Below are 106,587 nucleotides of genomic sequence, written 5' to 3' on the forward strand. Positions count from 1 at the left end.
CTTCGCATTGAAATATGGATATCTCAAAAAAGAGATACCCACATTTCAACACGACATGAACATCAACAACAATGATTGGAAATCCCTAGTTTTGAATACTACGAAGACAGGGTAGCTTTCATTTTTGGACAAGCACATGATTACTATAGCACTACTTATTACAAGTGGAAGTAGCTCACAACAATCAACCGTACCTTCAAGAGCAGGAATTATTACTGGTTGCTATTGGACAATGTAGGGAGTTGCATTTTAAAGAGATTCCAACTCCCTCTCTTATATGCTTCTAGAAGATAAATTACTGGTAATAATAGTATCTTGCAATAGGATTGCTTTGAAAAGATAAACGTCAAAATACAGGCATATATGTCATCAATTGCTAAATTATATTTAAAAAGATTTTTGCGTTATGTTATTCCTTTTTCTCTTGCATTAATATTAGCAAATAAAATACTTGATTTGGGAATGCATACGAGTGATCTGATTTTTACGACTTTGATAGCTGGGGGATTAAGTTTGGGGTCAATTACTAGAAAATAAGAAAAATCAGATTATTAGGAGAATACGATTTTGAAGTTTGGTTAAATGAATTTCTTTTATGAAAAAAGCCATTGGTATAAACCTCTCAGTGCTATTTATTTATTTGGCATTTTTCTTTAGCATTCTTTTGTTACAGAGTTATGATCAGGGACTGGCAAATACGGTGTTAATAATTTTGAATTTGGGCCTGATCTTATTTTTATTATTATTTAGAGAAATTAATTTTGAAAAAAATATATCTAAAAAATACAACACAAAAACTATTCTTTATAATATACTCCCCTTGTTTTTTTTAGGGATTTTTTATCATTTGTTTATTGACCCCTTAAATAATCTGCGATTTGTTTTGGGTACAGAAGCTGTGCATTCATCTAAGCTTCCCCTTCCTAAAATGTCCCTGTTTTTCTATTTTTACACGACTATTTTTGCACCTGTAATAGAAGAACTAGTTTTTAGACAGTATTTATTGAAGAAAACTATATTTCATACTAGAAAAATAACTTTTTCGATTTTTCTTACTTCTACTGCATTCGGTCTAATACATCTTCCTAATCTTAGTACCTGCTTGATCGCTTTTTTTTTTGAGTATATTTTGTTCATTGATTTATCTGAAGTATAAGAATATTATCTTCTCAATTATTTTTCATTTTTTCTTCAATTTTATTGGTGTATCATTAAAAACCCTTTTGATAACCAAATACTATGATTTATTATTATTGTTAAATTTCAACATACATTATTGGCTTGTTGTATCGACAAGTGGAATTGTCATATGCCTAATCTCTTATTATCAGTTTAGAAATTTAGAGCTATTCGAAGATGAAAAAATCCTCTAAAACAATATTAAACCCTGCTTAAATTTATCTCTTTAACAATTGGACTTTATTATTTCCGTTAAAAGAACTTAGGAGCTGTAAGCTTTCCACATTTCTAACCGTTTGCTAATCCAAAATTATAGTTTTTCCAGCTTTAAAATAGGTCGGTTTTCTTTATACTGTTTCTTGCAAGCCAATCTGTTTTAAAAAATGATTATCCATTACTGGTGGGCAACCTAGTGCACCACACACTAAAACGAAATGGAATCTAGGGTATTTTGAGAAATTCTCCCGTAGCAATTGATGTTTTATATCGTTGAGAGTGATACTTTTCCCACCTATTTCATACAAAGTTCCATCAAAAAAAACCTGGAATATCCAAAAGGTGACGTTAAGGGATAATTTTCGATTTTCCCCTAACGACCGAAAGGTTGTGCCCATTTATCCAAAAGGCTTCGAACTCGCTGCCATTACCCATATCTACCGAAATTCCCTTTGCCATTTCAATTAACCCAATTAAAGCTTTTGGGTTTTCCTATATCATTTTAGAATATACCCAACCATCCTTGACGTAAGCCTTTAAAACGAGATCCTACTTTTAGAAAAATCCAGCTATACGCTGAGAATGGCCTTAACCAATCGATAACAATGCTACAAATACCAACAACATCTTATTATTTTCAATATTCTTAATGTTAATTGGTTATAAAAGTTGGGCAACTCTTCTATTAATACCGTGTAAGATATCCATAAAAGCTAATCCTTGGAGGTGTTGGCAATCAATGCTGGCCACTATCGTCCGTATTGTCCTCACGATACTTGCAGCAAGGGTGAATGTTGTCATAGACCTCGTCCGTGGCCTTGAGCTCCTTGGTGTCGTGGCCCACGGCAACAATGGCGGTCTTGATCTTCATGGGGTCGGTCTTGCGCTCGTCTATGATCAGGGAAAGCTGGTGCGTGGGAATGTCCCATAGGGCATACTTCACTCCCTTTACGTTCAGGGCGGCCTTTTCAATGCGCTCTTTGCACATACCGCATTTCCCATTGACCTCCATCACCAGCTTCTTGTTCTTTTCCTGGGCGAAGGTTACCCCCATCATCAATGCCATTACCGCTGTTAAGATCGTTTTTTTCATGCTTCTTTCTTTTTAATGGTGATTCCCCTTTTGCTTGCCGCAACTGGGGCGTTTCGTTTTTAATGATTGTGTTCATGCGCGCTTACCACGCTCTTTTTGTTTTACGTTTCATGATCCTTGGCCAAAACCGGCCATGGTGCTTTAGGGCAATTTATACCGGAAACCCAGATAGAACATACGCCCCATGATGGGGGCATACACAATACTGGTATCAAAATTCTGGCCAAAAGGGTCGTCCAGCCCCAAAATGGGGTTTGGCTGCCTAAAATTACTCAAATTTTCACCACCAAGGTACACCTCAAAGGCCGGGGAGAACACCTTGGTCACCTGGGCGTTCATGACCGTATAGGCTTCCGCGAATTCACCCAAACGAAACGCGGGCGGATTGGCCTCCGTATTGGGCAAACGCTGTTCGCCTTGGCTGTGCGAGGTAAAATCTAACTTCCATTGTGATCCATTTTCCTTGGGCGTGGTCTCATAGCCCATGTTCACAAAGAAACGGTGTTGGGCCTGCAAGGGTTTTTGCAAACGGCCGCGATTTCGGTAATCGGTCTGTACATCGTAGTATTTATAGGCCATACGGAGCTCAAGATTGCGCAAAACATTGTGGTTCAGCTCTACCTGAAAGCTGTTGGCATAACTCTGCCCCTCCAGGTTGTAAAAGGAAATGGCGCGCGGGTTCTCCCAATCCACCACAATTTGGTTGTTAAAGTCGGTCCGGTAAAAATCCAACGTCAGGTTTCCTTTGCGCTCCAAAAACACAAATCCCTGCAAAAAGCTCACCCCAAAGTTCCAGGCATCCTCAGCGTCCAGGCCGTAGATGCTCCCGCCTTGGTCCAGCAATTGGATCTGCCTGGAAGAGCCAAAAAGCTGTTGGTTCTCCGCAAAGATGTTGGCCGCGCGTCTTCCCCTACCAAAAGATCCGCGCAAACTGCCCAGTTTCCAGGGCGTATATCTAATGTGGAACCTGGGTGTAATGAAGGTGCCCAAGCGGTTGTGGGCATCCACGCGGAGGCCGGCGGTAAGGCTCACCTTTTCCACGTTCTCATAGGCATACTCAAAAAAAGCACCGCCAGAGACATCTTCCCGGGCAAAGCTGGAGGTGTTCACCAACTCGTCATAGCTGTCATAGGCAAAGGTGAGCCCTGTTTTAAACGTGTTTCGGGTATCGCCAATAATGGAATTGAACATAAGGTTGGAATACACACTGTTATGGTCAATATCATACCGGTTGAAACCGAAATAGGATTCCTGTTGATGGTTGCTGTACGATGCCTGGAAACCCAAGCTCTGGAAGGGAAGTGCCGGGAACACATAGCCCAGTTTCACCGAACTGTCAAAGCGGCGGGTATCGATCTCGCTGCCCCATCCATTGGTGGTGAACCGATCGGTCTGCGGGTCAAAGCCCACCTGCCCCACTTGTTTGCGATCGTCCAGGTAGCGTACATTGAAAAAACTGATGAAGCCCGTTTCCGGATTTTGGTACTGCCAACGGTTCATGATGTTTATCTGGTCTGCCAGGGGCGCATCCAGAAATCCGTCGCGGTTGCCGTCCTCCTCTTGGCTCCTTTTGTTCCCATGTATGTACAGGCCGGTGCTCCATTTATCGCCCAACTTTTGGTTCAAGTGGGTATTGAGCTCCAACCGGCCGTTCTGGTTGGCATAGCCGTTCACGAACACCCGTTTGTCCGTGAAGGGCTTTACCAGTTCGGTATTGATCTGTCCCGAGATGCTCTCGTACCCGTTCACCACACTGCCCGCGCCCTTGGTGATCTGTATGCTCTCTACCCAAGTGCCCGGGGTAAAGGTAAGTCCGTAGGTCTGTGAGGCCCCGCGCACCATGGGGATGTTCTCTTGGGTAATGAGCAGGTAGGGGCTGGTGAGGCCCAGCATCTGGATCTGTTTGGTGCCGGTGAGCGCGTCCGCAAAATTGACGTCTATGGCGGGATTGGTCTCAAAACTCTCGGACAGGTTGCAGCAGGCCGCCTTGAGCAATTCCTCGCTGTTTATGGTCACCACGTTGCGGGCACTGAAAAAAGCCTTCTCCACCGCTTCTCGCTTTTGTTGCACCGTTACCTCGTCCAGGGTGGCGGAGGGCCGTAGCACGTGACTCAGGGTTTTGGCCTCGGTCACGGTCAGGGTGTCCGTTTCAAACCCCACATAGCTAATGACCAGTTTGGTGTACTCCCCGGTAAAGGGGATGCTAAAGCTCCCCTTGGCATCCGTTACGGTGCCCATTTGGGAATTCAGCCAATAGACATTGGCCCCGTTGAGCCCTTGCCGTGCAGTGGCGGCACCGCCATCGTACACGGTGCCCCCCACATTTTCTTGGGCAGTGGCGCCCAAGGGCAACAAGAAAGCCCATAGGCCCAGCAAAAGGCCCCTCGAAAGGGATTCCATTTTTTTCATAAGTACCATCATCATTGCGCCATCTTTATTTTAACGTTCCCAAGGTGTCCATCACGGAGCCGCAGGCCAACATGGCGCTGCCGTAGTACGGATTGGCTATGGCCTGCTCCATACTTAACCAATTTGCCCCCGAATTATTGTTGGCCATGGGGCAGGTTTGCACATAAACGGGGGCGGGCATACCATCCACCGCCTTCAGCATGGGGATGAGGGCCTCGTTGAAGCGTACAAAATGAGCTCGTTGCCGCTCCAGCTCCTCGTTCCCGGCCATGGCCTTCAACATCTCAAGGCCTTGTTCCAGGCTCGCTTTTTCCGGCCCTTCCAGTGCCTTGGTCTCCATATTTTCCAAAAACGGTCCCATCTTTTGGGCGGCGGCCCTTGCGGCCACTGGATCTCCCAGCACCAAGGCTTCTTTTAGGGCCATGTAAGCGGGCAAACTGCCCCATAATTTCTTCTGATGGGCTTCCGGATATTGGAGGTTTACCGGCGCCGCGGTCTCCCCATCCCCGTTTCCTTTGGCCATCATGGAAGGTTTTCCCATCAGCTGTGCGGCGGCATCCACGTTAAAGGTGCCCTGGGTCACCACCTCGTCCCCGGGCCGTAGTCCGGAAAGAACGCGGTAGCCATTGCCCACCACCCCTCCCAATTGAACCTCCCGTAGTTCAAAAATGGGGTGTTCCGGGTCTGGCTTCAGGTACACCACGGAGCGTTCGCCCGTCCAGAGCACGGCACTTTCGGGCACCACCAACAGCTCGTTTTCTGTTTGGGCCCTCTCCTGCAGCACCCCTGTTACGAACATACCGGGCTTTAGGCGGCCGTTGGCATTGTCCAGTACGGCCCGCACTTCCACCGTCCTGCCCACGGGATCCATCACGGGGTTCACAAAACTGACCTTGGCCGGGAGGGTTACATCCGGCAGGGCATTGACCCCGATCTCCATGGGTTGCCCCCCACGGATGCCGGACACTTGGTTTTCGTAGGCATCGAACACGGCCCAGACCGTGCTCAGGTTGGCCACTTTGAACATGGGCGCCCCTTGGGCCACATAATCGCCCCGATCCACCAAGATTTCAGAAACGGTGCCGGATACGTTGGCGTAAATGGGAAAATACTCCTTCACGGTTTGGGAGCGTTCGATTGCCAAGATCTGTGCGTCCGTCAATTTCCATAACTCCAATTTTTTGCGAACGGCATGGTAGAGGGCGGGCTGGGCCTCCTTTAGACCGGAAGCGCTGATCAGTTCTTGCTGGGCCGCCACCAATTCGGGGGAGTAGATGGTGGCGAGTTGCTGTCCCTTGCGCACCTCCTCCCCTTCATAGTTTACGAAGCGTTTCTCCAGGCGACCGCTGAAATAGGCCGCCTGTACGGCCACGGCCTCCTGGTTCTCTTCTATGGTACCGGAAAGGATCAGGTTGTTTCCACTGGTCTCGCCCTCCCCAAGGACGGTGGTGGCAATATTGGCCAGGGCCATGGCATTTTCCGTCAACTTAAATTGTGAGACGGCCAAGCCATCGGCATTTTCGGCAGCGGGAATCAGGTCCATTCCGCAAATGGGGCAGTCCCCGGCATCGGGCTGCATGATCTGGGGGTGCATGGAACAGGTATATTGTGCCGTGTTCGTGGCCTGGGCACCGTGATCGTGCCCGTTTAGGCCGGAACCCTTGTCCCCGGTCCCAAAAATGAGGTAGCCCCCGAGCAGGCCCACCAAAAGGGCACCTGCCATAAAAAGTACGTTCTTTTTCATCCTATAACCATTTAAACATCAATTTTAGCCGTCCTTAATCTTAGGGCATTGGCGATCACGGAGACCGAGCTAAAGCTCATGGCCGCCGCTGCTATCATGGGACTGAGCAATATCCCAAAAAAAGGGTACAGGACCCCGGCCGCAATGGGTACGCCCAAGGTGTTGTACAACAGGGCAAAAAACAGGTTTTGCTTAATGTTGCCCATGACCTTATGGCTCAGGTTCCTCGCCCTTACAATACCGTGCAGTTCTCCCTTGACCAGGGTCATGGCCGCGCTCTCAATGGCCACATCGGTGCCCGTGCCCATGGCAATGCCCACGTCGCTTTGGGCCAGGGCCGGGGCATCGTTGATGCCGTCACCGGCCATGGCCACCGTTTTTCCTTTTTCTTGGAGTCGCTTTACTTCCCTCAGTTTGTCCTCGGGGAGCAATCCGGCCTTGAATTGCCTTACATTCATTTCCTTGGCCACAGCGGCGGCGGTATGCTCGTTGTCGCCCGTGAGCATGATCACCTCCATTCCCTTGTTCTGTAGGGCCGCAACGGCCTTGGCACTGCTCTTTTTTATCCGATCTCCAATGACCACATAGCCCACAACCTCTTTATCCAGCGCCAAAAAGGAGACGGTTCTCCCCTTCTTTTGTTGGGCCAGGGCCGCCTCTTTCAGGGCAACGGGCACCGTGGCACCCGCATGTTCCATCATCCCCACATTGCCCAGGGATGCTTTTTTTCCATCCACCTGGCCCTGGACCCCTTTGCCCGTAATGGCCTGGAACTCCAATACATCCGCATACCCCATATCCTGTGCTTGGGCATGGGCCACGGTGGCCGCTGCCAAGGGGTGCTCGCTTCTCTGGTTCAAAGCGGCCATATACTGAAGCACCTTGTTGGTTTCCAGTCCTTGCACGGCGGAGACAACATGCGTCACGGTGGGTTTCCCCTCGGTAAGGGTACCGGTCTTGTCCACAATGAGAACGTTTACCCGATCCATTTTTTCCAGGGCCTCGGCATTTTTTATGAGCACACCGTTCTGTGCGCCCTTGCCCACCCCCACCATGACGGACATGGGCGTGGCCAGCCCCAGGGCACAGGGACAGGCAATGATCAATACCGCAATGGCGTTCACCAGGGCATAGACATAGGCGGGTTCCGGGCCCCAGACGGCCCATACCACAAAGGTGATGACGGCCACCAAGACCACCGCCGGCACAAAATAGCCCGAGACGCGATCGGCCAGGTTCTGTATCGGGGCCCGGGTACGGCTGGCCTCGTTCACCATTTGCACAATTTGGGACAAAAGGGTGTCTGCCCCCACTTTTTCGGCCCGCATCAAAAAAGACCTATTTCCGTTTATGGTGCCACTGCGAACGGTATCCCCGACCGATTTTTGCACCGGAACCGGTTCCCCCGTAATCATGGCCTCATCCACCGAGGTGGCGCCTTCGGTCAACACCCCATCCACCGGGATCTTTTCCCCGGGCTTCACCCTTAAAATATCGCCCCGCTCCACGGCGTCCAAGGACACGGTTTCCTCCTTTCCCTGAACCACCCGTACGGCCGTATTGGGTGCCAATTGCAGCAGTTCCTTCACGGCGGCATTGGTCTTGCCGTGGGCCCTGGCCTCCAACAATTGCCCCAACAACACCAAAGTGAGGATCACGGTGGCCGCTTCAAAATAGACATGTACCGTGCCGGAATCGGTCTTGAACTGATCGGGGAAGAAATCTGGAAACAGCAATCCGAAAACACTGAAGGTCCACGCCACCCCGGCACCAATGCCTATGAGGGTGAACATGTTCAGGTTCCAGGTCTTTAGGCTACGGTAGGCGCGCTCAAAGAACATCCAAGTGGCGTAGAACACCACGGGCAGGGAAAGGGCAAACTGGATGTAGTTCCAGTACTGCACCCCCAATACAGTGTACAGCGGATTGTTGGGCCACATCTCGGACATGGCAATGATGAAAATGGGAAGGGTAAAGGCCAGGGCGATGCCAAATTTGTGCCGAAGTTTTATATAGCTCTTTTCCTCTGCCGAAGCCTCGGGGGCCATGGGCACCAGATCCATCCCGCAAATGGGGCAGCTGCCCATTTCCTCTTGCACCACTTCGGGGTGCATGGGGCAGGTGTACGCTGTGCGGCCGCCAACGAGCATGTTCTGCTCTTCCACCAGGTCCATGCCGCACACGGGGCAATCCCCGGCCGCTGGGTAGGTAGTGTCGCCCTCACAGTGCATGGGGCAATAAAACGTACCGGTTCCCTGCCCGGTGTTGGCACTTTCTTTCTTCAATTTTTTAGGGTCAGGGGCGGTGCCGGGCAGATGAATGCCGTAGTGGCCACCATCTGCTTCAAGGGCATTGGAGAAGACGTCCAGACCAATATGCCCTTCCATTTCAATGACCGCTTCCGCTTTTTCCAGGTCCACGGAGGCCTTCACTACACCGGGAACCCCGTTCAGGGTCCTCTCCACGTGGGTCCTACAGCCGTTGCAGCTCATGCCGTGTATGTGATAGGTATGTTTCATCTGTTTCTTTTTACTGTTTTTTAGAGCGCGTAAATGACCGCAGTGCGCTCACATTAAAAATAGGGAACATCGCCTTTTGCAAAGTGATTTTTTAAATTTCCCAATGCTTGTTTCATCTCTCATTTTTTCAAAGTTGCACTTCTTGGTTCAATGTGGTTTGATGTTCCCCTTCCGTTTAACCCCACTCCGTTTTTGTTGGCCCCAAACCCAGGGTGCACCATTGTTTTCTTGTTAGGTTCCATGGGTTAAATAATTCAGCACGGCGGCTTGCCCATAATAGTTTTTTACCGCCTCTATGCGCTGTATTTCCAATTTCAGTTGAAGCTCTTGAAGCTGCAGCACCTCGCTAAAATCCAAAGTGCCGGTCTCATAGTTCTTCACCAGAATGGTCTCTGCGGTTTTGGCCTGTTCCAGGTTTTTGAGCTGGGTGGCATGGTTGATCTTGGCCACTTCCATCTTGCCCACGGCGGTGGCCAAAAGCGAGTTCAAGGTGTTTTTGCGCTGCTCCCGTTCCCTGTCAATGACCTCTTGCCGCAGTTTGTTCTGAACGGAGCGCGATTTATGGCGACTGTTGAAAATGGGAATGGACAGGGAGACCATGGGCATGATGATGTCCTTGCCGTTATCGTCAAAGACCAGTCCCTCACGGTCCGCCACCGGGATATAGTCCAACCCCAGCCCCACATTGGGCCTGGATTCCTTTTGGTTCAAGAGTTCCGACTGGGTCACGGACGCGTAGAGCCTGTCATACTTTTCCAGTTCCGGGTGCAGTTCCGGGATGGCCATCCCGCCCAGATCCATATCAAAAATCGGAAGGCTATCCACTACCGCAACGGGCTGTTCCGCATCGCGGTTCAACAAAAAATTGAAGTTTTGTTCTTGGGATGCCCGCTCGCGTTGCAAAATGGCCATTTGGGCCAAGAGTTCGTTCTGCCTAATTTGCAGCCGCAGCACATCCACGGCAGTGGCCCTGCCCACGGATACGGAAGCAAGGGCCAAGTTCTCATAGGTCTGTAAAAGCTGTAGGTTTTCCTGGAGCACCCCCTGCTTTTTCTTTAGGGCATAGAGTGCATAATAGGCTTGGGAAACCGCCAGGCGAAGTTTCCGTTTTACAATGGCGATCTCCAGGTAATCCACATCGGCCACTGCGGTGCCGTAGCGTTCCCGGGCGGTTATGGTGCCAAACCAGGGGAGCATTTGCTTTATGGAAAAACGGGCTTTCTGTGCACCGGTCCTGGTTTCCGGCTCACTGACAAAGACACCGACCCCCAACTCCGTATTGGGCAGGGCGTTGGCCTCTTCCACACGTTCCTTGGCCAAATGGTACTTTGTTTCAAAGGCCTGCACCTCGGGGTTGTTGGCCTCGGCCTGTAGCAAATAGGTGTTGAGGTCCTGGGCCCGGAGGCTGGGGGCACCGCACAGGCAAAAAAGCACGAGAACGGCACCGCTCCAAAAGCGGGCTTGCTCCATAGGGTACACTTCTTTTAGCTTCCTCATTGCGTTTCGGTTTTTGGTGTGGTATTGGCAATCCCCTTCTCCAGTCGCCACTCTGCCCGCCAGGAATAGAGCACGGGCACCACGAACAAGGTGATCAGGGCGATCAGCATGCCGCCAAAGGAGGGAATGGCCATGGGGATCATGATATCGCTTCCCCTCCCGGTGGAGGTAAGCACGGGCAACAGGGCCAAAAGGGTGGTGGCCGTGGTCATGAGACAGGGCCGTATGCGCTTTTCCCCGGCTTCTAGCACCGAGGCCCTTACGGATTCCTTTGTGGTGGGTTGGTTGCGATCAAAGGTCTGGGTCAGGTAGGTGGCCATGACCACCCCATCGTCCGTGGCAATGCCAAAGAGGGCAATGAAGCCCACCCAAACCGCCACGCTCAGGTTTATGGGGCCCATTTGGAACAGCTCCCGAAGGTTCTCCCCAAAGAAGTTGACGTTCAGGAACCAATCCTGGCCGTAGCCCCAAATCATGAGAAAGCCCCCGGCAAAGGCCACGGCAATGCCACTGAACACCATTAGGGAGGTGGCCACCGATCGGAACTGAAAATACAAGATCAAAAAGATAATGACCAAAACCAGTGGCACCACCACGGACAAGGTCCTTTCTGCCCTTATCTGATTCTCGTAGGTGCCGGTGAATTGGTAGCTTATTCCTTTGGGAACCACCAATTGGCCCTGGGCAATCTTGGTCTGGATCACCTTTTGGGCATTTTCCACCACGGTCACTTCGGCAAATCCGTCCAATTTATCGAACAGCACATGGCCCACCAAAAAGCTGTCCTCGCTTTTAATGACCTGCGGCCCTTCTTCGTACCGAATGTCCACCAGCTCCCCCAAGGGTATCGGATTTCCGTTGGCCACGGGAACGTATATGTTCTTTAGGTCGTTCGGGGAGTCCCGCAGCTCTCGTGGATATCGCACCCGCACCCCATAGCGTTCCCTTCCCTCCACGGTGCGGGTCAGGGAAATGCCGCCCACGGCCACTTCCAGCACCCGTTGCACATCCTCCACCAAAAGTCCGTAGCGCGCCAAGGCCTCCCGGTCCACATCCATTAGGAGGTAGGGCTTGCCCACGATCCTGTCCGCAAAAACAGCGGCCGCCTTTACCCCTTCCGCCTCTTTCAGCAAAGCTTCCAGCTGCATCCCAAAAGCCTCTATCTGTCTTAGGTTCTGCCCCTTTACCTTGATGCCCATGGGCGCGCGCATCCCGGTCTGCAGCATGACCAAACGGGTCTCAATGGGCTGCAGCTTTGGGGCAGAAGTGACCCCTGGCAAGCGGGTGGCCCGCACAATTTCTTCCCAAATGGCGTTGGGCGAATCTATCTGGGGGCGCCACTGCCTGTAATACTCCCCCCCGGCATCGGGAACCAGGTCCTGGAACCCCAAACGGGCAAAATTGGCCATTTCCGCGCTCATGGGGCTGCGCTCCCCGTGGCCCCAGAGGTTCGGGTTGGCCACCGTGCCCCCTTGGCGCAATACAAAGTGGCCCTCCCCGTTCACCTTGAACCGTTGGCGTTCGCCATCCGGGTTGCGCACGTATTCCGATTTGTACTGAATGATGTTCTCGTACATGGACAGGGGTGCGGGATCCAGGGCAGATGCTGCCCTACCCGCCTTGCCCACCACGGTCTGCACCTCCGGAATGGCGGCCACTGCCATATCCAGTTGCTGCAATACCCGCCTGTTCTCGGCCACTCCCGCGTGGGGCAGGGAGGTGGGCATCAGCAGAAAAGAGCCCTCGTCCAGCGCCGGCATGAACTCTTTGCCGGTGTTTTGCATGATCAGAAAACCAAACAGCACCAGGGCCGTTGGCACCGACAAAAAAGCCATTTTATGGCCTAGGGCCCACGCCAGTATTTGGCGGTAATGACGCCGAAATAGGATAAACGTGCCCAAGAGCCCAAAACAGGGCACCCCCACAAAGAGCAAATTGATCGGAATGCCCCGGTCAAAGCCCAAGGGGCGCCAATAGTTGGCCAACAGGAAGACAATGGCAGTGGCCGAAATGACAATGTTGAGCAGGTTGGCCTGTTGATCGGTAAGGGCAGCTCCCTTGAAGAGGCGCCCTGCCAGTTCTGCGTTCTTCAGCGGCCTGACCGTACCAAAGGCCATGAGCAGCAGTCCCATCCAATATCCGTAAACCACCGCCAAGAGTCCGCCAATGATCAGCAGGCCGCTGAGCACATAGCCCATAAAGCTCTTGCTCCTTTTTTTTCTGAACAGCAAGGCGGCAAAGGGCGGTATGAGGAAGAGGGCCACCACCAACGAGGCCGTAAGGGCAAAGGTTTTGGTAAAGGCCAGGGGGCGGAACAATTTGCCCTCCGCACCGATCATGGTAAAGACAGGGATAAAACTGATGATGGTGGTCATCACGGCCGTTACAATGGCCCCGGACACCTCTGTGGTGGCCTTGTACACCACTTGGTCAATGGGCCCTTGATCGTTGTCTTCTTCAAGATGCCTAACGATGTTTTCCACCAGTATAACGCCAACGTCCACCATGGTGCCAATGGCAATGGCAATCCCGGAGAGGGCCACGATATTGGCATCCACACCAAAGGCCTTCATGGCAATGAACACCATGAGCACCGCCACGGGCAAGAGGCCCGAGATGAGCACGGAGGCCCTTAGGTTAAAGACCATGACCACAATGACCAAGATGGTGATCAAAATCTCCAGGGTAAGCGCCTCGTTGAGGGTGCCCAAGGTCTCCTTGATCAGCTCCGTGCGATCGTAGAACGGGACAATGGTAAGTTGGGAGGTACGGCCGTCCGCCAACTGCTTGGAGGGCAAGCCCGTACTCAGTTCCGCTATCTTTTCCTTTACGTGGGATATGACCTCCATGGGATTTGCGCCGTAGCGGGCCACGACCACACCGCCCACCACCTCGGCCCCCTCCTTGTCCAGAATACCGCGCCGGGCGGCCGGGCCCATGGTAACCTGGGCAATGTCCTTGATGCGAAGGGAGGTATATTCCTTGGAGGAGACCACGGCGTTCTTGATATCTTCCGTGGACTGTATGTAGCCCAGCCCGCGCACCAAGTACTCCACCTGGTTAATTTCCAAGGTCTGGGCCCCAACATCCCGGTTGCTCTGTTTCACCGCCCTGACCACCTGCTCCAGCCCAATGTTGTACTGGCGCATTTTCTCGGGGTCCACATTGATCTGGTACTCCTGCACATGGCCCCCAATGGACGCCACCTCGGCCACCCCGCTGGCAGACGAGAGCGCATATTTTACATAATAGTCCTGTACGCTCCTGAGTTCCGGAAGGTCCCAACCCCCGGTAACCCTACCCTGGGCATCACGGCCTTCCAGGGTGTACCAAAAGATCTGCCCCAATCCGGTGGCATCCGGCCCCAGGGAAGGATTCACGCCGTCCGGCAAAAGGTTGTCCGGCAGGGCATTCAATTTTTCAAGGATACGGCTACGGCTCCAATAAAATTCCACATCTTCCTCAAAAATGATGTAGATACTGGACAGGCCGAACATGGAAGAGCTCCGTATGGTCCGTACCCCGGGCATGCCCATCAGGGCCGTGGTGAGCGGGTAGGTGATCTGGTCCTCCATATCCTGGGGCGATCGGCCGGGCCATTCGGTGAACACGATCTGCTGGTTCTCCCCAATATCCGGAATGGCGTCCACGGCCACGGGATCTGCGGGCAAAACATCGGTCTGCCAATCAAAGGGGGCATTGATCGTGCCCCAGCCCACGAACAGCAGCAATAGCAACACCGCCACAAGTTTGTTCTCTACAAGAAATTTAATGCCTCTGTTTAGCATCTGACAAGGAAATTGAACTTTTTAACATCCATTGAAAAACAACGAACACCACAAAATGCCCCAATACGGCAGGGGCCGCAGGGCGTGATGGTAAAAGTTCAAAAGGTCATATCAGGAAAGTCTGGTCCAGAATCTGTACGTCCCGGATCAGGGGAGGCGGCACATAGTCCGCGTAGGGAACCGCTTTTTCGGCAGCTTCACGGTATAGATGTGCCCAGGATCGGGCAAAAGCAACGACAAAAAATTGTTGGTCCAGGGAGAGTTGCTGCCAAGAGGCCTTTAGATGCTCTTGCCCCTCCAAAACAATTTCTATGTCCGAGCAACAGGCCATACTTGGGGCAACATCATCACAAGGACTGGATGGGTTAACCTTGGCCATTTGCATCATACAGGTCTCGGCCTCATCAAAAAGACTGAAATCCACCAAGTGATCGCCACAATAGTGCATGTCCATGGAAACGGACACGGTGGAGCCCAAAATCAAAAGGGCCATAAAGGAAGCCAATATGTTGCGGCCAAATGTTTTCACCCTGCAAAAGTACAATTTCAAAATGATGGAGCACATCAACTTAACAGATTTTTAAACGAACCACGGTTGCGGATGTCCTTATTAAGGTCGATTTTTGGTGCCTCATTAAACGATGTTTTTATGCTCGATGCCCTGCACGCCCCCATTCTGGAGATCGTTTCCTCCAAAGAGGACACCCAAAAAAAGTTATTGACCATCTGCAAACTGCTCAAGGAACGTGTGCCCCATTACGACTGGGTGGGCTTTTATTTTAGAAATGGCCAAAAGGAGGAGCTGAAGCTTGGGCCATACGCCGGTGCGCCCACGGACCACACCATCATTCCCTTTGGCAAGGGCATTTGCGGCCAGGTGGCGGTGAGCAACAAAAATTTTGTGGTGCCAGATGTGCGGGCACAGGACAACTACATTGCCTGTAGCATCCACGTAAAGTCCGAAATCGTGGTGCCACTTTTCCTGAACGGGGAAAACGTGGGGCAATTGGACATTGATTCCAACACGGCAGATGCCTTTTCGGAGGCCGATGAGCGCTTTCTGGAATTCATAAACGCCGAAGTGGCCAAAATCCTTTAAAACTTTCTTGGTTTTGTTGATAACCCGGCCTTGGGAAAGGTGCCAAAAAAATTACTTTTGTGGGCCTAAACCACCCATCATTAAGCACACGATATGAGCACTGTTAAAAAAGCCACCTCGGCCTTGATCTCCGTTTTTCACAAAGACGGTCTTGAACCCATTGTTAGAAAATTGGATGCCCTGGGGGTTACCCTCTACTCCACCGGGGGCACGGAAAGATTTATTCGCGATCTTGGCATTTCCGTGGTGCCCGTGGAAGAGGTTACCAGTTACCCCTCCATTTTGGGCGGTAGGGTCAAGACCTTGCACCCCAAAGTATTTGGCGGCATCCTGAACCGGCAAGACCATGCCGGGGATGTTGCCCAACTGAAGGAATTTGATATTCCCCAGCTGGATATTGTCATTGTGGATCTTTACCCTTTTGAGAAAACCGTGGCCAGCGGCGCCCCTGAACAAGAGATCATAGAAAAGGTGGACATTGGCGGCATTTCGCTGATCCGCGCCGCCGCCAAGAACTATAAGGACGTACTCTGTGTGAGCTCCATGGAAGATTACGGTCTTTTCCTGGAAACCATAGGCAGGGACAATGGCAGCACCACCTTGGAAGACCGCAAGATCTTCGCCGCCAAGGCCTTTAACGTCTCTTCCCACTATGACACGGCCATTTTCAATTATTTCAACACAAACGGGGAGATTGCCGCCCTGAAACTGAGCGAGACCAACGGAAAGGAACTCCGCTACGGCGAAAATCCGCACCAAAAAGGCTTTTTTTACGGGGATTTTGACGCCATGTTCTCCAAACTGCACGGAAAGGACCTCTCCTACAACAATCTGCTGGACGTGGATGCCGCGGTAAATCTCATGGGCGAGTTTACCCATGACGCCCCCACTTTTGCCATCTTAAAGCACAACAATGCCTGTGGCCTGGCCCAAAGGGAAAACCTGCACCAAGCCTATCTGGATGCGCTGGCCGGTGATCCGGTCTCCGCCTTTGGCGGGGTGCTCATAAGCAATAAGGAAGTGGACGCGGACACGGCCGCCGAAATGCACCAACTCTTTTGCGAGGTGGTCATTGCCCCCGGCTATGCCCCCAAAGCCCTGGAAATCCTAAAGGGCAAGAAGAACAGGATCATTTTGGAGCAGAAGCAGGCCCAACTGCCCACCAAGCAGGTGCGTACCTGCCTTAACGGCTACCTGTTACAGGACAAGGACCACAAGACCGATGCTTTGGAAGACCTACAGTACACCACCGCCAAAAAACCGAGCAGTGGGGAGTTGGAAGACCTGCTCTTTGCCAGCAAACTCTGCAAGCACACCAAGAGCAACACCATAGTGCTGGCCAAGAACAAGCAGCTCTGTGCCAGCGGTACGGGGCAGACCTCCAGGGTCGATGCCCTGAACCAGGCCATACACAAAGCAAGGTCCTTTAACTTTGACCTGGACGGGGCCGTAATGGCCAGCGATGCCTTCTTCCCTTTCCCCGATTGCGTGGAAATAGCCCACAAGGCCGGCATTGGCAGCGTCATACAGCCAGGGGGGTCCATAAAAGACCAATTGAGCATTGATTACTGCAACGAAAATGGAATTTCCATGGTCATGACGGGCACCCGCCATTTTAAGCATTAATTTTACTACATTTACCGATGAAATGCACCCGTTGAACGGAGACCAAACTTTAAACTATGGGATTTTTTGATTTCTTGACCGAGGAAATAGCCATTGACCTCGGTACCGCCAACACCCTGATCATCCATAACGACAAGGTGGTGGTGGACAGCCCCTCCATTGTGGCCAGGGACCGCATTAGCGGCAAGATCATTGCCGTGGGCAAGGAAGCCAACATGATGCAGGGCAAGACCCACGAGAACATCAAGACCATACGCCCCCTGAAAGATGGGGTGATCGCTGATTTCGATGCTTCGGAAAAGATGATCAACATGTTCATCAAGAACATTCCCGCGTTGAAGAAAAAATGGTTCCCACCCGCTTTGCGCATGGTGATCTGCATCCCCTCTGGCATTACCGAGGTGGAGATGCGGGCGGTAAAGGAATCGGCAGAGCGCGTTAACGGCAAGGAAGTGTATCTGATCCATGAACCCATGGCCGCCGCCATTGGTATTGGCCTGGACATCATGCAGCCCAAGGGCAACATGATCGTGGACATCGGGGGCGGTACCACGGAGATCGCCGTGATTGCCCTTGGGGGCATTGTCTGCGACAAATCTGTTAAAATTGCGGGCGATGTGTTCACCAATGACATCATCTATTACATGCGCACCCAGCACAACCTCTATGTGGGCGAGACCACGGCCGAGGCCATTAAGATAGAGATAGGCTCCGCAACAGAGGACCTGCAATCGCCACCGGATGAAAAATCGGTACAGGGCAGGGACCTGCTCACCGGGAAGCCCAAACAGGTCCAGATCTCTTACCGGGAAATTGCCAAGGCCTTGGACAAATCCATTTTGCGCGTGGAAGATGCCGTGATGGAAACCCTGTCCCAGACCCCACCCGAACTGGCGGCCGACATCTACAATACGGGGATCTATCTGGCCGGTGGCGGGTCCATGTTAAGGGGACTGGACAGAAGGCTCTCCCAAAAAACGGACCTGCCCGTGTACATCGCGGAAGACCCGCTCAGGGCCGTGGTGCGCGGAACGGGCATAGCCCTAAAGAACCTGGAACGCTACAAGAGCATCTTGATCAAATAAAACAAACAGCCTTGATGCCTGTAGGTCATGCCAAAAAAAGATGGGGCAAGGAGCATGACCGCACGGTAAAGTACCGACCTGGGCGCATTTCAAGAACAAAACAAGACGGTATTGGTAAAAAGACGCCATAATTGAAAAGGTAGTGGGGCATGCAGCAGATCATCAACTTTCTGATACGGAACAAAACCTTCCTGCTTTACTTCCTGCTTTTGGTCATTTCCCTTGCGCTCACCGTACAGACGCACTCCTACCACCAATCTAAATTTCTCAATTCTGCCAATGCCATATCCGGGGCCCTATTTGAAGCCACGGACAATTTTAGCTCCTACTTTGGCCTAAGGGAAGAGAACGAACGCCTGGCGGCCGAAAACCTAAAATTAAGGACCAGGCTCTTCAACTTGTCCAAGTCCCTTCCACCCATTGGAGTGGACAGCACTTTATTGCAATATGGCCTTGTTCGCGGACGGGTGATCAACAACAACTATGCCGCGGCAAGGAACTACATCACCATCAACAAGGGCGAAAAGGACAGCTTGCGCCAGGACATGGGCGTGATCACCGATCTGGGCATCTTGGGCATCGTGGAAAACACCTCGGCCAACTACGCCACCGTACAGAGTATTTTGAACGAAAAATCGAACATCAACGCAAAAATCAAGAATTCCAACCATTTTGGTTCGCTGGTCTGGAACACCCAAGATTACAGAACGGCACAATTGGTGGACATCCCGAGATTGGTGCCCCTTACCATTGGGGACACCATTGTCACGGGGGCCATGAGCAGCATCTTTCCGGAGAACATTCCCATAGGCACCATTTCAAAGTTTGATCTGGACAGCTCCAACAGTTTTTATGCCATAGATGTGCTCCTTTTCAATGATATGAGCAATTTGGGCCATATCTACGTCATCAAAAATTACAACCGCTCGGAAATTCTGGAACTGCAGCGCAAAACGGAAGAAGATGGCCAATAGTACGTTTTTTCTTATCCTGTTCCGCTTCTTGCTGCTGCTATTGGTACAAGTGCTGATCTTTAACAAGCTCAACTATTTTGGGTTCATCAACCCCATGGTGTACCTGTTGTTCCTGTACTGGTATCCCATAAAGGAAAACCGGGCCCTTTTTATTTTCCTGAGCTTTTTGTTGGGGCTGTGCGTGGATATTTTCTCGGACACCATGGCGGTAAACGCCGCGGCCACGGCCACCATTGCCTATGCCCGGCCCACCTTGATGCGCTCTATTTTTGGGGTAAACTATGAATTTCAGAGTTTTAAGATAAACAACTCCACCAAGGCACAACAATTCACCTTTTTGGCGTTATTGATAGTACTGCACCACGCGGTTTATTTTGCCCTGGAACGCTTTGACCTTACCGAAATGGGCGTGGTGCTCAAAAAAACTTTGGTGGTTGGCCTGGCGTCCTTAATTTTATGCATATTGTTCAGCGAACTGTTTAGCACAAAGAAGGAATGAGAAAAATACTCTTGTCATCCATCATTGTAATCATAGGACTCACCTTTCTGAGTCGTCTGTCCTATTTGCAGATATTCAGTTTCTCTCCCGATCAAGTGTTGGAGGACCCTGCCATAAAAGCCATCTATGATTATCCGGAAAGGGGCTATATCTATGACAGGAACGGGGAACTGCTGGTGGGCAACGATCCGGCCTATGACGTCATGGTCATTCCGCGTGAGGTAAAGCCGTTGGACACGCTGGAGTTTTGTTCGCTCTTGGGCATTGACAAGGAAAGATTCATAAAGCAACTCCACAGGGCAAGGGTGTACTCCCCACGGCTGCCCTCTGTGCTGGTGCCCCAACTGAGCAAGGAAGACTACGCCCAGCTCCAAGAAAAAATGCGCAAGTACGAAGGCTTTTACATACAGAAACGCTCTTTGCGCTACTACAACACCAAGAGTGCCGCCAATGTCCTGGGCTACATCAGTGAAGTAAATGCAACGGACCTTGCCCGCAACAAGTACTACGTGCAGGGGGAGCTCAAGGGCAGAACGGGTGTGGAACGTTATTATGAAGACCTGCTGCGGGGCAGAAAAGGCGTACAGTACATACAAAAAGACCGTTTTAACCGGGACATAGGCCCTTACAAGGAAGGCGCCCTGGACACCCTCCCGGAGCAGGGAAAACAGATCAGCATTACGCTGGACAAGGAGCTGCAGGAATACGGCGAACTTCTTATGAAGGGCAAGTGGGGCGGCATCGTGGCCCTGGAACCGGCCTCAGGGGAAATACTGAGCATGATTTCCGGACCCACCTATGACCCCTCACTGTTGGTGGGCCGCAAGCGCTCCAAGAACTACACCCAACTCTACAATGACACCATTGCCAACCCTACCTGGGACCGCTCCATACACGCCCAGCAACCGCCGGGTTCGCCCTTTAAGGTAATGAACGCCCTGGTGGCCCTGCAGGAAGGGGTATTGGACACGGATACCAAGGTAAGGTGCTACAACGGCTTTTATGTGGGCCGAAAAAAAAGGGGCTGCCACTGCGGGGGCGGCACCCGTGGTCTTCTGGATGGCATCAGTAAATCTTGCAATGCTTATTTTGCAACGGCCTTCCGGAAAATTTTTGAAAAATACGACACCACGGACGAGGGAATGGATGCTTGGGAGGGCCACCTCAGAAGTTTTGGCCTTGGAGATTACCTGGGGTACGACCTGCCTTTTGGCCAAAAAGGAAGGATTCCCAGCAAGGAATACTATGACCGTTGGTACGGCGATGGCAGATGGAGCTCCTCCTACATCATTTCCAATGCCATAGGACAGGGCGAAATCCTATTGACTCCGGTACAACTGGCCAACATGACGGCGGCCATTGCCAATAGGGGCTTTTTCTACACCCCGCACATTCTTAAAAAGATTGAGGGAAAACCCATAAAGGATCCCAAATTCACGGAGGCCAAGCATACCACCATAGACCGGGAACATTTTGAGACCGTGGTACAGGGCATGGCCGATGTGTACAACAAGGGAACCGCGCGGAGATTGCAAATACCGGGCGTAACCATTGCCGGTAAAACGGGAACAGTGGAGAACTTTACCAAAATTGACGGGGAAAGGAAGCAACTTACGGACCATTCGGTCTTTGTGGCCTTTGCCCCTGTGGAAGACCCAAAGATTGCCATTGCGGTCTATGTGGAGAACGGCTACTACGGCGCACGCTATGCCGGCCACATTGCCAGTCTCATGATCGAAAAATACCTGAAGGGCGAGATCTCCAGAAAAGACCTGGAGAAAAGAATGTTGGAGAGGACCTTGGAGCACGAATACGCCAAGCCCTACAGCGGCGAAGATTTCAAGATCAACGAATATGCCTGGTAAGTCGGTCTTAAAGCGCATAGACTGGCTGTCCGTCCTTATTTATTTGAGCCTGGTGGCCATTGGTTGGCTCAACATCTATTCCACCACCTTTACCGAAGCCAACGAATCTGCCTTTGACCTGGGCACCCTGCACGGCAAACAACTGCTGTTCATTGGCCTTAGCTTGGCCTCCATAGTTGTGGTATTGGCCCTTGAAATCAATTTTTACGAGCGTTTTTCCAGTATTTTCTACCTCATTTCCCTGGTGGCCCTGTTGGGACTGTTTGTCTTTGGCAAGACCATAGCAGGCGCCACCTCTTGGTACGATCTTGGCTTTATGAACTTCCAGCCCTCCGAGCTGGCAAAGATCACCACGGCATTGGCCCTGGCCAAGTACCTGAGCGACATACAAACGGACATAAAGCGCGGAAAGGACCAACTCTATGCCCTGCTGATCTTTCTTGTCCCGGCATTGCTGATCATACCCCAGCCCGATCCGGGAAGTGCGCTGGTCTTCTTTGCCCTGGTGTTCGTGGTTTTCAGGGAAGGCCTTCCCTTGTTTTACCTGCTCATTGGCCTGGTTTTGGTACTGGTCTTCATCCTGACCCTGAAGTACGGTACCATCTGGGTGAGCATTGGGCTGGTGCTGGCCCTAGCCCTGCTCTTTCTGGTGAAAAAGAAAACCTTTAAGGTGCCCCTTTTGCCCTTGGCCGTCACGGCCGTATTGGTTGTTTTGTTCTCCCTCTCGGTAAATTTCGTGTTCGAGAACATGTTTGAGCAACGGCACAGGGACCGGTTCAGTCTGTGGTTGCGCCTGGAAAAAGACCCGAAAAAGCTGGAACAAATCCGCAAGACCATTGGCTACAACACCTACCAGTCCGAGAAAGCCATAGAATCCGGCGGCTTCTTTGGCAAAGGTTATCTGGAGGGCACCCGCACCAAGGGCGACTTTGTGCCCGAGCAGCACACCGACTACATCTTCAGTACCGTGGGCGAAGAGTGGGGCTTTGTGGGCACGGCCACCGTGATCGTTCTCTTTACCCTACTTTTTCTGCGCTTGGTGACCTTGGCAGAACGGCAAAAAAACGATTTTTCCAGAATGTACGGCTATGGGGTGATCTCGATCCTCTTTGTGCACTACTGCATTAACATTGGGATGGTGATCGGGGTTTTGCCCACCATTGGCATCCCCTTGCCCTTCTTTAGTTACGGTGGTTCTGGACTGCTCTTTTTTACGGTACTCCTCTTTATTTTCCTAAAACTGGATACCAACCGGCTCAAGGACAGCTTTTGACCCAGATCATGTATTGGAGGTTTGCGATGAAGGTGCAACCCCCAATGACATCAGGACTTTTGCGATCGGGGCATGGCCCTGGCCAAGGTGATCGGGCCAGGGACGGCGAAGCGATCGGTTTTCGCAGGGATTTGCAGCCGTAAAGGAATTTCTATTGCTTAATCTGGCTTCAATAGGCCCACTGGCCCTGGTTCATACCGCTTTCCAAACGGGCCTCCACGGCCGGATCCAGCCCCGGAAAGAAATCAATGCCCGTACGTTGCTCCACCTCGTCCACGGAAACCGTGAAACTTTCCAAAGCATCGGTTTTTTCCTGATTGGGCATTAAAAAAGCCACCACCTCCCATTTGCCCCGGCGTTCCTTGGCCACGATCTTATAGAAAAGGCGGGGCACGTCCACGTCTTCTTCCCCAATCTCCCAAAGCCCTTTTTCCAGTACCCCGCCGGTGAACACGTAAAGGGTGCCGTAGCGCTTGGCCCAACGGCGCACCTGCATCTCCAAACGGTTCCAAAGACCGGCATTGAAGTGCCGGTTTTGCGGACTTATATTGCTGGTGTAAAAGGTTTCGTTGTAGGCCTGCTCTGAAAAGCGCCGGTCTCCGGCGGGCACCAAATGCCCCCGGTCATACCCTGAGTTTTTATAGTTGCGCCAATCGGCAGATTTGGTCTTTACCCAGGGATCTTCTATAAAGAACGGACGTTCACGGTCGTCTTGGGTAAGATGTTCCCGGGTAAGGACGTAGGCCACCCACTCTGCCTGCTCAAAACCCTCCCTGTAAGAGAGCGAGTAGTGGCTGTGGTGCACCACCATGGCCTCCGTGGCACTGGGAACAAACTCCTTTGGCAGGGCCCCGTTCTTGTCCTCCCCGGCGTTCTCTGAATAAGATGCGGGGGCATAGAAATTATCGAACAACCAAAAGCCCACAACGCAGACCGCCAACAAGACAGTGTATATGGTTCTGTTCTTTGATGGGCCTCGCATTCGCCAAAAATAGGTTAATTTTGCCATATCCCGTAAGATGGCACGGGCCACGAATACAACCTTCAAAAGAAAGAATACGATGCTCACTTGGAAAGACGTTATCCATTTTTCGGTCCACGGGAACCCGGCACCCGATCGGCGCGTGGAAAAATCAGAGGCCCAATGGAAGGAACAGCTGACCCCAGAAGAATTTAGGGTAACCAGGCAGCACGGTACGGAAGCCCCACATTCCGGTGCGCTCTGCAGCACCCATGACGCCGGCAAGTACAACTGCGTCTGTTGTGGCACCCCGCTTTTTGACAGTGGGATTAAGTTTGAATCCGGTACGGGATGGCCCAGTTTTACCCAGCCCATTGCAGAAAATGCCATTAAGTACATAAAGGACACTTCCTTTGGGATGGTGCGCGTGGAGGTGCAGTGCAATACCTGCGATGCCCATTTGGGCCATGTGTTCCCGGACGGTCCGGAGCCCAGCGGGCTGCGGTACTGCATCAACTCCGCCTCCATGCAAATGGAAAAAGAATAGGGCCATGGCCAGTTCCCAAACGGAAACGGCCACCTTGGGAGGCGGGTGTTTTTGGTGCATTGAGGGGATCTTTAGGCAATTGAAGGGCGTTGTCGGTGCCGTTTCCGGTTTTACCGGCGGCCATGTACCGGGAAGGCCCACCTATGCCGAAGTGAGCTCGGGGCGCACCGGACACATGGAAGTGGTACAGCTCAGGTTCCGCCGCCGCGATCTGTCCTACGAGGAGCTGTTGCGGTTGTTCCTGCACATGCACGACCCCACCATACCTCCAGAGAAAAACTCCTATCTGGGCAGCCAGTACCGCTCTGCCATTTTTTACCATAACGAGCAACAGCGCACCATTGCCCAATCCGTACTGAAAGGGATGGCGCCCCATTTTGAACGTCCCATAACCACCCTCTTGCGCCCCCTGACCCTATTCTTCGAGGCCGAGGAAGCACACCAGGACTACTTTGGGAAAAATACGGATGCCCCTTACTGCAAACGCAACATAGCGCCCAAACTGAATGCGCTGAAATCTGCCCATACGGAACTGTTTCGCTAAACGTAGGGCACATATGGGGCTTTATCTTTCCCACGGGACGCCCTTCCCAACCAAAACCAAACAAAAAACCCACCTTTGAAAAAGTGGGTTCTTAAAAGGTTTCGTAAAAAACTAATCCTTTACACTGGCCAGTTTTTGGTTCTTTATGTTGCTCATTTTTAAGTCTTGGAGCACGTTAACCGCCTCTTCCACATACACGTCCTTGGCCAGGTTTTTGTGCCAACGATCTCTTTTTTCGCGGAGAACGGAATCTTTGGTAAACAGTTCCTTCTCGTACTTCAGGGAAGAAAAGGTGAGCTTGGAATCATAATTGGACAAGGTTTTGAACCGCTCGGAGATCTCTTTGTCCTTTATGGTCTCTGCCTTGTATTTGGCATAGTTCAAGGAGATTTCCGTTTCGTCCTGTTGCGCCTTGATCCATCTGGCATTTTCCTCAATAAGCTTTATCTGGGGGTTAGCGGCCATCCTGGCCATGCTGTTGGCTATGGTCTTTTCATAGTCTATGTAGCCGTTCCAAACCTCAAAATCTGCCGGGGATATCTTGTCCCAGGGAAGGGGATTGCTCTGATCCCGCTCTCCCAGGTCTATATAGCTGTACTTGTCCGGCACCACCACATCGCTCTGCACCCCTTCCAATTGGGTAGAGCCACCGGTAACGCGATAGAATTTTTGGGTGGTGAGCTTAATGGCGCCCAGATCGCCGTGCTCATTGCTGCGCACAATGTTGTTCAGGGGAATAACGTTCTGTACGGTTCCCTTGCCAAAGGTATGCTTGCTGCCGATCACCACTCCGCGCTTGTAGTCCTGCATGGCGGCCGCCAAAATCTCGGAGGCCGAAGCGGAGAGCTCGTTCACCAAGATCACCAAGGGGCCGTCCCATTGCACGCGCTCGTCCTTGTCCTCATAGATGTCCTTGCCCTTGCCACTGCTCTGCACTTGCACCACGGGGCCATCCTTGATGAACAGACCTGCCATTTCCACCACGGTCTTCAAGGAACCCCCGCCATTGTCCCTAAGGTCCAAAATGAGTCCTTTTACGCCCTCTTGTTTCAGTCGTTCCACTTCCTTGGCCACATCGGATGCGGCGTTGCGCTCGCTGTAATCATCAAAATCCACATAAAATTTTGGGAGGTTGATGATGCCGAATTTCTTATCGCCCTTTAGTATGGTCGATGATTTGGCGTAGGATTCCTCCAGCTCCACCACATCCCGGGTCAGGGACACCTCATCCAAGGATCCATCCACCTTGCGCACGATCAGGTTCACCACGCTGCCCTTTTCGCCCTTGATGAGCTTTATGGCATCATCCAGGCGCATGCCCACAATGTTAATGGGTTCCTCATCGCCCTGTCCCACTTTAATGATCTCATCGCCCACCTCCAGGCGTTGGTCCCGCCATACGGGTCCGCCGGAAATGATCTCCACGATCTTGGCGCCACTGGGCTTTTTCTGCAATCTGGCCCCGATGCCCTCGAACTTGCCGGACATGCTCATGTCAAAACGTTCCTTGTCCTGGGGGGCAAAATAATAGGTGTGCGGATCAAACTCGTCCACCACCGTATTGATGTACTGTACAAACCAATCCTTTCGCTCCAGATCGTCCACAAAATCGAAAAATTCATCCAGAGTGGTCAGGGTGGCTTCCCTGGCTTCGCGCTCGGCTTCCTCCGGGGTATGGGCACTGTGGTCATGGTCATCGTTCACCCCAAAGTCGGCCTCTGGGCCATCCTTGGCGGCAACATCCCCGCCCTCCATATGCTTGATCTTGTCATCATAGGTGCCCAAGGTGGCGTACTTTAACTGTTGCCTCCAACGCTCCACCAGTTCCTGCCTGTTGGCGGCAAAGGGCACTTCTTCATAATTGATGTTGATGGTCTCGTCCAGGGTGTAATCAAAAGGCTGGGCCAAAACCTCCTTGTAGATGTCCTTGGCCTCTTCCATACGTTGCATCAACCGCTCGTGCACGATGTTGAAGAAGGTGATGTCGGTATTCTTTATCTCGTCATCGATCTGAAACTTATATTGTTCAAACTCCGCAATGTCCGAGGCCAAAAAATACCTTTTGGTGGGATCCAGCACATCTATAAAATCCTCAAAGACGCTCACGGAGAAGTCGTCGTTGATCTCTTTGGGCTCATAGTGCAGTTTTCCCAGTACATAGGTAATGAGCTCTACCAGCAGTTTGTCCTTGTCATCATTTTCAAAAGACTTGTTGGTATTGCCACAAGAGGCGAAGGCCACCAGCATAATGGCCATAAAAAAAGCGAAATTTCTTTTCATAAAAAGGTATTTTTTTTTGCTTGTACCCAAACCAGAAATGATATTCCTTTCCAGGGAAAAAGCACCGCCGAGGGTACAATTCCCTAAGATAAAGAAAAAACCATGCCATGCCGGGGCTTTGGGATTAATTTTTTGTTAAACGGCAACGCTCGGGGGCATCATCAATAAAAACGTATTTTTGTGGGCTAAAGTATAATCTATGTCCAAACCCTTGATATTGGTCACCAATGATGATGGCATTACCGCTCCAGGGCTTCGTACCTTGGTCTCTTTGATGAACCAACTGGGGGAGGTCTATGTGGTGGCGCCGGACAGTCCGCAATCCGGTATGGGCCACGCCATTACGTTGGACAGCACTTTGTATTCCAAAAGAATGCGGCAAGATATGGCCCACCCCAATGTGGTGGAGTACAGTTGCAGCGGCACCCCGGCAGATTGCGTGAAATTGGCCCTCAAGGAAATCCTTCCCAGGAGGCCGGACCTTTGCGTGAGCGGCATTAACCACGGCGCCAACCACTCCATAAACGTACTGTATTCCGGCACCATGAGCGCCGCCGTGGAAGCCGGTATAGAAGGGGTGCCCGCCATTGGTTTCTCTTTGTGCGACTACAACTGGAACGCCAATTTTGAGCCCGGCAGCGACTTGGTGAAAACCATCGTGGAACAGGCCCTGGAACATCCCATGCCCAAGGACGTGGTGCTCAACGTGAACATTCCGGACCTGCCAAAAGAGGCCCTTAAGGGCATAAAGGTCTGCCGGCAGGCACGGGCCAATTGGAACGAAAAATTTGACAAGAGAACCAATCCCAACGGCAAGGACTACTATTGGCTAACCGGACGGTTTGAGCTCTTGGACGAGGGCCAGGACACCGATGTATGGGCACTGGAGCAAGGCTATGTATCCGTGGTGCCCACCCAATTTGACCTTACGGCCCACCACGCCATACGGGAACTGAACCAGTGGGACTTTGGCCCCTAACGGCAAGGGCTTCCCCGGAACGAAACCTACGGCCTTGATTTGAACACAACAACCAACAAAACACGCATGAACACTAAAAAGGAATTGATCATAGGGATCTTGGTGGGCATCATAGCCAATGGCTTTGGCACCCTGCTCTACATGACCCTGTTCTCTGACATGGACATTGCCGCCACCTGGGAGGCGGCCGTGCAGCAAGGCCACGTGGGCAGTCTCCTGGCACTGGGCGCCATCTTGAACCTGGTGGCCTTCTTTGGCTTTCTGAAACTGCGCAGGGACCACCGGGCCAAAGGGGTGCTGATCGCCACCCTGGGCACGGCCCTGCTCATTCTTGGCTATAAACTGTTCTAGGAATGGACCGCCCTGACCCATATGGGCCGTACCCCTGCACCATCCGGGGATATCAGCGCATGCACCACAGCAAAGCAACAATGCCATGAAGTACTACATCATTGCAGGTGAGGCCAGCGGGGACCTTCACGGCTCCAACCTGATCAAGGCCTTAAAAAAAGAAGATGCCCAAGCGCAAGTGCGTTGTTGGGGCGGCGACCTGATGCAAGCCGCCGGGGGCACCCTGGCCAAACACTACAAGGAACTGGCCTTTATGGGGTTCATGGAGGTCCTTTTAAACCTGGGCACCATTGTCCAGAACATCCGTTTCTGCAAAAAGGACATTGCCCAGTTTGCGCCAGATGTGGTGATTTTCATAGACTACTCCGGCTTTAACCTAAAAATTGCCAAATGGGCAAAAAAGACAGGTTTTAGGACCAATTACTACATCTCGCCCCAAGTATGGGCCTCCCGGGCGGGGCGGGTGGAAAAGATCAAGCGGGACATAGATGCCATGTACGTGATCCTACCTTTTGAAAAGGCTTTTTACCGGGCACGGGGCTACAACGTGACCTTTGTGGGCCACCCGCTCATTGATGCCATTGCACAACAAAGGGAAACGAGCAGGGACGACTTTGTGGAGCAACACGGGCTCCATCCCGAAAAGCCCATCATTGCCCTATTGCCCGGGAGCAGAAAACAGGAGGTGGCCAAGATGTTGGAGGGCATGCTGTCCCTGGTGCCCAGGTTTCCGGAACACCAATTCGTCATTGCCGGAGCGCCCAGCCTGGAAGCCGATTTTTACCGGCAGCTGACCAAAAATGCCGGTGTCCGTTTTATAGACAACCAGACCTATTCCCTTTTAGGGCATGCCCAAGCAGCTTTGGTAACCAGTGGCACGGCCACCTTGGAAACCGCACTGTTCATGGTGCCCCAAGTGGTCTGCTACAAGGCCCATTGGCTCTCTTACCAAATTGCCCGGCGGATCATTACCCTGCGCTTCATCTCCCTGGTAAACTTGATCATGGACCGGGAGGTGGTAAAGGAACTGGTACAGAACGATTTTACCGAGGAAAACCTGTACCGGGAACTTTCCAAGATCATCCATGGGCCCGAAAGGGGACACATGCTGGAAGCGTACGCGGCCTTGCGCCAAAAACTGGGCGGTACGGGCGCCAGCAACAAAGCGGCACACCATATCTACACTTCCCTGAAGGGTTCCTGATGCCATGGAAACCAAGAATATGGAATATTTTGTTAATTTTGATGAACAGACACTTCCATAGGCATGATGAGTCCGCGCACAGTTTCCCTTTTTACCCTTTTCCTTTTCCTTGTGGGATGCAACGCCCTTAAAAAAGGGAAGACGGCAAAGGAGAACCGTACCGTTTCGGTGGCCGCGGCACATGAGGCAAGAACGGGAGAGCGCCCAACGGCGGTGGCCGGCAACAGCGGCGATACCGCCCTACCCTTGGCCGGAAGCAAAAAGGCAGAGGACATCATCAACACCGCACTGACCTTTAGTGGGGTGCGCTATAAATTTGGGGGCACCACCAAAAAGGGAATGGATTGTTCCGGACTGCTGTACGTGTCCTTTGCCAAGCATGACGTGCCCCTGCCCCGAACCTCTTTCCATATGGCAAGCAAGGGCCAAAAGATACGCTTGGGCAATGTGGCCAAGGGCGATCTGCTCTTTTTCAAGACCACCAAACGAGCCAAGAGGATCAATCACGTGGGCATGGTGGTGGATGTGGACGGTAAGGACATCAAATTCATCCATGCCTCCACCTCCCGTGGCGTCATCGTTTCCTCCTTGCGGGAAGGATATTGGAACAGTGCCTTCGTGAAGGCCACCAGGGTGCTTTAGCGCACGCCCAAAGTCAAGGCAAAACCACGGCGGCAAGCAGTTAAAGGGAACCACCGCCCAACGCCCCCTGAAGACCCTGTCCCATTTTGACACCACTGGGAAACTGGTTGGAAAAATTGGGTAAACCACCTCGGGGCAAGCCTCCGAGTAGCAAACCCTTTGGCGATGCCGATGAATGGTAACCATCACCCCTGAACACCCATGAGACTGCTGGACTACGTCCCCATAAAATTGGCCTTTTTTCTCATCCTGGGCATTCTTTTGGAAGACCTATTGCGTCTTCCCGTCATCGCCTTGTTTTTGCTCTTGGCCCTGCTGCTCACGGCGATGGCCATCAGTTTGGGAAAGACCACTAAAAATTCGCCCGTATTTGGTTTCCTGGCTGGGGGCACCACCTTGGTCCTGGGCATGCTGTCCATGGCCCTCACGGACCCATCCAACCAAAAAAGACACTACACGCACTATCTCGGGGAAGGCCCACAGTCCGTACAGCTAAAGATCGTGGAGACCTTAAAGCACAGCCCCTACGCCCATCGGTACATTGCCAGGGTAGATGCCGTGAACCATTTGACCACCGAGGGCAAGGTGCTCTTTACACTTACAAAAAAGGACACCATGCCCCTGCTAAAGGTAGATGACGAAATCATTGCCTTTGCCCCCTTTACTCCCTTTAAGGCGCCTCCCAACCCTTATCAGTTCCATTATGGGCAATATATGGCCCATTTGGGAGTGCACCGGAGCATCCGAGCGGCGCCCAAGGAGATGGTGGTGAGGCAGCAGCCCTCCGCAACTACGATCGGCGCGGCCGAAAGACTGCGCAACCACATCACGGCCCGTTTGACCGATGCCGGTTTTTCCGGTGATGAACTTGCCGTGGTAAGGGCCCTTTTCTTGGGGCAAAGGGATCAAATCTCAGACAGCACCTATGACGATTACAAGGACGCAGGGGCCGTACACATCTTGGCCCTCTCCGGCCTCCATATTGGCATTCTCTTGCTCCTCATCAACTTTTTGCTGTCTCCCTTGAAGCGGCTGGCCGGCGGTAGGCCCTTAACATTGGTCCTTACCGTGGGGCTCCTCTGGGCTTTCGCCTTTCTTGCCGGTGGCTCACCCTCATTGATCCGGGCTTGCACCATGTTCAGTTTTGTGGCCTATGCCATGCACCTTAACCGTCCCAGCAGCAGCTTTAACATCTTGGCGCTCTCCCTACTGTTCCTTCTTTTGTTGTTTGATCCCCGCCTCATTTATCAAGTGGGCTTTCAGATGAGCTATGCGGCGGTATTTGCCATTGTCTGGCTCTACCCCATACTGCAAAGATGGTGGCGGCCAAAGAGCAGGGCCCTGCGCTACCTTTGGCAACTTTTGGCCGTGAGCATTGCCGCCCAGCTTGGCGTACTGCCCATAAGCTTGTTCTATTTCCATCAGTTCCCAGGCCTCTTTTTTGTGAGCAACCTTTTGTTGATTCCCGGAATGGGCCTTGTTCTGGGTCTGGGCATTCTGGTGATTTTCTTGGCCTTGGCCAATGCCCTGCCCTCCCTTTTGGCGGAACTCTTCCGGCAGGTGATCGCCACGATGAACACGGTGGTGTCCTGGGTGGCTTCGCAAGAAGCCTTTGTGTTCAAGGATATTCCGTTTGATGATTTCCAGGTCTTCCTGGCCTTTCTCTTGGTGCTGGCCTTGGGCCACGTGCTGCAAAGGCCCACCCATAAGCGCTTGGTTGCCCTGCTCTGTACGGTTGGGGCATTCCAGTTGCACCATCACCTGGGCCAGTGGCAAATGGCTAAGAAACAGGCATTGGTGATACCGCACGTGTCCGGTGCCTCCGGCATTTGGGAACAACGGGGACCAACCCTCCACATTTATGGAGATGGACTGGAAGGGCATGTTGCCGTAAGGGATTTTAAGATCGGTGAAGGCCTTGGCGAGGTGGTTTCCCAGCCTTTGCGAAACAGTTATGAACACCAGGGCGCACCCATCTATGTCATGGACAGCACCGGCATCTATCCCCCCGGGAAACGCGTGCACACCTTGATCGTCACCGGCAACCCTAGAATCAATTTCGATCGGGCCCTGTTGGCGCTCCGCCCAAAGCAAATTGTTGCCGATGGCAGCAACTACAACAGTTCGGTGAACCGGTGGGCCACCAGTGCCAAAAAACAAAACATCCCTTTTCACCACACGGGCAAAAAGGGTGCTTTTTATTTTAAAGGGCCCCATTGAAAGATGGCGGCCCGATGAAAAAAAGTAACCTACCTCGGGGCAAGCCCACGAGGCATTCATAAGAAACTGAATTTTAATTTCGGGGCAAGCCTCGGAGTATCAAACCCTTTGGCGGTGCCAATCAATGGGCCAACAGTTCGGATCCTTCCTCCTCTGCCCCGTGCGTCAATCGTTTCAAGGGCTTTAGAATCAACAGCACCAAAAGACCAAAAATGACACAGAAGATCGTGATGCCGGTAAAGAGCTGAAATTCAGAAAAATTCTTGATTTGCTCCCCTATGCTTCCCGCCACAAAATTGCCCAGGCCCGTTGCGGCAAAATAGGCCCCCATCATAAAGCCCGCATATTTTACGGGAGACAGTTTGGTCACAAAGGACAGTGCCACCGGTGAGGCGCACAATTCCCCAATGGTGTGGAAAAGATAGGCCAGCACCAGCCATATCATGGCAGATTTGCCCACCTCCTCGAATTCCAGGGAAGCCTTGGACATGAACACAAAGCCAAGGCCCATGATGATGATGCCTATGGCCATTTTAAAGAGCGAGCTGCTTTCCTTTCCCCGGTTTTTCCACCATACCCAGAACAGGGCAACGGGCAAGCCCAGGGTGAAGATAAAAAAGGAGTTTACGGACTGGAACCAGGTGGCCGGCACTTCGTAGGGATCTATGGTAAAGACATACACTTTGAGCACCAAGAAGAGGGCACCGATCACCCCGGCCCCAATGAACCATCCCGTGCCGCTTTTTCTGTCCTTTCGGTAGGCCAGCAGGGCCTTGACCACCATGAGCCCGGTAAGCCCCAGTAAGATGATGTCTATGTTCAACAGATCGGTGAGCCGGTTGGTTTTTTCCTTGGCGTAGATGTTCATAAGGCCGCCGGCCTGTTCAAAGGCGCCCCAGAACACAATGATCATCAGAAAGGAAATGAAGATCACCTTCATTCTATCTTTCTCCACGGCGTTAAGGGGTCTTTTCTGGGCTTCTTTCTCTTCCTCGCTACTGTCTGCGCTACCGGGCTTATTGCCCACGGGCTTCAGGTATTTCTGCCCCCAAACGTACACGATCTGGCCAATGAGCATCCCTATGCCCGCCATGCCAAAGCCATAGTGCCAGTTGATGTTCTCCCCAACCGTACCGATGATGATACCGGCCAGGAACGCCCCTATGTTGATGCCTATGTAAAAAATGGTGAAGCCAACGTCCCTTCTGCTGTCTCCCCTTGGGTAAAGACCGCCCACCATGGTGGAAATATTGGGCTTAAGGCAGCCCACTCCGGCAATGATGAACCCAAGCCCCGTGTAGAACGCCCAGGCCGGCGGAAAGGCCAGCACCAAGTGCCCTATACAGAGTAGCACACCCCCGATCATCACCGTTTTCTTCTGTCCAAAAATACGGTCGGCAATGAGGCCGCCGGGAATGGAGGCCAGATACACCAAGGTGGTGTACCACTTGTAGAGGTTAATGGCCTCGGACTCTTCCCAGCCCCAACCGGGATTGTCAGACATGACGGCGGCGGTAAGGAACAGGGTGAGCAGGGCCCGCATGCCGTAATAGGAAAACCGTTCCCATAGTTCGGTAAAAAACAAAAAGTAAAGTCCTACGGGGTGGCCAAACAGTTCCCGCTCATGAGGTGGCCTTATGCCATGTGTTTCCATATTGTTGGTTTCATTGGTTTTGTTGCGGTGGCACAGTGCCCCTGTTCCGGGGCAATGGCGCCCCTAGTGCGCGCCGTATTGCCGGTTCAAAGATTTTCCCTGACAAATTTGCTCATCTTGTTGTACAGGTGCACCCGGGTGTTGCCCCCATAGATGCCGTGGTTCTTGTCCGGGTAAATGGCCCACTCAAAAGGCTTGTTGGCCTGCACCAGGGCCTCGATCATGCGCATGGTGTTCTGTACGTGCACATTGTCGTCTCCGGACCCGTGCACCAAGAGGTACTTCCCCTTTAGGAGCTCGGGGTAGTTAAAGGGCGAATTATCGTCGTAGCCAGAAGGGTTCTCGGCCGGGGTGCGCATAAAGCGTTCAGTATAGATGGTATCGTAAAAGCGCCAAGAGGTAACGGGTGCCACGGCAATGGCCATTTCAAAAACATCATTGCCCTTCAGGAGGCAGTTGGTGGCCATGTGCCCCCCAAAGCTCCAGCCCCAAATACCGGTGCGATCTTCATCAATATAGGCCAGCTTGCTCAATTCCCTGGCCGCCGCAATTTGGTCCTCGGTCTCGTATTTCACCAAATTCATATAGGTGGCCTTTTTAAAGTCGCGCCCCTTGTATCCGGTGCCGCGTCCGTCCACACAGGCCACGATATAGCCTTCGGCCACCAATTTCTGGTGCCAGTAGTCATTGCCGGACATCCATCTGTTGGCCACATTTTGGGAGCCGGGCCCGCTGTACTGGTACATAAAGAGAGGATATTCCTTGTTGGGGTCAAAGTCCAGGGGCTTTAACATGTACATGTTCAAATCGTTGCCATTGATGCTTATGGTGGAAAATTCCTTTGGACTAATGGCATAGTCTTCCAATTTTGCCAAAAGGGCACTGTTGTTCTTGATCTCGGTGAGCTGCTTCCCGGTCAGGGCACGGTGCAGGGTATAGGTGTTGGGCACCGTGGCGCTGGAATAGGTGTTTATGAAGTAGGTGAAATCTGCGCTGAAATCGGCTGCATTGGTGCCCGGCTCAGCGGCCAGGGCGCGTTTCTTTTTACCGTTGCTCTCCACGCTGTACACCCCACGGTTAATGGAACCGTTTTCGGTGGATTGGTAATAGACCCTGTCCTCATTTTGGTCGTATCCGTAATAGCGGGTAACCTCCCACTCCCCTTGGGTGATCTGGTTCATAAGCTCCCCGTCCGGGCCGTAGAGGTAAATGTGGTTCCAGCCATCCTTTTCGGACGTCCATATGAAACTGTCATCGGCCAAAAAGGTGAGGTCGTCCGTAACGTCCACATAGGCCGCATCCTTTTCTTCCAAGAGCACCGTACTGGAGTTGTCAAGAACATCCACCCGATGCAATTTCAAATGATTTTGATGTCTGTTGATGGTCTGTACGCTAAGGTGCCTGGGATTGTTCATCCACTTGATGCGGGGAATGTAGTACGGATCCCCCAAATTCACTTTCTCGGTATTGCCCGAAGCCACATCCAATAGATGTAGGGAAACCAGGGCATTGTCCTCACCGGCCTTGGGGTACTTGAACACGGTCTGATCCGGATAGAGCCCCGTCCCGTAAACATCCATGGAAAACTCGGGCACCCGGCTCTCATCGAACCTTAAAAAAGCAATTTTGCTCCCGTCACTGTTCCAATCGAACGCGCGCACAAAGGCAAATTCCTCTTCATAGACCCAGTCCGTGATGCCGTTTATAATGGCGTTCTTTTTCCCATCTTGGGTGAGCTGCCTGGTGTTTTTCGTGGCAAGGTCCAATAGATATAGGTCATTGTTGAGTGCGTAGGCCACTTTTGTGCCGTCTGGCGAGAGTACGGGTTCCTGTATCTTCTGGTCCGAAATCTTCACCAAGCTTTTGTCCTTGACATCGTACACATAAAAATAGCCCAGGGTAGATCTGCGATAAATGGACTCCACCTCGGTGGCCAACAGCATCTTGCTCTCATCTGCATTGAACTCATACGAACTAAAGCGGGGCAGGTCTTTTAGATCTGTCGAAGACACCAAGGTCCTTACCTTGCCCTGGGTGGCATAGTCGTACACATCCACGCTGCTGTTTCCCGTGGCCCTATCAAAATTAAGCACGGTATATTCCTCACCGTTGTTCAGGGAACGTAGGGCATCCAGACCCTGGGTACGAAAGGAACCATTGTAGATCTCCTCCACGGAAACCGTTTTCTTTTGGGCGGTCAGTAAGGTGGCCATCAGAAAAAAGAGAAAGGCCATGAACTTAAAATTGCGCATAAGGGAATTGTTTTTGTATAAGCTACCAAGTTTACCACATTTTCCCGAAAAAACCCCCTTTTACCCAAAAAAAGAAGTCCATTTTAACGCCATTGGCCCGCCAAAGGGGCAATTTGGTTATCTTTGTTGCACAAAAGCAAAAAGCCCTCTGGCGGTAAAACCAAGGAACGCATGACGGAGCCCATACAAGGTTTCTCCAAACTGAGCAAACAAGAAAAAATATCGTGGATCGTTTCCCGATACACCCAAGACCCGGAAAGGGCCGCCCAGCTCCTGAGCGCCTATTGGAACGAGGACCCCAAACTACAGCAACTGCACGATGAGTTCATAGAGAACACCATCACCAACCAATACATGCCCCTGGGCATTGCCCCCAATTTTCTGATCAATGGAAACTTGTACGCCATCCCCATGGCCATTGAGGAAAGCTCCGTGGTGGCGGCGGCCAGCAAGGCGGCAAAGTTCTGGTTGGATCGCGGCGGGTTCACCGCAGAGGTACTGGGCACGGAAAAAGTGGGGCAGGTACATTTTTTCTTTGCCGGCGGCACGGCCAAGCTCCAAACCTTTATAGACCAAATAAGGCCCAAATTCCTGGAAGACACCCTTGGCATTACCGAGAGCATGTCCAAACGCGGGGGCGGCATCAAGGACATTGCCCTCAGGGACCTTACCGACAGGTTGCCGGGGTACTACCAATTGCACTGCACTTTTGAGACCAAGGACGCCATGGGGGCCAATTTTATAAATAGTTGCTTGGAACAATTTGCCGAGACCCTAAAAAGGGAAAGCGCAGGATATGTTGGCTTTAATGAGGAAGAACGTGCCATTGAGGTGGTAATGTCCATACTCTCCAACTACGTTCCCAACTGTATGGTAAGGGCATCGGTGAGCTGTCCCATCTCCGAACTGGACATTTCCGAAACCGTTTCGCCCTTGGCCTTTGCCCAAAAAATGGTGCGTGCCGTGAACATTGCCCAGGCCTCTCCCTACCGGGCCGTAACCCATAACAAGGGCATCATGAACGGAGTGGATGCCGTTGTCCTGGCCACCGGCAACGATTTCCGGGCCGTGGAGGCCGCCGCCCACGCCTATGCCGCCAAAGACGGCCGGTATGGCAGCCTTACCCATGCGAAGATCCAGGATGGCCAGTTCACTTTTTGGATCGAACTTCCCCTGGCCTTGGGAACGGTGGGCGGCCTCACAAAACTGCACCCACTGGTAAAACTGAACCTGGAAATCTTACAACACCCCAGCGCGGAAGAACTGATGCAGATCGTTGCCGTGGCCGGATTGGCCCAAAACTTTGCCGCCGTGAGCTCGCTCGTCACCACGGGAATACAGAAGGGCCATATGAAAATGCACCTGCTCAACATCCTGAACCAGCTAGAGGCCACGGAAGCGGAAAAAGCCCTTCTCATTGCCCATTTTAAAACAAACACGGTTACCCACCGCGGGGCCATCAATGCCCTGGAATCCTTGAGAAAGAACAATGGGGCATCGGTTTTATAGCAACGGCAAATTATTGATCACGGGAGAATACGCCATTCTGGACGGGGCAAGCGGCCTGGCCGTGCCCACCCGCTACGGACAGGCGCTACGGGTAAAGGAGCAAAAGGAAAAAGGGCTTTCATGGCAGGCCAAGGACGAGACCGGCAAAATTTGGTTCCAAGCCCATTTCAATGTGGATCTTGAACCAACATCCAGCACGGATGATGCCGTGGCCACCCGCCTTACCTCCATCCTCAAGGCAGCCAAAGGGCTCAATCCCAACTGGATGGACAGCCCCAATGGCCAAAGCGTGGAGACCACACGCGATTTTCCGGCCCATTGGGGCCTGGGCACCTCTAGCACCTTGATCAACAATGTGGCCCAATGGACCGGCGTAAACGCCTACGCCCTTTTGGAGCAGACCTTTGGTGGAAGTGGTTATGACATTGCCTGCGCAGTTGGTAACGACCCCATTGTCTATGCCCTGGATGCCAAGAAAAATCCGGTCGTGGTACCGGTGCACTTTACGCCTCCCTTTGCTTCCCAGCTGTTCTTTGTGCACCTGAACCAAAAACAGAACAGCCGCACGGCCATTGCGGCATACCGGGCCAAAACCGCCGCAACCCAATTTTTCCAAGAAGTGAGCCGGCTCACCCAAGCCTTTGTGGACTGCCGCGACCTACCGCTGTTCCAAGACCTGATGGAAGAACACGAAGCCCTGCTATCCAAAACCCTTGAGATTGCCCCGGTAAAGGAACGCTTGTTCCCCGACTATTTTGGCGCCATAAAGAGCCTGGGCGCTTGGGGCGGCGATTTTGTGATGGCCACGGGCAATGAAAACACCCGGTCCTATTTTGAAGCCAAGGGGTTTGGCACGGTCATTCCCTTTTCCAAAATGCTTCTTTAGATTTATTTCTTTGGGGGCATCCGCCAGGGTTCCATGCCCGTTCCCAATGGACCATAGGCCCCGGCCGATCCATCTCCAATTATTTTTTGAAGGACAAAAAAATTCCAATGCCCTGGCCGATCTTCAAAAAAGAAGGGGTGCCGCCAAAAAAATGGCCACAAAAAAAACCCGCCGAAAACAAAGGGCAGGGTCTTTTTTAAGGTTATTTACGGCCTAGTGTCAGGTAAGCCAAATTCGTCGCATGATGCAAGGCTTCTTTTGCGGCATATTGTCGTTAAAAAATAATTCCGTAGCTACTGCCATATCTTGCCTTCGCAGCATCTCGCCCATAGCACTTGCTATGTCGTGCCTGAATCTGCCACAAAATCCACTCCCGCACCTGCGGGAGCCTTATACGCCAATTCAGTTTTAGCTTAACACTAGTAAAAAACGGCCCTTTTATCTTCAATTTCCGAACTTTCTTTGAGTGCGTTGTACACATCGCTGTTTACCCTGTTGGCCGCATTGGTTTTTACGGTATTGGCAAAGGTACTGTAGTTGTCCAGCGGAGTTGCCGGCGTTCTCTTCACAATTTCAATTTTGAACACCCCTGTGTTGCCCTCGATCAGTTCAGAGACCTCCCCTTCTTGCATTCCGTAGGCGGTACCGACCACTGCGGGCTCCGAACCTGCCCCGGGAATGGTGGGAGACTTTACGGTGAGCGCACTGGCCGTGGAAACCGTGACGCTGTTGTCCTGGGCAATGGCATCCATGGTCTTGCCCTTGTTGGCCCCGATGATCTGGGCCGCCTTGCGCTCCTTGCGGATGATGGGCAACACGGTGGCAGAAGCATCCTCTGCGCTCATTACGCCCTCTTTATAGCTTCCGGTGAGCTGCACCACGGCGTAGCCGTCGTTGACATCGAACCTTTTGATATCGCCCACCTCGGTGTCCTTGTTAAAGGCCCATTGCACAATGCTTCGCTGTGCAGACAGCCCGGGCAGGTTTTCATCCAAGGCCTTGATCTTGTTCACGGGGCGCACCAGATAGTCACTTTTCTTGGCAATATCGGAAAAAGCGGCATTGTCCTCTATGGTTTCCATCTCAAATTTGGTGGCATTGGTAAAGAGGGTGTTTATGGTTTCCTCTGAAGCTTCGATCTCCCTGCTCAGGGTGGCCAACTGCACCACGTCTTCCTTGTCATCCACCTTGATGACGTGGAAACCAAAATCGGTCTCCACCATACCCACTTCACCCACGGGATTGTCAAAGGCAAAATCATTGAATTCCGGTACCATGACCCCACGCTGAAAGTAACCAAGGTCGCCACCGTTCGGGGCCGAGGGCCCGTCTGAATTGTCCCTGGCCAAGGTAGCGAAGACCGTGTTGGGCTTTTTGGCCTCGGCCAATAGCTCTTTGGCCTTGGCCTCTGCCTCTTCCTTGGTCCTGGTCACCTCGGGGTTGGCGCGCATTGCGCCCTCGTAGGCCAGGAGAATATGGCTTGCCTTTACCGAACCGTTGGGCCTGCGCCCCATCATCTTGGATATTTTGTAGGCACCCCCATCCTTGTACGGGCCATAGATCTCGCCCACTTGGAGCGCCATCAGGGAATCTGCCACGGAAGCCGGCAAGTTCTTCTTGGCCTTGTAAAGGGTATCTAGTTTGGTATCTGAGTGGCGGTCCAAAAAAGCGGCCATGTCCTGTGTTTCCCTAAAACCAAAGACCGTGTCGTTGCGATCGGTCTGGGCATTGTACTCCACCGTGTTGTCCAGCAAGGCCATCAAGGCCGCCTTTATGGCGGCATCGTCCTCATCGGAGGGCTTTTCCTCAAAAAGCACAAATTGGATGTCGCGGGCCGCTTCTTGCTTAAACTGGTCCTTGTGGTCATTGACGTAGGCGGAAATCTCACTTTTGGTCACCGTGATGGTACTGTCCGGGATGGAGGAAAAGGGCACCCGTACATATTTGATGTCCATTTTCTCATTGGCCAGCTTATAATCCAGTTCGCCCTCCTTCAAGGTGGCGCCCACACCGGCCTTGACCAGGTTGAAATAGGTCTCCTCCTTGGCCATTTGGATGATCTCTTGCTCGGTCTGCAACCAGGCATCGTACTGCAAGGGGTTGTTCACTTTCCAGTCGGCCACGGTCTGTTTGAAGATGTTGGGGTCGAACACCCCGTTGGAGTTCTGAAATTCGGGGTTCTCGGCATATCCGGTGGTCCTGAGGAAATCGATGATCTCGTCCTGACCGATGCCAATGCCCAGTTCCTCGAACTGTTCGCTTAAAATGGTGGTCCTCACCTCCCGGTCCCAGACCTGGTTCATGAGCTGCATGGAAGACATGGTGGGGCCCATTTGCCTGGAAATGGTCTCCAGTTTTCGCCTAAACTCCGTAATGGGAATCTCCTCTCCGTTGATCTCGCCCACTGCAGCGCCCAATTTTTCGCCGCCGGCGGCGAAATTATCACTTGTAAACACCCCTGAGATGACGAATGCAAAGAGCGCAAGCCCAATGATGAGTATCAATACCGTGGTACGCTTTCTTATGTTCTCTAAAACTGCCATGCTATGGTTACATTAAAATCAGTTGGCGAAATTACCATTTTTAATTGAAATAATAAAAACTAAAACACCGCTAAAAGTTGGGCTGCTAAGGGGTTAGTCACCCTGTAAAATCTCCAGTGCCACGAGGTCTATTTTGGTGTTGGAAACCTCCAAAACGGTGAATTTGAATCGGTCTATGACAATTTCCGCGTCCTTTTCCGGGATATGCCCCTCATGGTGCACCACCAGGCCACCCAGGGTCTCGTACTCATCGGACATGGGCAACTCCAGGCCGTGGTTGTCGTTGATCTGGTCCACTTCCAGGCGTGCGGAGAAAAGATAGTGGTTGGCATCTATCCGCTCTTCCCTGAGGTCGGTACTGTCATGTTCGTCTTCAATTTCGCCAAAAAGCTCCTCCACAATGTCTTCCACCGTCATCAGTCCGGCAGTGCCGCCGTATTCGTCCAGCACCACGGCAATGCTCTTGCGCTTTTTAATGAGCACGTTCAGTATTTCTTGGATGAGCATGGTTTCCGGCACCAGCTCCACGGGGAGGAGGATGCTCTTAATGGTCTTTGGCCGCTTAAAGAGCTCATAGGAGTGCACATAGCCCACAATGTCATCTATGGTGTCCTTGTACACCACGGTCTTGGAGAGGCCCGTCTCGGTAAAGAGCTTGGCCAGGTTCTTTGGGGTCTCGTGTATCTCTACCGCCACCACCTCTGTGCGCGGCACCATGACCTCCCTGGCCTTTACGCCGGAAAACTCCAGTGCGTTCTGAAAGATTTGGATCTCGGAATCCACTTCATCCTCGGCGGCCACGGCCTCCATTTGTTCGGTGATATAATCGCCCAGCTCCAGTTTGGTGAAGGCCAGCTGCACCTCATCTCCCGGGGTCCTGAAAAACACTTTGAGGATAAGGTCGGAGACCCAGATGACAAAGTCGGACAACAATGAAAAAAGCACATAGAACAGGTAGGCCGGCACGGCAAAGAACTTGAGCATGCGGTTGGCGTAGATCTGGAAGAGCACCTTGGGCAGGAACTCTGCGGTAATGAGTATGATCAGGGTAGATATGATGGTCTGGGTCACCAGGCTAAAATCGGTCAACATCAACCTTAAAAATGCGTTTTGGGGGGCCAGACGAAGAAACCACTCCATAAGGATCTCTCCCATAAAGAGGCCATAGACCACCAGGGCAACATTGTTTCCAATGAGCATGGTGGCAATGAATTTGGAGGGTTTGTGGGTAAGCTTCCCCAGCACGTTTGCCAAGATGCCCTCCTGTTTCTTCTCTATCTCAATATGGATCTTGTTGGCAGAGACAAAGGCAATTTCCATCCCCGAAAAAAAAGCGGAAAAAACCAGGGACAGCACCACAATGATCAAATGCGGCTCCAAGATCAGGAATTGTTTTGTTCTTGCTCCTTCCTCTTCTCAAAGCGCTTTCGATATTTGCGCCTAAAAAGGAACATGCCCACGCCCATTAACCCAAAAAAGACGAACAAGTAGGCATTGTCACGGTCCACGTTCCAATCCGTATAGATTCTGTACACGGAAAAAATTGCCATAAACAACCACAGATACTCCGTATATCTCAATATTTTAATCATCTTGGCTTTCTTTTATCAGCATTAACCCGTAGGTCTTGTGCGCGTTTAAAAAACTCAAATCCTTTTTAATGTCCATACCCTCGCCGTCCATGACCGTGCCGTCTTCCGGGTTGGTAAAGGTAAATTTCTTTTCCGTAAAGGCCCATTCATTTCCGCGGTCATAGTACAATTGGGGCGTTTTCAATTTCTTGCCGTCATGGCCGTCAATGCGCACATTCCCCTCCAAACTCACCAGACCGGTGGCGGCATAGAGAATGCCCGTATCTGCCTCGATGGTGGTTTTCTGCCCTTTTTCATTGAATATTTCTATGACCACCCCTTCCGGAAAGGTCTGGTAGGGAAAGTCCAAATTTTCATAATCGTTGCGCAAAGGACCGGACATGACCGCCATTACCTTTGAAGCCCCTGTGTTTTCGGAGTTTATTTTTTCGGGCGACTCGGTATAGGTAATCTCAAAGTTCTTGGCAATGCCCTGGGGAAATATCTGTTTTGTGGCCTCGTTCCCCACCCGTTTGTAGGTGTCTTGGCAACCTAAAAAAAGCATTGCCATGGCCACAACCACGACAATGCTTTTGTTCTCTATGTGCATCTGGGGGCAATTTACAAATTGGGGACCTTTACGCTACCTCCCACCCAGCAGGAAAAATTAACGGTTTTCCCGGCCATTCCGGCGGTAAAGATCATCTCCTTGGTGGGCGCCTTGGCGGCGTAGCTCGCCGCGCTCTGGTTGGCCCGGCCCCTTTGGGCGGGATCTACCCTCCCGGCCTGGCGCGCCATGTCTGCCGCCTTCCAATAAATGGCCCTTTTCTCAAATGGCGTGGAACCACAATCGTTGGCACTATTGGCGTATAGACTGGCTATCAGCAAATAGGCCTTGCCATTGGACGGGTTGGCGTCAATGGCCTTCTGGGCATAGCTCCTTGCGGTGGACTTACTGCCCCTTCTGTAAATGGTGGCCACTTTATAGGCAATGTTGGATTTTTTCCTTGCATCCGTCTCCAGCTCCAACGCCTTGTTGAAATCTGCCACGGCCCCATTGGTGTCCCCGCTCTTGGACTTTAAACTGCCCAGGTACACGTACACGTCCGCAGATGGATCCAACTCGGCCTGTACTTCCACCATTTGCTTAAAGAGGGGATCGTCCGTACATTCTTTGTTGAACATGCGCCCTACGGCCCCCTTCACCCATTTGATGTCGCTTCTCTTCTCGTCGAAGTTCTTTTTGTACAGGGGAATCAGGTTTTCACAGTCTGCCAGGGCGCCCAACTTGGAGTCTATACTGCCCTCGATCTTACCATAGGCCTCGGAATAAGAGTTGTATGATTTTAGTCTTCTTTTCTCCTTTGAGGTCAAGGTACCAGCGTCTTCCTTGGGCAACAGCTGCGCGATGCGATCGGTGAGCTTGGCGTTCTCATCAGCTATTTTTTCCATGACATCATCGTACACATCAAAGACCTCCTGCAGTTCTTTCTGGCCGGCGTTGTGAAGATCCACCAGGCTGCTGAAATAGATGTAGAGCGCCTTGGGATTGGTAAAATTGTCCCGATCACCGGTAAAGGCCTCACCCAACAATTTGTACATTTCGGCATCATCTGCCATCTTATTGTCGTATTTCACCATGGCCTTGTCCACCATCGTCTCGCCCTTGCTGGTCTTGGAGGCAAAATGCTTCAACTTGTTGTCGTACAAGCCCATAAGGTCGTTGGCAAAACCTTCCTTTTCCGCTCCGGACGCTTTTTCGATCTTGTCCTTCAAGATGCGCTCACCATATACGTAGATGGCATTGTTGAGCTGTGGACAGGTTTCATACACCATTTTCCAGGGCTCGTAGGCGGCATCATAGTTCTTGACCTTGGCATGCTCGGAAAAGATGGACAGGTTTGTCATACATTCCGGGTTCTGGGCTTGGGCGTGGGCAACGCCCACAGCCACAATTAAGGCAAGTGCGGTAAGGTAAAGCTTCGTTTTCATCATACTGTTTTTAAAAGAGGTTAATGTACTAATTTTTCGTCAATCTATTTTTCTTTTACGGAACCAATTGTCGTTCAGGGACAATCCCACATTGATTTTAAGATAAGATTCCTCGACCAGATCGGCCTTTGTGGTGCCCCGTCTCCCCAGCTCTACGCCTATGTTGAGATTGGAGTAACTCCTTGGCAGCGGTAACCCAACTCCAAAAGTTATGCCAAAATTACTGATGGACTCATTGTTGACGACCATTCCGGTGCGGTCCAACCTAAGGCCGGCGCGGTAGGTAATTCTCTTTAGGTAGCTGGAAAAAGAGCCCGCATCGGGGATAAAGAACCCGCCCAGGGCATAGGATGAAGCGTCCTCATAGGTAGCGTTTTCCACGCCCAGAAAAGGGTTCTCAAAGGCGGAAAGTCCCTGCATGGTGTACTCTGCCCCCAAGAACCAGGACCGGTCCCTACCGTAACCAATGCCCACCGTGGTGGCAGTGGGCACCTTGAACTCGGTGTTGCGCAGATTCTGGGCCTCCAGGTCCACCTCCACTTCCTCAATATTGTTTCCCGTGGCAATGAAAAAAGACCCAATGGTGCGCTCATTCTTGGAGACCAGGTTGCCCTGGGTGTTTACCCGTACCGATGCACGTAGGGTATGTTTGTTCTTAAAGGTGGGCGCGTACATGAGCGCATAATTGAAATCGAAACCATTGATCCTGGAAGAGCGTCGGTCAAAAGTGCCAAATTGAACATCTTCTATCTGTTGCAACCGCTGGTTGCTCAGGGTACCGAAGTTAAAGTTTACCGTGGCCCCCACACTGAGGTTCTTGACCACTTCATATCCAAGGGTGTAGTACACCCTGTTCAACCCCCCTTCACCCGAATACAGATTGATCACGGACTGCTCCCCGCTCACGCCCTCCGCGGTTAGGTCGTACCCCACGGCGGTGTAGGGCATAAGGCCAAACCCCATGCCAAGACCGCGCCCAAGACTAAAGGCCAGGGACAAATAGTCCAGATTGGTCACGGAGCTGTTGTCTTCTTCCAAGGCCGTTCTGAGACGGTATTGCTGGCGGGAGACACCGGCCGTGTACACGGTGGTTCCAAAATCATCCCCAAAAGGCACCCCGAGCTCGGCATAGGCGGCGGGGTTTTTAAGATTTACGTGGATGCTGTCTGCGTAAACGCCAATATCGCCCATCATTTGGTTTTCCACGGTTCCCGTGGTTCTGATATCGCCCAGACCAAAGTAAGAATAAGGGGAAACAGTGCCGTTTTGGCCATATATACCAAAAGATACCAGGCCCATGAGCGCAATAGAAAGTTTTCTGATCATTTATAGTTTGTTGTGCTCCAACAAATGATTTAGCCCCTTAAGGAGAAAATTAGTGTCCGCAAATATGCCATTTTTTAGTCGTTCTGACAAAAATAGGCCATCGCCCCCTGTTAAAATGACTGTTAAATCTTTGAAACGCAATCCATACTGCCGCACCGTGCCCAAAATTTCTTGCTCCACCCCATTGAGAACCCCGGCATGCATGCAGCTTTCAGTGGTATTTCCCATAAAATCGCCCCACTGGCCAGGAGCCAAGAGCGGCAGCTTGTCCGTGTCCCGGTGCATGGCCGCATAGCGCATTCCCATGCCTGGCGATATGGCCCCTCCAAGGTATTCATTGCGATCGGTGAGCAGGTCATAGGTAATACAGCTGCCCGCATCGATGACCAGGGAATTTCGGTTGGGAAACCCGTAAAAGGCCGCGGTGACCAGGGCCATACGATCGGTGCCCAGGGTCTGTGGAGTGGCATACGAATTTTTGAAAGGCACTTTGGAGGCATGGCCAAGGACGTGGACCTTCGCGTAGCGCGATACCACGGCCAAATGCTCCTTGGAAAGGGCACCAGCGGCAGAAACAATGGCGTGGGTTACGCTTGTATGGATGTCCATGACCCTTTGCAAGGCTTGGGACAGCTGTTTCTGACCCACCCTTTCCTGATACAAAAGCAGGTCTTTCCCAAAAATGGCCAATTTTATATGGGTGTTGCCAATATCAACAATCAAGTTCATGGTACAAAGATTGCAAATAGGTAAAAACTAATTGCTTTTTTTGACAATTAGTTTGTTTATCCTAAAATTGAAATTATATTTGCAGCCGCTTTTAGAGACGCACCGCAGCCTTAAAACTGCCTTGGTTTTCGCAAGATTTACGGTTTTTGGGAGCAAGAAGGATTGTGGGTGACGAAGTCCGAGTTGGTGGAGTCCCGAAGCCTCTGGAGACCGAAAATCCATGTGTCCCTGGTTCCCCCGAAATTTCGGGGCTGGAGGCGAAGAATTGAAATATTGGGTATTGGTGACGAAGCCCGAGTTGGTGGAGTCCCGAAGCCTCGGGAGACCGAAAATCCATGTGTCCCTGGTTCCCCCGAAATTTCGGGGCTGGAGGCAAAGAATTGAAATATTGAGTATTGGTGACGAAGCCCGAGTTGGTGGAGTCCCGAAGCCTCGGGAGACTGAAAATCCATGTGTCCCTGGTTCCCCCGAAATTTCGGGGCTGGAGGCAAAGAATTGAAATATTGGGTATTGGTGACGAAGCCGGAGTTGGTGGAGTCCCGAAGCCTCGGGAGACTGAAAATCCATGTGTCCCTGGTTCCCCCGAAATCTCGGGGCTGGAGGCAAAGAATTGAAATATTGGGTATTGGTGACGAAGCCAGAGTTGGTGGAGTCCCGAAGCCTCGGGAGACCGAAAATCCATGTGTCCCTGGTTCCCCCGAAATTTCGGGGCTGGAGGCAAAGAATTGAAATATTGAGTATTGGTGCCTTAGCTCAGTTGGTAGAGCAATGGACTGAAAATCCATGTGTCCCTGGTTCGATTCCTGGAGGCACCACAACCGATCCCCGCAATAGCGGGGATTTTTTGTTTATATTAACTTTCAAATGCACTTTCTATACATCCTATATAGCCACAAAATAGACAAACACTATGTCGGGGAATCCCCGGATATGGTCAACAGACTCAAACAACACAACTCACACCATTTCAAGGGGGCGTTCACAAAAACTGCGTCGGACTGGGAAATTGTTCTTTCGTTTGAGTGCGGGAACAGGGAAAATGCCCTATACCTTGAAAAATTTGTGAAACGGATGAAGAGCAGGGCCTTCATTGAAAAAATAATCAAGGAAAATGAGATACTGGCAGACATCCTGAGAAAAAACAAATAGCCCTGGTTCCCCCGAAATTTCGGGGCTGGAGGCACCACAACCGATCCTCGCAATAGCGAGGATTTTTTGTTTGTATTAACTTTCAAATGCACTTTCCATACATCACGAAAGTCTACTATATAACACTCAAGCAACCAAGTTATCCTTTGAAAAATTATGAAGCCATTCATCAGGGGACTAGTGCATAATCTGGGTTTAAAATAGCCTCTTGGCATAAAAATCAGGGACAGCGCCCCGTTCCAAAACACCCATTTGCCAACCCTGGAAAACGAACGCTGTTTCTTTCCCATTGCCCCATTGAATTCAATATCTTTGTGCTTATGACGGTTAAAGTGGACATATGGCTGGTTTTGGGCCTTCTTTTTCTGCCCGTTGTCCTGGGCTTTGGGCAGCGCGGCATGGACCGGTCCCTGGCTCTGCTGAACTCGGAATCGGTCCCCTACATTCAGACATCTGAAATGGATGCCCTCGAAAATGTGCTGCTCTTGGATACGCGCAGCCCGGAAGAGTATGGGGTGAGCCATTTGAAAGATTCACACCACGTAGGGTACGAGGACTTTGATGCCCAAAGGGTGCTGGAACAATTTCCGGACCGGGAACAACCCATTGTGGTGTACTGTTCCATTGGCGTAAGATCGGAGGACATTGGAGAAAAACTCTTGGAAATGGGCTACAAAAACGTGTACAATCTGTATGGCGGACTGTTTAAGTGGAAGAACGAAGATAGGAGCGTTTACTCCAAAGGAAAGGAAACGGACAGCGTGCACGCCTACAACAGGCTCTGGGGAAAACTTCTTGAAAAGGGCGTGAAAGTTTTTAAATAAAAAACAGACCACTCACAGACCAACACCACCTAAACCACAAGGACATTGATCATTAGAGACCATAAAATAAACCGGCCAGATACCAAAACCATCGATTTTTCACAGGTAAATTCCAAGAACCTCTTGCTCATCTTTACCCGCAATACCGTGCTGGGGAAGTGCAAGACACGTTTGGCCGTCCATATCGGGGACCGTGCCGCACTGGAGAGCTACCGCCTGCTGTTGAAGCACACCTTGGGCATTACCTCCCGGCTCCATGCCCACAAAGTGGTGTACTATTCGGAGGAGATACCCACGGACGACATCTGGCCCGGCACCTTGTTCGAGAAAAAAGTGCAACAGGGCGCAGACCTTGGCCAGCGCATGGCAAATGCCTTTGCCAACGGCTTTGATCGGGGCTTTGAAAAAATCATCGTTATGGGGAGCGATATGCTGGACCTGGAACAAAGAGACCTGGAAGCCGCTTTTGGGGCACTGGAAGACCATGAGGTGGTCCTGGGCCCCGCATTGGACGGAGGTTATTATCTTTTGGGGATGAAACAAGAACGCCCCGAACTCTTCATGCACAAGGATTGGGGCACGGATACGGTCCTGGAAGCCACCCTGGAAGACCTAAAAGATACCAAAACGGCTCTGTTGCAAGAACGCAACGATATAGACCGTTATGAGGACATCAAAGACAACCCGGCCTTTGCGCCCATTCTAAAAAAATATAAAAAATGACCAAAGAACAGCTACAGGAATCTGCACAGTATTTACAACAAAAGGGGTTTGAGGCCCCGGAAATAGGGATAGTACTGGGTACAGGGCTCGGAAAACTGGTGGACAACATCACGGAACCCATTGTGGCACACTACAACCATATCCCCTTTTTTCCCTTGGCCACCGTAGAGTTCCATTCCGGAAAGCTGGTGTACGGCAGCATCTCTGGCAAAAAGGTGGTGGTGATGCAGGGCAGGTTCCATTTGTACGAGGGGTACGACTTTTTGGACATCACCTACCCCATACGGGTCATGCACTTGCTGGGGATTGAAAAACTATTGGTTTCCAACGCAGCGGGAGCGGTGAACCTGGATTTTAAAAAAGGGGACATGATGTTGATCGATGACCATATAAACCTGCAGGGCGGATCGCCCCTGGCCTTCAAGAATGTATCGGAATTTGGGGAGCGGTTCACGGACATGTCTTCCCCCTATGACGCGGACATGGGCAAACAACTTGTGCGCATTGCCAAAAAACAGAACATACGCCTTCAGCGTGGCGTTTATGCCTCTGTGGTGGGACCCCAGCTGGAGACGCGCGCCGAGTACCGAATGCTAAAGATCTTGGGCGCGGATGCCGTGGGAATGAGCACGGTGCCGGAGATCATTGTGGCCAACCACCTGAACCTGCCGGCGGTGGCGGTATCCGTGCTCACGGACGAGTGCGATCCGGATAACTTACAGCCCGTGGACGTCAGTGAGATCATTGCCATAGCCGAACGCACCGAGCCCAAAATGGTGCAATTGTTCCGTGAACTGATAAAAACGTTGTAGCCTACCTTAGGTGCCCTGCACAGCGAACATTGTGCCTTTGCCATGACCGCATCAAAACCAATGCTGAGCATTATTGTCCCCGTACTCAACGAAGCCCAGCGGGTTGCCCCGTTAGTGGCACATCTAAGGCAACATGCAACCACCGATACCGAGTTGGAGATCATCTTGGTGGACGGAGGCAGTACGGATCGTACGGTGGCACTGGCCAAGGCCGCGGGCGCAACGGTGCTCCCTTCCCATAAGGGACGTGCCGTACAAATGAACAAGGGGGCCAACCTGGCCAAGGGCAACATTCTTTATTTTCTGCACGCAGACACCCTGCCGCCCCGGCACTTTGACCGCCATATTGTGCGGGCGGTGAAACAGGGCAGTACGGTGGGCTGCTTTAGAATGGAGTTTAACAGTAAGGACCCCTGGCTTCGATTCTTTGGGTGGTGCACCCGCTTAAACCTTCGTATATGCCGTGGCGGTGATCAGTCCCTGTTCATCACCAGAACCACATTTTACGAATTGGGCCGCTTCAACGAAGACTACTTGGTGTATGAGGACAACGAATTTATTGGTAGGGCCTATAAAGCGCATCGTTTTACCATCTTGCCCCAGTCCGTGACCACCTCGGCCAGACGTTATGAAAAACACCCCACCCTGTTACTGCAATATCATTATGGGGTCATTCACCTCATGTACTATCTTGGGGCAGACGCCACCAGATTGTACCGGTACTACAGCGCACACTGTACCTCTTGAAATGAATGTGGCACCAAAAAGACACCCTTTGCACACGGCCTGCCAGTTCCCAAGATCTGGCGAACAAAAAAATGTCCCTAAGAACGATCACCGTTTGCCGCAGCGTCTATGCCACTGCCCAAGACTTGGGCCAATTTGCCCTTTTTTGAACGTATGCGGACGGAATTCGTTTCTTTTTGGGCAGCCGGATGCAGTTTTAGGACAAAAAGCGGGGGCAGGATATTTTTGGCCAGATAAACCCCAACGGGATCTTTAATGTCATAGGCGCCGATCTTGTCACCGGATTTTACAAACGCACTTTTTTTAAAGGTCTTGAGCAGCTCTTGAAACAGCGGTGTCTCCTGCTCCTTCTCGCCATAGCGTCCCAAAGTCAGTGAGAGTGTATTGGTGGCGGTACCCAGGTCATGCAACACAATGACCCGTTGCGCTGCGCCCGGGTGCTGCAGGGAAAACCGGTTTACCCAATCTGAAAAATTCCCCAATGCTTCCAAATTGTCCTTGTCCCAGGACACGGGGCCATTGGTGTTTCGCATAAGATAAACGGCGGCACCTTTTTGCAACAAGTCCCTGGCCAAGGTGCGCAACTCGGCATCGACCATCTCATTGGCGGTGGCCTCCTTGCCCTTGGCGTGCAAAAAATAATAGACCCTGCCGGCAAGACTGCTGTCCTTCCGTTTCATCTTGGCCAGGGCCTCCTTGAAAATGGGCTTGTTCACTTGGGTGTCCACCAAAATCTCGCGGCCCATATTTTTAAAGGAATCGGGCGCGTCCGGTAAACGGTAGGTCTTGCCCACTATGAGTTCACTGGCATTTTTAATGTTGGCCGCATTGAGTTCCGTGAACGGCACATAGTATTTTATGGGGTCCATTCCCTGCGACCTCAAAATGGAAAAGATGCCGTCCCCACTGGCGGCGACCACACTGTCTTGTTGGGCATGGCAAAAAAATGCTGCCAGAAAAAGGCAACACAGGGCAAATCGGCACATCATGGCAAGTGTTTTATGGGCACAAAGATGATTAAAAAAATTGGAAAACAGATGCCAGACCTGCACGCACGGGCAAAAAAAAGATGGCTTATTCGCTGGTTCCCTGTTCTTTAATGGAAAACCGGGAGGCGGGGCATTCCGCTGCGGCCCCATGCCCCTTTTCCAGGCCGTTAAAAATATTGCCCAATACCAAAGACGATGCCGTCTGCCCCATCTTCGGTAATGCCATAGCCATAATCTATACGGAATATCGCGTTAAAAATACGTTTGTGCATGAACCGTAGGCCCACCCCGGGGTAAATGCGGAGGTTCCGGGAATCGAGAAAATCACTGAAATCACCCCCTGGGTTTCGCCAAGAGCCGCCATCAACAAAAACATTCCCCTGTAGTACAAACCAGTCCTTGTCCACCAGGGTATGGCGGTACTCTGTGTTCAGGACAATGGCACCGGTGCCCCTGTCAATGGTGTTCCCGACCCCTCTTATGTTCAGGTTATTGTCCACTGTAAATGGGGCAAAGGGGCTGTTTACGTTACTGGCCAGGCCCAAACGGAGCCTATTGGCCCAGTTGCCGCGCTGGCCCACCCGCTTATAGTACATAAAATCATTGAATCCAATGAGAAATTCGGGCAGAACCACATTGGTAGTGCCCACATACTGGAAGTTTAGCAGGCTCCTAAAGCCCTCCAAGTAGTAATAGTGATAGGCAATGCTGTCATAGTCGTAGATGAGCTTAAACAGGTGTTTGTCCACATTGAGGTTCAAGGGCACATTGGGCCTGGTGGCCCCGGAAAGGTAGCTGTAGTCTTCCGTAAAAAGACTAAAGCCCAGTTCCAGTCGGTTATTAAAATTGATCTCGTAGAGGCCCAAAAGTTCAAATCCCTTGTTGCCGTACCTATAGTCGGCCGTGTCATCCGTAAAGAATACGGGCTCCTGTGTACTGAAATTGTTGTAGTTAAAGGCCAGCCCCAACTTGTTGGAGAACAGGTAGGGTGCCCTGATCTGGAATCCATAGGAGTTGAAGACATCCAACTGGTAAAAACCCCCAAGGGTAATGTTGTTGCCCAAAAAGTTGAATTCCTGGAGCCCCACCCGAAAGGCAAAATCATCGTTGGCGGAACTGAACAGGTTGGCAAAGGGGATCAGGGTAAAGTTCTCAACGATGGTATAGGTAACGCTGTACTGGCCGTTTTCGGCGGGGCGCACTTGGTAAGAGGCATTGGCCACAGAGGGCAAACGCGTTAAGCGCGTTATGTCCTGGTTGAGCACCAAGGAGTCCAAGGGCATTCCCGGGGCCGCTTCCACCAGTTTTTCCACGAAGCCCTGCCGGGTTTTTTTGAGCCCGGAAAAGAGCAGCTCAGAAATGGTATGTTCCTGGCCTAGGCAAGGAAGCCAGCACAAAATGAATAGAACATAAAAAAAGCTCTTGTTGCCCATAACTTAATTCCACCAGCACAGACGACCGGGGACGGGTTCAAAGGTAACACATTGAAATGGGCTCAAGGCACAAAGCCCTGAGTTGCAAAAAGATTCACCCAATTGTCTTCGCTCACGCCCATAAGGGTAACCCCATAAACTTGTCCGTCCTGCAGTTGCGGAGCCGCGCTTGGGGTAATGTTGAGCACCACATTGTCCAGGTCATAAAACCGGAAGAAGGTGTCCGTGGTGTACGTTCCGGAGATGAGGGAGCCGTTGGCATCTGCCACCACTTGAAAATAGATCACGGTATCATCGTACCGCCCCTCTTCCCAGGTGATCAAAGGAGCCAGTGTATTGGCCTCGACCTGCACTTTGTTGGTGGCGTACTCGGTGGGGCGTGTGGCATTCTTTATCTTAATGGGGTTGGAAAGATGTACCCTGCCCGCTTCCTCAAAGCTCACCAAAACCCATTTTTCATTGGTCAAGGACACCTCGAACTTTTTGAGAAAGCCGTTGAAGACATCCAGCAGCGGTGCCTCCACAGCTTCATACGCACTAAAATTGTCTCTGGCAACGGCCCCGTCCCTTGCCTCAAAGTATCGTATGTTGGTGGCGCCGGGCCTGGGGTATAAAAAGACACTGACCAACCCATTGTTTTGGTTGCTTGCCGCACAAGCGATGACATTCCCCATTTGCACCTCGGCGTTTGCCAAATAACCGGCCAGGCTATCGTCTTGCGGAAATTCTTCGTTGTGGCATGACATCACAAGGCCCACGGCCAACAAAAAGGTGATTTTTTTCTTCATTCCCCAAAAGCTTTGTAATGTTTTAGCACAACGTTCTCCGCGGGCTTGTTCTGAGGGGTAAACCTATTGTCCGTGTGCCCGCCGGAGGCCTTGTGCTCCGGAAACCATTTCCAGATATAGCCGCCGCCAAACCATTTCTCGTTCCAAAAGACTTCGAAAATGGCGGTTTTGGCATTTGCCTGTGCGCTGAGGTTCGGTAGGTCATCGCTCCGGTTGGCCTTCCAAGGTGCCTTGGCCGTAAAGTCAATGCTCCTATAACCAAATTCGGTAAAAATAACGGGGCGATCCATCGCACCGGACAAAGCGGCCATGTTCTCCTTCCAGGGCTGCCAACCCTGTTTAAGCTGCTCCAAAGTGGGCGTTTTGGCATCGGATAGCGGAAAATAGGCATCAATGCCCACATAGTCCAACAGGGGCCAAAAAGGAACCTCCTCATATTCGTCCCAATTGGCGGCGTAGGTCAACTGCCCATGATATACCGCCCTTATCTTTGCAATGAGGCGGGACCAGTAGTCCGGCCTGCTCCCCACAAACTGGCCCAATTCCGTTCCAATGCAAAACAGCGGCACGTTTTGCTCTTGGGCCAATTGGGCGTAGGCCAAAATAAAACGTTCATAGGATGCCTCCAGTTTTTTCCAATCCTCTTCCGTCTGCATGGCTATGGTTCCGGTAAACGCGCCCCGCCAGACCCATATCTGTGGCTTTAGCATGATGTGCAGGCCATTGTTCTGCAGCAGGTCCATGTACTGCCGCGCCCCTTCGGTGGTTTCGCCAAACCACTGGCGATCGGTATTGAACACAATCTCGGGATCATCGGTGCTGCGCATAAAACCGAAGGGCATCACGGCAGTGGCATTGGCGTGCATCCGTACCACCTCATCTACCTGGGCTTGGGTGGCCTTCTCCCTAGTGGCCACAAAACTTAGCCCGTTGATCTTTTTTTGTGCTACGCCCGTGCACCCATATTGCAAGCAGCAGCACAACAGCAAAAACCCCATCTTTTTCATGGCCTCCAAACTTTTCCCCTAAACTAGGCATTTTATGGCCAGGGTTAAAAAATACCGCGCAGCCCTATGTTAAAGGTCTGCCCCAGGCCCGTATTGTTCCCGCGCACAAAATTGGTGTAGAGCACCTCTAGGTTCAGGGCATCCGTGAGCTGGTATTTTGCCCCACCTCCCAAGGCCGTAAAATCCTGGGTAAAATCATTCCCCAGATTAAGGCGCTGGGAATGTTGTGCCAGTACCAGCACGGTAAAATCGGTGGTGGGAAAGTAGCTCAGAAAAACACCTGGGTTCAGGTTAAGGCTATTGTTGGCAAAACTGCCTTCCACGGTATTGCCATTGCCATCTTGGCCGGCGGCCGCCCCAAAACTCAATTCCGTGGTAAGCTCCGTGAACAACTGCCATTTATTGCCGGGAAAGGTATGATCATAGAACAATCGGTTTTGCCATAAAAAGCCGTTCTGTTCCAAAAACACGGGCGTGCGCAGAACATTGCCCACCGCGTTCACCAGGCCGTCTTCGGTCTCATTGTCTATGAGCGGTACAAAAAGGGAGCTCTGGATACTGAAACTGCCCACCGCGGGGAACGGCACAAACTTTATGGAAGGTGCCAGGGCGGTTAGGCCGGAGCGTGCCGTTCCAGATTCGCCATCGAACTTAAAGACGTCCAGGGCGTTCCTGCCATTGATCGTATTGGAGCGCAGGCGCGCAATGAAGCCCACGTTCCACCTGTTGGTGCTCCCCACCCCGGTGTAGGCTTCCAAGGTGCCCGTGAAAAAGGTTTGCCGGGGCTGGGTGCCGGGCACAAAGGTGCTTTCGGTCTCCGTGTAGAGATTGTTGAACCATTTGAGGTCCACTTGCCCCTTACCGATCAACTTGGAAGGGGTGTATTTCTGTATGTTGCTCACTTGTTGCAAGCTGTCCTGGCCCCGTCCCACAAGGGAGAAAATGAACAATAGGGCAAACAGGGCATTTGTTCGTACGGTTTTCATATTCAAGGTTTTTGTTGGTCTCATTTGGTTTGGTTCAGGGTCCAATCGTACTCATAGAAGGACAATTTTGCCTTTTCCGGCAACTTCTCGCTCCGGTAGGCATTTATAAAATCCAATATGCTGCCGTTGTGCACAAAATCTTCCTTGTACCAATTGAACAATTGGGAAATGCCCACCCTTTTCTTGCCCACCTGGATAAAATTGGCATCGTTCAGGGCCTTTACCGTTTGCTCTTGCAACTGGGTCTCCAAGGTGTTGGGCCGGTAGGCGGCGTTAATGATCGGTGGGCAGCCCAGACCGGCACAGACCAACACAAAATGGAAGCGGGCCTCCTTGGGGAAATTGCCCCTAAGGAGCTTGTGCTCCAGATCGTTCAGGGTCACTTGTTTTCCACCAACATCGTAAGTTATCTTATCAAAAAAACCGGCCACGTCCAAAGGTGATTTTATGGGGTAATGGTCCACGACGCCCTTAATGACCAGCAAATTATAGGCATTGATCCAAAAAGCCTGGTAGTTGGCCACATCTTCCTTGGCCACGGTAATGGCCCTGGCCTTGGCCAAAAGCGACTCCAACGCAGCGGGGTCTTCTTTTATGGCAGCGTACTTAACCAGGCCATTTTCCACATGGGCCTTTAGAAATGCGTCCGAATCCGAAAAAAAAGAGCCCAGGTCCTGGGCGCCAAGCGTGCTTACCATCATTAAGGACCATAAGAGCACTGAAAGAGCTTGATGTTTCATGGGTGATCGTATTTTTTGTTAAAGGTTGCTTTCCCACGGTCTGTCGCAATCCCTCAGCGTTCCCTACAAAACACCTCCCTAATTTGTGATTTATTTATGATTTTGGCCTATGGCCGAGCGGTACAGAGCCCACCATGACCGTGGCATCTTTGCAATGAACCCGGTCAAGGAGATTTGGGCCGATAATAAAAAAAGAAGGCCACCTCCGAGCCAATGACCCCCATAAATTACTGAAATTAAATTAGATGGACGCCATAGGAAATGCCAATAACACCATTGCTACAATTTATTTTTATTCTAAATTCAAGGGTGCCAGTAAGTAATTACCTTTACTGCCGACCCACCTTTTATGAAAATCACATTATGCAGCACATTGTCATCATAGGAAACGGCATCGCGGGCATTACCCTGGCCCGGCACGTCCGGAAGCTATCGGAACACAGAATAAGCGTCATTTCCTCAGAAACCGAATATTTTTTTTCGCGCACGGCCCTTATGTACGTCTATATGGGCCATATGAAATTTGAGCATACCCAGCCCTATGAAAACTGGTTTTGGAAAAAGAACCGGATCGATCTGGTGAAAGCACGGGTTGTGGAGGTGAGAACGGCCGAAAAAAAGCTGGTGATGGCCCATGGCAATGAAATGGCCTATGACAAGCTCATCATTGCCACGGGATCCAAGCCCAACAAGTTTGGCTGGCCGGGGCAGGACCTGGAGGGTGTGCAGGGCCTGTACTCCAAGCAAGATCTGGATCTGTTGGAAAAGAACGCACCGAACAAGGAAACCTGCCACCGGGCCGTGATCGTGGGCGGTGGCCTCATTGGCATTGAAATGGCCGAAATGCTCCGGAGCCGCGACATTCCCGTGACCTTTTTGGTTCGGGAGACCAGCTTTTGGAACGGTGTGCTCCCCAAGGGAGAGTCCCAAATGCTAAACGAGCACATCCGCGAGCACCATATAGATCTCCGTCTGGACACCAACCTCGTGGAAATCATCGCCGATGGGCAGGGAAGGGCCAAGGCCGTGGTCACGGACAAGGGAGATACCATTCCCTGCCATGTGGTGGGCCTTACGGCGGGCGTTTCGCCAAACATAGCCTTTTTAAAGGGTTCCGGTATTGAACTGGGCAAGGGCGTACTGGTAAACCGCAGCTTGGAAACCAGTGCAAAGGACGTTTACGCCATTGGCGATTGTGCCGAACAGCGGGAGGCCATTGGCCAGCGCCGCCCCGTGGAGGCCGTTTGGTACACGGGCCGGATGATGGGCGAGGCCCTGGCACAGACCCTATGCGGAAACCCCACCCAATACAGACCGGGGCACTGGTTCAACTCGGCCAAGTTCATGGACGTGGAATACCAGACCTACGGCTGGGTGTTCAGTGAACGGCACAAGGGGGAGCACGAAGCCCATTTTCACTGGCGCCACCCCAAAGAGAAACTATGTGTCACCATGGCCTACCACAGGGAGACAGAACAATTTTTGGGCATCAATACCTTTGGTATCCGCATGCGCCACAACATCTTTGATCGCTGGCTCACCCAAGAAAAATCCATCGATTTTGTCATGGAACACCTCAGGGACGCCAATTTTGACCCCGAATTCTATAAAACGCACGAGCCGGCCATTTTGGCCCAGTACAACCAAGAACGGGGCCGTGCCATTGCCCTCAAGAAAAGAAGCTGGAAACGCATTTTCAGCACCACATGACCAAACATACCGGAACACCAGGGCCTTGGCGCCCCATGTTCCCCTAAAAAGATTTATCCCGGCGATTTCCCCGGCCTTGGGCAAGAGGGCGCCAACAAAAGTGAAGAATACCAATGAAAACACTGCAGCACCTGGGGCTTGGCCTTTTTTTGATCGGATTGGGTATTTTTACCCTATTGCCCGTTGTGGGCACCTATTCCCTTACCTCCAAGGATTTTAGCGCGTTCGTTACCAGCAAGGGCATTGAAAGCGATGTCTTTGTTTCCAAAATGGAAACCACCGTGGTGGGCCGGACCTTTTCAGGAATGCCGTCCTTCTCGCCCAAGGTTGCGGAAGCGCTGGAGCAGGCCAATGCCCTGCACAAAAAGAACAAGGAATGGGGCAAGGTCATCTACACCGACCCACACACCATGGCGGCAGACCTGGGCAAAATGGCCGGTACAGGATTTGTTCCCCAAAACAAATGGACCATGTGGCTGCTCACCTTTGGCCTGGGCATTGTTGGTGCCCTCATGTTCATTCTCCCCCAAGTGGTATTATTGGGCCAAAAGGGCATTAAGAACGATCATATCTATCAACAGAACAGTACCAACAGAGGGTGGATCGCCTGGCTGGTGTTCATTTTCCTGGTGGGCTTCTACCTTGTCCTCTACTTTAGATCGGAATACGCGGTAAACTGGACCTATCTCGTGGACCCCATCAGCGAAGGGTTGAGCGGCAACCCTGCCGGACATTGGTTCCTGTACGGCTTTATGTACTGTGTGGTCATGGTGGTCATGGCGGTGCGCATGTACATTAAGTACCGCCATAACAACTACCAATTGCTGCGCACCACCTCGGTGTTGTTCTTTCAGATCGTGTTCGCCTTCCTGATTCCAGAAATCATGGTGCGGTTGCAGATGCCGTATTACGATTTTAAGAATGCCTTTCCGTTGGATTATGATTTCTTTTTTCAATGGAATTTAAAGTCGCTCTTGGCCAGCGGTGGCATTGGCATCTTCATTCTTTTCTGGGGCACTTTGCTCACCTTGGTCATTGTGCCCGTTCTAGCCTATCTCTACGGTAAGCGCTGGTACTGCTCCTGGGTCTGCGGTTGTGGCGGTCTGGCCGAGACCCTGGGCGATCCCTACCGGCAGCACAGCAGCAAATCGCTCTTTTCCTGGCGGGTGGAGCGCTGGCTGGTACACGGTGTGCTGGTCTTTGCCGTGGCCATGACCGGCATGACACTGTACAGTTTCTTTGCCGAGAGCGGCACGGTGCTGGGCATAAAGACCAGTAGTGTGCAAAATTCATACAGCCTGCTCATTGGGGCTGTTTTTGCAGGGGTGATCGGCACCGGTTTCTATCCCATCTTTGGCAATAGGGTCTGGTGCCGCTTCGGCTGCCCCCTGGCGGCCTATCTGGGCTTTGTGCAACGCTTTAAATCGCGCTTTAGGATCACCACCAACGGCGGGCAGTGCATTTCGTGCGGCAATTGCAGTACCTACTGCGAAATGGGCATAGATGTGCGTGCCTATGCCCAAAAGGGCGAGAACATTGTACGCTCCAGTTGTGTGGGCTGCGGGGTGTGTTCTGCCGTGTGCCCAAGAGGGGTGCTGAGCTTGGAGAACGGCCCGGAAAAAGGGCGCATAAACCCCACACAGGTGCTCTTGGGGAACGATGTGGACCTGATGGAACTGATGAACGATACCTAGGCCCCGATCTGGAGAAGAGCACTGAACCGCGCAGACAACAAGACCGGAACTGGCTATGGGAGAACAGGTATTTTTAAATACCTTCGCCCAAGACAAAATGGATTTTCAATACGAACAACTTGGCCATGAAGCCTTTTGCATATTTTTTAATCCTACAGAACAGATGATGTTTTTTTTGCCCCAACGGACCGCAAGACAAGGAACGGACCAGAAGACGGTTCCGATAATGGGGCAAGGCCCCGTGAAAACAGGCCACGGCCCATCTTATGGCAACCTCATCGCTCAACATAACGTCCCATGCCCCTGAAACCGATCCTTTTGGGAATGCTTGCCCTTGTATGCCTATTTTCTTGGGACAAGGAAGAATATGTCAAGGAGCATTACCCCAACGGAACCCTCAGATCCCAGGGGTGGCAAAACACTACGGGCAAGACAGGTTACTGGAAGTACTACCACCCCAATGGTGAAATGGCATCACAAGGACATTATAAAAACGACCAACGCGACCAATACTGGTATTTTTACGACCAAAATGGAACACTGGCCCAAGAGGGTCATTTTAAGCGGGGACAGAAAGTGAAGTGGTGGCTTTTTTATGACGGGCACGGCCAACTCATGCATAAGTGCCAATTGAGCAACGGCATTAAAAACGGCTATTGCCTAAAGTACGCCAACAACAAACTCATTGCCGCACAGAAATACAGCAAGGGCAAAAAAATAAAGGAATGGTTCAGTTTGAGCGCGTTCAAAAAAGAAAACTCGATCACAGATTTAAGATAATGCCCAAGATAAGTGTCATCATCCCCGCCTTTAACGAGGCAGATTCCATTGCCCACGTCATTCGAGAGCTGCCCCAAAGCGTTTCCGAAATCATTGTGGTGAACAACAACAGCACCGATGCCACGGCGGAAAACGCCAGGGCAGCGGGTGCCACGGTACTCACCGAAAAGCAAATGGGCTACGGCCGGTCCTGCCTCAAGGGCATAGCACACCTGGCCAAACAGGAGCCGCCGCCGGACATCGTTGTGTTCATTGATGGCGACTATTCAGATTATCCGGGAGAGCTGAACAAGGTGGTGGCCCCGATCTTGGAACGGAATATGGATTTTGTGGTGGGCGCACGGACCAAGGCACTCAGGGAACCGGGCTCCATGACGCCCCAACAAGTGTTTGGCAATGCCCTGGCCACTTTTTTGATGCGGCTGTTCTTCAACGCCAAGTTCACGGACCTGGGGCCGTTCCGGGCCATTAAGTACCAACAGCTCAAGGCCTTGGAAATGGAGGACAAGACCTATGGCTGGACGGTGGAAATGCAGCTCAAGGTACTCCGGAAAAAAATGACATATACCGAAGTACCAGTACGTTACAAAAAAAGAATTGGCGTCTCCAAAGTGTCCGGCACCGTAAAAGGCACTATCTTTGCCGGCGTAAAAATATTGGGTTGGATTTTTAAATACAGTTTAAGATAACATGGTACTTGCACTAGCGTACATCATCATTGCCATTTACAGCCTTTCCCTGCTGCTCATCTTCTTTTACAGTTTGGCCCAACTGAACCTCTTGGTGAACTATTTGGGCCAAAAAAGGGAAAACCGCACGGCGCCCAAGTACAACCTTTTGGACCCCAAGGAAATCCCTTATGTGACCATACAGTTGCCCGTGTACAACGAGGCCTACGTCATGGACCGCCTGCTGGACAACATGGCCCAAATGGCATACCCAAAGAGCAAACTGGAGATACAGGTACTGGACGATTCCACGGACGATTCCGTGCAGCGCACCGCCCGCCGCATTGAGGCGCTCAGGGAAACGGGCTTGGACATACAGCACATACGGCGCAACAACCGCAGTGGTTTCAAGGCCGGGGCCCTTAAGGAAGGCCTGGAACGCGCCAAGGGCGATTTCATTGCCATTTTCGATGCCGATTTCCTTCCCGAGCCCGACTGGCTCAAAAAGACCGTGGTCTATTTCAAGGACCCGGACATTGGGGTGGTACAGACACGCTGGGGACATATAAACCGGGAATACAGTACCCTTACCCGTATCCAGGCCTTTGCCCTGGACGCCCATTTTACCCTGGAACAGGTGGGCCGCAATGCCAAGGGCCACTTCATTAACTTTAACGGCACGGCCGGCATCTGGCGCAAAGAGTGCATCCTGGACGCGGGCAATTGGGAAGGCGATACCCTGACGGAAGACCTGGACCTGAGCTACCGCGCCCAGCTCAAGGACTGGAAGTTTAAGTACCTGGAAGATGTGGAGACCCCTGCCGAGCTGCCCGTGGTGATCAGTGCGGCACGCTCCCAACAATTTCGCTGGAACAAGGGCGGGGCGGAAAACTTCCGGAAATCGGTCTGGAGCGTGGTCACGGCAAAGAACATTCCCTTTAAGACCAAATTTCACGGGGTCATGCACCTGCTAAACAGTTCCATGTTCCTCTGTGTCTTCATCGTGGCCTTCTTGAGCATTCCCATGCTGTACATCAAGAATGCCTTTGGTCATCTGGGCTGGGTGTTTGAAGCCACCAGCTTTTTTATCCTGAGCACGCTGATCCTCTTCGTGTGCTATTGGTTTACCTACAAGAGCGTTCAGGGCGGTGGTTTTGATCGTTTTGTGGACTACATTAAGCTCTTTTTCACCTTTTTTTCCGTGGCTCTGGGGTTTTCCCTGCACAACTCCATTGCCGTTCTGGAGGGCCATATGGGCAAGCGCAGTGAATTTGTGCGCACCCCAAAGTTCAACATCAACAAACTGTCCGAAAGCTGGAAGGGCAACAAATACCTCACCAAAAAATTATCGCCCAACACCATTTTGGAATTTGCCCTGATGCTCTATTTCCTCTTTGGGATGTACAGCGCCGTGCCCTTGAACGACTTTGGGCTCTTTCCCTTTCACTTGATGCTCTTTTTGGGCTTCGGCTTTGTCTTCTTGAAGTCGCTCACGGCAAGGATCTGATATTTGGCACAAAAAGCCCATCCGCCCCACAATGGGAAAGCCGTCTTTTTGGCCACACCACCAAAAGGCCTGCACACCATGGCGGAGGCCGGATGTTTTTTTCCATTTCAAAGCTTCGAACCAAGGTAAAAGCATCGGGGCAGCAGTAAAGGACAAAAAAATCTTAATACTTTTTATTCTCTTCAACCTACTGATTTTCAGCATAAAAAATAAAAAAACATCCGGTTTTTTCAAAATTTGGAATTTACAACAATGATAATTGTCATAGTTCTTAAAGGTAGGGATGCGGTTCTTTGTAGTCCTAAATTAAGAAATGACCATGACCGGAACCAAACCCCTTTCGTTTCTCAGTATCCTCCTACTTTTGGCCCTGATGACCCCGTTGCAGGAAGTTTTTCCGCAATTGGAAATAGGGGCCGACATCCGGCCCCGTTTTGAGTACCGCCACGGTTTTGGCAACCTCTTCCCCGACAATGCCGATCCCGCGGCCTTTGTGGTACAACGATCAAGGCTCAATGTGGACTACAAATTGGACCGCCTCTCCATGGCGGTGAACATACAGGACGTGAGCGTCTGGGGAGATACCCGGCAGATAGACCCCGCGGACAGCAACAATTCCTTTTCCCTCTTCCAGGCTTGGGTGGCCTATGAGATCAGCGAGAACTGGAGCACCAAATTGGGGCGCCAGGTGATCTCTTATGACGACGAGCGCATTTTTGGGGAACTGGACTGGGCCATGCAGGGGCGTTTTCATGACGCGGCGCTTTTAAGGTACAACAAGGACCGTTTTAAGGCAGACCTAGGCTTTGCCTTTAGCCAAGAGGGCCTCAACTTTGAGGGCAATGGCTTTTTCCTTCAGGGCGCCTTTACCTACAAGGCCATGCAATTTGCCCACCTAAAGCAGACCTGGGACAGGGCCTCTGCCAGCTTCCTGCTCCTGAACACCGGTTTCCAGGACTTCACGGACGCCACCAACACCGTTCCGGACGGGGTTTATTACCGCCACACCGTGGGATCGCACTTTACCTTTCCCGTGAGCGCGCTGAACCTCATTGGATCGGCCTACTACCAGGGCGGCAAGGCCAACGGCAGCACGGACCTGAGCTCCTACAACCTGGCCCTGGAGGCCAACTACAAACCCAACAAGACCCTTTATGGATTGGGCTTTGAGGTGCTTAGCGGCACCGACCAGGACGGGGACACCAAGAACCGTTCCTTCTTTCCGCTCTACGGCACCAACCACAAGTTCAACGGTTTCATGGACTACTTCTATGTGGGCAACCACGCCAACAACGTGGGACTCAACGATTTCTACGCCAAGGCCGTTTTTAAGACCGGGGAGAAATCCACCCTGCTCACCAAGGTGCACTATTTTGGGGCCAATGCGGACCTGAGCAATGATGCGGATGCCTATCTGGGCACGGAAGTGGATCTGGTCTATACCCAACAACTGATGAAGGCCGTTAAACTGAACATTGGTTACTCGCACATGTTTGCCTCGGAGAGCATGAGCCTGATCAAGGGAGGGCGCCCCAACGACAATACCAATAACTGGGCCTGGGCCCAACTCACCATTAAGCCCACCCTGTTCAGCACCAAAAAAGAATAAGGTCGGGGGTGTGCGATTATGACTGGAAAAAGTTTGGTTATCAATTTAATTTTATATTTTTATTAACATAAATGTAAGTCTTGAAGTTCAACTTTCAAATATTGCCCAAGAGTCCCAAATGGCGAAAAACAGCAGGGTTTTTCATTGCCGTGATCATTGGCATGGGGTTGTTCATTGCCCAAGAGGCAAAGATCACCTCCTACCTATCGGACGATCCACAGGCCTGTGTGAACTGTCATGTCATGACGCCCGTTTACAATAGTTGGATGCACAGTTCCCACCGGGAATGGGCCAATTGCAACGATTGCCACTTGCCCCAGGACAACTTTGTGAAAAAATACTATTTCAAGGCCAAGGACGGCCTTTACCACGCCTCTGTATTCACCGCTCGCGCGGAGCCCGATGTGATCCAGACCAAAGAGGCCTCCAAGGAAGTGGTACAACAAAATTGCATTCGGTGCCACGTGCAGCAGGTGACCCAGGTAAAATATGACGGCTGGCTGGAAGGCCACCAGGAAAGCAGGACCGGACGCGAGTGCTGGAGCTGCCATACCTCCGTGCCCCACGGCACGGTACGCGGCCTCACCACCGTAAAATACAACGTGGCACCGTTGCCCACGGATAAAGAAGAGGCCGTGATACCGGAATGGCTGGCAGAAGAAGTTAAAAATTAAAAATAAGGGAAGATGAAAAATAAAGTATTGTTTGTGGTTACGATCGTGGTGGTGTTCCTGCTGGGACTTTTGGCTTCGAGCATCATCAACAGAAAATCTGAGGCAAAGTACCAATATGTGCCCAAAGTGGACATTGCGGAAAACGAGCCCAGGAACGAGGTCTGGGGAGAGAACTTTCCCCTGGAGTACCAATCATCCCTACAGACCAAGGACACCACCTTCAGGTCCTTCCAGGGCGGTAGCGCCATGACGGACATGCTGGACAAGTACCCGGCGCTGGTGGTCCTTTTTGCCGGTTACGGCTTCTCCAAGGACTACAACCAGGGACGGGGGCACTCTTATGCCATTGAAGACGTGCACAACACCTTGCGCACCGGTGCACCGGAATCCAAGGACGATGGTCCCATGCCCGCCACCTGCTGGACCTGTAAGAGTCCCGATGTGCCCAGGATGATGGACGAGATCGGGGTGGCCGAATTCTACGGCAGCACCTGGGCGGAAATGGTGCCCGAAGTGGTGAACCCCATAGGGTGTGCGGACTGCCACGATCCGGAGAGCATGAAACTGCGCATTACAAGGCCCGCACTGGTGGAAGCCTTTGATGCCATGGGAGAGGACATTAACCAGGCCACCCACAATGAAATGCGCTCCCTGGTCTGCGCCCAGTGCCACGTGGAATATTATTTTGACAAGAGCAAGCCCGGCAAGGAAGGGGTGCCCTACCTTACCTTTCCCTGGAAAGACGGGATGACGGTGGAGGACATGGAGAACTACTATGACAATATGGAATTTTCAGACTGGACGCACAAGCTAAGCAAGGCACCCATGATCAAGGCACAGCACCCAGGTTATGAAACCTTTAAAATGGGTGTGCACGCCGATCGCGGGGTCTCCTGCGCAGACTGCCACATGCCCTACAAGAGCGAGGGCGGACAAAAGTTCACCGACCACCACATACAATCTCCCTTGAACAATGTGGCCAATGCCTGCCAGGTGTGCCACCGGGAAGATGCGGACAAATTGGTGGCCAATGTTTATGAAAGGCAGCGCAAGTCTTCCGAGACCCGTGAAAAATTGGAGCACCTTTTGGTCAATGCCCACTTGGAGGCAGAAAAATGCTGGGAGCTGGGCGCCACCGAAGAACAGATGAAGCCCATTTTAATGGACATACGCCACGCACAATGGCGTTGGGACTATTCCGCCGCCGCGCACGGTGCCTCCTTCCACGCCCCGGTAGAGATCGCCAGGGTCATTGGAAGCGGCTTGGCCAAAGTGCAGGAAGCACGCCTAAAATTGGCACGTACCTTGGCAGACCTGGGCCATAACAAGCCCTTGGAGATGCCCGATCTCTCCACCAAGGCCAAAGCACAGGAGTACATTGGCCTGGACATGGAGAAATTGGATGCGGACAAAGCCAAGTTCAAGGAGAACCTCTTGCCAAAATGGTTGGAAGAAGCCAAGGCCCGTGAGGCCAAAATGGACGATCCCAAAGCCGTTGCCTCCACGGCGAACGACTAAGCCCTTTTTAGAGATTTATAATTTTACACAGCTGGTCGTTTAAAAAATTGGTTCCCGTTTTTTAAGCGACCACTACTTTTTACACTATTTATGGATAAGTTATATCGTTTTTTGGCCTCGCCCGGCCTGGCCGTTGTCTTACTGTTTGTCTTTGCCTTTGCCATGGGCGCCGCCACCTTCATAGAAAATGATTTTGGCACCGCCACCGCCTGGAAGCTCATTTATGATGCCTGGTGGTTTGAGCTGGTCATGTTTGGCCTGGGCGTGTCCTTTTTAATGAACACCTTTAAGTACAGGTTATGGCGCTTGGAAAAGTGGCCCATTCTCCTGTTCCACCTGTCCTTTATCGTGGTGCTCTTGGGTGCGGGCATTACCCGCTACATCTCCTACGGGGGCGTCATGCGCATCAGGGAGGGCAAGGCCAGCAACACCATCATTTCGGATGCCAACTACCTGCACGCCCACATGACCGGGGACGGAAAGGTGAAGATGGTAAAAGAGCACCTGAACTTCTCGCCGTTGAGCGACAACGATTTTACCATTTCCACCGAGTTCAACAACAAACCGGTGACCATTTCCTACGGGGAATTTGTGGCAGACGCCGTTCCGGAAATTGTGGAGGGCGTACCCAACGGCAAGCCCATGCTTCAAATGGTGACCTCTTCCGGCAGCGGACGGGAGACCGTGTTCCTGGAAAAGGGCGAAATAGAGGCCATTGGCCAGCACCGCCACCTGGTGGGCTTTGAGGTGAATGCCCCAGGGGTAATCAACATCATGGAAAAAGATGGGAAGTTCACCCTACGATCGCCCAGGGACATCAGCGCCTTTGTCATGGCCACGGAAACCGCCACCACCTTAAAAAGGGACAGCCTGCACAACATAGCGCTCAAGACGCTCTACCGGGATGGGGACGCCTCCTTTGTGCCCACTTCCTATTACGAGAGCGGTGAGATCAGATTGGTGACCTCCGCCGAAAAAGTAAAGGACAATGACGAACAGAAGGACGATGCCCTAGTGGTGAACGTTACCGTGGGCAATGAGACCAAGACCGCCACCCTGCTCTACCGTCAGGGCTTTCTGCCCACACAGCACGAGCTCACCGTAAATGGGGTGGACCTTTCCCTCTCCTACGGTGCCGAGCCCCTGACCACGCCCTTTGCCATTCATTTGGAAGATTTTCAGTTGGAGCGCTACCCCGGCTCCACCAGTCCGTCTTCCTACGCCAGTGAGGTAAAGATCCTGGACGGGGACACCGAGACCCCTTACCGGATCTTTATGAACAATGTCTTGGATTACGGGGGCTACCGCTTCTTCCAGGCCAGCTATGACACGGACGAGAAAGGCACCGTGCTCGCCGTGAGCCATGATGCCGTGGGCACGTACGTGACCTATTTTGGTTATTTTCTGATGATGGTGGGGATGTTCTTTACCCTCTTCGGAAAAACGAGCCGTTTTACCCTGATCAACAAAAAGTTGAAAAAACTGAAGCAAACCGCCGCCCTACTTTTGCTCATGGGCCTTTCCTTTGGCGCCCGGGCACAGACCGAAGCCCCAAAAGAGCCCGTGGTGAATTTGGCCACCATAGAACAACAACGGGTAGATGAGCAGCATGCCGATATGTTCGGTAGGATCATGGTACAGGACCTGGACGGCAGGATCAAGCCGTTGAACACCCTGGCCTCTGAATTTTTGAGAAAACTCTCGCGCAAATCGCACTTTGTGTTCACCGAAAATGGCAAAAGCGTGCGCCTTAACGCCAACCAGACCTTTTTGGCCATGCAGGCCGCATCCAACGTATGGCAGTACATTCCTCTCATAAAGGTAGATGCCGATAAGGGCGGCACGCTCTTTGAAAAGCTGAACATCAGTGCCGATGGCCTGGTGTCCTTCAAGGGATTTTTGGACGCAGACGGGAAGTACCTCTTGGCCGAGGTGGTGGAAGAGGCCAACCAGAAAAAGCCCGCGGAACGCAGTGAGTTTGACAACGAAGTGCTGGATGTGGATGAGCGCTTCAACATCCTCTTCAATGTCTTTTCCGGCAACTACCTCAAGATCTTTCCCAACAAAGAGGACGAGAACAATACCTGGCACAGCCACACCCACCATTTCCAGGACTTTCCGCCAGATGATGCGCAGTTTGCCCAACAGATCATCCCTACCTACTATACGGATGTGAACCTAAAAAAGTGGGTGGAGGCGAGCGACAAACTGGCCTATATAAAAACCTTCCAAGATGTTCTGGGCAAGGACATCATGCCCAGTGACAAGCAGATAGAGGCAGAGCTGTGGTACAACCAACTGAACCTGAACTTCTGGTTGTTTCAACTCTTCTTTGTGCTCGGTGGCCTGCTCCTGGTCCTGGCCATTGTAAAGATATTTGCCCAAAAGAAGGCCCTGGAGATCTTTTGGAACCTCTTGATCATTGCCACGCTGGTGGGCTTTCTCCTCTTTACGGGCAATATTCTGTTGCGCTGGTACATTGCAGAGCACCCGCCTTGGAGCAATGGGTACGAAATGTTGGTCTTTGTGGCCTGGACCCTGGTACTCTGTGGGCTCCTTACCTTTAGGCAGTCTGACTTTGCCCTACCACTGGCCACGCTCTTTTCTGGCGCCCTGCTCTTTGTGAGCTATTTGGATTGGCTCAGCCCCGAGATCACCAACCTCATGCCCGTGCTAAAATCGTTCTGGCTCAAGGTGCACGTGGCCACCATTGTAAGCAGTTATGCCCCGCTGGCCCTCTCCGCCATTTTGGGCTTTATGGCCCTGTTGCTGTATATTTTCAGGACCAAAGCCACCAAATCCGTCATCAATGTAAAGATCAAGGAACTTACGTACATCAATGAGATCTCCATGACCATAGGGCTCTTTGTGTTGGCCATTGGCACCTTTTTGGGCGGCGTTTGGGCCAATGAGTCCTGGGGCCGTTACTGGGCCTGGGACCCCAAGGAAACCTGGGCGCTGATCAGCATCATCATCTACGCCATTGTGCTGCACCTGCGCTTTATCCCCGCGCTCAACAACCGCTATGTGCTCAACATGGTGAGCGTGTTTGCCTTTGGCAGCATCATCATGACCTCCTTTGGGGTAAACTACTACCTCAGCGGCCTGCACAGCTATGCCTCCGGGGATCCCGTTCCCATTCCCAAGTTCATCTATGTGCTCATTGCCATTGTGATCATCATTTCCATTGCCGCCTACCTACGTAAAAAGAAAGTGGAGGAAAAACCGGCCTAAACAGCCAGTCCAAGGATCTTTAACAGGGAGACCCTGCAGTTTTGCGGACGGCCTCCCTTTTTTTTTTTCGGTGAGTGCTGCCTTTAGTTGCCTTCCAAGGGGTGGGAAGGTTCCCTATCCTTGAGTGGTGGGCATAGGGCTGGTTCCGGCTAAAGGAAAGGGATGCATTATGGGCCAAACGGCGCAGCGCTTCGCCATTTTTAGCTTAATTTCGTGTTTTCCAAAAGACCTTAAATGATACCGATCATACAGATTCCCTTATTGCAGGACATTTTGGTGCTCTTGGTGTTCTCCGTGGTCATTGTCTTTATGCTACAGCGGCTAAAACTCCCCTCTGTCATTGGCTTTTTAGTGGCCGGAGTGATCATTGGCCCCTATGGCCTCAGTTTGGTCACCGCCGTGGAACAAGTGGAGATTCTTTCTGAGATTGGGGTGATCCTCTTGCTCTTTGTCATTGGCATGGAGCTGTCCATAAAACAATTGGCCTCCATTAAGAAAACGGTGTTCGTGGGCGGTTTCCTCCAAATGGGCATCACCCTGGTGGTGGCGGGGCTCATCTATTACTTTTTGGGCAATTCCTGGAACGAATCGCTCTTTATAGGCTTCTTGTTCTCCCTGTCCAGTACGGCCATTGTGCTCAAAACCTTGCAGGACCAGCACGAGATGAACACCCCGCACGGACGCAATGCCCTGGCCATTCTCATTTTCCAGGATATCATTGTGGTGCCCATGATGCTGATCACCCCCTTGATCGCCGGAGCGTCCGGGGACCTTGGTGGCAGCATCCTCAGCCTGTTGCTCAAGACCGCGGTGGTCATTGTGCTCACGGTGCTCTTGGCGCGCTATGTGGTTCCGGAGCTCATGCACGCCGTGGCCAAGACCAACAGCAAGGAACTCTTTCTGCTGGTCACGGTGACCCTTTGCTTTGCCGTGGCCTTCATTACCTCGGAGGCCGGACTCTCCCTGGCCCTGGGGGCGTTCATGGCCGGGCTCATCATCTCCGAGTCCGAGTACAGCTACCAGGCCACCAGTGTGATCCTGCCCTTTAGGGAACTGTTCATCAGCTTCTTTTTTGTGTCCATTGGCATGCTGTTGGACCTCAACTTCTTTTTCCAGAACATTCTGGTCATCTGCCTTTTGGTGATTGCCGTTTTTGTGGTAAAGTCCTTGGCGGCGGGCATCGCCGTGGCCGTGCTCAATTACCCAAAGAAAACGGTGATCCTCACGGGGCTGTCCCTCTTTCAAGTGGGCGAATTTGCCTTTGTCCTCTCCAAGGTGGGCATTGAGAACAACCTCTTGGATGCGGACACCAACCAATATTTCCTGTCCGTGAGCATTGTGTCCATGCTGCTTACGCCCTTTGTCATCATCTTTTCGGAGAACATGGCCAAAAGGGTCATTGGGGTATCGGAAAAACTGGGCTACGGCAACACGGTAGATCCCAACGCGGCCCTGGCGGAACTTCCGGGAAGGGAACTGAACAATCACTTGGTGATCATTGGCTACGGTATAAACGGCAGCAACCTGGCCAAGGCAGCGGCAGACAGCAACATTCCCTATGTGGCCATAGAAATGAATGCGGAAACGGTAAAGAGGGAACGCCAAAAAGGGGTGCCCATCCTCTACGGCGATGCCACCCAGCACCACATTTTGGAAAAGGCCCATTTGGAAGATGCGCGGGTGGCGGTCATTGCCATATCGGACAACCACGGCACCAAAGTGGCCATAAAGAACGTGCGTTCGCAGTCAGAATCGCTCTACCTTGTGGTGCGCACCCGCTATGTCAAGGAAACCTCCGAACTTATGGCCCTTGGGGCGGACATTGTGATTCCCGAAGAGTTCGAGACCTCGGTGCAGATCTTCTCCCGGGTACTGCAGAACTTCCTGATCCCCGAAGATGACATTGAGCATATTGTGGAAAAGGTGAGGGCAGACAACTACCAGCTCTTCAAGGACGATCAAAAACGCGCCAGCACCTACCGCGCCAAAAACCATCCGGAGTTTCACATTACCTGTCTAAAAATCAATTCGGACAGCAATAAGTTTCTGGGCAAGCCCCTTCAGGAACTGCAGCTCAGGGCCAATTACGGCATCAATATCCTGGGCATCATGCGCAAGGACGATTTACTCCAGACCATACGGCCGGAAGAGACCCTGAAACAGCATGACATTGTCTATCTACAGGGCAATCCGCATGACATTGAGCATTTTCACAAGGTGATCAAATGATGGGGGCCTTGCGCAGACGGGGCATTTTTTATTTTTTTTTGATGAGGGCAACGCCACTCTGCCCTGGCCCCAAGGCAGCGCTGGTGCCAAAGTCCATCTCCATGCCATGGCCCAACCCACTTTTTCCTATCTTTAGGGGTAACACCAGAACGTAACGTAAACCCCATGCCCTACCTCTCCAGTTTTAGCATAGACCCCAATCGTACCCATCCCTTTCCCTATGATGTTCCGGCCGTTCGCTTTGCCAAGAACATAGCCTTGAAAACCCCGGTAACCTTCCTTATTGGCGATAACGGCACGGGAAAATCCACGCTGTTGGAGTTGTTGGCCTACCGCTTGCAACTGCCGCACATGGATGGTTCCGGATACCAAAAAAAGGGCTTTAAGGCGGCCAGGACCCTCTTGCCGCATTTGGAACTTTCTTGGGAACGGGAGCGCAGCACCGGCTTCTTTTTCAGGGCGGAAGACTTTGGGAACCTCATTAACAGCATAGACCGGCAAGATGGCAAACTGCACGGTTTCATGGCCGATCTGGAGGGTGCGGTTCCGGACCACATCATCCAGGAAATGAAGGACAGTGCCAACCACCAAATACACCACATGCGAAAGCGCTACGGGCAGGACCTACAATCCTTTTCCCACGGCGAGGCCTATCTAAAGATCATGCAGGAGAAGATCGTTGACCGCGGTCTTTATCTGTTGGATGAGCCGGAGGCCGCCCTTTCTCCCCTAAAGCAGTTGTCCCTCCTTTATTTTATGCAGGAACATCTACGGCAGTTCACCAGCCAGCTCATCATTGCCACCCATTCGCCCATGCTCATGGCCTTTCCCGGTGCCACCATCTACGAGGTGAACCAGGAAGGAATGAAGCAGGTGCCCCTGGAGGAGACGGAGCACTATACGGTAACCAGATCCTTTTTGAACGACCCAGGACGTTATTTGCGGCATTTGGGATGAAAAATAAATAGAGGTCAGTAGATAAATACCTATCCATCAAACAAGGTAATTATTTGATTATAATACGGTTAATAATTTTTACTATTGTCAGTTCGAGCGCTCCCGAAATTTCGGGAGAGAACCATTTGCCAGCCAAGGAAGACTTCGACTGCCTGCCTCGACTACAATTCAGGCGGGCGCTCAGCCTGACATTTAAGCTATCAACTCGATTTAAAATAGGTAACTATCTACTGACCTCTAAAAATAAATTCTAGTTAAAAACAGCTTTGATCAACCAAATCTATAAACGTACCTTTTAAAAACGTTTCACCAATGTTCCAAGCCCTGTGGTCTAGGGGTCGCTCACCTATTTTTCTCAACAGCTGCTCCTTTTTTTTCAGCACACTGTTCCCATTGGTGTTCCTTCCCCTGCCAGGGGAAGGAACACAGACCGAAAATGAAAGCCCGTAGCGATGATTTCAAAAGAGTTCATTTTTTTATCGGTGCAACATAAAATTTTCAGCACAGAATTAAATTACAGCCAAATTGAATTATCCTTTTGGCCTGCGAAAAAGAAAAAAGCAGGCATCGCCCAGCCATGGCTTATTTTTATGTTGCAGTAGGGCGTAAAAAGAAACCATTTTTGGCCAATTTTCAATGGGAAAATGGTGTTGAGCAATAAGTATGTGCCCAAGGACTCCCAATCTTTTTCAAAAACCTTTACATTAGCCCGCACCAAGCAAGCAACACCATGGCCGAGCGTATGGGCACCTTTCTGCAACTCCACAGGACCTCCTTGTTCCTGACGCTGCTCAGTGCCGCGCTGTACTACACCTTTGCCCATTATTTGGACCGGACGGAATTTCCCAAGCTCCTGGCCCTGTTCACGGCCCTCTTTGTGCTGTGCTTTGCCTTGGTGCGACGGGAAAAATGGAACTACCGAATGCTGCTGGGCGCGGGCATTCTGTTTCGGCTGATCTTTCTGTTCGTGGAGCCCAACCTTTCCCAGGATTTTTATCGTTTTGTTTGGGACGGGCATTTGGTGCGGCACTTCATAAATCCCTATCTGGCGGTGCCCAACACCCTGATCGAACAGCCAGACCTGATCGTGCCCAACGCCCAGGACCTACACCGGGGCATGGGCGAGCTCAGTGCCAAGCACTACAGCAACTACCCGCCCTTGAACCAGCTTCTCTTTGCCCTGGCGGCCCAGTTGGGAGGCCAAAGCGTCTTGGGAACGGTGATCGCCCTCAGGGGCTGCATTGTCCTGGCCGATCTGGGCATCTTCCATTTTGGGCAAAAACTCTTAAAACATCTGAACCGACCGCCACACCTCATCTTTTGGTACTTTGTTAATCCGCTGGTCATTGTGGAGCTCACCGGCAACCTACATTTTGAGGGCGTGATGCTTTTCTTCTTCGTTTGGGCCCTGTACCTGCTGTCCGTACAAAAATGGGCATGGGCAGCGGTGGTCTATGCCTGTTCCATTTCGGTGAAGCTGGTGCCCCTTTTGTTCTTGCCCTTGTTCCTGAAACACTTCGGGCTTAAAAAAAGTGTGGTTTTTTACACGCTCATAGGGCTTACCTCCCTGCTGCTCTTTGTCCCTTTTTACTCCCCGGAGTTCATAACGAACTACGGCCAGACGATCGGACTCTGGTTCTCCAATTTTGAGTTCAACGCCAGTATTTGGAATGTGGTGAAATACCTGGGCATTCAGTTCAATGCCAAGCCTTGGGAACTCATAAAGACCTACGGGAAAATTACGCCCCTGATCACCATTGGCCTGGTGCTGGCGGTTACCTTCTTCCGGAAAAACGATAAGCTCTCCGTGCTGCTCTCCTCCATGCTCTGGATATTGACATTGTACTACTTCATGTCTGCCACGGTGCACCCGTGGTACCTGATCTTTTTGGTGGCCCTCACGGTCTTTACGCCCTACCGCTTTGCCATCCTATGGTCTGCGACCGCCGTACTCAGCTACTACGCCTATTCCCAGCCAGGTTACACGGAAAGCGGATGGTTTTTATGGGCTGAATATCTCTTGGTTTTAGGGTTGATGGTGTACGAAGGCTTACGATATCGTAACAAAAGCTGAGGTTTTTGTAAATTTTGGCCCACGGCCTTGGTGCATCCCATTTAATTTGTACATTTACCCCAATGAACGGACAAGACCACAATACCGCAACAAGGAACATCCTGGTTCCCACGCACGCGTTCGCCGCTCGCCGCCGTCGCCCGTAAGGGGTACGATTTTTATATGGAGATAGGTGAGTCCATTTCCGCACAATCCACATCAATTTTACTTTTTACCTCTAAATATCAATGACAATGAACCTTGTTGTTGCCAACGAATCCCATTTTAAATACGCCCCCATCGTCTGTGCCACCATAGAGGATTCCGCCAAGGTGCGCGGTACCGGCATTGCCAAGCGCACGCCAGAATACATACAGAAGAAAATGGAGAACGGCAATGCGGTCATTGCCCTGGACGGCGATGTGTTTGCCGGCTTTTGCTATATTGAGGTCTGGGGCCACGAAAAGTTCGTGGCCAATTCCGGGCTCATCGTGCACCCCGATTTTAGGGGGCAGGGGCTGGCCAAAAAGATTAAACAGCGCGTTTTTGAACTGAGCCGGGAAAAGTTTCCCAATGCCAAAATCTTTGGCATCACCACGGGCCTTGCGGTCATGAAGATCAACTATGAACTGGGCTACAAACCCGTGACATTTTCCGAGCTCACCGATGACCCTGAATTTTGGAAGGGTTGCCAGACCTGCAAAAACTTTGATATCCTAACGCGTACCGAGCGAAAGCTGTGCCTCTGTACCGGCATGCTGCACGACCCCAATGCCAAAGCGGCCCCCAGCAAAAAAGAGGGGAAATTGAACGGCAAAGCGTTTAAACGACTAAAAAGCATCAAGGAAACCCTGTTCTTCAAAAAAAAGAAACACGGTTCCTGACCTGGCGCCGCCCAAGGCAAGGGAAAAGGAGCAGGTAAAGAACGATCCATGGGAAAAATGCCCTCCAATAGGGGCGCGCATAGCATAAAACAAAGGAAAGAACATGAAAAAATTAGTATTGGCCTACAGTGGCGGACTGGATACCAGTTATTGCGCCAAGTATTTGAGCAAGGAAAAGGGATTTGAGGTGCACGCCGTGAGCGTGAACACCGGCGGATTTTCGGCCGAGGAAATTCGGAACATAGAACAAAAGGCCTTGGCACTGGGCGCCACCAGCTACACCTCCATAGATGCCGTACAGACCTTTTACGACCAGGTGGTAAAATACCTCATCTTTGGCAACGTACTAAAAAACAACACCTACCCCTTGTCCGTGAGTGCCGAGCGCATTGTACAGGCCATTGCCATTGTAAACCATGCCAAAAAACTGGGCGCGGGGCACATTGCCCACGGCAGCACCGGGGCCGGGAACGACCAGGTGCGCTTCGATATGATCTTCCAGACCTTGGCCCCCGACATCAACATCATTACCCCGATCCGGGACCACACCCTATCGCGCGAAGCGGAAATAGCCTACCTCAAGGAAAATGGGGTGGACTACCCTTGGGAAAAGGCAAAATATTCCATCAACAAAGGCCTGTGGGGCACTTCTGTGGGGGGCGAAGAAACCCTGACCTCCGAGAGACCGCTGCCCGATCACGCTTACCCGAGCCAGTTGACGAAAAAAGAACCGTCTGAGGTAAAACTCACCTTTGACCAAGGGGAACTGGTGGCCATTGATGGGCAAAAGGACAGCCCGGTGAACAACATAGAAAATCTGGAAGCCATGGCCAACAAGTACGCCATAGGAAGGGACATCCACGTAGGGGACACCATCATTGGCATCAAAGGGCGCGTGGGGTTCGAGGCCGCTGCGGCCCTCATCACCATAAAGGCCCACCATCTGTTGGAAAAACATACGCTCACCAAATGGCAGCAGTTCCAGAAAGAGCAGCAGGGCAACTTTTACGGCATGCTCTTGCACGAGGGCCATTACCTGGATCCCGTCATGCGCAATATCGAGGCCTTTTTAACGGACACCCAAAAAACTGTGTCCGGCGATGTGTTTGTGGGCCTTTACCCCTTTCAGTTCCGGTTGAACGGCATTGCTTCGCCCCACGACCTCATGAACGCCTCTTTTGGCAGTTATGGGGAAGTGAACAAAGGGTGGACGGCCGATGACGCCAAGGGCTTCATCAAAATCCTGTCCAACGCAGGGAAGATATACCGCCACGTGAACCCCCTTGGAAATATGGCCTCCGAAGGTGAAGGGTGATGAGGTACGAAGTTGGAAGTTAGAAGTACGAAGTTAGAAGTACGAAATACAAAGGTCGAAATGGGAAGTACGAAGTGGGAATTGTGAAGTGGGAAATGCGAAATGGGCAATTTGAAATTTGACGTTAAAGGTTGAAAAGCGCGGAACAAAACAAAACAAGTATCTGATTACGATGATAAAAGCAGGAATTATAGGTGGATCGGGCTATACGGGCGGGGAGCTGATCCGCATCCTATTGCAGCACCCCGCCACGGAATTGGATTTTGTGTACAGCACCACCCGGGCGGGAAAACCCCTGACGGCTGCACATCCCGATCTTTTGGGCCAGACCGATTTGGCCTTTACGGGAACCGTGAACTTGAAGGTAGATGTGGTATTTCTCTGTTTGGGCCACGGCAACTCCACCAAATTTCTGCAAGAGCATCCATTTTCGGCCAACACCAAGATCATAGACCTGAGCAACGATTTTAGGTTGCGGAAAGACGCCCATTTCCAGGACAAGGAATTTGTGTACGGCCTACCGGAACTGAACAGGGCGCAGATAGAAAGCGCCCAATACATTGCCAACCCGGGCTGCTTTGCCACGGCCATACAATTGGCCTTGCTTCCCCTGGCCAAGGCAGGGATGCTTACCGAACAAGTGCACGTGAACGCCATAACGGGAAGTACCGGCGCCGGCGTGCAGCCCACCGGGACCAGCCATTTTAGCTGGCGCAACAACAATGTAAGCTGGTACAAGCCCTTTACGCACCAGCATCTGGGAGAGATCAAGGAAAGCCTGGGGTCTTTACAGCCCAATCCGGGAGAACTGTTTTTCCTCCCCAACAGGGGGAACTTTACCCGGGGCATCCTGGCCACGGCCTACACCCATTTTAAAGGAAGCCTGGAAGAGGCCACCGAACTCTACCGTACCTTTTATGCGGCTGCCCGTTTTACGCAGTTGGCCCAAGCCCCCATCCATCTGAAACAAGTGGTGAACACCAATCAATGTCACCTGCACCTGCATGGGCACGGGAACACCTTGCTCGTAACATCGGCCATAGACAATCTTTTAAAGGGGGCGTCGGGGCAGGCCGTGCAGAACATGAACCTCATGCTTGGGTTGGAAGAAGATCTGGGACTGAATTTAAAGGCGGGGGTATTTTAGCGGGTATCAATTAGAAAGTATGGAGTATTGAGCACAAAGTACTGGACACTGATAACATATTGTTGAAGAGAAATGAGTACGTAATACTTTGTACGTTTTACTAATAACCATTATTCATGAAAATAGCCATCATCGGAACCGGAAATTTGGGCCTGTCCATTGCCAAGGGCATCTTGAACAGCAACGGCGCCACCACCATGTACCTCACCAAACGGGACACCAAGAGCATCCAACATTTTGAAAAATACGGCAACGTCACCGTTACCACCAACAATGCGGAGGCGGTAAAGAACTCGGACATTTTGATCTTTGCGGTACAGCCCAACCATTTTGGACAAATTTTGGAAGACATAAAGCCCTTGTTAACGGAAAACCATGTCATCATATCCACCATAACGGGTTTCAGCATTGAAAAAATGGAACGTATCCTGGGCAAGGCCACCTATATCGTGCGCAGCATGCCCAACACGGCCATTTCGGTGGGCAAATCCATGACCTGTCTCTGCACCAACCAACAGGGCAAGAACCGGATAGACCTGGCCAAGAGCATCTTCAACAGAATGGGGCATACCATGGAAATTCCGGAAAGCCAGATGCAGGCCGCCACGGTGATCTGCGCCAGTGGCATCGCCTTTTGGATGCGCCTGATCCGCGCCACCACCCAAGGGGCCATTCAGCTGGGCTTTGACGCCAAGGAGGCCCAAGAACTGGCCATGCACACCTGCAACGGGGCCGCAGACCTGTTAATAGCATCCGGAAACCACCCCGAGGAAGAAATAGACAAGGTAACCACCCCCATGGGCTGCACCATAAAAGGGCTCAACGAAATGGAAATACAGGGATTGAGCTCTTCCCTGATCCAAGGCATCGTGGCCTCTTTTGACAAAATCACGGAATTTAAGTCGAAGTGAGAAATGGGGAGGACAAAGTACGATATACGAAGTACGATATACGAAATGGGAGGTGGGAAGTACGAAATGGGAAGTACGAAATACGAAATTGGAAATTAGAAATTGGAAATTTGCTGTGGGAGGTGGGATGCCATAGTGTCAGAAATCAACCTGGGAACAACAACCATGGGCTACCCTTCAAAAACCACCCCACTGCAACAAACGCGCCTTTTAAAAACACTTGAACTGGAAACTGAACTTGAATCTAAAACATGAACCTATTTGACGTATATCCGCTCTACAACGTAACCCCAGTGTCTGCCAAGGGCATTGTGGTAACGGATGATACAGGAAAGGAGTACTTGGACTTCTACGGCGGCCACGCGGTCATTTCCATTGGCCACGGGCACCCGCACTACGTAAAGCGGTTAAAGGACCAATTGGATGCCATTGCCTTCTACAGCAATTCCATAAAGAATCCGCTGCAAGAAGAACTGGCCCAAAAACTGGGAAGCCTGTCCGGTTGCCCCCAATACCAACTGTTTATGTGCAATTCGGGGGCAGAGGCCAACGAAAACGCTTTAAAAATGGCTTCCTTCCATACGGGAAAATCCAAGGTGATCGCCTTTGGGAACGGTTTTCACGGAAGAACATCGGCAGCCGTGGCCACGACGGACAACCCTAAAATTGTGGCGCCATTGAACGCCCAGCAAAAGGTGGATTTTGTTCCGTTGAACAATTTTGCGGCCTTTGAGGAAACCCTGGCCCAAGGCGGCCATTGCGCCGTTATCCTTGAAGCCATTCAAGGAGTGGGCGGATTGGATGAGCCCACCACGGAATTTTATCGGTTTGTGGCCCAAAAATGCAATGAGCACAAGGTGGTCCTGATCGCAGATGAGGTACAATCCGGTTTTGGACGCAGCGGAACCTTCTTCGCCTTTCAGCATCACGGCATTGACCCGGACATCATTTCCATGGCCAAGGGCATGGGCAACGGATTCCCGGTGGGCGGGGTGCTGATCCACAACAAATTTGAACCTTGGTACGGACAATTGGGCACCACTTTTGGCGGCAACCACTTGGCCTGTGCGGCCACCTTGGCGGTACTGGAAGTCTTGGAAAAAGAACGGCTGTTGGAAAACGCCAACGAACTGGGCCGCTATTTTCACGGCAAGGCGGCGGCACTGCCCCAAATTAAAAAGATAAAGGGCAGGGGCCTCATGCTGGGGCTGGAATTTCATTTTGAGGTGGCGGCCCTGCGCAAGGAACTGATCTATGAACACCATATATTTACCGGAGGTTCCGCAAACAAAAACCTTTTGCGGTTTTTGCCGGCCCTGAACATCACGGAAGCGGATATCGACGTTTTTTTTGAACGATTGGCCACCGCACTGAGGTCCCAAGAGCAATCTTGAAGGCTCCCAACCGATCCCAAGCCATGAGCCCTTTGCAAGATTTCAAGGAACCCCCGAACGAGACAACTTATGCACGTGCCCTTCTTTAATGCCGAACCAGATCGAAGCTCCGGCATGCCCTTACTAAAACCAAGCAACAGCAAGAGATGAAACACTATCTTTCCATAAACGACCTGGACAATTTACAGCAAACGGTGGCAGAGGCCCTTCAACTTAAAAAAGATCCTTTTGCCCTGGAGCATTTGGGAAGGCAAAAAACCATTTGTCTGCTCTTCTTCAACAACAGCCTCCGCACCCGTCTCAGCACGCAAAAGGCGGCCCGGCAACTGGGCATGGACGTCATGGTGATGAATTTTGGCCAAGAGGGATGGCAATTGGAATATGGGGATGGCAGCGTAATGGACAAGGGAAAATCGGAACACGTGCGGGAAGCCGCCCAGGTGGTGTCCCAGTATGCGGACATCGTGGCCATACGGGCCTTTGCCCAATTGTTGCATCGGGAACGGGACGAGGCGGAAGAAGTACTTCGCGGATTTTCCTCCTTTGCCTCCGTGCCCATTGTTAACCTGGAAAGTTCCGTGGCGCATCCGTTACAGGCCTTGGCAGACGCCATTACCCTTGCCGAAAACAACACAAAGGCCAGACCAAAAGTGGTGCTCTCCTGGGCGCCACACCCCAAGGCCCTGCCCCATGCCGTGGCCAATTCCTTTGTACGGATGATGCACCTGCAAGACGCCGATTTTGTCATAACGCATCCCGAAGGATATGCCCTGGACCCCAAGATCACCAAAAATGTGCCCCTGGTGCACGATCAGGAAGAAGCCCTGAAAGGGGCCGACTTTGTGTACGTGAAAAACTGGAGCAGCTACACCGCCTACGGCGAGGTACTGAACCAAGACCCCAACTGGCGCATGAGCCTGGACAAACTAAAGCATGCCAAGTTCATGCACTGCCTGCCGGTGCGCCGCAACATGGTGGTGGAAGATGCGGTGCTGGACAGCGGCCAGAGCTTGGTGATCCAACAGGCCCATAACCGCACCTATGCCGCCCAAGTGGTGCTGAAAAGGCTGTTGGAGCAGATGTGACCATGAACGGGGACCAAAACCTTAACCTGGCCCGGACCGCCACGACCATTGATGGCGGAACGCGCACCGATCAAAGACAAAGAAGATGACCAAAAAAAGAATCCTGCTCAAAATTGGCTCCAATACCCTTACCAAGGAGACAGACCAGCTCTCCCGGGGAAAGATCGAGGACATTGGGCGGCAGATCGCCGCCCTGCACCACCGTTATGAGTTCATCATTGTGAGCTCCGGCGCCATAGCAGCGGCCAGACAGTTTGTAAAACTGGAGCACAACGGGGAGGACATCAACGTAAAACAGGCCCTGGCCGCCATTGGCCAGCCCCATTTAATGCGCATCTTTCAAGAAAACTTCAGGGAGCTGGGGCTGTTTACCTCCCAATGCCTCTTGTCCTATTCCGATTTTGAGAAAAAGGAATCCCAAGAGAACATCAAGAACACCATAGATGTCCTGGTGGCCAACAACTTCATTCCCATCATTAACGAGAACGATACCGTGGCCACGGACGAGATCCAATTTGGGGACAATGACAAACTGGCCGCCCTAACAGCGGTATTGGTGGGGGCAGACCTGCTCCTCATTGCCACCAACACCGATGGCATCTATGAAAAGGGCTCATTGGAAAACGAGCGGCCCACCACCATTGAAACGGTTTCCAACATCGCCGATCTTAAAAAAGAGATAAGCCACAAAAAATCGACCCACGGCACGGGGGGCATGGCCTCCAAGATAGAGGCCTGCACCATTGCCCAACGGGCCGGGGTGGAAACTTGGATCGTGAACGGACTGGAGGACAACTTTATGGCCAACGCCCTGGGCGGCACCTCCAAACACACCAGGGTAAAGCCGGAGGGTGCCAACACAAAGCAGCCCCACTGAAACGGACAGGAAGGGCCATAGGAAGCGGGAAGGCCCCGGGCTGGCACACCGCGACCGCCGGTTCCAAGGTCCGGCCTTTTATCCATAACAACGATAGTACAGTAAACAAATGAAAACAAAACTAGCCATTGTAAAAATAGGTGGGAACGTCATTGAAAACCCAGGGGAGCTGCAGCAGTTTCTCAAACTTTTTGCCCAGCTGGAAGGACATAAAATACTGGTGCACGGCGGTGGAAAAGGGGCCACCCAACTCGGGGAAAAGTTGGGCCTGGAAACCAAAATGGTGGATGGCAGAAGAATTACCGATGCGGAAACCTTAAAGGTGATCACCATGGTCTATGCGGGACTCACCAACAAGAACATTGTGGCCCAATTACAGGCAGGGCACTGCAATGCCATTGGCCTGAGCGGTGCGGATGCCAATATGATCAGCGCACAAAAACGACCCGTAAAAGAACTTGACTATGGATTTGTAGGGGATGTCAAGACCGTGAACACCAAGACCATTTCAAAATTTTTAAAGATGGATTTGACACCGGTTTTCTGTGCCATGACCCATGACAAGGAAGGACAACTACTGAACACCAATGCGGACACCATTGCCGCGGAAATCGCCATTCAGATGAGTACATTTTACCACACCGCGCTATACTACTGTTTTGAAAAAAAGGGTGTTTTACGGGATATGGAGAATGAAGATTCCGTCATAGAGCAGATAGACCATCGGAGCCTTGCCCAATACCTGGACGATGGAAGCATAACGGGCGGGATGATTCCCAAGGTGAACAACTGTTTTTATGCCCTTGAACGCGGTGTTGAAAAAGTATGTATCGGCAATACCTCCATGTTGTCCAAATCGAACGAAAAATTCACAACCCTCATTTATTGACATGAACCGGACAACGCTTACCGAAAAGGCCATTGACCTTTTAAAACAATTGATTTCCATACCCTCCTTTTCAGGGGAAGAGGACAGGACCGCAGATGCCCTTGAGGCTTGGTTTCAACATTTTGATATTCCGTTTGAGCGCATCCGCAACAACGTCTTTGCCAAGAACAAGCACTGGGACCATAGCAAACCAACGCTGCTCCTCAATTCGCACCACGATACGGTAAGACCCAACAAGGCGTACACCCGGGACCCATTTCACCCGCATACGGAAGATGGAAAATTGTACGGTTTGGGGAGCAACGATGCCGGCGGCTGCCTGGTGTCGCTCATGGCCACCTTCACGCACTTCTACGCCTCTGAAAATTTGAACCACAATATCTTGATCGTGGCCTCCATGGAAGAGGAAAATGCCGGGCCGCACAGTTTAAGATGGCTCCTGCCCCAACTACCGCCCGTGGACGTGGCCATTGTGGGCGAACCCACGCTAATGCAGCTGGCCATTGCCGAAAAAGGCTTGGTGGTCTTTGATGCGGTGGTAAAGGGAACCCCCTCGCACGCGGCACATCCAAACGACAACAACGCCATTTACAATACCATTGAAGTCCTGCAGTGGTTCAAAAATTACAAATTCGAGAAAACCTCCGAAGCCTTGGGCGACGTTAAAATGACGGTGACCCAGATCAATGCGGGCACTCAGCACAACGTGGTGCCCTCGCAGGTGGAACTGGTGATCGATGTGCGCGTGAACGATGCCTACTCCAACCAGGAAATTGCCCATGTACTAAAGGCCGGGGCACCCTGCGAAATCAAGGAACGCGGCCTAAAACTCAACTCCTCCAAAATTGACAAAGACCATCCGCTGGTACGGTCGGGCCTCGCCCTGGGCAGGACCACCTACGGCTCCCCCACCCTTTCGGACCAAGCGGCCTTGACCTGCCAGTCCCTAAAATTGGGGCCTGGCGACAGCACCCGTTCCCATTCCGCAGATGAGTATATTTACGTGCACGAAATTGAAGAGGGAATCGATCTGTACATTAAGATATTGGAAGGATTTCTTGGATAGACTTGAGGGTTTAGATGTTAGATATGAGATGTTAGATATGAGACGTGAGACTTTAGCTAGGAGATTTTAGATAGGATATTCTACACTTTCACTATCAATTTAAAGGCGCCCTGTCGCTTTTTGGATAACGTAAAATACTTGAGAGCAATACTGTATTGGTTTAACCCAGATTAAGCAATAGAAATTCCCCGCCTGAAAGGAACGGGCAGGTATTACGGATGCAAATCCCTTCAAAATCAATCGTTGCACTGACTTTTGCTCACTCACCGTAGCGATGGCTATGCCTCAATCGCAAAAGTCTTGATTTTATTGGGCTTTACACCCTCATAACGAAAGTCTAGTGCATAATCTGGGTTTAAAAAAGGAAAAGGTTCTTTTATGGCCGATTAAGGTTTCCTCCATGGTACCGATGGGGCGCAGAAAAAGCATTAATTTTGAGACTTGCCCATAAGGCAGGGAACACTGGCGTTTTGAAATAGTGGGATGACATCCATCCCATCTCAAATCTCACGTCTAAAATCTAACATCCATAAAAAATGAAACTCTGGGACAAGGGATTTAGTACCGACAAAAAAATAGACCACTTTACGGTGGGAAACGATCGTGAACTGGACCTGCATTTGGCCAAGTACGATGTCATGGCCTCACAGGCACACGCCAAAATGCTGGGCAAGATCGGCCTGCTCACCGAAGAAGAGACCAACGACCTGGTGGCCGAGCTGAACCACATCGCTGCAAAGATTGAAAACGGCAGCTTTGTCATAGAGCCCCAGTTTGAGGACATGCACTCCAAGATAGAATACCAGCTGACCCTGGCCCTGGGCGATACGGGAAAGAAAATACACACGGCCCGCTCCCGGAACGACCAGGTTTTGGTGGCCATGCACCTGTACCTGAAAGATGAGCTGGCAGAAATAAAATCGATGGCCAAGACCCTCTTTGATCTGCTGTTGAACCTGGCGGACCGGTACAAAAGGGTGCTCTTGCCCGGATATACCCATTTGCAGATCGCCATGCCCTCTTCCTTTGGACTGTGGTTCTCGGCCTATGCAGAGAGCTTAATAGATGACCTGTATTTTGTGGAGGCCGCAAACAAGGTGGCCGACCAAAACCCCTTGGGAAGTGCGGCCGGGTACGGCAGTTCCTTTCCCATTGATCGTGGTTTCACCACCAAGGAAATGGGTTTTGAGACCCTAAAATACAACGTGGTGGCCGCCCAAATGGGCCGGGGAAAAGTGGAAAAGGCAACGGCCTTTGGGATGGCCAGCATTGCCGGCACCCTGTCAAAGATGGCCATGGACATTTGTTTGTACATGAGCCAGAACTTCGATTTCATTTCCTTCCCGGATGAATTGACCACGGGTTCCAGCATTATGCCCCACAAAAAGAATCCCGATGTTTTTGAACTGGTGCGGGGCAAGTGCAACAAGCTGCAATCCGTTCCCAATCAGCTCACCATGGTCATGAACAACCTGCCCAGTGGCTACCATAGGGATCTGCAGTTGGCAAAGGAGATCATTGTGCCCGCCATTCAGGACATGAAGGCCTGTTTGGAGATCATGAGCTTTAGCCTGCGCGAAATACAGGTGAACGAAGGCATCTTGGAAGACCCCAAATACGATTACCTCTTCAGTGTGGACACCCTGAACGAACTGGTGCAGAACGGGATGCCCTTCCGCGATGCCTACAAACAAATGGGAAAGGAAATAGAAGCGGGCACCTTTGCCCCAAAAAGGAACATAACACATACCCACGAGGGCAGTTTGGGCAATTTATGCTTGGAGGAGATCAGGAAGAAGATGGGGAAAATCTTTGGCTGATGCCCTACCGCAGCATCCCATAAAGCCAATGCCCACCAATGAGGACCTTATGCCCTGACAAAGCCGCAGCTCACCAGCTATTTTTTGTTGGGGGCACGGCTACCGCTGTTCATTGTTTCCGCAATAAATGGAGTGGCATTAATGGCAAACGCTTTAAATTGGCCTATAAACAGGGTTTGGATTGTGGGCCCGTTCAACATCCATGGCAAAGTACTGGGGTTGCCCCACCAAAACGGCGTTGGCACCCGGCCAACAGAATCTCAGTGCCATCCCACATTCGTTTGGAACAACCCCTTAAAATCCGCTGCGCCGGACCGTGTCCAAAGCAAACTTTCTAAAGTGCAATACATTGGCGGCATCCTGTTTTTCTGCCCGTATCCAAGCCTCCAGTTCCTGCGGGGCGTATTGGCTTTGGTGGCAGCGCAGTGAGGAAAAAGCGGTTTCTTCGTCCTGGGGGCTGAACGTGATCTTGGTGTGCAACAGATCAGGGTGTGTCCATCCCAAGCCCCAGTCCTCGGGAAATTTTTTGGTCTGCTCCTGGGTCCAGGCGAAGTAGTACAGGTCTATATGGTTCACCCAATTCTCGCGCAACAAAATTTCGGTGGTTAGCAGGCCCACCATCCTGTGGTCCGGATGGCCGGTATCTCCCTCGGGGCCAAAGGTAAGGATCACATCGGGGTTCAGTTCCCTGATTTTTTCTTTAATGCGCTCTTTTAAATGTGCCACTTCTTCATAAAAATTATGGTGTCCGTTGAGACCCAATCCGTCTTTTGCCCCTAAAAAGTGTGGCGGATGCACGCCCAATTTTTCGCAGGCGCAGGCCATTTCTTGGGTTCTTATGGCCACGAGCGAATCTCCTGCGGACACACCAAAATGGTCGGTGACCCCGTACCTGCCATCCGTGGCAATGACGATATGTACGTTGGCCGTGGCCCCATATTTGGCCAAAACGGGCCCAATGGCCGTTTCATCGTCCGGATGGGCAAAGAGGGCCATAATGGTTTTTGGTGCCGGTGGGGTTTCTTTGTTTACGGGAAGCTGTGCCGTTAGCTGACCGAACATCAATAAAAAAAGAAGGGTGAAACCGTATTGTAATCTTTGTGGTTCTTGTGGTTTCATGGGTTGTGTCTATTATCGCTTTTAAAAGTACTGTTTTTGAAGCACGACTTTTACATCTAAGGCATCTCTCTTCGTTATCATCATTCGATCAATCCCGAAAATGCAACCTACCCGCAGATATCCAACTGTACCGACTCCTTGTTTAGAACTTCTGGATGTTAAGGTAAACTTTCACGGAAAACCGTGTAGGTGCCGTTTTCCATAAACCGCACTTTTGTAAAACAAAACCCGGGAACATAGGGAAAAACAAAGGCTGGCAAAATATTCGTCTCCGTAATTCGTTATGACGTAACAGTTAGGATACAATGAAAAAAAAACGCATACCATCAATTCTTCTTCTATGCTTTTTAAACATGGTGGTATGTTATGGCCAAACCCCCATCCCCGACGCCAATTTTGAACAATTCCTGGTGGATCAGGGCATGGACACCAATGGGGTCAACGGTAATATCCTCAATGCCGATGCCCAGGCCGTGACCAACTTGAACGTTACCCGAAATGACATTACCGATTTCACCGGCTTGGAGGCTTTTGTTAATATCGAGACATTAAATCTTGGTACAAATCAGTTTGCCACATTGCCTCTCAATGGTCTTGTGGCATTGGAAGAACTGGAGTTTAACCAAAATGTTGTCCTGGCCAACCTGGACCTATCAACAAACACCAACTTAAGGCGCTTGGACATTAGGGCCAATGGCGGAACAAATACCGCTCCAATGGCAACCTTGGATCTATCGAACAATCTATTGCTGGAATACGTTCATATCTATAATTTCAGAAGTCTGGCCAACGTCATCTTTCCTGATACGGACACGGTGGAATACGTATACCTGCTTCAGACCGCTGCAGGTATCAACGTTGATTTTTCGGGGTACGACAGCTTGGAAACTTTAAACCTTAGTACAAATTTCAGCAACGCTTTGCCCATAAATGCCGTACTGCCATCAAATCAAAATGCGTTAAAATCAGCCTCCTTTCAAGGGGGTAACATTGTTAACCCAGATCTATCGAACTTCTTGGCACTGGAATATCTTTCTTTCCAAAGCAGCAACGTGGAGACCCTGCAACTCCCTGTTACAAATACTCTTGAACGGATTAGAATCACAAACCACAACATAGCCAACATCAATTTTGTAAATGCATCTGGACTTTTGGACTTGGAAATATCGAATAAAAACACACCGGGACCCTTAAATCTGGATATTACCAACAATCCAACGCTGCAACGATTAGATGCCGATGGCAACAACCTCACCAATCTGGATATCACCCAAAACGCGCTTCTGGTTTCTGTAAATGTCTCAAACAATGAACTGCCAACATTGGATACCGGTCAAAATGTGCTTCTTGAATTTCTCAATGCCTCGAGAAACAACATTACCAGTATGGATCTAGCCCAGAACGTGGTGCTCGAGGACCTTAACTTGAACACCAATGAGCTACCCACAATTAATTTGGCGACCAACATAGCGCTTCAAAGCTTGAATCTTGGCAGCAACCAACTCCCAAATTTGGATGTTACCACCAACACGGCACTTAGAACCTTAAACATTGGCAACAATTTATTTACCGGTACGGGGCTGGATTTAACTCAAAATATTGATTTGGTCTCGTTTAACGCGGAAAGAAACCAGATAGAGTCATTGGACATCACCCAAAATATTGACCTCCAAGCGATCATATTGAACCATAACCTGTTTCCGGGCACGGCCATTCTTGATCAATTCTATGCGATACGGGCCGCGAATGGTGGCATACGTCGCGGTATTTTCGAAGTTAGCCATAACCTATTGAGCGGAAAAATTCCAAATTTTGCCGATTTATTCCTGTTGGGGCCGGGCGATACCGATCCTTGGACACGACGATTTCAATTGACCATTGACAACAACTTATTTCATTTTGCCGATTTAGAGGACGATCATTTAGATTTCATTGGCTATTTCAATGCCTTGGGTGCAAATAACACTCCAATACTATCCACCTACAACTACGCCCCACAAGCCAAGGTGAACGCCATTGAGACCCCAACCCGAAATGCGGGCGAGAGCATCACCTTGACCACCACCGTCCGGGGCACACAAAATCATTATACCTGGTTCAAGGACGGGGTGCCCATCCCGGATGCCCCTGATTCCCCTGAACTTATCTTAACGGATTTAAACACCTGCGATGCTGGGGTCTATTATGCCGAAGTGACCAGCGACCTGGCCCCTTTTGAAAATGGAGACCCACCCGCCACCAACGGCAAGAACCTTTTGTTAGTACGAAACGATATAACCCTGACCGTGAACGCGACAAGGGAATGCGTTACCTTGGACATGCCGTTGACCAATGTGCCCATCAACGCAGGGGTGCAATGGAACGACATTGAAGGGGCCTGCGGCTATCGCATAAGCTTGGGCACCAACCCCGGAGCCACCGATTTGCTGCCCCTTACCGATGTTGGTGAGGTTACCGTGTACAACCATACGGCCGATTTTGCCCCGAACCAAGATATTTTTGTGACCATTGTACCTTATTACGTTGATGGCGATTTCACCTCCGGGTGCACCGAACTGACCTTTAGCACCAGTGCCAACGCCGTAGCGCCCCAATGTACTTTTATCTCTTTCCCCACCGATGGCGAGACCAACATTGCTGCCGATCTATCCAGAATAGATTGGAACCCGGCCAATGGGGCAGATGAATACAGCGTTACCGTAAGCAGTCCCAGCGGGGCCAATGATGTTACCACGACCACCACGGAGACCTTCTTGCCCCTATCCAATGATTTCAATGCAGAGGAGATCGTAACCATAAGCATTGTTCCCGAAAATGACATTGGCCAGGCCACCGGATGCAACGCGGAGACCTTTACCATTGTGGTCGCGGCACCGGACCCACCCCCTTGCACCACCTTGTCCGCCCCGGCCAACGGCGCATCTGGCGTGGCGGCGAACCTCAATGAAATTGTTTGGGACGCCGTGCCCAATGCCGATGGCTACCGCATTACCATAAACGGAAGCTCCAATGACACCAACAATGTCAGCGACCTGGAAGTGACCGGAACGTCCTACACGCTTCCCAATGATTTTGCCCCGGGGGAAACGGTGGACGTCACCGTGGTGCCCTTCAACGGCGATGGGGAGGCGGTTGGCTGTGCCGCACAGTCGTTCACCATTGCCAACAGCGGGGGCAATGTGCCCATCTGTACCCGCTTGGCGAGTCCGCTGGGCAATGCCACGGACGTCTCCTCCAGTCTGGATCTGATCTCTTGGAGCGGGGTGCCCAATGCCACGGGCTACAGCATTACCGTTGAAGCGAGCGAGAGCAGCCTCAACAACATCACCGACCAGGTGGTGAACGGCATTTCCTATCCCTTCAACAACAGCTTTGTCAATGGGGAGACGGTGAGCGTCACGGTGGTGCCCTTCAACAGCGAGGGAAATGCCCAGGGGTGCACCACCGAGACCTTTACCATCGTGGACCTCCCCGGAACGCCCGAGTGCACCAGCCTCACCAACCCCGTGAACGCGGCCACCAACGTACCCCTGAACACCACCATTTCCTGGAACGGGGTGCCCAACGTACAGGGCTACCTGATCTCCATACAGACCGAGGCCAGCGAGACCATTGTGCCCGAGACAGACCTGGGCAACGTGACCAGTTTTGTGCTGCCCCGCGAGCTGCCGCCCAACACCCAGATTCTCATTGCGGTAACTCCCTACAACCAGAGCGGCGAATCGGTGTCCTGCACCTTTTCCTCCATCAGGACGGCGGGCGCTGATACGGATGCGCCCAGCTGCACCGCCCTGAACCTCCCGGCCAACGGCGACACGGGGGTGGCCACGGACACCGAACTGCGGTGGAACGCCGTGGGCAACGTGGACGGCTACCTGATCAACATGGGCACCACAGAGGGCGGCACCGACATCCTGGACATTACCGATGTGGGACTCACCACCTCCTACCGGCCAGCCACACCCTTGCCCGCCGACCAAGAGGTGTTCGTGACCGTGGTGCCCTACTCGGACACCGATCCGGCCCAGAACTGTGGGTCGCAGTCTTTCACCACGGCGCCAGATCTGGTCCCCGAAGACGACGCCACCCAGTACGGCATCTCGCCCAACGGCGACGGCATCAATGATTTTTGGGTCATAGACGGCATCGGCTCCGTGGCGGACAACACCGTTTCGATCTACAACCGCTGGGGCGAAATGGTGTTCCAGGTACAGGGCTATGACAACAGGGGGAACGTGTTCAGCGGCATGGCCAACCGCAAGACCAAGATGGGTGCGGACGTGCTCCCCAGCGGCACCTACTTTTTCAACATCCAGGCATCGGGCACCCACAACCTCAAAAAGACGCAGGGCTACCTGGTCATAAAGCGATGAGCAAATGAAACGCACCAGACCTTCCATCGCCCTTTGGGCCCTGGGCCTCTTGGCCCTCTTCGCCCGCCCCGACCTGTATGCCCAGCAGACCCCCACCTTTGGGGAGTACAACTTCAATCCCTACTTGATCAACCCCGCCTATGCCGGGATGGCAGGCGCCGCGGAGATCAGCCTGAACAACAGCGGGTTCTTCAACAACATAGAGGGCAGCCCAAGGAGCTTCGCCCTGAGCGCCCACAGCCCGTTCAACCGGGGCAGGGTGGGACTTGGCGCGGGGTTTGTCCGTGACGAGATCGGGGTCACCACAAACACCAGTGCCTTCGCCACCTACTCCTACAAGATCTTTTTCGACACCAAGAACAACAGGCCCTACTGGCAGATCTATACCCCCAACGCCCTCTCCTTTTCCATTTCCCCGGGCGTGCAGCAGTTCCAGGACAACCTCTTGGAACTGGGCATTGTGGGCGATCCCAATTTTGCCGCCAACATCAACGCCACCATCCCCACCGTGGGCGTGGGCATCCTCCTGAACCTGGCCCACTTCTACGTGGGGCTCTCCACGCCAAACGTTCTGGGCGACGCCCTGGCCAGGAACGATCTGGAACTGGACCTGAACAGTCCTTTCTACGCCTATATGGGCTACCGCTTCTTCTCCAACAGGTTCCAGGAGATCATGATCAAGCCCAGCATACTGCTCAAGAGGGAAAGGGGCGCGCCGTTGCAGATAGATACCAACATCTCGTTCAGCTACAAGAACAGATTTGAACTGGGTACGGGCTACCGTACCAATTCCTCCATTAACCTCTTGGCCGGAGTGTACCTGTTTAAGAATATAAGGGCGGTGTACAATTACAACCTCACCTTTAACGACTCCCCGCTGGGCAACACCCACGGCATTGTGATCAGCTATCTCTTTGGGCAGGGGTACGCCAGGGATTAACAGGAATTTTTGTGACTGCTCGCCATAACGGTTTCTTTCAAAGTATGGAATCAAACCAAAAAACCTGAGCACACCACAAAAAATAGATGGTCAGTCTGAGCGCAGTCGAAGACCTTTGACCCCAACTTTTACCATCATTTGGACTACCTTCCACAACTGGGATTCGGGCGAACTCGCCCAAACCACAGGGGCAGGCCCCACCCCCCTTGATCCCAAGTTTCAACAAATGCCCGTGTCACCAGGGGCACTTTGGCGGGTGCTCCATTGGGATGGCTCCCCGCGATGACGAATTGTTTCAACTCTGAAATAAAACAAGAAAAAGTTCCTTCCCAGACGTCATTGCGAGGCACGAAGCAATCTGTTCAACCCTGTTCCCAAACTTCAACAGATGGCCGCGTCGCCAGCGGCACTTTGGTAGGTTCGCCATTGGGGTGGCTCCTCGCCATTACGGTTTTTAAAACAAGAGCAAGCTGTATCATTGGATAGGGCGGAAAAGTAGGAGCGCCCCAAGGGCATCGCCTTCCGGTTGTCCTTAAATCAACCAAATGAATCCCTTAAAACGGATAGCCAATGGCAAAGTTCAGCATAAAATCGTCATCCACCGTATTGGAGAAGGGCAGCATCCAGCGGTTGTCCTCGGGCAGGTAGGGCACGTGCACGGGAGAGGCCAGGTCCAGGCGGATCACAAAGTTCTGGATGTCCACCCGGAGGCCAAAGCCCACCCCAATGCCCAGCTCGCGATACCAGTCCGGGCCAAAACGGCCTTGGGTGTTCAGGGCATCCCTCAGGGCATTCCCCGTGCCCGCGCTGTCATCGTCCAAGCCAACGGCGTCGGTGAGCCATACGTTCCCGGCATCGGCAAAGACGGCTCCCTTGAGATAGGACCAAATGGGAAAGCGGTACTCCACATTGGCCTCTAGCTGCAGGTTTCCGGACTGATCGAAAAATGTGTTGGCGCTGGCCGTGGCGGGGTCAAAACTTCCGGGTCCCAGGGCGCGTATCCTAAAGGCCCTGACACTGTAGGGTCCGCCAGAAAAAAATTGTTTCACAAAGGGCAGGTTGTTGGAGTTTCCGTAGGGAATGCCCAGACCGGCATAGACCCGGGTGACCAATGTTTTTTCGCCCCGGCCCTTAAAATAATAGCGCACGTCCAAGTCGCCCCGGGCGTACTGGGCATATTCCAGCCCCAGCACGGTGCTGTTGCCACTGAAGAGGTTAAGCGTGTTTCCGGCAATGTCCAGGGAGCCGGAAAAGAAAAACGGCCGGTCCTTGTCCTCGTCCACCAGTTCGCTGTAGGTAAACGTATAATTGAGCCCGGCAATGAACTGCTGTTCAAAACTGCTGTCCAAAAAAGGGTTGTTCTCCAAAAGGTCGTCAAATTCGGGAGAGGTGTCCGCCAGGTTCACATAACTCACGTTCAAGGGGTTTAGCTCATGATAGACAAAGCGGTTGGCCTGCCAGGTGTAGCCAAAGGAGGTATTAAGGGAGTAGAGGGAATACAGGTCGCTGCGCCGCAGCAGATCGCCCCCCAGGCTGATCTTGGTCTTGGGCACCGCATAGCGGAACCGATCGGGCGAAAAAGGCACGAGCCTGGGAAACACCAGATCGGCCTTGAGTCCGGAGGCAATGGTGGCCAGGCCGGAGTTGTCCCCCGGGCTCAATTGGGTGGCATAGGAAACATTTCCGGACAGGCTCAGTACCTCCCCGCCCCGAAACAGGTTTCTGTTGGTATAGGTGAGCCCCAGTCCGGGGCCGGTAAAGCCGTTGCTTTTGGTAATGAGCTGCAACTCTGCCCGCAAGGAGCGCTTGGTAAGGGGCGAGAGGTAGATACTGGACAACAGCTTTCCGCTTTTCCCCTGGGCCAGGGTGGTGTCCAGCTCCTTGAACTGGATGTTCACAAACTTGTAGCTTCCCAGGGCCGAAAGCCGGTTGCTGGTCAATGCGGCCTTTTTGGCGCTGTAGGGCTGTCCCTCTTCCATTAAAATGTAGGGCGATAATTTCTTGGGGTCAAAAAACACCTCGTCCTGGAAGAAATCCATTCCGTTCACGGTGGTGCGTTGGTTGGTTTTGGCGCTGTCCTGCACCGCGTAATTGGGAAAGACCTGAATACTGTCCACCTCATAGGGAATCAGGGCGCGTTGGGGCACTTGGCGCTTCAACCTCAGAAAGAGGTCGAAGCCTTTGTTCTGGTAGGCATTGGTATCGGCCTCAAAAATGAGAAAATCGGGGTTGAAATTGTAGTATCCCCGTTGTTTCAGGGCATTATCTATGCGTTCCCGTTCGTATTTCAACAACTGCAAATCAAAACGATCGCCTTTTTCAATGGCCGATTGCGCCATGATGTCTGCAATGGCCTTGACCACGGGCAGCGAATCCCCCTCCAATCGATAGGTCTCCACTTGATAGGATTGGGGCAGGTCGATCTCGTAATCAATCCCCACAAAACGCGCACTGCTGTCCATCTTCACGGCCACGTTGCTGTTAAAGAAGCCACGGTTGTCCAAGCGGTTCAGCAAGACCTCGCGCACCCGTTGTGGGTCCACATCGGAGAGGTACACCGGCTCCTGGCCCACTTTTTTATTGAGCCATTTTGTGATGAAGCCGGGATGTTTGCGCTGCGCGCGGTAGTGGAAGTACAGCCCCAGGCGGGTTCCCAAAAACTTGGAATTGGGAGCGGGCCGCAACAGGGAGCGCAGCTCGTTCTCCAGCTCGGCCCGATCTTTAACGGGCGCCGTGGTGTTCAGGGAAAGTTCGCCCCCGGTGTAGAGCACTTGGTCCCCGGGCACGTACTTGGCCACCCCACAGCTCTGTAAAAGGGCGCACAGGATGCAGGGCCAGATCCACCACGGTGCATGTGCACGGTTGCTATTCACTTGGAGTCTTTTTAGGGGTTGATGTTTTGCTTTTTTCCCGTTCCCCTCCAGGGTGCAACCGCTGCCGTTCTGCCTCCTTGGGCCTAAAGAGCTGACTGAAATGGTTGAATTCCCTGTTGAAGATAAGGGCCAGGCCGGTAACGATCAGTTGGCCGTCCACAATGTTCTGATACTCGTTCTTCCGGTACCCTCGCAGCCGCCACCGCCCGTTGTCGGTAATGAGGTACTCCAAGCCCAGATTGCCCACAATGGGTGTTTCCCCTGCCTCGGGCCGGGCGCTTCCCTCCACGTCCACGGCGCTTCCGGCGGTGACGATAAGGCGGTCATTGAAAAGCTTTTTCTTGGCATTGATGTTCAATTGGGTGCGGTCCTGGGGCGCCTCTCCCTGATAGTCCGTAAAGCTGTCCAGATCAAAATCGACCTCAAAACCACTATCGCCCAACACCCTGTCCGAAAAGGCATTGAGCTCCCCGCTGAGCACCTTGTTCACGTTGTCCCGGGCCAGGCTGGCCGTTCCGCCACTGCTGCCATCACTGCCCTCACTGGGATAGAAGCGGTTAAAGGCCAAGAGCGAAAAGACCTGTTTGTTCAATTGGCTCTCCTGCTGGTTCAATTGGCGCACCCTGCCGTACACGGTACCGCCAAGGGCGCCTTGCTCCTCCTCTGGCATCTCCAGGTCAAAGGAAAGCTCCGGTTCCTCCAGCTCCCCATCCACGTTCAAGTAGACCAAAAAGGGGAGTTGCTGTCTATATCTGCCGGCAGTACTGGCGTCCTGTCCAGAGGTCACGGCGGTCATCAGGGGCGCCGCGGCGGTCTCCACCCTGTAGATCGCGGTAACGTCCAAGGCCGCGTTCATGGGGTCGCCGCTCCAGGTCAGGGTACCGCCGGGCTTTACCTCAAAGCGCCGGTTCACCAAATTGTAGAGGCTGGCCTCGTAGTGGCCCGAGGCCAGCACATAGCGCCCGGTAAGGCTCAAATTGTCGTTGGGGGCCATATTCAGGTTCAAATCGGCATTGCCGGCCACTTGGAGGTTGTCTCCCGTGCGTTCGTCGATTACCACACGGAACACGGCCGCCTTATCGGTCTCCAATACCAATTGTATGTCATAGCCAGTAAGGAGGGTTTCCGGGGCCAGGTCTTCATTGCGCGTTAGGATGGCCTCCGTATCGGTCCGGTTCACAAAGAGCACCACCCCTTCGCGTTCCTCAATGTCCAACTGGGATTCGGGCACCAAAAAAGTGACCTCGCTGCCCTCCAATACCCGGAACCGCCCGCGGACCTGGGGCAGCTGCAGATCACCTTTCAGGGCCAACTGGGCCTCCACAAGGGCCTTGCCATAAAACAGGTCGTTGTCTTCCCGTTCATTGTCAAACACCTTAAAATCATCGGCCGTTAGGGCCAGGTCAAACCCCGGATTGCGGAGATCGGCCAGGTTCACTTCACCGTGCAGCACCAATTGCTGCCCGGACGCATCGGTCAGGGCAAAGGTGTCCAGAAACAGGGTCTCTTCGCTGAGGCGCAGCGTCTCGTTGTCCACCTTTAGGTCACTGCCCAGAAACCGGGTCCTCACCACCGTTTCGTTAAAGTTCAGGCTGCCCTGCATCTCGGGGTCCTGCGTGGTCCCGGCTATGCGGAAGAATCCGGAGAGGCTGCCCTTGGCCTCTTCAATGGCCTGGCCAAAAACACCCTCCAGGATGTCCAGGTCCATCCGGTCCAGGGTAACGTCCATGTCCAAAAGGGCACCGCTCTCCCGGGCCCTGTAATTGCCCGTCACCTCCAGGTCCAGAAAACCGCGCGATACTTCCATATCAAAATCATATTGGCCCTGGCCTTGGGAGGCGGCGTTAAAGCGCATAAGGCCCAAGGGACGTTCATATACCGTAAGCGCATCAATGGTAACATCGGCCACCAGGCCCGTGGCCCCAAAAGGGTTCTCTATGATGACCTCACCGTTGACATTTCCATTGATCAGTTCCGTGTCCGGGTTGAGCCAACTGGCAAAGGTCTGCAGTTCAAAGTTCTTGAAAACAAGGGCCAGATGTTCCTTTTCGCGACCGGGCAGGGCATTGCCCACCTCAAAGGCCTGCTCCCCGTTACGGAACCGTACATTTTTAAAGTGTGCCGTCTTTGGGGCGATCAGGATCTGGTTGTCCGGTGGCACTTGCCAGGGCTGCCTGTTCAAGACCACCTTGTCCGGTTTCAGCTGGAACAGGATGGAATCGTTCCGTATCCGCATCCCGGCCTGCACTTGGGCCAAGGTCTGCAGGCTGTCCGTGGAAACCAGTTCCAAGAGCAGCTCATCTCCCTCCAAGCTGCCCTTGAGTGCCGTTCTCTTGATGTTTATGGGGTCCGATGCCAGGGCGGCAAAGCCCACCCTGAGGTCCAGTTCACTGCCCGTACCGGTAAGGGAGGCCACCAGGCTGTCCACGCCACTGCCCTTGTAGGAAGCGTGCGGCACCCGCAAACTACCGTTCAGTTCGCGCTCGGCGGCACTGAATTGGAGCCGGGCCACGACGGAATCCAACTGCTCCACCCCTTTAAAAAAGACATTGGACACCATGGGCGTGGGGCGGATGTGCAACTGCATGTCCAAGCGCGCGGCCGTGGTGTCCCTGGGCAGGCCACCGGGCCGATCCCGATCAAAGTACCCTTCCAAGTGGGTACGCATGGCGGCCAAGAGTTCGGTGGGCGGGCCATTGCCGTGCACCGTGCCCTGGACCAGGTCACTGTTAATGTCCAAGAGCGTGGTGTCCCTGGCCATCCGGGCCTTAAAACCTATGTCTTTCTCCCGGAAGCGCTCGTTCTCGTACACCGCTACGATATCGGAAAGGCCCCCTTGGGCGGTGACCCCATTTTCCCCGCCTTCATAATCCATTTGCAGGCGGGCGCCCACCCGTATGTCCTTTCGTGTGAATCCCAGGGCTTGCAGATCGGCCCCAATGAGGTGCAGGTTCAGGTGTGCTTCGTTGCCCAGGGAATCCAGGGCCAGGTCGGTGGCCAGTTCCATGTTCAGGTTATCGTCCCTGTAGCTGGCCCCTAGATCACCCTCCCCATTCATAAGCTCCCCTTCCAGGGCCAGCCCGCCATAGTCGTACCCAGCCACCATAAGCTGGGAAAAGGTGGCCTCCAGTTCCAGATCGCTTTCCAAAATGCCCTTGTACGTGCCCTTACCACTTATGTCCGCAGCCGCCAGGCCCAAGGTGGGGGTCTGTAGCAGGGTGCCCAGTTGCAGGCTATCCGTGACCATCCGGAATTGAAACTGTATGGCATCGCCAAGATTCAAATCGGCCGTTCCCTGCACATCTCCCATAGAAGTGCGCAAGGCCATTTGCGTTTGCAAGGCGTTCAAGTCGCCTTGGGCCGATGCGCGGAGGGAAATGGCCTGGGGAAGGGCAAGCCCCAGACTGTCCTTGGGGACAAAGGCCAAGACATCTTCCCGCCGGGTGATGAAGGAGATCGTGTCCATTTCGTAGGAAAGGGCCGTGGTGTCCGTTACCCGCCTGAGCAGTCCGCCCAGGGAGAGTTCCGTGACCGGCCCCCAGGCCAAACGGGTGTTCCGGAGTATAAGGGAATCCAAGGTGCCCTGGGCAAACAGTTGGGCGCTTAGGGGGTACCGCTGCAAGGTTTGGGCCATTTCCAGTTCCTCCAGCGCATTGGAGAACAAGGCCACATCCTTGCTGTGCAGCTCCACCACAGGAAGGGCCAACCCTACCGCCGTGGTCTTGGGAGCGGCCAGTATGGCTTCCAGATCGGGGTAGTTCAAAGCAGCATTTCCCTGCAAACGGCTATTGTTCACGGACAGCCGAAGTTGGCCCAGTGCCGCCCTTTGCCGGTCCAAACGGCCCACAAAGGAAAGGGAGTTGAGCCGTATGCCGCGCGACTCCCTGAACGAGAGCTCCTCCAGTTGCAGGGCCACCTCCCCAGGTTGGTATTGCAGCCCGTTCACCATCAGGTCCAAGGCGGAGACATCCATCTCCTGAAACCCGCCGGTGGCGTCTCCCTTGCCATTCACGGGGGCGTACGAAAAATGATTGTCCTTAAACCGGATGCTCTCCAGGTCGATGATAACCTCCGGCCATTGAAATTCCCCTTCCGTTTTGGCCGGGCCGGGGGGCTCCGTATCTTGGGCCAAAGCGGTCTTGAGGGCAACCTTAGAGCCTTCCAACACCAGTTGTTTGGCGCTATACCGGTTTTCGGGGAGCCCTACGTTCAGGGCCTCTGCGGAGCATAGGTCCAGGTTCACATCCAGGGCCAGCCCATCGGGGTCTGCGGCATAGGCCAAGCCCACATCTTCTAGATGGAGCTCCTTGATGGCAATGGTGGGCAAGCTGGTGGCCGTGGTGTCGGTACCTGGGGGCGGGGCGGCAAATTGCCGTGCCTGAAAACGGCTTTCCGCTACCTGTAAGGTCCTTGCTTTGAACACCATTTGGGAGAGGTCCACCTGGTCCATTTCCAGTAGCATGTTCCCCACATTGGCCTGGGCACTCAGTCCCAGGCTATCGTCCAAAAAACGAAGCTTCAGGTGCTCAAGGTCCACGGAGCCCACCTTGATCTGCATGGGGTCCGTGGCGGGCGCTTGGGCCGCGGTGTCGGGGGTGGTAAAGGCGTCCACCAGAAATTGAAAGTTGTATTGCGCCGCTCCCCCTTTCCGGTGGATGTTCACCGTGGCCCCGGACCAGTGGAGGGATCTTAGGTGAACGCCCTGGCCCCGGAGCAGTGGGGAGAGGGGAAGGTGGGCCGTGAGTTTGCGGGTATGGAGCAAGGTGTCCTGCTGCCGGTCTTCCAGATAGAGCCCCTCCACTTGCAGCTCCCCGGAAAAGGTGACAAAAAAACGGTCCAGGCGCAGCTCGGTGCCCGTCTTGCTCTCCACGTACCGCACAATTTGGGAAATGATGATGTCCTGCCCCCAAGGGCTGCGCACAAAAAGCAAGAGCAGCACCAAAAGGACCAAGAGCAGCCCAAGGCCCTTGATCAGGACCCTAAGAAACCTCATTCCGTTTTTCTTTGCTTTTTGCATGACATGAAAGCGCCGCAATGGGCAACGGGAGCGCAAGCTGCCCCCAATTTATTTTAAGCCGAAAGATACTTAAAAAGGCCATGGCGGTTGAACCGGATGCCGTTCATTTTTGCTGGGAATGGTTTTGAAGCCTTGCGTGGTTCACAGGGCAGCCTGGACCTGGGGTTTTGGGGCGCGTGCCGAAGGGCGAACGGTTTTGTTCGCCACCCTCGTCTTATTTGGCACTTGACGTGCGGGATCAGGGTCACCGAAGGATATCTTCACCCCTACTTCACCGCCTTTAGGTTAACCACCTCTTGGGCGGTGAGGTAGCGCCAGTGGCCCCTGGGGAGGTCTTTTTTGGTAAGGCCGCCATAGACCACGCGGTCCAGTTTCACGATCTTGTAATCCAAGGTCTCAAAGAGCCGCTCCACGATCTTGCCCCTGGAACTGTAGATCTCCAGCCCCACTTCGCGCTTGGGGGCGTTGTCCACAAAACTGATGTCCTTAACCCGCACCACCTTTTCATCTACCAAGACCCCTTCCTGGATCCTCTTCAGGTCGGCACTGCGCAGCTCACGGTCCAGCACCAGGTGATACATTTTGCGCAACCCGTTCACCGGGCTCTTCAGGGCTTTGGTAAGGTCGCCATCATTGGTAAAGAGGAGCAGTCCGGTATGTTCCTTGTCCAATTTGTCCACCGGCAGCAACTTGGACTTGGAGGCCTGGGAAATGAGTCCCGAGACGTGCCGCTTGCCCTTTTGGTCCCTAACGGTGGTGGCAAAGTCCTTGGGCTTGTTCAAGAGCACGTACTCCTTTTTTACGGGGTCCAGCAGTCGGCCGTCAAAGCGAACCTCGTCCGTAAGGCTCACCCTGTGGCCCATTTCGGTTACGGGCTTGCCGTTCACGGTCACCTGGCCCGCGGCAATGTAAATGTCCGCATCCCTGCGGGAACACACCCCGGAATTGGCCACGTATTTGTTAAGTCGCACTTTGTTGGGGTCCGAGGGCTGCTTGGGCTCCGTACGCTTCTTAGCGGGCGCCTTGCCCTGGGCATAGCCCTTCCTCTTGAACGTACCGCCCTTGCCGTCCGTTTTTTTTCGGCCCCTGTTTCCCTCGTCCCTGCTCATGACTCTTTCATTTTTTTGCAAAGGTAGGAAAGCCCGTTGGATGATTTTTTTTTGAAGGTCCTTGTTTTCCAACACCGTGGAAAATACTTGGCGGTTGCCCTTGGGCAGGCGCGGATGGAAGCGTTGCCCGGGGCAAGGCCCAAAACCCGGGACTGCGAAGCACAACAGCCAGAAAAACAAGGGTTTTAAACCCAGATTAAAGGGACGGAAGCCATTTTTTGGGCGTTGCCACCCTTATATTTCTGGGTAAAAAGGCTTGATGCACCATTTAACTTGGGGACTGGAAGGCGTGAGACCTAGGATTTTATATTTGTGGTTGCATAAATTATAGCGACCTGCTAAATGGATGTTTGTAATGGGACATATTCTTAATCTTGCCTTTTACGTCCTAGAGACCTTGGCCTGGCCCATACCATTTTCGTTTCCACAACAATTCTGATAGCGCCTTTTGGCCTAATTGGCTATCTTTAGACACCATCAAAAAAAATCAACATCATGCACAAGTATCTCTTTGTCGTTTTCAGCGTATGCACCTTTATGGCCCAGGGGCAAAAAAAGATATTGGACCACGACGATTACGCCCTTTGGAGCACCGTGGAGGGCGAGGCCATTTCCCCCAATGGGGAGTACATCCTCTACAGCCTTGAAAAGGGCGAAAAGGACCATTCCCTGAAGATACACCGCAAAAACGGCACCCGGGTTTTTGAGTACGATCGGGGCAGCAAGGGCCATTTTACCCATGATTCCCAATACGCCCTGTTTACCATCAGTGCCTGGCAAGACAGTGTCATCGCCCTAAAAAAACGCAAGGTAAAAAAGGACAAATTGCCCAAGGATTCCCTGGGCATCTACCATCTGGACCGTGCAGAGCTCACCAAGATAGGGCATGTAAAATCGTTCAAGCTGCCCAAGGAGTGGTCCGGTTTCATCGCCTATCAACTGGAGGACATCAAAGAGGAAAAGGAGACCCCAAAGGACAGTACGGACAGCGGGGACAAGAAAAAGGACGCCCCCAAAAAGGTGGGCAAAAAGAACGGCTACCACCTGGTGCTGCGCAACCTGGACACCAAGGCCCAGGACACGATCAAGTACGTGACGGACTACTCTTTTGCGGAAAAAGGCCGTGTCCTGGCCTATACCAGCACGGGGACCAGCAAAGAGGCCCCTGCCGGGGCTTACGTGATGGACCTGGAGACCATGCGCACCACCACCCTGCACGAGGCCGAAAAGGCCAGCTATTTTCAACTGGCCCTCAGTGAGACCGGCGAGCAACTGGGCTTTGTGGTAGATACGGACACCACCAAGGTGCAGCTGCGGCCCAATGCCCTGTACCTCTGGAAAAAAGGACAGTCCAGCGCAAAAAGGATCATGGACAATGCGAAAGCACCGGAGGGCCACGTGCTGTCCAGGCACGGAAAGGTCCATTTTTCCGAAGATGGCGAAAAACTGTTCTTTGGGCTGGCCACGCCCCCCATTGAAAAGGACACCAGCCTATTGGAAGAGGAAATTGTGAACGTGGAGGTCTGGACCTATAATGAGCCCAGGCTCTACACCGTTCAGGAAATGCAGTTGAAAAATGACAGCATCCGCTCTTTTGCCACGGTGATGGACGTGGCCACGGAACGCTGGTTTCCCTTGGCCAGTGCGCAATACCCGGAGGCCGAGCTGGGCAATGAGGGCAAGGGCCCCTATGCCCTGGTCAAGACCAGCACGCCCTACGAGCTGGCCAGCCAGTGGACGGCCCGCCGCAACTATGACTTTAAAGTGGTGAACACGAGCAACGGGGAAACCCAAATGACGCTGGAGAACGTGCCCAACATGCAGCTTAGCCCGCAGGGGCTGTACGGCTATGGCTACAGCAGGGTGGACAGCACCTGGTTCACCTACAACCTGGACACCGGCAATTACAAAGCGCTGACCAAGAGACAGCCTTTTTTTAACGAGGAGAACGATTCGCCCAATTTCCCCTACGCCTACGGAATGGCCGGATGGGCCAAGGAAGATGGTGCCCTCTTGCTCTATGACCGTTATGACATCTGGAAGTTTGATCCGGACAGCGGCACCGCCGATCGCTTAACCAACGGCAGGCCCGCCAAGGTGGTACATAGATACATTGACCTGGACCCGGAAGAGCGCTTTATTGACCTGGGACAGGACATGCTGCTGAGCACTTTTGACGAAACCAGTAAGGATGCCGGTTTTGCCGAACTGAACCCAAGGAACAAGCGACTAAAGACGCTCCTGACAGGACCTTACCGCTACGGCACGCCAAAAAAGGCGCTCTTGGCCACTGACCTGATCTATACCCGCCAATCGTTCTCCGAATTTCCCGATCTGTGGGTCTCCGATACCTCCTTTAAGAAACAGGACAGGCTGAGCGATGCCAACCCCCAGCAGAAAGAGTACAATTGGGGCACAATGGAGCTGGTGGACTGGATTTCGCTGGACGGAAAAAAGCTCCAGGGAATGTTGGTAAAACCAGAGAATTTTGACCCCAACAAAAAATACCCCCTTCTGGTGAATTTCTACGAAAAAAGCTCGGACGGCATACACCGCCACAGGCACCCCAAGCCAGAGCGAAGCACCATAAACTATGCGCTATACGCCAGCCGCGGCTATGTCATTTTCAATCCGGATGTGCACTACCGCATAGGCTATCCGGGGGAGAGCGCCTACAACTGTGTCATTCCCGGGGTCACCTCCCTGGTGGAAAAAGGCTTTGTGGACAAGGACAACATAGGGGTACAGGGCCATAGCTGGGGCGGTTACCAAATTGCCTACCTAGTGACCCGGACCAACATTTTCAAGGCGGCGGAGTCCGGCGCGCCCGTGCCCAACATGATCAGCGCCTACGGTGGCATCCGTTGGTGGACCGGCCTTAGCCGACAGTTTCAGTACGAGCACACGCAGAGCCGGATCGGTGGCACGCCCTGGGAGTATCCCGCACGCTACATAGAGAACTCGCCCATCTTCAACATTGACAAGATCAACACGCCCTTGCTCATCATGCACAACGATGCGGACGGCCACGTGCCCTGGTACCAGGGCATAGAGTTCTTTACGGCCCTAAGGAGACTGGGCAAACCGTCCTGGTTCCTGAACTACAACGGCGAGCCGCACTGGCCCCTAAAAATGCAGAACCGGGTGGATTTCAGCATCCGGATGGCCCAATTTTTTGACCACTACCTAAAAGGGGAGCCCAAGCCCGTTTGGATGGAAAAGGGCGTGCCGCCCCTACAAAAAGGAATTGAACAAGGCTATGAACTGATGGAGGGGGAATAGGGCAAGGAAATCAAGGAAGAGCCAGGATGAATTTCTCTAATTATCACCATACAAAAGAAATCAAAATTTTAGCATTCTACCAGTACCCTGCCATTAAGGCTACAAGGTTGCCAAGTTTAGAAACGGATAAGCCTTATGCTATTTGATGCCGATTTTTTAGTGCATAACCAAAAAATAGAAGTGTCAGTCTGAGCGCAGTCGAAGACCTGTAAAGTTGGAGTATTATTGTTATTTTGACTGCGCTCAATGTGAAAATTTGTTCATTAACAATGTAGGGTACTCAGTAGTAATTTTTAAAAAAAGAGAACATTGACAAATCAAGAAGCTAGCCATTTGTTGAAGTTGGAGAAAGTGTTATCCAACCCGCATCAGATAATTGATTTAAGGGACAAGAAAAATAGATTGGACCTGATCTCCCATCAAGATTCGGAACGAAATTTTTGGGTTGAATTAACTTCCAATTCAAAAATAATATTGGTTCTATGTTAAATACAGTGGGTAATCGAATTTCAGTTTACCCGCTATGAAATAGATCATGTTTATAAAATTCTCCGTGTTCCGGTAGCCCCTTGCCCTTTTCTTGGCAAGCTGTATCTTGG

At 52.1% G+C, this 106,587-nt stretch carries 78 protein-coding genes and 1 tRNA gene; 50 read left to right on the top strand and 29 right to left on the bottom strand.

Going from position 1 to position 106,587, the window contains the following annotated elements; genetic code table 11:
• Positions 1-363 precede the first annotated feature (363 nt).
• Both ACKWCC_RS12490 and ACKWCC_RS12495 read left to right on the top strand, forming a co-directional pair.
• Complete coding sequence (locus tag ACKWCC_RS12490) at positions 364-537, top strand: hypothetical protein (protein ID WP_413996278.1); 174 nt, start codon at positions 364-366, stop codon at positions 535-537.
• Between the two features lie 58 nt (positions 538-595).
• Complete coding sequence (locus tag ACKWCC_RS12495; protein WP_413996279.1) at positions 596-1,156, top strand: CPBP family intramembrane glutamic endopeptidase; 561 nt, start codon at positions 596-598, stop codon at positions 1,154-1,156.
• Between the two features lie 370 nt (positions 1,157-1,526).
• On the opposite strand, the gene ACKWCC_RS12500 is transcribed toward ACKWCC_RS12495, so the two are convergent.
• The 8 genes from ACKWCC_RS12500 to ACKWCC_RS12535 form a co-directional block, all read right to left on the bottom strand.
• The gene (locus tag ACKWCC_RS12500; protein ID WP_413996280.1) at positions 1,527-1,793 is read right to left on the bottom strand and encodes a DUF547 domain-containing protein; all 267 of its coding nucleotides are present in this window, start codon (positions 1,791-1,793) and stop codon (positions 1,527-1,529) included.
• Positions 1,794-2,131: 338 nt separating this feature from the next.
• Positions 2,132-2,488, bottom strand: a complete 357-nt coding sequence (locus ACKWCC_RS12505) for a heavy-metal-associated domain-containing protein (protein WP_413996281.1) — start codon at positions 2,486-2,488, stop codon at positions 2,132-2,134.
• A gap of 141 nt (positions 2,489-2,629) precedes the next feature.
• Positions 2,630-4,912 (bottom strand): TonB-dependent receptor, encoded by a 2,283-nt coding sequence (locus tag ACKWCC_RS12510; RefSeq protein ID WP_413996282.1) that lies wholly within the window; start codon positions 4,910-4,912, stop codon positions 2,630-2,632.
• Between the two features lie 10 nt (positions 4,913-4,922).
• Positions 4,923-6,641 (bottom strand): efflux RND transporter periplasmic adaptor subunit, encoded by a 1,719-nt coding sequence (locus ACKWCC_RS12515; protein ID WP_413996283.1) that lies wholly within the window; start codon positions 6,639-6,641, stop codon positions 4,923-4,925.
• 11 nt (positions 6,642-6,652) lie between these two features.
• The gene (locus ACKWCC_RS12520) at positions 6,653-9,160 is read right to left on the bottom strand and encodes a heavy metal translocating P-type ATPase (protein ID WP_413996284.1); all 2,508 of its coding nucleotides are present in this window, start codon (positions 9,158-9,160) and stop codon (positions 6,653-6,655) included.
• A 231-nt stretch (positions 9,161-9,391) separates the two neighbouring features.
• Entirely contained in the window at positions 9,392-10,657 is a 1,266-nt protein-coding gene (locus ACKWCC_RS12525) for a TolC family protein (RefSeq protein WP_413996285.1), read from the bottom strand.
• Positions 10,654-14,445, bottom strand: a complete 3,792-nt coding sequence (locus ACKWCC_RS12530; protein ID WP_413996286.1) for an efflux RND transporter permease subunit — start codon at positions 14,443-14,445, stop codon at positions 10,654-10,656. The genes ACKWCC_RS12525 and ACKWCC_RS12530 overlap by 4 nt, the downstream gene beginning before the upstream one ends.
• Before the next feature lie 106 nt (positions 14,446-14,551).
• A complete protein-coding gene (locus ACKWCC_RS12535; protein WP_413996287.1) occupies positions 14,552-15,010 on the bottom strand; it encodes an HYC_CC_PP family protein in 459 nt (152 codons plus the stop codon).
• An 84-nt stretch (positions 15,011-15,094) separates the two neighbouring features.
• Here ACKWCC_RS12535 and ACKWCC_RS12540 point away from each other — a divergent pair, with 84 nt between their 5' ends.
• The 7 genes from ACKWCC_RS12540 (at position 15,095) to rodA (ending at position 22,866) form a co-directional block, all read left to right on the top strand.
• Positions 15,095-15,544 (top strand): GAF domain-containing protein, encoded by a 450-nt coding sequence (locus tag ACKWCC_RS12540; RefSeq protein ID WP_413996288.1) that lies wholly within the window; start codon positions 15,095-15,097, stop codon positions 15,542-15,544.
• A gap of 93 nt (positions 15,545-15,637) precedes the next feature.
• Positions 15,638-17,170, top strand: a complete 1,533-nt coding sequence (gene purH, locus ACKWCC_RS12545) for a bifunctional phosphoribosylaminoimidazolecarboxamide formyltransferase/IMP cyclohydrolase (RefSeq protein ID WP_413996289.1) — start codon at positions 15,638-15,640, stop codon at positions 17,168-17,170.
• A gap of 56 nt (positions 17,171-17,226) precedes the next feature.
• Positions 17,227-18,255 carry a rod shape-determining protein gene (locus ACKWCC_RS12550; RefSeq protein ID WP_379935696.1) on the top strand — a complete coding sequence of 343 codons (1,029 nt, stop codon included), beginning with the start codon at positions 17,227-17,229 and terminating at the stop codon, positions 18,253-18,255.
• A 149-nt stretch (positions 18,256-18,404) separates the two neighbouring features.
• Positions 18,405-19,229, top strand: a complete 825-nt coding sequence (mreC, locus tag ACKWCC_RS12555) for a rod shape-determining protein MreC (protein WP_413996290.1) — start codon at positions 18,405-18,407, stop codon at positions 19,227-19,229.
• Positions 19,219-19,728: a rod shape-determining protein MreD gene (gene mreD, locus ACKWCC_RS12560; RefSeq protein WP_413996291.1), complete on the top strand. Its 510-nt coding sequence runs from the start codon at positions 19,219-19,221 to the stop codon at positions 19,726-19,728. Before mreC ends, mreD begins: the two co-directional genes overlap by 11 nt.
• Positions 19,725-21,593, top strand: a complete 1,869-nt coding sequence (locus ACKWCC_RS12565) for a peptidoglycan D,D-transpeptidase FtsI family protein (RefSeq protein ID WP_413996292.1) — start codon at positions 19,725-19,727, stop codon at positions 21,591-21,593. Before mreD ends, ACKWCC_RS12565 begins: the two co-directional genes overlap by 4 nt.
• Positions 21,583-22,866, top strand: coding sequence for a rod shape-determining protein RodA (rodA, locus tag ACKWCC_RS12570; RefSeq protein WP_413996293.1), 1,284 nt, complete (start codon positions 21,583-21,585; stop codon positions 22,864-22,866). The genes ACKWCC_RS12565 and rodA overlap by 11 nt, the downstream gene beginning before the upstream one ends.
• A gap of 169 nt (positions 22,867-23,035) precedes the next feature.
• Here the strand turns inward: rodA and ACKWCC_RS12575 are convergent, their stop codons facing one another.
• A complete protein-coding gene (locus ACKWCC_RS12575) occupies positions 23,036-23,848 on the bottom strand; it encodes a DNA/RNA non-specific endonuclease (RefSeq protein ID WP_413996294.1) in 813 nt (270 codons plus the stop codon).
• Between the two features lie 79 nt (positions 23,849-23,927).
• Here ACKWCC_RS12575 and msrB point away from each other — a divergent pair, with 79 nt between their 5' ends.
• Entirely contained in the window at positions 23,928-24,374 is a 447-nt protein-coding gene (gene msrB / locus ACKWCC_RS12580; protein WP_413996295.1) for a peptide-methionine (R)-S-oxide reductase MsrB, read from the top strand.
• A 4-nt stretch (positions 24,375-24,378) separates the two neighbouring features.
• Complete coding sequence (gene msrA / locus ACKWCC_RS12585) at positions 24,379-24,918, top strand: peptide-methionine (S)-S-oxide reductase MsrA (protein ID WP_413996296.1); 540 nt, start codon at positions 24,379-24,381, stop codon at positions 24,916-24,918.
• Between the two features lie 111 nt (positions 24,919-25,029).
• On the opposite strand, the gene ACKWCC_RS12590 is transcribed toward msrA, so the two are convergent.
• Positions 25,030-27,198: a carboxy terminal-processing peptidase gene (locus ACKWCC_RS12590; RefSeq protein ID WP_413996297.1), complete on the bottom strand. Its 2,169-nt coding sequence runs from the start codon at positions 27,196-27,198 to the stop codon at positions 25,030-25,032.
• Positions 27,199-27,397: 199 nt separating this feature from the next.
• Between ACKWCC_RS12590 and surE the strand changes: the two genes are divergently transcribed.
• The 5 genes from surE (at position 27,398) to ACKWCC_RS12615 (ending at position 32,594) form a co-directional block, all read left to right on the top strand.
• Positions 27,398-28,177, top strand: coding sequence for a 5'/3'-nucleotidase SurE (gene surE, locus ACKWCC_RS12595; protein ID WP_413996298.1), 780 nt, complete (start codon positions 27,398-27,400; stop codon positions 28,175-28,177).
• A gap of 66 nt (positions 28,178-28,243) precedes the next feature.
• Complete coding sequence (locus ACKWCC_RS12600) at positions 28,244-28,528, top strand: hypothetical protein (protein WP_413996299.1); 285 nt, start codon at positions 28,244-28,246, stop codon at positions 28,526-28,528.
• An 85-nt stretch (positions 28,529-28,613) separates the two neighbouring features.
• On the top strand, positions 28,614-29,732 hold the full coding sequence (gene lpxB / locus ACKWCC_RS12605; RefSeq protein WP_413996300.1) for a lipid-A-disaccharide synthase: 1,119 nt from the start codon (positions 28,614-28,616) through the stop codon (positions 29,730-29,732).
• A gap of 66 nt (positions 29,733-29,798) precedes the next feature.
• Positions 29,799-30,374 carry a C40 family peptidase gene (locus ACKWCC_RS12610; protein WP_413996301.1) on the top strand — a complete coding sequence of 192 codons (576 nt, stop codon included), beginning with the start codon at positions 29,799-29,801 and terminating at the stop codon, positions 30,372-30,374.
• Positions 30,375-30,575: 201 nt separating this feature from the next.
• Positions 30,576-32,594 carry a ComEC/Rec2 family competence protein gene (locus ACKWCC_RS12615; protein ID WP_413996302.1) on the top strand — a complete coding sequence of 673 codons (2,019 nt, stop codon included), beginning with the start codon at positions 30,576-30,578 and terminating at the stop codon, positions 32,592-32,594.
• 121 nt (positions 32,595-32,715) lie between these two features.
• Here the strand turns inward: ACKWCC_RS12615 and ACKWCC_RS12620 are convergent, their stop codons facing one another.
• Both ACKWCC_RS12620 and ACKWCC_RS12625 read right to left on the bottom strand, forming a co-directional pair.
• Positions 32,716-34,248: a peptide MFS transporter gene (locus ACKWCC_RS12620; protein ID WP_413996303.1), complete on the bottom strand. Its 1,533-nt coding sequence runs from the start codon at positions 34,246-34,248 to the stop codon at positions 32,716-32,718.
• A gap of 86 nt (positions 34,249-34,334) precedes the next feature.
• Positions 34,335-36,500 (bottom strand): S9 family peptidase, encoded by a 2,166-nt coding sequence (locus ACKWCC_RS12625; protein WP_413996304.1) that lies wholly within the window; start codon positions 36,498-36,500, stop codon positions 34,335-34,337.
• Positions 36,501-36,626: 126 nt separating this feature from the next.
• Between ACKWCC_RS12625 and ACKWCC_RS12630 the strand changes: the two genes are divergently transcribed.
• Together ACKWCC_RS12630 and ACKWCC_RS12635 are read left to right on the top strand one after the other, a co-directional pair.
• On the top strand, positions 36,627-38,009 hold the full coding sequence (locus ACKWCC_RS12630) for a hydroxymethylglutaryl-CoA reductase, degradative (protein WP_413996354.1): 1,383 nt from the start codon (positions 36,627-36,629) through the stop codon (positions 38,007-38,009).
• Positions 37,990-38,895 carry a GYDIA family GHMP kinase gene (locus ACKWCC_RS12635; protein ID WP_413996305.1) on the top strand — a complete coding sequence of 302 codons (906 nt, stop codon included), beginning with the start codon at positions 37,990-37,992 and terminating at the stop codon, positions 38,893-38,895. Before ACKWCC_RS12630 ends, ACKWCC_RS12635 begins: the two co-directional genes overlap by 20 nt.
• 419 nt (positions 38,896-39,314) lie before the next feature.
• Here ACKWCC_RS12635 and ACKWCC_RS12640 read toward each other — a convergent pair whose 3' ends face one another.
• The 7 genes from ACKWCC_RS12640 to ACKWCC_RS12670 form a co-directional block, all read right to left on the bottom strand.
• Positions 39,315-41,438 carry a peptidylprolyl isomerase gene (locus ACKWCC_RS12640; protein ID WP_413996306.1) on the bottom strand — a complete coding sequence of 708 codons (2,124 nt, stop codon included), beginning with the start codon at positions 41,436-41,438 and terminating at the stop codon, positions 39,315-39,317.
• A gap of 93 nt (positions 41,439-41,531) precedes the next feature.
• Positions 41,532-42,818 carry a hemolysin family protein gene (locus ACKWCC_RS12645; RefSeq protein ID WP_413996307.1) on the bottom strand — a complete coding sequence of 429 codons (1,287 nt, stop codon included), beginning with the start codon at positions 42,816-42,818 and terminating at the stop codon, positions 41,532-41,534.
• Positions 42,819-42,820: 2 nt separating this feature from the next.
• Positions 42,821-43,030 (bottom strand): hypothetical protein, encoded by a 210-nt coding sequence (locus ACKWCC_RS12650; protein WP_413996308.1) that lies wholly within the window; start codon positions 43,028-43,030, stop codon positions 42,821-42,823.
• The gene (gene lptC / locus ACKWCC_RS12655; protein ID WP_413996309.1) at positions 43,023-43,619 is read right to left on the bottom strand and encodes an LPS export ABC transporter periplasmic protein LptC; all 597 of its coding nucleotides are present in this window, start codon (positions 43,617-43,619) and stop codon (positions 43,023-43,025) included. The genes ACKWCC_RS12650 and lptC overlap by 8 nt, the downstream gene beginning before the upstream one ends.
• Before the next feature lie 11 nt (positions 43,620-43,630).
• Entirely contained in the window at positions 43,631-45,001 is a 1,371-nt protein-coding gene (locus ACKWCC_RS12660) for a tetratricopeptide repeat protein (protein ID WP_413996310.1), read from the bottom strand.
• Positions 45,002-45,040: 39 nt separating this feature from the next.
• Positions 45,041-46,327: a hypothetical protein gene (locus tag ACKWCC_RS12665; RefSeq protein ID WP_413996311.1), complete on the bottom strand. Its 1,287-nt coding sequence runs from the start codon at positions 46,325-46,327 to the stop codon at positions 45,041-45,043.
• Positions 46,328-47,056 carry a type III pantothenate kinase gene (locus ACKWCC_RS12670; RefSeq protein ID WP_413996312.1) on the bottom strand — a complete coding sequence of 243 codons (729 nt, stop codon included), beginning with the start codon at positions 47,054-47,056 and terminating at the stop codon, positions 46,328-46,330. It abuts the gene before it with no gap.
• Between the two features lie 742 nt (positions 47,057-47,798).
• On the opposite strand from ACKWCC_RS12670, the gene ACKWCC_RS12675 reads away from it, so the two are divergent.
• The 6 genes from ACKWCC_RS12675 (at position 47,799) to ACKWCC_RS12700 (ending at position 51,311) form a co-directional block, all read left to right on the top strand.
• A tRNA-Phe gene (locus ACKWCC_RS12675) sits at positions 47,799-47,871 on the top strand.
• 49 nt (positions 47,872-47,920) lie between these two features.
• Positions 47,921-48,205 carry a GIY-YIG nuclease family protein gene (locus ACKWCC_RS12680; RefSeq protein ID WP_413996313.1) on the top strand — a complete coding sequence of 95 codons (285 nt, stop codon included), beginning with the start codon at positions 47,921-47,923 and terminating at the stop codon, positions 48,203-48,205.
• 320 nt (positions 48,206-48,525) lie between these two features.
• Positions 48,526-49,029: a rhodanese-like domain-containing protein gene (locus ACKWCC_RS12685; RefSeq protein WP_413996314.1), complete on the top strand. Its 504-nt coding sequence runs from the start codon at positions 48,526-48,528 to the stop codon at positions 49,027-49,029.
• A gap of 45 nt (positions 49,030-49,074) precedes the next feature.
• A complete protein-coding gene (locus tag ACKWCC_RS12690) occupies positions 49,075-49,752 on the top strand; it encodes a TIGR04282 family arsenosugar biosynthesis glycosyltransferase (protein ID WP_413996315.1) in 678 nt (225 codons plus the stop codon).
• The gene (locus tag ACKWCC_RS12695; RefSeq protein ID WP_413996316.1) at positions 49,749-50,564 is read left to right on the top strand and encodes a purine-nucleoside phosphorylase; all 816 of its coding nucleotides are present in this window, start codon (positions 49,749-49,751) and stop codon (positions 50,562-50,564) included. The genes ACKWCC_RS12690 and ACKWCC_RS12695 overlap by 4 nt, the downstream gene beginning before the upstream one ends.
• Positions 50,565-50,624: 60 nt before the next feature.
• Positions 50,625-51,311 carry a TIGR04283 family arsenosugar biosynthesis glycosyltransferase gene (locus ACKWCC_RS12700; RefSeq protein ID WP_413996317.1) on the top strand — a complete coding sequence of 229 codons (687 nt, stop codon included), beginning with the start codon at positions 50,625-50,627 and terminating at the stop codon, positions 51,309-51,311.
• Between the two features lie 77 nt (positions 51,312-51,388).
• Here the strand turns inward: ACKWCC_RS12700 and ACKWCC_RS12705 are convergent, their stop codons facing one another.
• From ACKWCC_RS12705 to ACKWCC_RS12730, 6 genes are all read right to left on the bottom strand, one after another.
• Complete coding sequence (locus ACKWCC_RS12705; RefSeq protein ID WP_413996318.1) at positions 51,389-52,300, bottom strand: hypothetical protein; 912 nt, start codon at positions 52,298-52,300, stop codon at positions 51,389-51,391.
• Between the two features lie 167 nt (positions 52,301-52,467).
• Positions 52,468-53,733 carry a BamA/TamA family outer membrane protein gene (locus ACKWCC_RS12710; protein ID WP_413996319.1) on the bottom strand — a complete coding sequence of 422 codons (1,266 nt, stop codon included), beginning with the start codon at positions 53,731-53,733 and terminating at the stop codon, positions 52,468-52,470.
• A gap of 62 nt (positions 53,734-53,795) precedes the next feature.
• Positions 53,796-54,521, bottom strand: coding sequence for a hypothetical protein (locus tag ACKWCC_RS12715; protein WP_413996320.1), 726 nt, complete (start codon positions 54,519-54,521; stop codon positions 53,796-53,798).
• Positions 54,518-55,528, bottom strand: a complete 1,011-nt coding sequence (locus tag ACKWCC_RS12720) for a glycoside hydrolase family 113 (protein WP_413996321.1) — start codon at positions 55,526-55,528, stop codon at positions 54,518-54,520. Before ACKWCC_RS12720 ends, ACKWCC_RS12715 begins: the two co-directional genes overlap by 4 nt.
• Before the next feature lie 44 nt (positions 55,529-55,572).
• Positions 55,573-56,514 (bottom strand): hypothetical protein, encoded by a 942-nt coding sequence (locus ACKWCC_RS12725; RefSeq protein WP_413996322.1) that lies wholly within the window; start codon positions 56,512-56,514, stop codon positions 55,573-55,575.
• Between the two features lie 20 nt (positions 56,515-56,534).
• Entirely contained in the window at positions 56,535-57,254 is a 720-nt protein-coding gene (locus tag ACKWCC_RS12730) for a DUF547 domain-containing protein (RefSeq protein ID WP_413996323.1), read from the bottom strand.
• Positions 57,255-57,617: 363 nt separating this feature from the next.
• On the opposite strand from ACKWCC_RS12730, the gene ACKWCC_RS12735 reads away from it, so the two are divergent.
• The 23 genes from ACKWCC_RS12735 to argH all read left to right on the top strand — a co-directional run bounded on the left by ACKWCC_RS12735 (position 57,618) and on the right by argH (position 87,275).
• The gene (locus tag ACKWCC_RS12735; protein ID WP_413996324.1) at positions 57,618-58,964 is read left to right on the top strand and encodes an NAD(P)/FAD-dependent oxidoreductase; all 1,347 of its coding nucleotides are present in this window, start codon (positions 57,618-57,620) and stop codon (positions 58,962-58,964) included.
• Between the two features lie 113 nt (positions 58,965-59,077).
• Positions 59,078-60,658 carry a 4Fe-4S binding protein gene (locus ACKWCC_RS12740; RefSeq protein WP_413996325.1) on the top strand — a complete coding sequence of 527 codons (1,581 nt, stop codon included), beginning with the start codon at positions 59,078-59,080 and terminating at the stop codon, positions 60,656-60,658.
• A 297-nt stretch (positions 60,659-60,955) separates the two neighbouring features.
• Positions 60,956-61,438: a toxin-antitoxin system YwqK family antitoxin gene (locus ACKWCC_RS12745; protein WP_413996326.1), complete on the top strand. Its 483-nt coding sequence runs from the start codon at positions 60,956-60,958 to the stop codon at positions 61,436-61,438.
• A complete protein-coding gene (locus tag ACKWCC_RS12750) occupies positions 61,438-62,127 on the top strand; it encodes a glycosyltransferase family 2 protein (protein ID WP_413996327.1) in 690 nt (229 codons plus the stop codon). Before ACKWCC_RS12745 ends, ACKWCC_RS12750 begins: the two co-directional genes overlap by 1 nt.
• A 1-nt stretch (position 62,128) precedes the next feature.
• On the top strand, positions 62,129-63,613 hold the full coding sequence (locus ACKWCC_RS12755; protein WP_413996328.1) for a cellulose synthase family protein: 1,485 nt from the start codon (positions 62,129-62,131) through the stop codon (positions 63,611-63,613).
• Between the two features lie 319 nt (positions 63,614-63,932).
• Positions 63,933-65,222, top strand: a complete 1,290-nt coding sequence (locus tag ACKWCC_RS12760) for an alginate export family protein (RefSeq protein WP_413996329.1) — start codon at positions 63,933-63,935, stop codon at positions 65,220-65,222.
• A gap of 80 nt (positions 65,223-65,302) precedes the next feature.
• Positions 65,303-65,896, top strand: coding sequence for a cytochrome c nitrite reductase small subunit (gene nrfH / locus ACKWCC_RS12765; RefSeq protein WP_413996330.1), 594 nt, complete (start codon positions 65,303-65,305; stop codon positions 65,894-65,896).
• Between the two features lie 12 nt (positions 65,897-65,908).
• Positions 65,909-67,414 (top strand): ammonia-forming cytochrome c nitrite reductase, encoded by a 1,506-nt coding sequence (gene nrfA / locus ACKWCC_RS12770; protein WP_413996331.1) that lies wholly within the window; start codon positions 65,909-65,911, stop codon positions 67,412-67,414.
• Positions 67,415-67,504: 90 nt separating this feature from the next.
• Positions 67,505-70,648, top strand: coding sequence for a cytochrome c biogenesis protein CcsA (locus ACKWCC_RS12775; protein WP_413996332.1), 3,144 nt, complete (start codon positions 67,505-67,507; stop codon positions 70,646-70,648).
• Positions 70,649-70,882: 234 nt separating this feature from the next.
• Complete coding sequence (locus ACKWCC_RS12780) at positions 70,883-72,877, top strand: monovalent cation:proton antiporter-2 (CPA2) family protein (RefSeq protein WP_413996333.1); 1,995 nt, start codon at positions 70,883-70,885, stop codon at positions 72,875-72,877.
• Positions 72,878-73,042: 165 nt separating this feature from the next.
• Positions 73,043-73,834, top strand: coding sequence for an AAA family ATPase (locus ACKWCC_RS12785; RefSeq protein ID WP_413996334.1), 792 nt, complete (start codon positions 73,043-73,045; stop codon positions 73,832-73,834).
• Positions 73,835-74,286: 452 nt separating this feature from the next.
• A complete protein-coding gene (locus ACKWCC_RS12790) occupies positions 74,287-74,436 on the top strand; it encodes a hypothetical protein (protein WP_413996335.1) in 150 nt (49 codons plus the stop codon).
• Positions 74,437-74,564: 128 nt separating this feature from the next.
• Entirely contained in the window at positions 74,565-75,908 is a 1,344-nt protein-coding gene (locus ACKWCC_RS12795) for a mannosyltransferase (protein WP_413996336.1), read from the top strand.
• Positions 75,909-76,141: 233 nt separating this feature from the next.
• Positions 76,142-76,771 (top strand): GNAT family N-acetyltransferase, encoded by a 630-nt coding sequence (locus tag ACKWCC_RS12800; RefSeq protein ID WP_413996337.1) that lies wholly within the window; start codon positions 76,142-76,144, stop codon positions 76,769-76,771.
• A 103-nt stretch (positions 76,772-76,874) separates the two neighbouring features.
• Positions 76,875-78,086 carry an argininosuccinate synthase gene (gene argG / locus ACKWCC_RS12805; RefSeq protein ID WP_413996338.1) on the top strand — a complete coding sequence of 404 codons (1,212 nt, stop codon included), beginning with the start codon at positions 76,875-76,877 and terminating at the stop codon, positions 78,084-78,086.
• A 172-nt stretch (positions 78,087-78,258) separates the two neighbouring features.
• Positions 78,259-79,233 carry an N-acetyl-gamma-glutamyl-phosphate reductase gene (argC, locus tag ACKWCC_RS12810; RefSeq protein ID WP_413996339.1) on the top strand — a complete coding sequence of 325 codons (975 nt, stop codon included), beginning with the start codon at positions 78,259-78,261 and terminating at the stop codon, positions 79,231-79,233.
• Positions 79,234-79,349: 116 nt separating this feature from the next.
• Positions 79,350-80,144 (top strand): pyrroline-5-carboxylate reductase, encoded by a 795-nt coding sequence (gene proC, locus ACKWCC_RS12815; RefSeq protein ID WP_413996340.1) that lies wholly within the window; start codon positions 79,350-79,352, stop codon positions 80,142-80,144.
• A gap of 251 nt (positions 80,145-80,395) precedes the next feature.
• Entirely contained in the window at positions 80,396-81,538 is a 1,143-nt protein-coding gene (locus tag ACKWCC_RS12820) for an aspartate aminotransferase family protein (RefSeq protein ID WP_413996341.1), read from the top strand.
• A 146-nt stretch (positions 81,539-81,684) separates the two neighbouring features.
• Positions 81,685-82,623, top strand: a complete 939-nt coding sequence (locus tag ACKWCC_RS12825; protein WP_413996342.1) for a Rossmann-fold NAD(P)-binding domain-containing protein — start codon at positions 81,685-81,687, stop codon at positions 82,621-82,623.
• A gap of 85 nt (positions 82,624-82,708) precedes the next feature.
• Entirely contained in the window at positions 82,709-83,500 is a 792-nt protein-coding gene (gene proB, locus ACKWCC_RS12830) for a glutamate 5-kinase (protein ID WP_413996343.1), read from the top strand.
• A gap of 109 nt (positions 83,501-83,609) precedes the next feature.
• Positions 83,610-84,389: an acetylglutamate kinase gene (gene argB / locus ACKWCC_RS12835; protein WP_413996344.1), complete on the top strand. Its 780-nt coding sequence runs from the start codon at positions 83,610-83,612 to the stop codon at positions 84,387-84,389.
• A 1-nt stretch (position 84,390) separates the two neighbouring features.
• Entirely contained in the window at positions 84,391-85,455 is a 1,065-nt protein-coding gene (locus tag ACKWCC_RS12840) for a M20 family metallo-hydrolase (protein ID WP_413996345.1), read from the top strand.
• A gap of 536 nt (positions 85,456-85,991) precedes the next feature.
• On the top strand, positions 85,992-87,275 hold the full coding sequence (gene argH, locus ACKWCC_RS12845; RefSeq protein WP_413996346.1) for an argininosuccinate lyase: 1,284 nt from the start codon (positions 85,992-85,994) through the stop codon (positions 87,273-87,275).
• Between the two features lie 294 nt (positions 87,276-87,569).
• On the opposite strand, the gene ACKWCC_RS12850 is transcribed toward argH, so the two are convergent.
• Positions 87,570-88,394 carry a PIG-L deacetylase family protein gene (locus ACKWCC_RS12850; RefSeq protein ID WP_413996347.1) on the bottom strand — a complete coding sequence of 275 codons (825 nt, stop codon included), beginning with the start codon at positions 88,392-88,394 and terminating at the stop codon, positions 87,570-87,572.
• A 353-nt stretch (positions 88,395-88,747) separates the two neighbouring features.
• Here ACKWCC_RS12850 and ACKWCC_RS12855 point away from each other — a divergent pair, with 353 nt between their 5' ends.
• Together ACKWCC_RS12855 and ACKWCC_RS12860 are read left to right on the top strand one after the other, a co-directional pair.
• Positions 88,748-92,767, top strand: a complete 4,020-nt coding sequence (locus ACKWCC_RS12855) for a T9SS type B sorting domain-containing protein (RefSeq protein ID WP_413996348.1) — start codon at positions 88,748-88,750, stop codon at positions 92,765-92,767.
• A 4-nt stretch (positions 92,768-92,771) separates the two neighbouring features.
• Positions 92,772-93,707 (top strand): PorP/SprF family type IX secretion system membrane protein, encoded by a 936-nt coding sequence (locus ACKWCC_RS12860; RefSeq protein WP_413996349.1) that lies wholly within the window; start codon positions 92,772-92,774, stop codon positions 93,705-93,707.
• Between the two features lie 554 nt (positions 93,708-94,261).
• Here the strand turns inward: ACKWCC_RS12860 and tamL are convergent.
• From tamL to ACKWCC_RS12875, 3 genes are all read right to left on the bottom strand, one after another.
• Complete coding sequence (gene tamL / locus ACKWCC_RS12865; protein ID WP_413996350.1) at positions 94,262-96,580, bottom strand: translocation and assembly module lipoprotein TamL; 2,319 nt, start codon at positions 96,578-96,580, stop codon at positions 94,262-94,264.
• Positions 96,573-101,573, bottom strand: coding sequence for a translocation/assembly module TamB domain-containing protein (locus tag ACKWCC_RS12870; RefSeq protein WP_413996351.1), 5,001 nt, complete (start codon positions 101,571-101,573; stop codon positions 96,573-96,575). The genes tamL and ACKWCC_RS12870 overlap by 8 nt, the downstream gene beginning before the upstream one ends.
• A gap of 290 nt (positions 101,574-101,863) precedes the next feature.
• Positions 101,864-102,706, bottom strand: coding sequence for a pseudouridine synthase (locus tag ACKWCC_RS12875; protein WP_413996352.1), 843 nt, complete (start codon positions 102,704-102,706; stop codon positions 101,864-101,866).
• 495 nt (positions 102,707-103,201) lie between these two features.
• On the opposite strand from ACKWCC_RS12875, the gene ACKWCC_RS12880 reads away from it, so the two are divergent.
• Entirely contained in the window at positions 103,202-105,988 is a 2,787-nt protein-coding gene (locus ACKWCC_RS12880; RefSeq protein WP_413996353.1) for an alpha/beta hydrolase family protein, read from the top strand.
• The last annotated feature ends 599 nt before the right edge of the window (positions 105,989-106,587 follow it).

It is taken from the genome of Maribacter aquimarinus (genome assembly GCF_047345505.1).
Classification (GTDB): Bacteria; Bacteroidota; Bacteroidia; order Flavobacteriales; family Flavobacteriaceae; genus Maribacter.

Excerpts from the sequence above, each read along its gene's own strand:
- lpxB (WP_413996300.1), top strand. The coding sequence starts at position 28,614 with ATGAAGTACTACATCATTGCAGGTGAGGCCAGCGGGGACCTTCACGGC.
- ACKWCC_RS12795 (WP_413996336.1), top strand. The coding sequence starts at position 74,565 with ATGGCCGAGCGTATGGGCACCTTTCTGCAACTCCACAGGACCTCCTTG.
- mreC (WP_413996290.1), top strand. The coding sequence starts at position 18,405 with ATGCAGCAGATCATCAACTTTCTGATACGGAACAAAACCTTCCTGCTT.
- ACKWCC_RS12705 (WP_413996318.1), bottom strand. The coding sequence starts at position 52,300 with ATGATGTGCCGATTTGCCCTGTGTTGCCTTTTTCTGGCAGCATTTTTT.
- ACKWCC_RS12745 (WP_413996326.1), top strand. The coding sequence starts at position 60,956 with ATGCCCCTGAAACCGATCCTTTTGGGAATGCTTGCCCTTGTATGCCTA.
- nrfA (WP_413996331.1), top strand. The coding sequence starts at position 65,909 with ATGAAAAATAAAGTATTGTTTGTGGTTACGATCGTGGTGGTGTTCCTG.
- proC (WP_413996340.1), top strand. The coding sequence starts at position 79,350 with ATGAAAATAGCCATCATCGGAACCGGAAATTTGGGCCTGTCCATTGCC.
- ACKWCC_RS12600 (WP_413996299.1), top strand. The coding sequence starts at position 28,244 with ATGAACACTAAAAAGGAATTGATCATAGGGATCTTGGTGGGCATCATA.
- ACKWCC_RS12695 (WP_413996316.1), top strand. The coding sequence starts at position 49,749 with ATGACCAAAGAACAGCTACAGGAATCTGCACAGTATTTACAACAAAAG.
- argH (WP_413996346.1), top strand. The coding sequence starts at position 85,992 with ATGAAACTCTGGGACAAGGGATTTAGTACCGACAAAAAAATAGACCAC.
- ACKWCC_RS12825 (WP_413996342.1), top strand. The coding sequence starts at position 81,685 with ATGAAACACTATCTTTCCATAAACGACCTGGACAATTTACAGCAAACG.
- ACKWCC_RS12875 (WP_413996352.1), bottom strand. The coding sequence starts at position 102,706 with ATGAGCAGGGACGAGGGAAACAGGGGCCGAAAAAAAACGGACGGCAAG.
- ACKWCC_RS12730 (WP_413996323.1), bottom strand. The coding sequence starts at position 57,254 with ATGAAACATCAAGCTCTTTCAGTGCTCTTATGGTCCTTAATGATGGTA.
- ACKWCC_RS12495 (WP_413996279.1), top strand. The coding sequence starts at position 596 with ATGAAAAAAGCCATTGGTATAAACCTCTCAGTGCTATTTATTTATTTG.
- ACKWCC_RS12715 (WP_413996320.1), bottom strand. The coding sequence starts at position 54,521 with ATGAAGAAAAAAATCACCTTTTTGTTGGCCGTGGGCCTTGTGATGTCA.
- ACKWCC_RS12490 (WP_413996278.1), top strand. The coding sequence starts at position 364 with ATGTCATCAATTGCTAAATTATATTTAAAAAGATTTTTGCGTTATGTT.
- ACKWCC_RS12680 (WP_413996313.1), top strand. The coding sequence starts at position 47,921 with ATGCACTTTCTATACATCCTATATAGCCACAAAATAGACAAACACTAT.
- argG (WP_413996338.1), top strand. The coding sequence starts at position 76,875 with ATGAAAAAATTAGTATTGGCCTACAGTGGCGGACTGGATACCAGTTAT.
- rodA (WP_413996293.1), top strand. The coding sequence starts at position 21,583 with ATGCCTGGTAAGTCGGTCTTAAAGCGCATAGACTGGCTGTCCGTCCTT.
- argC (WP_413996339.1), top strand. The coding sequence starts at position 78,259 with ATGATAAAAGCAGGAATTATAGGTGGATCGGGCTATACGGGCGGGGAG.
- surE (WP_413996298.1), top strand. The coding sequence starts at position 27,398 with ATGTCCAAACCCTTGATATTGGTCACCAATGATGATGGCATTACCGCT.
- purH (WP_413996289.1), top strand. The coding sequence starts at position 15,638 with ATGAGCACTGTTAAAAAAGCCACCTCGGCCTTGATCTCCGTTTTTCAC.
- ACKWCC_RS12860 (WP_413996349.1), top strand. The coding sequence starts at position 92,772 with ATGAAACGCACCAGACCTTCCATCGCCCTTTGGGCCCTGGGCCTCTTG.
- ACKWCC_RS12590 (WP_413996297.1), bottom strand. The coding sequence starts at position 27,198 with ATGAAAAGAAATTTCGCTTTTTTTATGGCCATTATGCTGGTGGCCTTC.
- ACKWCC_RS12640 (WP_413996306.1), bottom strand. The coding sequence starts at position 41,438 with ATGGCAGTTTTAGAGAACATAAGAAAGCGTACCACGGTATTGATACTC.
- ACKWCC_RS12840 (WP_413996345.1), top strand. The coding sequence starts at position 84,391 with ATGAACCGGACAACGCTTACCGAAAAGGCCATTGACCTTTTAAAACAA.
- ACKWCC_RS12735 (WP_413996324.1), top strand. The coding sequence starts at position 57,618 with ATGCAGCACATTGTCATCATAGGAAACGGCATCGCGGGCATTACCCTG.
- ACKWCC_RS12635 (WP_413996305.1), top strand. The coding sequence starts at position 37,990 with ATGGGGCATCGGTTTTATAGCAACGGCAAATTATTGATCACGGGAGAA.
- ACKWCC_RS12530 (WP_413996286.1), bottom strand. The coding sequence starts at position 14,445 with ATGCTAAACAGAGGCATTAAATTTCTTGTAGAGAACAAACTTGTGGCG.
- mreD (WP_413996291.1), top strand. The coding sequence starts at position 19,219 with ATGGCCAATAGTACGTTTTTTCTTATCCTGTTCCGCTTCTTGCTGCTG.
- ACKWCC_RS12520 (WP_413996284.1), bottom strand. The coding sequence starts at position 9,160 with ATGAAACATACCTATCACATACACGGCATGAGCTGCAACGGCTGTAGG.
- ACKWCC_RS12510 (WP_413996282.1), bottom strand. The coding sequence starts at position 4,912 with ATGATGATGGTACTTATGAAAAAAATGGAATCCCTTTCGAGGGGCCTT.
- ACKWCC_RS12700 (WP_413996317.1), top strand. The coding sequence starts at position 50,625 with ATGCTGAGCATTATTGTCCCCGTACTCAACGAAGCCCAGCGGGTTGCC.
- ACKWCC_RS12535 (WP_413996287.1), bottom strand. The coding sequence starts at position 15,010 with ATGTGCTCCATCATTTTGAAATTGTACTTTTGCAGGGTGAAAACATTT.
- ACKWCC_RS12575 (WP_413996294.1), bottom strand. The coding sequence starts at position 23,848 with ATGCGAGGCCCATCAAAGAACAGAACCATATACACTGTCTTGTTGGCG.
- ACKWCC_RS12665 (WP_413996311.1), bottom strand. The coding sequence starts at position 46,327 with ATGATCAGAAAACTTTCTATTGCGCTCATGGGCCTGGTATCTTTTGGT.
- ACKWCC_RS12610 (WP_413996301.1), top strand. The coding sequence starts at position 29,799 with ATGAGTCCGCGCACAGTTTCCCTTTTTACCCTTTTCCTTTTCCTTGTG.
- ACKWCC_RS12740 (WP_413996325.1), top strand. The coding sequence starts at position 59,078 with ATGAAAACACTGCAGCACCTGGGGCTTGGCCTTTTTTTGATCGGATTG.
- ACKWCC_RS12870 (WP_413996351.1), bottom strand. The coding sequence starts at position 101,573 with ATGAGGTTTCTTAGGGTCCTGATCAAGGGCCTTGGGCTGCTCTTGGTC.
- ACKWCC_RS12755 (WP_413996328.1), top strand. The coding sequence starts at position 62,129 with ATGGTACTTGCACTAGCGTACATCATCATTGCCATTTACAGCCTTTCC.
- ACKWCC_RS12820 (WP_413996341.1), top strand. The coding sequence starts at position 80,396 with ATGAACCTATTTGACGTATATCCGCTCTACAACGTAACCCCAGTGTCT.
- ACKWCC_RS12660 (WP_413996310.1), bottom strand. The coding sequence starts at position 45,001 with ATGAAAACGAAGCTTTACCTTACCGCACTTGCCTTAATTGTGGCTGTG.
- ACKWCC_RS12540 (WP_413996288.1), top strand. The coding sequence starts at position 15,095 with ATGCTCGATGCCCTGCACGCCCCCATTCTGGAGATCGTTTCCTCCAAA.
- ACKWCC_RS12880 (WP_413996353.1), top strand. The coding sequence starts at position 103,202 with ATGCACAAGTATCTCTTTGTCGTTTTCAGCGTATGCACCTTTATGGCC.
- ACKWCC_RS12670 (WP_413996312.1), bottom strand. The coding sequence starts at position 47,056 with ATGAACTTGATTGTTGATATTGGCAACACCCATATAAAATTGGCCATT.
- ACKWCC_RS12515 (WP_413996283.1), bottom strand. The coding sequence starts at position 6,641 with ATGAAAAAGAACGTACTTTTTATGGCAGGTGCCCTTTTGGTGGGCCTG.
- ACKWCC_RS12625 (WP_413996304.1), bottom strand. The coding sequence starts at position 36,500 with ATGCGCAATTTTAAGTTCATGGCCTTTCTCTTTTTTCTGATGGCCACC.
- ACKWCC_RS12685 (WP_413996314.1), top strand. The coding sequence starts at position 48,526 with ATGACGGTTAAAGTGGACATATGGCTGGTTTTGGGCCTTCTTTTTCTG.
- ACKWCC_RS12565 (WP_413996292.1), top strand. The coding sequence starts at position 19,725 with ATGAGAAAAATACTCTTGTCATCCATCATTGTAATCATAGGACTCACC.
- ACKWCC_RS12850 (WP_413996347.1), bottom strand. The coding sequence starts at position 88,394 with ATGAAACCACAAGAACCACAAAGATTACAATACGGTTTCACCCTTCTT.
- ACKWCC_RS12725 (WP_413996322.1), bottom strand. The coding sequence starts at position 56,514 with ATGAAAACCGTACGAACAAATGCCCTGTTTGCCCTATTGTTCATTTTC.
- lptC (WP_413996309.1), bottom strand. The coding sequence starts at position 43,619 with ATGCACATAGAGAACAAAAGCATTGTCGTGGTTGTGGCCATGGCAATG.
- ACKWCC_RS12550 (WP_379935696.1), top strand. The coding sequence starts at position 17,227 with ATGGGATTTTTTGATTTCTTGACCGAGGAAATAGCCATTGACCTCGGT.
- ACKWCC_RS12775 (WP_413996332.1), top strand. The coding sequence starts at position 67,505 with ATGGATAAGTTATATCGTTTTTTGGCCTCGCCCGGCCTGGCCGTTGTC.
- ACKWCC_RS12615 (WP_413996302.1), top strand. The coding sequence starts at position 30,576 with ATGAGACTGCTGGACTACGTCCCCATAAAATTGGCCTTTTTTCTCATC.
- proB (WP_413996343.1), top strand. The coding sequence starts at position 82,709 with ATGACCAAAAAAAGAATCCTGCTCAAAATTGGCTCCAATACCCTTACC.
- ACKWCC_RS12720 (WP_413996321.1), bottom strand. The coding sequence starts at position 55,528 with ATGAAAAAGATGGGGTTTTTGCTGTTGTGCTGCTGCTTGCAATATGGG.
- ACKWCC_RS12505 (WP_413996281.1), bottom strand. The coding sequence starts at position 2,488 with ATGAAAAAAACGATCTTAACAGCGGTAATGGCATTGATGATGGGGGTA.
- ACKWCC_RS12650 (WP_413996308.1), bottom strand. The coding sequence starts at position 43,030 with ATGATTAAAATATTGAGATATACGGAGTATCTGTGGTTGTTTATGGCA.
- ACKWCC_RS12710 (WP_413996319.1), bottom strand. The coding sequence starts at position 53,733 with ATGGGCAACAAGAGCTTTTTTTATGTTCTATTCATTTTGTGCTGGCTT.
- ACKWCC_RS12750 (WP_413996327.1), top strand. The coding sequence starts at position 61,438 with ATGCCCAAGATAAGTGTCATCATCCCCGCCTTTAACGAGGCAGATTCC.
- ACKWCC_RS12500 (WP_413996280.1), bottom strand. The coding sequence starts at position 1,793 with ATGGGCACAACCTTTCGGTCGTTAGGGGAAAATCGAAAATTATCCCTT.
- msrB (WP_413996295.1), top strand. The coding sequence starts at position 23,928 with ATGCTCACTTGGAAAGACGTTATCCATTTTTCGGTCCACGGGAACCCG.
- ACKWCC_RS12790 (WP_413996335.1), top strand. The coding sequence starts at position 74,287 with ATGATTTCAAAAGAGTTCATTTTTTTATCGGTGCAACATAAAATTTTC.
- ACKWCC_RS12760 (WP_413996329.1), top strand. The coding sequence starts at position 63,933 with ATGACCGGAACCAAACCCCTTTCGTTTCTCAGTATCCTCCTACTTTTG.
- ACKWCC_RS12620 (WP_413996303.1), bottom strand. The coding sequence starts at position 34,248 with ATGGAAACACATGGCATAAGGCCACCTCATGAGCGGGAACTGTTTGGC.
- argB (WP_413996344.1), top strand. The coding sequence starts at position 83,610 with ATGAAAACAAAACTAGCCATTGTAAAAATAGGTGGGAACGTCATTGAA.
- msrA (WP_413996296.1), top strand. The coding sequence starts at position 24,379 with ATGGCCAGTTCCCAAACGGAAACGGCCACCTTGGGAGGCGGGTGTTTT.
- ACKWCC_RS12800 (WP_413996337.1), top strand. The coding sequence starts at position 76,142 with ATGAACCTTGTTGTTGCCAACGAATCCCATTTTAAATACGCCCCCATC.
- ACKWCC_RS12785 (WP_413996334.1), top strand. The coding sequence starts at position 73,043 with ATGCCCTACCTCTCCAGTTTTAGCATAGACCCCAATCGTACCCATCCC.
- ACKWCC_RS12525 (WP_413996285.1), bottom strand. The coding sequence starts at position 10,657 with ATGAGGAAGCTAAAAGAAGTGTACCCTATGGAGCAAGCCCGCTTTTGG.
- ACKWCC_RS12855 (WP_413996348.1), top strand. The coding sequence starts at position 88,748 with ATGGTGGTATGTTATGGCCAAACCCCCATCCCCGACGCCAATTTTGAA.
- ACKWCC_RS12780 (WP_413996333.1), top strand. The coding sequence starts at position 70,883 with ATGATACCGATCATACAGATTCCCTTATTGCAGGACATTTTGGTGCTC.